Source organism: Microbacterium sp. PRC9 (assembly GCF_031844125.1).
GTDB lineage: Bacteria > Actinomycetota > Actinomycetes > Actinomycetales > Microbacteriaceae > Microbacterium.
In genome coordinates this window covers 402,225-490,156 of sequence record NZ_JAUZUR010000005.1, presented here as the reverse complement: position 1 = coordinate 490,156, position 87,932 = coordinate 402,225, and the positions used below count along the sequence as shown (strand labels likewise).

Below are 87,932 nucleotides of genomic sequence, written 5' to 3'. Positions count from 1 at the left end.
AGCCCCTGAGGCGATCGAGTTCGTGCGCAAGCTCAACGCGATCACGCCTCCCGCTGCGGCGTTCGACGCCGCGTTCTCGACCAAGGCCGACTAGGCCCCGACCCGCAGGGTCCCGGATGCACCGGGACCCTCTTCGGCGTGCCTTCGCACGCCCCACATGAAGGAGTGTTCGCATGACCGACGTCCTTGACGTGCTCATCCTGTCGGGTCACATGACCCGCGAGCACGACAACGAGTTCCGCAGCTTCCGTCAGCACAACCAGTGGCTCACGACCCTGCTCGAAGACACCGGACGCTTCCGCGTCCGAGTGGTTGAGGACCCCCGCGGTGTGGGCGCCGAGATCATCGACAAGTACGACGTGGTCATCGTCGTCTTCGAGGGCCGCGACGGCTACCACGAGAAGGCCGTCGGCTTCGGGGCGGAGACGGATGCTGCGCTCCTGAAGTTCGTCCACGACGACGGCAAAGGCATCGTGTGGTTCCACGGCTCCGCCGCACAGGAGGATGACTGGGGCTACCCCGACGAGTACAACGTCATGCGCGGCTCTCGGCTCACCGTTGCCGGGGGACTGCGGCCCCGCCCGTGGGGTGAGGCGCAGCTCGACACCGTCGAGCCGCGGCACGCGATCACCGAGGGCATCAGCGCCCGGTGGGCGGTCACCGGCGACGACATCCTCACCGGCGTCGAGATCGCCGAGAGCGCCCAGGTGCTCCTCACGACGTACGACGACCTCGAGTCGTACGAGAAGGCGCCGATGTGGCCGATGTCGCACTACCCGGTGGCGATGCCGCCGGAGGGCATCGCTGCGCTCCCCGGCATGAACACTGATCAGCCGATCGCCTGGATCAACGAGTACGGCGCCGGCCGGTCGTTCACCATCACGATCGGCCACGACATCGACACGTTCCGCCGCATCGAGTTCATCCGCATGTTCCCGCGCGGCGTCGAATGGGCGGCGACCGGTGAGGTCACCCTCGACGGTCCCGACCGTCGGGGCGAGCGCCGCTTCCTGCCGTGGCCGTACTACAACAAGGAGGGGTGAGCATGACAGCTTCACAGCTGCGCGTCGGGATCTTCGGGACAGGCGGCATCGCCGAGCGGGCCATGGTGGAGCCCTCGACTCTCGTCGAGAGCGTCCAGGTCATCGCGGTGGGATCGCGCGACCCCGAGCGCGCCCGCGCCTTCGCGGACCGGTTCGGCATCGAGGCCGCCGGGGACTACGCGAGCGTCATGACGAACCCCGACGTCGACCTGGTCTATGTGGCCCTGCCGCCCACCGTCCACGCGCGGTGGGCGGTCGCGGCGCTGGATGCCGGCAAGCACGTCCTCTGCGAGAAGCCGCTCTCGGCCAACGGCAAGGACGCGCGCGCGATCGCCGACGCCGCCCGCGCGAACCGCCGGTCGGCGTTCGTCGGCTTCCACTATCGGCTCCACTCGTTCACTCAGCGTCTGCTGGAGGTCATCCGGTCGGGCGTGCTGGGTGCCATCGAGGACGTCGAGATCGACTTCAGCATCCCTCACTTCGTCGTAGGGCCCGGCAATATCCGGCTGAACGGAGATCTCGGCGGCGGAGCGGTGATGGACGTCGGCTGCTATGCCATCGACCTTCTGCGCGCCGCGTTCGGTGAGGCGACCGTGCTGTCGTCGTCTGCCGAGCTGTACGACGACGACCCCCGCGTCGATCTGCAGACCGACTTCGTGCTGTCGTTCGACGACGGCATCACCGCGCGGGTGCGCGCGTCGTTCCTGGGTGACGACGAGGGACGGATGTCGCTGCACATCGTCGGATCCTCGGCGACGCTGCACGCGACCAGCGTGATCGTCCCGCAATGGGGCGCCACGCTGCGCGTCACCGCGGGGGAGGACGTGCTCATCGATGAGAAGGCCGTCGATGGTGAATCGAGCTACGTGGCGCAGCTGCAGCACCTCGTGGAGGTCCTCGGCTCCGGGGCCGCCACGCCGCTGCGCGCCCAGGACGCCGTAGCCACGATGGAACTCGTCGACGACGTCTATCGCGCTGCGGGACTTCAGCCCCGCTGAACACACGACGATGGCTGCCGATCCGCGGATCGGGAGCCATCGTCGTGCTCGTGCAGCGGCGTCAGCGCGCGTGATCGAGCTTGCCGGGCCGCAGTGTGCCCGGGGATGTCGTCTTTCTCCTCCGGTCGAGACAGGTCTCGAGTCGCTGCCCCGCGGGCCGCGTGCCTGTCGCACGAACGACCGCATCTCACGCTCTGACGGATGCTCCCGTCAGCGCGCGGCGCGACAGCGCCAGGTGGGCTCGGGTCATCGTGGCGGCATCCGCGTCCAGCCACTCGTGGCCGCCCCACTCGCTCGTCAGTGTGCCGGCGAAGCCGGTGCGCCGCAGGGCTGCTCCGATGTCGCCGATCGGGCGCGACACCCGCCCTTCGGCGTCGTCGAGGTCCCAGAACTTCAGGTGCACGCCGGCGGTGAGGGGCAGCAGCGGTTCGAGGTCGGCCACCTCCGAGCGACCGAAGCGCACGAGCAGGTTCATGAAGAGCGTGTGGACCGACGGGGGCACTCGTCCCTCGCGGAGCGTCGCGATCACTGCTTCGTGGGTCTCGGGCGCCCGCCATGCGGTGTCGAGACGGTGAAGCAGAGAGTCGTCGACACCACCCCGGCGCAGCTCTTCGAGGTACGACGGCGGCAGCGACGGCATGAGCATGCTGATGTCGATCAGCACCCGGATGCGGGGATCGTCGAGCTCCTGGAGCAGCTCGAGGTTGGCCGCGTTCGCGGGCACGTCGAGGCTCTGCTGCCCCTGGATCTCTTCGTAGAGCACGACGCCGAGGTCGTGGAGCACCGGCTGCGCCAGGCGCAGCAGCTCGGACCCCGTCTGCCCGAAAGGGACGCGCACGCCCCGGGCGCCGAGACGCGCGGCCGCACGCAGCTGCGGCACGAGGAACGCGAGCCGCTCCTCGTCCGTGCGACGGCGCGAGGGCGACGCCCAGTCGTCGAGGCTCGCGCCGACGATCGTCACGGCGCCGCCGGCAGCTGTCAGGCGCTCGCGGAACACGTCGACCTCCGCGTCGGAGGGATCCGGGAACGAGCGCCACACCTGCCCGGCCTCGATCTCGATGGTCGCGGCGACACCCTCGCCGACCACGCCGATCGCGATGTCGGACGCGGAGCGCTCTGCGCGGATGACCTCCGGCGTCCAGTTGAACGCGCTGGCTGAGACGGTCCACTCGCCCGGCAGGTCGCCGCCCGCCGGCACCGCCTGCTCGGCCGGGGTCGCCCTGTCTGCGACCGGGCGGCGAGCGACGGATGCCTCGTCCCGGAGGCCGAGCGCACGATCGGCGCGCAGCGGCAGCGCGAGCGGCCCGGACGGGCCCGCCTGCAGATACGGCACCACGAGCACGAACGACACCGAGACATCGTGCGCGCCGGGCGGCAGCATCCCGACGCCCCGCAGTTCGAGGCGGTCCTGGATGAACCACCATCCCGGCTCGGTGGAGAGGGCGCCCGGTGCGACGTCGCGCCCGTCGAGCCGGGCGGTGACCGAGACGGGGGAGCCGTCGATAGAGACCGCGAGATCGGTGACGGCCGCCAGCGGCATGGACCGGATCCACGGCAGGCTTACGTGCAGCGCGAAGCCGGATTCCGTCGAGACGAGCGCATCGTCCTGCAGCAGCGGCAACGCCATCGTGTTCACTCCCTTGTGCCGGCCGATCGGATCGGCTTCAGACAGGAAGCTACACGCTTTTGTCGTTTTTCGTAAGAAGTTTCCGGGTCTCTGTCACAGAGCTCAGGCGACGGCCTCGAGTGCCCCGCGGATGGCGACGACCGACGGCCTCCCGTCGCTGAACCACCGCGGGAAGGTGACCTCGAAGAGCTGCTCGCGCACCATCTCGACACCGCCGCGCAGCGGCTCGCGCCGGTCGTTGACGGACTGCGCGATCGTCAGATCGCGCGTGGCGAGGGGGAGTGAAAGCTCGTAGACGCGCTGGCGCACCTCGGCCAGCAGCAGCTCGCCGGCGCCGGCCATGGCGCCGCCGATCACGATGACCGACGGGTTGAACATGTTGACGAGCGCGGCGATCGACTCGCCGACGACGCGGGCCGAGCGCTGCACGAGCCGGATCGCGAGGGCGTCGCCGTTCTCGGCCGCGATCGAGATCAGCTCGGGCGTGAGCTCCTCGCCGTCGGCGACGGCGGTGGCGAGCACGCCCGTGGCGCCGGCCTCGATCTCGGCGAGGGCGTCGCGGATCATCGCCCATCCGCCGGCGACGGCTTCGAGGCACCCGATCTTGCCGCAGCGGCAGAGGGCATCCGAATCGCGCACCCGCACGTGGCCGATGTCGCCGGCGGCGCCGTTGACGCCGCGATGGATGCGGCCGTGCGAGAGGAGGCCGGCGCCGATGCCGGAGCCGATCTTGCAGTAGATCAGGTCGAGGCGGTCGTCGTCGCGGCGGGCCCGCTCTCCGAATGTGAGGAGGTTCACGTCGTTGTCGACCCAGACGGGAGCGTCGTAGCGCTGCTCGAAGCGGCGGCGCACGTCGAAGCCGTTCCAGCCGGGCATGATCGGCGGTGCGACAGGACGACCGCTGTCGAAGTCCACCGGGCCGGGCACTCCGACGCCGATGCCCCAGACCGGCACGTCCGGGGTGCGCGCGAGCACCTCGTCGATCATGCTCAGGGCCTTGTCGAGGGTCTCCGCGGGACCGCGGGCGATGTCCCACGGCGAATGCTCCTGATCGATGACGTCGCCGTCGAGGAGTGCGACGCCGACGTGGATGTGGAGCGCGCCGAGTGCGCAGACGACGATGCGCCCGGCGTCGCCGCGGAAGCGGAGGGTGCGCGGTGCGCGGCCCCCCGACGAGGGGCCGAACTCGCCGTCGGCGAGGTAGCCCATCTCGATCGCGTGGTCGACGCGCTGCGTCACGACGCCACGGCCGAGACCGGTCACGCGGCCGATCTCGGGACGGGTGGCGGCCTCACCGGTGCGAACCATGTTGACGATGCGGAGAAGGCTCGTCATCTCGTCGGTCTGTGCGCCGAACCGCAGCGTGGACTCTCTGGCCATGGTCGATTCTTACATAACACTGCACGCTAGACGCGGAAATCGAGACACCTATAGTCAAACGGCTTCACACTTAGGTACGCTTCCAGCCGAAGTAAGGAGGCGACCATGGCGCGTGGTGTGGGCATCATCGGTGCGGGGCCTGGAGTGGCGGCGCTGCATCTTCCGACGCTCGCGCGCGTGGGCGACGCCTTCCGCGTCGTGCACGTCGCCGACGGGGGAAGTGGCCGCTCGGCCGCACTCGCGGCGCGGGTGGGTGCGCGGTCGTCGACGGGTGTCGACGCCATCATGGCGGATCCGGAGGCCGAGGTCGTGGCGATCTGCAGCCCGCCCGCCCAGCATGCGGCGCAGATCATCGCGGCCGTCGCCGCCGGCAAGCGCGCGGTGTTCTGCGAGAAGCCCCTCGGCACGACGGTCGCCGAGGCGGAGGAGGCCGTCGAGGCGTGCCGCCGCGCCGGGGTGCCGCTGATCGTCGGCACGAACCACTACTTCGATCCGGCGTGGGGCCGGGCCAAGCATCACCTCACCGTGTCGGGCGGGCCGGTCGTCTCGATCTCGGTCACGCTCGCGCTGGCGCCCAACGCGCGGTATCACGAGCTCGTCACCGAGCTGCCCGCATCGGCGGCCGCCGGCCGGGGCGCTCCCGACCTGACGCGCGCCGCGGTTGCCGCGGGCGTCGTGCGCCAGCTCCTCACCGGGCTCGCGATCCACGATCTGCCGCTCGTGCGTGATCTGGTCCCGCGCTTCGAGCGCGTCGTCTTCGCGCGGGCGCTGCCCCCGCTCGGGTACGCGGTCGGCTTCGTCGCCGGCGGGGTTCCGGTCCAGCTCACGACGGTGATGCTCCCGGAGGGCGCCGACACGCTCTGGCGCATCGCCGTCGCGACGGCCTCCGACCGGCTCGACGTCAGCTTCCCGCCCCCGTTCGTGCACGCGGGCGGAGCGCGGGTGCGCGTGCGCGCCGCGGACGGCCGCGACACGATCTACGCGCACGATCCCGGCGACGGATACGTCGCGGAGTGGCGCGCCCTCGCGGAGCTGCTCGACGCCGGTCTGCCCGTGGAGTACGACGAACTGCTCGACGACGCCCGCTACGCCCTGCGGCTGGCCGACGCCGCGGCAGAGCTGATCGGAGCCGCAGCATGACGACGCCCGTTCGCACCGACCTCGACGCCTACCGCATCGCGGTGGCCGAGCTGCCCGAGAGCGCGTTGGCAAGCCGCGACACGAAGGGTGCCGTCGCCGTCGTGCGCGGGGGCGACGGGTGGTGGGTGGTGGCCTCTGATGCGATCGCCGCCGGCGCGGCGGCCGTCGTCGTCGCGCAACCCGCCGTCGCCCCGATCGAGGCGCTCGAGGCTCTGGGCTCGCTCGCCGGTGCGACGCCCGTGGTCGTGGAGCGCCCGCTGCTGCGCGCCGACCTGGTCGCCGGAGTGGGCGCTTCGATCGAGGAGCTCCCGGCTCCCGGCGCGCTCGTCGTCGAGTGTCATGCGCCCGCGCGCACCCTCGGTCCGGCGTTGCGCGACGCGATCGGGTGGGCGCGGGTCCTCGCGCGCGCTTCGCTCGCCCCTCTGACGACCGAGTCGTGCGGCGGCCGCGTGCTCGCGCTCCTCGGGTCCACAGAGGGCGCTTCCGTGTCGATCGTCGCCGCCGCGCAGCCGGGCGCGCCGATTCCCGGCCGCATGCGGATCACCACGATGGCCCCGACGCGTGTGGAGATCGACGCCGATCTCGAGACCGTCGCCTGCGTCACGGATGCCGCGGGTCGCGGCATCCTTCCCGCGCTCTTCGAGAGCCCCGAGCGCGTCGCGCTGCGCCGCGCGATCGCGGCGGTCCGCGCGGGCGAGCCGCCGTCCGATCTCGCGGATCTGCGCCATGACACAGCGCTCGCGGCCGCGCTCCTCCCCGCGCCGACGGCATAAACGTCGGTGATCTGAGGGATAGCCGATATGGGATTCCTCGATATGCCCGAGTTCGGCGAAAGTGGTTGACGGGATCACCCCGATGACTCACCGAAAGGGATCGAAGATGATCAAGCTTCTGTCGCATCTGTCGTATGTGGCCATCACGTCGCCGGATGTCGAAGCATCCGTCGACTTCTACGTGAAGCAGGTCGGCCTCACGGTCGTCGACCGCGTCGACGGCGCCGTCTACCTCCGCTGCTGGGGCGACTACTACGCGTACTCGGTCGTGGTCGTGCCGGGTGACGAGCCGGGTCTCGTGACCGCGGCGTGGCGCACGTCGAGCCCCGAGGCGCTGGAGGAGGCCGCGAAGCGCGTCGAGGCCGCCGGCATCCAGGGCGAGTGGATCGACGTCCACAAGATCGGCCGTGCCTATCAGTTCACCGGCCCGTGGGGCCACACGCTGACCCTGCACTGGGACGTCACGCGCCACCACGACACCGAGGGCGACGCCGCGTCGATCTACCCCGACCGCCCCTCGCGTCGCAGCAAGGTCGCGGGCGCCCCGCGCCAGCTCGACCACGTCACGATCGCGACCAGCGACGTCGACGCCTTCGTCCAGTGGTACGTCGACGTGCTCGGCTTCCGCTTCATGGCCCGTACGCAGCTCGACGAAGCGCCGATCTCGGTGTTCTCGGTGCTCACGACGAACGAGAAGTCGCACGACCTGGGCGTCGTCCTCGACGGCTCGACCCGCGCCGGCCGCGTGAACCACTACGCCTTCTGGGTCGACACCCGCGAGGAGCTGCTCATCGCCGCCGACGTGCTCGGCGAGAACGGCTACCCGATCGAGTACGGCCCGTCGATCCACGGCATCGGCGAGCAGAACTTCCTCTACTACCGCGAGCCCTCGAGCCTGCGCATCGAGCTCAACACCGGCGGCTACCGCAACTACGTGCCCGACTGGGAGGCCAACACGTGGAAGCCGTCGCAGGGGTCGAACAACTTCTACCGCAACAGCGCCATGCCGATGTCGATGACGGAGTCGTTCCCGCCCGCCGACGGTCCGTCGGCGACGGAGGAGGGCGTTCCGGATGAGATCAAGGACGCCCTGCTGAACCCGTACGCCAAGCACGGCCAGGGCTGACAGGCTCGAGGGTGGGGATGCGAGAGGCGTTCCCACCCTCGCACCACGTTCCGAACCACGGATCTGGAGAGAACATGACGACGTCGTCACACGGACTGACCGCCCCCTTCGCCCTCGCGCGCTTCCGCGACGGCGATTCCGTGCGTCTCGGGCTCGTCGCCGGCGACCGCATCCGCGCGGTCTCCGACGACGATCTCGGCGCGGCCGGACTCAACGCCTTCCTGGCGCATCCGGATTGGGACCGCCTCCGCGCGCTCGCCGCAGATGAAGGGGGGTGGATGCCGCTGGCCGACGTCGTGCTCACCGCCCCGGTCGAGCCGCGCCAAGTGGTGCAGGCGGGCGCGAACTATCGCGAGCACGTCATCGAGCTGGTCGTGGCGGGCCTCACGCAGGACCCGTCCCGCTCGCCCGAGGAGGCCCGCGAGTTCGCGGCCAAGATGATGGACGGCCGCCGTGCGAACGGCGAGCCGTACTTCTTCCTCGGGCTGCCCACCGTCGTCGTCGGCGACGACGTGCCCCTCGTGCTGCCCGGCTACAGCGAGGTGCACGACTGGGAGCTGGAGCTCGCCGTCGTGATCGGCACCGAGGCGTTCCGCGTCTCCCGCGAGGACGCACTGAATCACGTCGCGGGCTACACGATCGTCAACGACGTCACGACGCGCGACCTCGTCTTCCGCAAGGACATGAAGGAGATCGGCACCGACTGGTTCCGTTCCAAGAACGCCCCCGGCTTCCTTCCGACCGGTCCCTTCCTGGTGCCGGCGCCCTTCGTGGCGGGGGAGGACCTCACGGTGCGACTCGATCTCAACGGCGACACGATGCAGAACGGATCGACGAGCGACCTCCTCTTCGACATCCCGGCGCTCATCTCCGCCGCGTCGCAGACGACGGCGCTGCTGCCCGGCGATCTGCTGCTCACCGGAAGCCCTCCCGGGAACGGCCAGCACTGGAAGAGGTTCCTGCGTGACGGCGACGTCATGACGGGATCCATCTCGGGCCTCGGCACGCAGGTGGTCCGCTGCCTCGCGGAAGGACCGGCGGTATGAGCGCGCCGAGCGAGAACCCCGCCGACCTCGACCGCAACGACCCCGAGGCCGAGATCGCCGCGCGCGCCGAGGCGTTCCGCAACTGGGGCCGCTGGGGTGAGGACGACGTGCTCGGCACGCTCAACTTCATCGATGCCGCCAAGCGGGTCGAGGCCGCCGCCCTCGTGCAGGACGGCGAGGTGATCTCGCTCGCGCAGGCGTTCGACACGAACGGCCCGCAGAAGGGGTGGCGCCGGCGCACCAATCCGGTGCACACGATGACCGACACCGGCACCGACGCCGAGCGCGGCAACCAGGGCTTCCCGCACGGCATCGGCGGCGCCGACGACGTGATCGCGATGCCGCTGCAGTGCTCCACCCAGTGGGACGGGCTCGGCCACATCTTCGACCACGGCAACGCCTGGAACGGCCGGCGTGCGGGCGACGTCGTCACGAGCGACGGCGACCTCGTCACGGGGATCGAGCACGCGGCATCCGTCATCGTCTCGCGGGGGGTGCTGATCGACGTGGGCCGCCATCTCGCGCCCGACACCGGCGAACTCGCCGACGGCTACGCGATCACCGTCGCCGACATCGAGGCGACCATCGCCGCGCAGGGCGCGTCGAGCCGCGTCGGCCGCGGCGACATCGTGCTGGTGCGCACCGGCCAGTACGCCCGCACGCGGCGCGACGGCTGGGGCGACTACGCCGGCGGACCCGCGCCCGGTCTGTCGCTCACCACGGCAGGGTGGCTGCACCGCACCGAGATCGCCGCGATCGCCACCGACACGTGGGGCTTCGAGGTGCGGCCCAACGAGTTCGACGCCCCGGCGTTCCAGCCGCTGCACCAGGTCGTGATCCCGAACATGGGACTCACGATCGGCGAGATGTGGAATCTCGACGCCCTCGCCGACGCGTGCGCCGCGCGCGGGCGCTGGGACTTCCTGCTGTCGGCGGCGCCGCTGCCGATCACGGGGGCGGTCGGCTCGCCGATCAACCCCGTCGCGATTCTGTAATCCCCCCGAAGACAAGAACAGAGAGGTTCTGACATGACCGCAGTGAACAAGGTCGCGATCGCCGGAAGCGGCGTCAGCGGACTCGCCGCCGCCATCCAGCTCGCCAAGGCCGGCGTCGAGGTCGACGTCTTCGAGGCGAAGCCCGAGCTCAGTGCGCTCGGGTCCGGCATCTCGCTGCAGGGCAATGCCCTGCGCGTGTTCGACGCGCTCGGCGCGTGGGACGACATCCGCGCCGCCGGCTACCCCTTCGAGGGACTCAACCTGCGCGCTCCCGGGCCGGGTGCGCCGATCGTCGCCGAGCTTCCCGACGTCAAGACCGGCGGACCCGACTACCCGGCGGCGATGGGGATGCCGCGGCCTGCACTCGCCCGCATCCTCCTCGACCACGCGCAGAAGGCGGGCGCGAACGTCCGCTTCGGAACCAAGGTCACGGGCCTCGAGCAGAGCGGCGACGGGGTCGAGGTCTTCGTCGACGGCGCCTCCGCCGGCTCGTACGACCTGCTGATCGGCGCCGACGGCCTGAACTCCGCCGTCCGCGGGCTCATCGGCATCGAGACCAAGCCCGAGCCGACCGGCATGGGCATCTGGCGCTCGTTCGTCTCGCGGCCCGCCGAGGTCGTCCGCAGCGAGCTGTACTACGGAGGCCCGGTCTACATCGCCGGCTACACCCCGACGGGCGACGACACGATGTACGCGTTCCTCGTCGAGAAGGCGCAGGACCGCTTCGACGTCTCCGACGAGGACGCCACCCGCGTCATGCTCGAGGAGTCCCGCGCCTACGACGGCCCCTGGAACTCGATCCGCGCCGACCTCGAGGGCGGTGCGCACGCGAACTACACGTGGTTCACGAAGCACATCGTCGAGGGGGCGTGGAACCGCGGCCGCGTCGTCCTCATCGGGGACGCCGCGCACTCTTGCCCTCCGACGATCGCGCAGGGCGCGGCGCAGGGCCTCGAGGACGCGCTGGTGCTCACCGAGCTGCTGGCCGGCCGCGATGCGGTCGACGCGGCGCTGTGGGACGAGTTCCACGCGCGTCGGCTGCCGCGGGCCACGGCCGTGGTGGAGGCATCCGTCCAGCTCGGCCAGTGGCAGCTGGACGGCGTCCGGGACGCGGACGTCGCGGGCCTCATGTTCGGCATCGCGCACCAGATGGCGGTTCCCGCATGACTGAGCTCATTTCGGTCAGCGGCGACCAGATGCCGGTTGTCGACGTCCACGCACACCTGCTGCTGCCGGCGCTGCACGCCGAGGTCGAGCGCCGCGCGCCTGAGGAAGTGGCCGCGGCCGCCGACCTCGAGCGCCGGCGCAACGGCGTCGAGAGCCTGCAGGCGTCGGGCGCCATGATCGGCGCCCGCATACCGAAGCTCACCGACGTGCACGCCCGGCTCGCCGCGATGGATGAGCAGGGGGTCGACCGGCAGTGGGTCAGCGTGTCGCCGAACCACTTCTACCCGTGGGCGAACGAGGGGTTGTCGGGCTGGATCGCGGGGGAGACGAACCGGCTCATCGCCGAGCACGTCGCCCAGGCGCCCGACCGCCTCGTCGGCCTCGGCGTCGTGCCCTTGCAGCACCCGGCGCACCTCGTCGAGTACCTCGACGACGCCGTGCTCGGCCGCGGTCTCGCGGGCGTCGAGATCTCGTCGTTCGCCGGTGATGTCGAGCTCTCGGACGAACGTCTCGAGCCGTTCTGGGCGCGCGCCGCCGAGCTCGGCTGCGTGATCTTCCTGCACCCGTTCGGCTGCAGCCTCGACGAGCGCCTCGACCGGTTCTACCTCTCCAACACGGTCGGGCAGCCGACCGAGAACGCCGTTGCTCTCTCGCACCTCATCTTCGCCGGAGTGCTCGACCGGCATCCGGGGCTCAAGATCGTCGTCGCGCACGGCGGGGGCTACCTGCCGTTCGCCATCGGGCGCTCTGACCGCGCGTGGCGCGTGCGCCCCGAGGCGCAGCGCTGCGCGCACGAACCGTCGAGCTACCTGAAGAAGCTGTGGTTCGACACCGTCGTCCACGACCCCATCGCCGTGCGCCACCTCGTCGAGGTCGCCGGGGGCTCGCGCGTCGTGCTCGGCAGCGACTTCCCGTTCGACATGGGGCTCGACGACCCGGTCGCCTTCGTGCGCTCGGCCGATCTTCCGGCCGAGATCACCGACCGCATCCTCGCCGGCAATGCCGCGGAGCTGCTGCGCACGAAGGTCTCCGCATGAGGATCGCCCGCTGGACCGACGGCGCCGGCATCGGCGAGGGGTTCGTCGTCGGCGATCGCGTCGTCCCGTTCCCCGACGGCCAGACGGTCGCCGACATCCTCGCCGGGGGAGTGGATGCTGCGCACGCAGCGTTCGGCCGGGTGAAGGGTGAGCCCGGCACAGCGCTCGCCGACGTGCGCCTGCTGGCGCCGGTGGTCCCGGCCTCCGTCCGTGATTTCGTCGCCTTCGAGGAGCACGTCGAGGGCGTGAGCGCGTCGGTCGACGGCAAGAGCGAGGTCGTGCCCGAGTGGTACCAGGCGCCGACGTTCTACTTCACGAACCCGCACACGATCCTCGGCCCGGACGAGCCCGTCGCCCCTCCGGTCACCGAACGGCTCGACTTCGAGCTGGAGGTCGCCGTCGTCGTCGGCAACGCGCCCGGGGTCGGCGAGGCGAACCTGACGGCGGGGGAGGCGGCCTCCCGCATCTTCGGGTACACGATCATGAACGACTGGTCGGCCCGCGACATCCAATCCCGCGAGATGAAGGTGCGACTGGGGCCGGCGAAGGGCAAGGACTTCGGCACCAGCCTCGGCCCGTGGATCGTGACGGCCGACGAGCTGGAGCAGTACGTCGACGCCGACGGCTTCCTCGTGATCCGCGCCGAGGTGCGCATCAACGGCGAGCTCGTCGGCGAGGACCTCGTGTCGAACATGGGCTGGCCGTTCCCCGAGCTCGTCGCGTACGCGTCGCGCAACTCCCGGGTCGTGCCGGGGGACGTGCTCGGCAGCGGCACGGTCGGAAACGGCGGATGCCTCGGCGAGCTGTGGGGCCGGGGCTCGACGATCCCGTCCCTGCGCGAGGGCGACGAGGTGCGCATGACCGTCGAGGGCATCGGCGAGCTCGTCGGGACCGTGGGTGCGGCAGTGGCGGCGCCGGCGTTGCCCGCTGCGCGCCCCCGCCCCCGCGCGAGGCGGCGCTCCTGATTCTTTAGTTGTTTTACGACTAAAGAATGGCTAGAATCGACAGTGACGTCGGGGCCCACGGAGGCCCGTTCCCTGCGGCGAAGCCGCCCAGGGGCACACCCCGTCGCGTCGATCGCCCGGTCGTACGGGCCAGAACGCGTATGAGCATGTCACCGTGGAGGCTTCGCCTCCTGATCGTCTCCCTCCTGACGGTCGCGATCCTCGGAGCCCTCGACCACACGATCGTGTCGACGTCCCTCGCGACCGTCGCAGGAGAACTCGGAGCCCTCGCCCAGATGGGGTGGGTCGTCGTGGGCTACACGCTGGCGAGCACCGTGCTGCTGCCGGTCCTCGGAAAGCTGGGCGATGCGGTGGGGCCGCGCGCCGTGTTCCTGGTGTCGCTGGTGCTGTTCCTCGTCGCGTCGCTCGCGTGCGGCTTCGCGCAGGACATGCCACAGCTCATCGGCGCGCGCGTCGTGCAGGGCATGAGCTCGGCGGGGCTGCACCTGATGTCGCAGACCATCGTCGCCCGCGTGACCACCCCGCGCGAGCGGCCGCGGTATCTCGCGCTGATCGGCGCCGCCTTCCCCGTCGCGATCCTCATCGGGCCCGTGCTCGGCGGCCTCATCACGGACTACTGGGGCTGGCAGTGGGTGTTCTGGATCAACATCCCGTTCGGCGTCGCCGCGCTCCTGCTCGCCCTCGTCGCCGTGCCCCATCTGCCAGGCTTCGGCCGGCGTCGGTTCGATGTCGGCGGCTCGGTCTCGTTCGCGATCGCGATGGTCGCTCTGGTGCTCGCCGTGACGTGGGTCGGCGATCCCGTGCTGGCGGCAGCATCCGTCGTCGCCTTCGTCGTGGCGGGCATGGCGTTCGCCGCGTTCTTCCTCATCGAGCTGCGGGCGCCCGAACCCCTGGTTCCGCTGCGACTCTTCGCCGACCGCACCATCGCGGTGGGCACGGTGCTGTCGGCCATCATCGGCATCGGGCTGTTCTCGATCACCGCGTATCTGCCGACGTATTTCCAGATGGCCTACCGCACGAGCGCGACGGTGTCGGGTCTCGTGCCGATCGCGACCGTGTTCGGGATGCTGGTGAGCAATCTCGCGACCGGGTGGCTCGTCAGCCGCACCGGCCACTACCGCGTCTACTGCATCGTGGGCACCGCGCTGAGCGCCGCCGGGCTGTTCGTCATGTCGGTCCTCCCGGTGGGCTTGCCGCTATGGGTGCCGATGATCGTCATGGCCGTCGTCGGCGTCGGCACCGGCGCCTTCATGAGTCTCGTCATCGCGGTCGTGCAGAGCGCCGCGCCGCGTCGCGACACCGGCAGCATGACGGCCACCGTGAACCTCGTGCGCCAGGTCGGCTCGACCGTCGCGACCGCGATCATCGGCGGAGTCATCGGCTTCGGCGTCGCGGCGCTGCTCCCATCGTCGCTCGATGCGGCGACGCTGACACCGCAGTTCGTGCACGACGCGTCCGCCGCGGTGCAGAGCCAGGTCGCCGGGATCTACAGCGGCATCTTCACTCCCGTGTTCGCGGCTCTCGCCGTCACCTACGCCGTCGGCGTCGTCGCCGCGGTGCTCCTTCCCGCCGGTCGCCTCTCGGACGAGTCCGAGCCCGCACCGGCACCCAGTTCCGAACCCCTCACCGCGTGACCAGAAGAGGTACCCCATGTCTTCCACCCCCACCGTCGCTGTCGTCGGCTCCGGCCCGATCGGCTCCGCGTACGCCCGCGTCATCCTCGAGGCGAGCCCTGACGCCCGCGTCGTGATGTTCGAGGCCGGCCCGCAGCTCACCGCCGTTCCCGGTGAAAGCGTGCGCAACATCGCCGACCCCGATGAGAAGGCCCGCGCTCGCGAGATGTCGCAGGGGCCGCAGTCTGGCGCCTTCCGCGAGAGTCTGGGCATCCCCGCCGGTGTCGTCGTCGAGGGGATGTTCACGGCCCGGCAGGGGACGCACCTGCTCGACTTCGGCGGGCCGGGATCCGCGCACGCCGCCACCTTCCCCGCGGCGGCGGCCGCGACGAACGTCGGCGGCCAGGGCGCGCACTGGACCTGCGCGATACCGCGTCCGGCCTTCAGTGAGAAGGTCGACTTCATCGGCGACGCCGAGTGGGAGGACCTGATCTCGACGGCCGAGGGACTGCTGCACGCGCAGCAGGCGGCGTTCGCCGATTCGGCCATCGGAACGGCGATCCGCTCGCTCCTGAACGACGAGTTCGGCGCCGAGCTGCCCGCCGGCTACGGCGTGGGCACGCTCCCGGTCGCCGGAGACCCGCAGCCCGACGGTTCCATGGTGTGGGCCGGTGCGAACACGGTGCTGGGACCCCTCATCGAGGCCGGCACCCCCGAGTCGGCGCGGTTCGAGCTGCGCGACCTCACGCTGGTGCGGCGCATCGAGACCGAGGACGGCGTGGCTACCGGCGTCACGATCGAGGATCTCCGCACGAAGGAGGTCTCGTTCTTCCCGGCCGATGTCGTCGTCGTGGCCGCCGACGCGTTCCGCTCTCCGCAGCTGCTCTGGGCCAGCGGCATCCGTCCCCGCGCCCTCGGGCGCTACCTCACCGAGCACCACGTCGTCATCACGACGGTGGCCCTCGACGAGGAGCGCATGAGCGCGCGCATCACGGACGAGGAGTTCACGGCCGAGCTCGCCCGACGCGCCCAGAACGCGGCCGACCCGGTCGCGGCCGTCAACCGGATCCCGTTCTCGGAGCCGGGGCACCCCTTCTCGCTCCAGGTCATGTACGCCGAGAACCCGCCCTTCCAGCTCGACCCCTCGCACCCCGCCGCGGGCAACCGCTGGGGCTACGTGAACATGGGTTACGGCGTGCGCAAGCACCCGCGCGTCGAGGACGGCGTCACCTTCGACGACAGCGAGCTCGACTACCGCGGCTTCCCCAACATGACGATCGAGTACGCGCTGACGGATGCCGAGCAGCCCGAGCTCGACGAGGCCACCGCGCGCGTGCGTCGGGCCGGCGCCGCCCTCGGCGCCTTCGTCGCCGAGCCGCGGCTGCTGCCCAACGGCTCGAGCCTGCACTATATGGGCACCCTGCGGATGGGACCGTCCGACGACGGCACGTCGGTCGCGGATCCGTACTCGCGGGTCTGGGGCTACGACAACCTCGTCGTCGGCGGGAACGCCCTGATCCCGACGGCCAACACCATGAACCCGACGCTCATGAGCGTTGCGATCGCCGTCCGCGGTGCCCGCAAGCTCGTCGAGCAGCTGGATGCCGCGCGGGTCGAGCAGGTCGCCCGATGACCGGGGGAGATGCCGCACTTCGCGCAGGCAATCGCGCGGTGGTCGAGGCGTTCTTCACCTCGAACCTCGGCAATCCGGCCGAGCGGATCGCGCTGTGGCACCCGGACGGGGTGAAGGAGCTGCCGTTCGCGCCGTCCGAGCTGCCCAAGACGCGGTGGGAGGGCCGCGACGACATCGTCGCCAACACGCACGCGAACGCCGGCATGTTCGAGAACGTCGTCCACACCGACCTCGTGATCCACGACTGCGTCGACCCCGGGCTGTTCTTCGTGACGAGTCGGATGGTCGACGAGGCGCGGTTCCTCGGTGAGCCCTACCCGCAGTCGTTCGTGCACCTGATCCGCGTGCAGGACGGCGCGGTGATCCTGCAGCAGGAGTTCTTCGACTCGGAGATCCTCGCGGGCGCCGAGCGCGCAGCGCGGGCGAAGGGCCGCACGCCCCTCGGGTCCTGAGGGGACCGCCGCTCAGGACGTCCACGTCGTGTGCTCTCGCCGAGATGACACGATGCGCGCGCGCCGAACGTGTCGGTTCGGCGAGATCGTGTGACGGTGCCGAATCGTCCCGGCAGACCGGTCAGGCGCCCGCGATGCGGTCGGCCATGAACTTGGTGCCCGCCGACGACGTCGCACCGCCGTCGACGGGGATCTCGGCGCCGGTGAGGTAGGACGCCGCGTCCGACAGCAGGAAGGCCACCGCCTCGGCGACCTCGTCCGCCTGCCCGAGCCGGTCGAGCGGCGTCAGGGCGAGCTGCGCCGCGCGCATCGCCTCGGGCGCGTTCGCGGTCATCGGCGTCTCGATGAAGCCGGGATGAACGACGTTGACACGGATGCCGCGCGCCCCGAGCTCCGTCGCCGCGACGTGGGTGAGACCGCGAAGCCCCCACTTCGACGTCGTGTACGCCACGGGGTAGTGCGCGTTGAGCGCGGCCGACGAGCCGATGTTGACGATCGACGAGCCGGTCCCCATCAGCGGCGCGAGCGCCTGGATGCCGAGCATCGGGCCTGTGAGGTTGACCGCGAGCACCCGGTCCCAGTCCGCACGATCGACCGTGCCCAGCCGCGCGCGATGCGTGATGCCGGCGTTGTTCACGAGGCCGCGGAGCGGTTCGCCGTCGAGTGCTTCCGTCAGGTGGGCGGCGAGTGCGGTCCAGTCGCCCTCGTCCGACACATCGAGCCGCCGGTACTCGACGCCCTCCGTGGGTGAGGCCGGGGCGTCCGTCACATCGGTGGTGATGACGCGCGCTCCCGCTTCCGCCAGCACGCGCGCCTCCGCCGCACCCTGGCCGCCTCCCGCCCCGGTCACGACGATCGTGCCTCCCTCGAGGCCCGGATACCTGGTCATGGACGCGACGCTAGACCACCGCCCAGCCGGCGGGAACCGGCATCCGCTGATGCCGCGCATCGGAATCGCCGAACCCGCGCCGGCGCCCGACGGCGGCACCCTCATCTCGGACTGAGGATCACGCCTCCGGGCGATAGCGACCCACCAGCTGCCGGTAGACATCCGCGCTCGGCTTCTCGGTGCGTGCGAAGGTCTCAGGATCCACCTCGTGCAGACCGAGCCTCGGGCCGTAGCCGAAGATCCACTCGAAGTTGTCCATGAGCGTCCAGTGGCAGTACCCGATCACGGGGACGCCGTCGGCGATCGCCTGAGCGAGGCCCTCGAGCGACGGCTCGATGAAGTCGGCACGGATGCTGTCATCCGGCGTGCTCACGCCGTGCTCGCTGACGAGGATCGGGACGCCGGCCACGGCGTAGGCGTACTCGACGGCGCCGCGCAGCGAGTCGGGGTCGACCGTCGTGCCCATGCCGTTGAGCACGGCGCCCTCCGGCGCGGGCAGCAGTCCGTCGGGTCCGTAGACCAGGCGCTCGTAGTTCTGCACGCCGACGAAGTCGTCGTCGGCGGCCAGTCGCAGCCAGTAGTCGTAGACCTCTGCCCGCTTGCGGTCGCGGACCGCTTCGCCGCCGGGCACGGCGACGTCGTCGCACATCGCGAGCGAGAGACCGATCGGCAGGTCGGCGCGGCGCTCCTTGATGGCGGCCTTCGCCGCGGTGTGGGCCGCCGTCATGCCGGCACGCATCCCGGCGAAGTCCTCACGGGTCATGACGTTGCCGGCCCGGTATCTCTCCACACCGGCGGCTTCGGATGCGGCTGCCAGCGTCGCGCGTTCGAGGTCGGCCACGAAGGAGGGAAGGTCCGCCCACGTCAGCATCTCGGGCAGATCCGGCTCGTTGAAGGTCACACCGAGCTCGATGCGGTCGCCGAAGCGGTCCATCACGACGCCGCAGTAGCGGGCGAAGAGCTCCGGCGCCTCGGGGTCCAGCCACGCCCCGCGGCCCGCGAACCAGTGCGGCGACGTGAAGTGGTTGAACGTCACGATCGGCGCGAGGCCGCGGGCGCGGCATCCGTCCACGATCGCCTCGTAGTGATCGAGCGCCTCGGACGAGAACTCGCCTTCAACAGGTTCGACGCGGGCCCATTCGACCGAGAAGCGATAGGCGTTGAGCCCCAGGCCGGCGACGATGTCGAGGTCGGACTCCCACAGCTCCCAGCCGTTGGTCGCCTTGCCCGAGCGTGCCTGGAAGACGGTCGGCGTCACGTTCTCGAGGAACCACGTGTCGCTGGTGACGTTGTCGCCCTCGTTCTGATGGCCGGCGGTGGCGACTCCCCAGAGGAAGTCGGCGGGGAAGGATGCTGCGGGCATGAGTGGTCCTCTCTGAACTCCGTTCATCATGCACGAATTGTTCATTCTGCGAAAGCTATTTTCATTGGGTGCACGGAGGAGAACGACCAGCGTTAGGCCGCGGCTAACGAATCCCAGAGGAATCCGAATGGCCAAACCGCCCGTGGATCGTCACTCTTGACCGAAAGATCGCATCCCGAATCGCGATCACGACACCGAAGTCCGCAGCAGCACACCGATCACAGGAGATCAGGATGTCCCGACTCATCACAGCACGCGGCGCCGCCGTCATTGCGGCCGTCGCCGTATCAGCCCTCGCACTGGCGGGCTGCAGCGGCGCAGGCGATCCCAGCCAGACCGGCGGTGCGGCCGACACGTCGAAGCTCGTCATCGGCCTCGACTCCGACCAGGCCGCGCTCGGGTACGACCCGGTCCGCTACGGCAGCGGCCAGCGTTTCTTTTTCGAGGGGATCTACGACTCGCTGTTCCTGCTCGACGAGGACGGCCAGGTGGTCCCCGATCTCGTGACGTCGTTCGAGTACAACGAGGACAACACGCAGCTCACGCTCGACCTCGACACCAGCGCGACCTTCGACGACGGCACGGCGCTGAGCGCCGAACTCGTGAAGGAGAACCTCGACGCGCGCGGCAACCCGGACCTCTCGGCCTACAACGGCTTCGCGACCGGCGGGCAGAACGAGATCTCGGAGGTCACGGTCGTCGACGACGACACCGTGACGCTCACCTTCGCGTCGGCGCAGCCCGGCTTCGAGGCGAACCTCGTGCTGCCCGCAGGGGCGATCGTCGGGCCGACGGGCGCCGCCGACCGCTCCACGCTCGACACGACGCCGGACGGCTCGGGACCCCTCACCGTCGACGAGGAAGCCACAGTGAAGGGCAACTCCTACCTGCTCGTCAAGAAGGAAGGCAGCGACGCGGCCGCGGACTATCCCTTCGACTCCTACGAGTTCCGCCCCGTCCTCGACCCGCAGGCTCGCGTCAACGCGGTGATCTCGGGCGAGGTCGACCTGGCCTACATCACGGCCGACACGCAGGCTCAGGTCGAGTCCGCGGGTGTCGGGCTCGTCGCCAACGGCGGCACCGTGCAGAACATCGTGGCCTTCGACAAGACGGGTGCTCTCGGAGAACAGTGGGCAGACCCGCGCGTATACCAGGCGCTCTCGATGGCGATCGACCGCGAGGCGTTCGTCGAGGCGATCCACCCGGGCGAACTGCCGACGGCGAACGCGCTGCCCGCCGACAACCCGGGCTACTTGCCCGAGCTCGACGAGGAGTACGCCTACGACCCCGACGCCGCCAAGGAGCTCCTCGCCGAGGCGGGCTACCCTGACGGCTTCGACTTCACCTTCACGATCTCCTCCGCCAGCCAGCGCGACCTCGAGGCGCTGCAGCCCTACTGGGAGGCGATCGGCGTCAACATGACGCTGAAGAACGCCGCGTCGACCGAGGAGATCTTCGCCGTCGTGCAGACCGAGCCGCTCGGCGGGCCGATCCCGCTGACGTGGACCAACCCGCTCGGCAACGTCTTCGGGGTGCTGTTCGGCTTCGCGAACTTCCACGGCGCGGACAACCCCGAGATCAAGGCCGCCGCCGGCGCATACGGTGCGGCGACGGGCGACGAAGCGGCGCAGACCGCGGCCCTGAAGGACCTCAACCGCGCGATCGTCGACTCGGGATGGCTCATCCCGCTGTTCGAGCAGCTGGCGCCGTGGGCGTACAACGCGAAGAAGGTCGCCGAGCCGACGTTCCCGGGCGCCGAGGCCTTCCCGATCCTGGCCTCCATCCAGCCCGCATCCTGATCCGACGGCGGTGCCGGCGACCCGCGTCGTCGGCACCGCCCGTCAGGGAGAGTTCTGATGCTCATCTTCATCCTGAAGCGCGTCGCCTGGGGCATCGCGACACTGCTGATCGCATCGTGGATCGCGTTCATGCTCGTCCACCTCTCGGGCTCGACGCCCGGCGGCGTCGCCCTCGGGCAGTCGGCCACGCCCGAGCAGGTGGCGGCGTACAACGAGTCGATCGGCTGGTACGACCCCTGGATCCAGCAGTACCTCGCCTGGGTCGCGCAGGTGCTGCAGGGCAACCTCGGCACGTCCCTCATCGACGGGCGTCCCATCGGCCCCGACATCGCCAAGCGGCTCCCTGTGACCGCGGCGCTCGCCGTCTTCGGAACCCTTGTGGCCGCCCTCATCGGCATCGTCGTGGGCGTCATCGCGGCGGTGCGCCGCGGAGCGGTCGACAAGGCCATCACGGCGGCCTCCGGCATCCTGCTCTCCGTCCCGGCCTTCTGGGTCGGAGTCCTGCTCGTCTACGTCTTCGCCGTCCAGCTGCGGCTGCTTCCCGCGACCGGTTTCGTGCCGTTCGCGAACGACCCGGCCGCGTGGGCGCGCTCCCTCGTGCTGCCCGTCCTCACGATCGCGATCACGTCGGCCGCCGGCATCGCCCGGCAGACGCGGGCCTCGATGTCGGAGTCGCTCGCGCAGGAGCACATCCGCACCCTCCGCGCCGTCGGAACCCCGACGAACCGCATCATCTACGTCCACGCGCTGCGCGGAGCAAGCCTCCCGATCCTCGCGAGCGTGGCCGTCATGTTCATCGTCCTGTTCAGCGGCTCGGTGGTCATCGAGGTGCTCTTCGCCCTGCCCGGCATCGGTCAGGCCATGCAGAGCGCCGTCGGCTCCGCCGACCTCCCGTTCGTGCAGGCGCTCGTGCTCGTCGCGACCCTCGTGGTCGTGATCGTGAACGTCGCGCTGGAACTCCTCAACCGGACCCTCGACCCGAAGCTGCGTGCCTCATGACCGTCTCGACGACCTCGATCGTCCGCCCCCGCCGCTCGGAGCGGAAGCTGCGCCTGCGCGTGCTGCGCTCGCCGGCCGCCGTCATCTCGATCATCTGGCTCGTCGGGCTCGTTCTCGCGTCGCTCACCTCGCCGCTGTGGCTGCGGTACGGCCCGCTCGAGCAGGACCTCTCCGTCGTGCTCCAGGGCCCCTCGCTCGCACACCTCCTCGGCACGGACGAGCTGGGCCGCGACATCCTCTCGCGTCTGGTGACCGCCGCCGCCCCGACGATCTTCATCGGACTCGTGGTGCCGATCGTCGCGGTACTGGTCACGATCCCCATCACGCTCTGGGCGGCTCGGAGCCGGCGCGGTGAAGGGGCGATGAACCAGGTCAGCGAGATCGTCCTGTCGCTGCCCGGAACCGTCATCATCCTCGCCTTCATCGCGGCGGTCGGCACCAACATGCCGCTCGTCATGGCGGCGTTCGGGCTGCTGCTCTTCGGGGCGATGTACAAGATCTTCTTCGGCCAGGCGAAGTCGCTGCACACGCAGCTCTACGTCGAGGCGGCCGCGATCGACGGCGTGCGGCCGATGCGGGCGAGCATCCGCCACGTGCTGCCGAACATGTCGACGACCGTCATCGTGCAGTTCGTCCTGCTCTTCGGCGTCGGCATCGGGATGCAGGCGGCCCTCGCGTTCATCGGACTCGGGCCCCAGCCGCCCGAGCCCACCTGGGGCGGCATGATCCAGACCGCGTCGCGCTTCATCTTCCAGCAGCCCTGGATGATGGTGCCGACCGGCGGCATCCTCGCGCTCACGCTCATCGCCGCCAACTCCCTCGCGGACGTGCTCGCGGGAGGTACGGCAGTTCCGCCCCCGCTCGTCGCACTCCGTCGCCGCCTGCGACGCGCGCCCGCGACCGAGGTCGCCGCGTCCGCCGTCGCCGACGATCTCCCCGCCGCGGGGCTGGCGGACGATGCCGCCCCCGAATCCCTCGACATGATCGCGGATGCCTCGTACCCGGGGTCGAACGCCGACCCGCTGCGCGATGCGCAAGCGCAGGTCGACGTCATCGCCCTCGGCGGACTGCCCGCCGACGCGGTGTCGAGACCCACCTCGGGGCCGGCGTCGCCGGGCGCCTCGACGAGCCGTGAGCAGCTCGCGAACGACGATCACGGGCTCGTCGTCGAGGACCTCGTGATCGGTGTCGACGGCGGCCCCGCCCTCGTGACCGGCGTCTCGATGCGGGTCCGCCCGGGCACCGTCATGGGGCTCGTCGGCGAATCGGGGTGCGGCAAGAGCGTGACGTCCTACGCGCTGCTGGGTCTGCTCGCGCCGGGACTCTCGGTGCGCTCGGGTCGCATCGGCTGGCGGGGCGCCGATCTCGCGGGAGCCGCCGAGAAGACCCTCCAGAGGGTGCGCGGCCACGAGATCGCCTTCATCTCGCAGGAGCCGACGCGAGCGCTCGATCCCATGTTCACGGTCGGCGCGCAGCTCGCAGCCGCGATCCGGCGCCTGCGCGGCGTCGGACGGGCCGAGGCCAAGCGCATCGCCTCTCAGCTGCTCACCGACGTCGGCATCGTCGATCCGCCGCGCGTGCTGAAGAGCTATCCGCACCAGATCTCGGGCGGCATGGCGCAGCGCGTCGCGATCGCCCTCGCCCTGAGCGGCACGCCGAGTCTGCTCGTCGCCGACGAGCCCACGACGGCGCTCGACGTCACGATCCAGGCCGAGATCCTGGCGCTGCTGCGCGGGCTCATCGCGGAACGCGGGATGTCGATCATCATCGTGACCCACGACCTCGGTGTCGTCGCCGACATCTGCGACGACGTGTCGGTCATGTACGCGGGCGAGATCGTCGAGACCGGCACCGTGCGCGACGTGCTGCTGCGGCCCGAGCACCCGTACACCATGGCGCTGCTCGCGGCCGATCCGCACGCGATCCTCGATCTCGAAGGGACCGCGCGCCTCGCGTCGATCCCCGGTCAGGTGCCGCTGCCGGGGTCGTGGACGACCGGGTGCCGCTTCGCCGAGCGCTGCCGCTTCGCGCGCGACGAGTGCCTCGTGACGGTGCCGCTCGACCCGCGTGCCCAGGGCGAAGGAGGAGTCCGCTGCGTCCGGCGAGATGACGTGCAGGGTCGCCAGGACGAATGGCGGCTGCCCGTGACAACAGGAGCAGGACGATGAGTGCCCCAGACACGGTTTCCGTCGGCGCGCAGGGCACGGATGCGCCGCTGCTCGAGGTGCGCAACCTCGTCGTGCGCTACGGCAAGAAGGGACCGGCCGCGGTCGACGACGTCTCGTTCGCGATCGCCCGCGGTGAGACGCTCGGGCTCGTCGGCGAGTCCGGTTCGGGAAAGACGACGATCGGCCGGGCGATCCTTGGCCTGCAGCCGGTGAGCGACGGGCAGATCCTCTTCGAGGGGCGCGACATCACGCGCGCCAGCGTCGCCGAACGTCGCGCGTTGCAGGGAGACCTTCGCGCGGTGTTCCAGGACCCGTTCTCGTCGCTCAACCCGCGCCGGGTGATCGGCGACGCCCTCACGGAGCCGCTCCGCGTCGCCGGTGTCGCCCGCGAGGAGCGGGAGCGCCGCGCGAATGAGGTCCTCGCGTCGGTGGGGCTTCCGGCCGGCTCGTACGACCGGTACCCGCGCCAGTTCTCCGGCGGGCAGCGGCAGCGGATCGCGATCGCGCGGGCACTCGTGACGGATCCGCGCCTGGTCGTGTGCGACGAGGCGGTGAGCGCGCTCGATCTGTCGACGCAGGCGCAGGTGCTGAACCTCCTCGCCGAGCTGCGTGCCGGCGCCGATCTCGGCTACCTCTTCATCGCCCACGATATGGCGGTCGTCGAGTTCCTCGCCCAGCGGGTCGTCGTGCTCTATCGCGGAAAGGTCATGGAGCAGGGAGCCACGGTCGACGTCATCCGCAGCCCGCAGAGCGAGTACACGCGTGTGCTCATGGCAGCCTCGCCCGTGCCGGATCCCGACGAGCAGGCCCGCCGCCGCGAGGTCTGGCAGAGGCTGCGGGCGCAGGCGAAGGCGGCGGTCGGCTGACCCGGCGGGTCAGTGGAGCGTCGCATCGACGAGCGGCGAGAGCTCCTGCGCCGTCTCGCGGAACGTCCTGACCATCGGGTTCGGCGAATCGCTGAGGCTGCACAGCACGATCGTGGCCGGCTCGATGTCGGAGATCGGCACGAACGCGAGCTCGTCGCGGCGGTACTGGCGTGAAGCGGACTGCCCCGCGATGTTCACCCCCGCCCCGGCTGCGACCAGCTCGAAGAGCCCGTCGACGCTGTCGGCCGTCGGGCCGCGGCGGGGTCGCGTCCCGTCCGGGCGGGGGTCGACGATCCACCAGTTCACGACCTCGGGAACCCCGCGGGCGACCGCCACGAACACCTCGTCGTTGGTCTCCACGATGGTGACCGACTCTCGTCCGGCGAGGGCGTGACCGGCGGGGACGACGAGCACCCGCGGCTCGCGCCACAGCGGCTCCACACGGATCCGAGGCGGCAGCACCATCGGCGACGGCGCGAACACGACATCGACCCGCCCGGCTTCGAGTTCCGAGGCCACGTCGAAGAAGCCGAGCCGCCGCATCTCGATCCGCGCCGTCGGGATCGCCTGCATCGTCGCGGCGATCGCGGCGGTCGTCAGCGCGCCCGCGCCTGCGGCGACGACGCCGACCCGCAGGAGCGGCGTGTGCTGATCGCGGCGCACCGACTGCGCCCAGGCGAGGAGCTGATCGTGGTCGTCCTGCACACGACGGGCGAGAGGCAGCAGGTCGCGCCCGTAGCCGGTGAGCTCGACTTTGCGAGGACTTCGATCGAACAGCTTGACGCCGAGCTGCTGCTCGAGGCGGCTGATCTGCTGGCTCAGCGACGGAGGGGTGATGCTGAGGCGCTCGGCGGCGCGACCGAAGTGCAGCTCCTCGGCGAGCACGCAGAAATACCGGATCACGTGGATGGGCACGTCCATGCTCGGATCTTAGCCTCAGGCTAACGCCGGGTAGGGATGTCGAACTTCCTCAGGGTGCGCAACCTCGTGAGACTTGAGGCATCTGGAACGGTCGATCGGAATGGCCCGATGTTCCCGTCTGCCTAACGGCACCACTGTCTTACATGGAGGTAAGCATGACCACTTTCGCCGCTGACGACCCCGACAAGGTCGCGTTCGCCGGAATCCTGCCCGCGGCCCCGAAGCCTTACGTGATCGGCAACGGGCAGGGTGAGAAGTCACTCGTCTTCGACCAGCTCTTCGAGATCCTGGTCTCGGGAGACGAGACGGACGACCAGTACGGCGCGTGGACGATGAAGGCGCGTCAGGGGGACCGCATCCCCGCCCACACGCACCTCAAGACCCACGAGTTCTTCTACGTCGTCGACGGCGAGATCTCGGTGTGGATGGACGACCAGGCGGACTACCACAGCAAGACCACCCTCACCACGGGCGACTTCGCGTTCGTGCCGGCGAACATCGTCCATGCCTTCAAGATCGAGAACACCACGACGGTGTTCGGCGCCGGCACGGCGGGCTTCGAGCGGTTCTTCCACGCGATCGGCCAGAAGACCGACCTCGATGAGCCTCAGGGCGTGTACGTGCCGGATTTCTCGATCATGCGCGCCGCGGGCGAGAAGTACGCCACGATCTTCATGCCCGAGTTCCAGTTCCGCGACTGACGCACCCGTGTCCTCGCTCTTCGAGGTCGACGTCGCCCAGCCCGAGGGATTCCGGCCGCTGTCGCTCGACCTGCGCACCCCCGAGACCGCAGGCGCGCCCCTCGTCGTTTTCCTGCACGGCGGGGGGTGGCTGCGCGGCAGCCGCAAGGTCTTCACCCCCGGCATCAGCGTCGCCGATTCGTTCGACCGCATCGTCGCCGCGGGCTTCGCGATCGCGTCGGTCGAGTATCGGCTGAGCGGCGAGGCGCGCTTCCCCGCACAGCTGGACGACGTGGATGCCGCGATCACGTGGTTGCAGGACCACGCGGCCGAGTGTGGCGTGGATGCCTCGCGCACGGTGCTGTGGGGAGTCTCGGCGGGCGCGACGCTCGCCGCGCTCACGGGGCTCCGCCGCCGTGACGTGCGCGGCGTCGTGGACTGGTTCGGTCCCGCCGACCTCCTCACGATGGCTGAACACGACATGGGCGATCCGCCCGAGAAGACCCGTGAGGCTCGCTGGATCGGCGGACCCGCCGCAGAGCAACCCGAGATCGCACGCCGTGCGAGTCCCGCCCACCAGGTGCACGCCGGCGCTCCGCCGTTCCACATCGCGCACGGCACCGCCGACGAGCACGTGCCGTTCTCGCAGAGCGAGGTGCTCGCCGAGGCACTCCGAGTCGTCGGAGCCGATGTCGAGTTCCACGCCGTTGCGGGCGGAAAGCACTTCTGGCAGGGGCTCGACGACCCGTCCACGGTGTTCGACGCCGCGATCGACTTCTGCTCGCGCGTCACACATTCACAAGGAGACTGAAGTGACAGACCCCACCCGCGACGAAGGCTTCCCCCTCGCATCACCTGCTGAGCCCTTCGGTGCATGTCGATGATGACCGAGATCCACGACGTCGCGCTCTCCGCTGGCGGCTTCGACTTCCGCGTGCGCGTGTATCCCGCTGTCGAGCCCAACGGCTCGCTGCTGGTCTGGCTGCACGGTGGTGCGTTCATGTTCGGCGACCTCGAGATGCCGGAGGCCGACCAGGTCGGACGGCGGCTGAGCGAGACCGGAACCATCGTGGTGTCGGTCGACTACACGCTTGCGCCGCTCGACGCCCTGGAAGGTCTCGCCCCGCCAGACCCGGACGCAGGCCTGCCCACGCCGGAGCAGCTGCGGGCGGAGGCCGACTCCGCCCGCCCTCGCGCCCGGTTCCCGGTCGCCGGACTGCAGACCGTCGTCGCCTTCGACTGGGCCGTTGCGAACGCCCGCACGTACGGCGCCGACCCCGAGCGGGTGTCGCTGGGCGGTGCAAGCGCCGGTGCCAACCTGTCGGCCGGCGCCGCGATGCGACTGCGTGATCGCGGCACGACGGCCCCCCGCATCCTCGCGCTCGTGTACCCGTCGCTGCACGACGGCATACTGCCTCCGAACGACGAGACGGCCGGGCTCCTGCGGGACGTTCCGCCGCCGCGGCTGTTCACGCCCGAGACCCGCGCCGCGATCAACCGCAACTACCTGCCCGACGGCAGCGACCCCGACGGCTACGCATTCCCGGGCGGCCATGACGTCGCAGGCCTGCCCGAGGTGCTGGTGGTCAACGCCGAGCTCGACAGCCTGCGCCCCTCTGGCGAGGCGTTCGCGGCGGAACTGGCGGCGGCAAGTGTCGATGTCCGCGTGGTGCGCGAGCGGGGTGCGATGCACGGCTACCTCAACGAGATCGGCCACCCGGCCGCCGAGCACACACTGGTGCTCATCGGGAATGCCGTCGCGGCGCGCTGAGCCGGCGTCGTCCCGGACGAGTCACGTGGCGCGCAGGAGCCTCGAGATGTCGTCCGCCGTCGCCCGCAGGCGATCGAGGATCGGTCCACGCAGCGAGGCGAGATCATGACGCTGCGTCGACACCGCGATGTTGATCGCGGCGGCGGGCTTGGAGGCATCCCGTCCGAATACGGGCACCGAGACCGAGCGCAAGCCGGCCGCGACCTCCTGGTCCTGCAGCGAATAGCCCTGTTCGCGGATGACGGCCAGGCGCTCGCGCAGCTCGTCGAGCGACGTCGCGGCGTTGGGTCCGGCATCCGTCCCGAACTCGTGAGCAGCAAGGGCCGCGGTGAGCTCTGCGTCGCTCAGATAGGCCAGCAGGAGCTTGCCCATCGAGGTGTAGGCGGCAGGCAGCGTCGACCCGACCTGGATGTTCGCGGTGACGAGGTCCGAGTTGCGCAGGCGCGCGAGGTACAGCACCTGATCGCCGACGAGCACGCCGAGGTTGACGGTCTCGCCGGACTCCTCGGCGAGGTGGCGCAGCGGCTGCTCGCTGAGCTGGACGAGGCTCGACCCGCGCAGCGCGGCCGAGCCCAGCAGCAGCACGGCGACACCCGGACGGATGGCGCCGTCCGCCAGGCGCTCGAGGTAACCGCCCTCTTCGAGGGTCGCCACCACGCGGAAGGCCGTCGGCATCGGGATGCCGGTGCGCTCGCTGATGTCGCGGAGCTTGAGCGACGTGACGGACTCGTCGAAGAGCCGCAGGACGTCGAGCCCTTTCGCGAGCGCCTCGATGCGATATCGGCTCGGCGACTTCTCGGCGGACTCGCTCGGGATCTCTTCGGCTTTCATCGTGTGAAACCGTATCTCTCGGTTCGGAGGCGTGCAATCTCAGCCGTCGACGCGGAACACGCGCAGCTGCAGGGCGAGGGTGGCGTAGTAGCCGACGAGCGTCGTGAGCTCGAACACGACGGCTGCGCCGAGGGCGACGGATGCCGCGTCCCACAGTTCGTCGTCCAGATCGCCGCCGACCAGCTGGAGGGTGACGGCGGCGACGAGACCTTCGTCGCCCTCGAAGGGCGTGATGTCGCCCGCCCGCAACGCGGCCAGCTCGGCGTCGCCGAGGCCCGCAGCGGCGCCCACCGCCTCGTGGGCTTCTCGCTCGAAGGCGCTGTCCCAATGGGCCGCGACCAGCAGGATCGCGAGCTCGCGCGCGCGATCGGTGAGCGCACCCCGGTAACGGATGGCGGACCCGACGTGCTGGAGCGCGCCGCCCAGGTCGGGCGCGAGCAGAAGGGCGTTGAAGGGGCCGCGCAGCGAACCGTCCGGCCTGGTCAGGGCGAAGTGCTGCGGCCCCTGGGCGCGCGGCCCGCCGGCGATCGCGCCGTACAGGTCGGCCTGTGCGGGGGAGAGCTCCTCGGGGCGGAGCGGGGGAACGCGGGGCGGCATCTGTCTCCTCCATTTGACGAATCGCTGGGATCAGCCTACATTCAATCAACGAAAGTCGCTTTCACCCAATGAACTCGATTGTGAGAGACGTCATGGCAGACACCCTCCAGGCCGCGAAGGCCGCATGGCTCGGACTCGAGGGCGCGCGCGTGCTCGTCGCCGGAGCCGGCGGGATCGGCGGAGCGTGCGCGCTCGCGTACGCCGAGGCCGGGGCATCCGTCGCGGTCGTCGACCGCGATCAGCGCGCGCTGGACGCGATCGGCGCCGACCTCGATGCCACGGGGGCGCGGTACGCGCTCCACCATGCCGACCTCACCGAGCACGGCGCGGGGGAGCGGGTCGTGGCCGACGTCGTCGAAGAGCTGGGCGGCCTCGACGTGCTGCTCCATGCCGTCGGCATCAACGACCGGCGCCCGATCCTCGAGTTCACCGAGGACGAGTGGGACCACATCCTGCGGGTCAACCTGTCGTCCCTCTTCGGGCTGGCGCAGGCAGCCGGCCGGCACATGGTCGCGCAGGGCCACGGCCGCGTGCTCGCGCTGTCGAGCGTCTCCGGACTGCTGGCCCACCACTCCCACGGGCCCTACGCGGCCTCGAAGGGTGGGATCAACCAGCTGCTGCGGGTCATGGCGCGCGAGTGGGCCGCGTCGGGCGTCACAGTGAACGCCCTGGCGCCGGGCTACATCGAGACGCCGCTCACCGCGGGAGAGCTCGCCAAGCCCGGCAAGCGCAAGGATCTCGAGAGCCTCGTCCCTGCCGGCCGTCTCGGCACGCCCGACGAGCTCACCGGCCCCGCGCTCTTCCTGTCCTCACGGCATGCCGGGTTCGTCACCGGCCATGTCATGTACATCGACGGCGGACGCACGCTCGTCTGAGCGCGCTCGACGATTGGAGAACCCGATGACCGACCCCACCCCGCAGATCTTCCCGCGCTTCGCCGGCAAGACCGTGCTCGTCACCGGTGCCGGCACCGGCTTCGGCGCCGAGATCGCCGTCCGCGCCGCACAGGAGGGCGCGAAGGTCGCCGTCCACTACCGCTCGTCGAAGGCGGGCGCCGAGGCGACCCTCCAGCGCATCCGCGAGGCGGGCAGCGACGGCATCCTGGTGCAGGCCGACATCGGCTCGTGGGACCAGATCAAGCGCATGGCCGACGAGGTGTGGGCCGCGTTCGGCACGCTCGACGTGCTCGTCAACAACGTCGGCGACGTCTCGAGCGAGCAGATGAACTGGGACGAGCTCACGCAGGAGGCCCTCGACGCCGTCATCGACATCGACGTCAAGGGCACGCTCCTCATGACGCACGAGTTCGGCGAGCGGATGCTGGCGCAGGGCCACGGCAGCATCGTGCAGGTCGGCTCGACCGTGATCGTGCGCGGCTCGGCGCGGGCACCGCAGTACGCCGCGGCGAAGTACGCGATCCTCGGCATCACGAAGTCCTACGCCAAGGCGTTCGCCCCCGCGGTGCGCGTCAACACCTTCGCGCCCGGCTTCATGGAGACCGAGCGGCTGCTGAACCGCGAGGACTGGAAGAACGGCCGCCGCGAGGTGCTGCTGTCGCAGACGCCGATGGGCGTCATCCCGCCGCCCGAGTTCGTCACCGGGGCGTGCCTGTGGCTCGCGACCGACGAGGCGGCCCACCTGACCGGCGGCTACATGCTCGCCGACGGCGGATTCAACATGGTCGGCGCCTGAGCGCCCGCCCGACACCAAGGAGACAGAACCCATGAAGCTCATCACCTTCGACGGCGGACGCGTCGGCCGGCTGGAACTCGAGGAAGGCGTCGTGATCGAGCTCGACGTCCCCTCGACCCGCGAGTACTTCGAGCGGGGCGGCCAGGTCACCGAGACCGGCGAGCGCCTCGCGTACGCCGACGTGAAGCTCGAGGCGCCCATCCGCCCCAAGAAGTTCTTCCACACCGCGGGCAACTTCGCCGACCATCACAACGAGCTCGAGGCCGTCAACTGGTCGCACCCCGTCCACAAGGGCATCGTGTTCTTCCAGAACGTCGACGCGATCATCGGCCCCGACGACGACATCGTCTACCCGGACCACCTCACGAAGGAGATGGACTACGAGCTCGAGCTTGCCATCATCATCGGCAAGTCGGGCAAGTTCTTCGGACCCGACGAGGCCGACGACTACATCGCGGGCTTCACGGTGTTCAACGACATCTCGGCGCGCGACATCCAGCGCAAGGAGATGGAGTCGGGCGTCTTCTCGTTCTCGAAGGCGATCGACACGTTCTGCCCCATCGGCCCGTGGATCGTCACGCGCGACGAGGTGCCCGACATGCACGAGCTGCCGATGCAGCTGCGTGTGAACGGCGAGGTGCGCCAGCAGGGCAACACGAACCAGACCCGCATCAAGTTCCCGCACCTGGTGGCCTACCACTCGCCGCAGATCTACAGCGCCGGCGACATCATCACCACCGGCACGATCTCGGGCGTCGCGGCCATCCAGGACAACCCGTTCGACTTCTACCTGAAGCCCGGCGACCAGATCGAGGCCGAGATCACCGGCATCGGGACGCTGCGCAACAAGGTCATCAGCTGGGAGGACCGCTACGGCGAGCCCGCCCCGCAGCGAGTCGACTGGTGAGGCTCGCGAACCTCGCCGGTCGCGCGGTCGTCGTCACCGGCGACCGCGCGGTCGACGTCGAGCAGGCATCGGACGGTCGCTTCGGTTCGGACCCCCAGGCGCTGTTCGACGACTGGCAGGCCTTCGCGGAGTGGGCGTCGGCGGTTCCGGATGCTGCGGCCGCAGCATCCATCGCCTTCGAGGCGACCCGACTCGGCGCGCCGGTGCCTCGCCCGCGGCAGGTGTTCGCGATCGGGTTGAACTACGCCGAGCACGCCGCGGAGGCCGGATACCCGCCGGATGAGATGCCGGTCACGTTCACGAAGTTCCCGTCGTCGATCGTCGGCCCGGAGGCCGTCGTGGAGCTGCCCGAGGGCAACATCGACTGGGAGGTCGAGCTCGTCGTGGTGATCGGCCGTGAGGCGTACCGCGTCGACCGGGAGCACGCGTGGGATCACGTCGCAGGGCTCACGATCGGCCAGGACCTGTCGGAGCGCGTCACGCAGCTGCAGGGCTCGGCGCCGCAGTTCAGCCTCGGCAAGTCATTTCCCGGCTTCGGCCCGACCGGGCCGTGGCTCGTGACACCGGACGAGTTCGCCGACCGCGACGACCTCGCCATCTCGTGCACGCTGTCGGGCGAGGGCATGCAGGCCTCGCGCACCTCGATGATGCTGTACGACGTGCCCGAGCTGCTGATGCGGCTGTCGGCGGTGTGCCCGCTGCTCCCGGGCGACATCATCTTCTCGGGCACGCCGTCGGGCATCGGCAACCGCCGCACCCCGCCCCGGTTCATCACGCCCGACGATGTGCTCGTGAGCGAGATCGAGGGCATCGGCACCCTCACCACGCACTTCACGTCTGCGCCCTGACCCCACCCGGTCGCTGAGCCCGTCGAGGCGCCCGGCACCTTCTGCGAGGACACATGACACCGTACGACCTGCGCGTCGAACACCTCCGCGCCCCGATCGCCCTCGGGGCGCGGCAGCCCCGCCTCTCGTGGCTCGTCGACCACGCGCGCGCGGCGTGCGAGCTGGAGGTGTCGACCGGGGGCAGGCTCGTCTGGGCGAGCGGCGAGATCGAGAAGGCGGATGCCGCTCCCGCCCTCTACGCGGGCGAAGCGCTGACCTCGAACACCGTCTACGAATGGCGCGTGCGCAGTCGTCCGTCGGGCGGCGAATGGTCGGACTGGGCCACCTCGACGTTCGAGACGTCGCTGCTGGATGCCTCCGACTGGGTCGCGCCCTGGATCGAGCCCGGGCAGCGGGACGCGGTCATCGAGCGGTGGAGCATCGTCGACTGGATCCGCGGACTCGGCCCCGACTCGCCGCCCGAAGAGCGCCTGCGGCCCCCGCGGCTGCTGCGGCAGGCGTTCGAGATCGGTCCCGGCGTCGTGCGGGCGCGGCTGTTCGCGACCGCTCGCGGCGTGTACTCCGCGTCCGTCAATGGCCGGCGCGCGGACGACCAGGTCCTCGCGCCCGGGTTCGACAGCTACGAGCACCGCATCTCGTTCACGTCGTCCGACGTGACGGCGGCGCTCGTCGAGGGCGAGAACGTCCTCGGGCTGGCGCTGGCCGACGGCTGGTGGGCCGGCCGGCTGGGCCTCACGGGCTCGAGCGCGCAGTTCGGCACGCGCACGTCGGCGATCTGGCAGCTGCACGTCGACTACGCCGATGGCACGACCCAGCTCGTGACCTCCGGCGCCGATGTGCGCAGCGCGCCCGGGCCGTGGGCGTACGCCGATCTGTTCGTCGGCGAGAGCTTCGATCGCCGGGCGGTGCCGTCGGGCTGGGACCGCCCCGGATTCGACGACGGCGGATGGATGCCGGTGGCCGAGGTCGGCACCGATCACGCCGTTCTGGTGCCGTTCCGCGGCGAGCCGGTACGCCGGGTGCTCGAGGTGCGCCCGGTCGCGCTCGTCGAGACCGCGCAGGGCACGATCGTGGACTTCGGCCAGGTGCTCGTCGGTCGCGTGCGGGTGCGTCTGCGCGACATGACCGCTGGTCACCGCGTCACGATCGAGCACACCGAGACGCTCGCGGCCGACGGCTCGTGGTTCGCCAACATCGTCGGCATCAACAAGGAGCAGACGGACGTCTTCGTCTCGGCCGGCGGAGCGGACGAGTGGGAGCCCGAGTTCACGTTCCACGGCTTCCGGTACGCGCGCATCAGCGGTTCGACCGCGCCGCTCGAGCCGGACGACGTCGTCGCCGTGGTGCTCGCGAGCGATCTGGAGCAGACCGGCGCGTTCGCGGCATCCGATCCCCGCCTCGACCGCCTGCACCAGAACGTCGTGTGGAGCCAGCGCGGCAACTTCCTGTCGATGCCGACCGACTGCCCGCAGCGCGAGCGCGCGGGCTGGACCGGCGACATCCAGGCGTTCGCCGGCGCGGCGACGAACAACGCGCAGGTGCTGCCGTTCCTCGAGCGGTGGCTCGACAACCTGCGGGCCGACCAGCTGCCGGACGGCCGCATCCCGATCTTCTCGCCGCGCTCGCCGTTCGATGCGGAGGCCGCGGCGAACGCGCAGGGCATCGGCTCGATCGTGGCCGCGGCCGGATGGAGCGACGCCGTCGCGATCGTGCCGTGGACCCTCTACGAGCGCACCGGCGACGTCCGCGTGCTCGAGGAGAACTTCGACGCGATGCTCCGGTGGATCGAGTACCAGCGCCGCACTGCGGCGGCGGAGCTGCCCGCGTCGCTCGCGGGCGTGGACCTCGCCGAGGCGCGCACCCGCGCGCAGGCGCTGCTCTACAACACCGGCTCGCACTTCGGCGACTGGCTGACGCCGAGCACGATGGAGGGGCTGCCGACCCACGAAGCCATCGGCATCGCGCCGGCCCTCACCAGCGAGTACCTCGCTCCGATGTTCCAGGCGAACACGCTCACGATCGCCGCTCAAGCGGCAGAAGTGCTCGGACGACCCACGGATGCCGCCGACCTCGCCGAGCGGGCAGCTCGGGTGCGTGCCGCCTTCGCCGCCGAGTACGTCGACGCCGACGGCGACCTGCCGGTGCGCCTCCAGGGTGTCTACGTCGTCGCGCTCGCGTTCGACATGGTGCCTGCCGGGCTGCGCGCCCGCACGACCGCGCGGCTCGTCGAACTCGTCCACGAGCGAGGCGACCGGCTCGACACCGGCTTCCTCTCGACGCCGTACCTGCTCGATGTGCTGTGCGATCACGGTCACCCCGAACTCGCCCGCACCCTGCTGTGGCAGTCCGAGATGCCGTCGTGGCTCTACGAGGTCGACAACGGCGCGACGACCATCTGGGAGACGTGGGATGCGATCGCGCCGGACGGTTCGATCCGCCCGATGTCGTTCAACCACTACGCGCCGGGGAGCGTCGACGACTGGCTCTATCGCCGGGTCGCCGGCATCCGCTCCACCTCGCCCGGCTATCGCACCGCCGTCATCCAGCCGGACTTCGATGCCGGGGTCGGCCAGGTGCGCGCGCACGTCGGCACGCCCTACGGGCGGCTCGGCGTGGAGTGGGCGGTCGCCGCGGGTGCGGCATCCGTGACCGTCGACGTGCCGCACGGCGTGACCGCCCGGCTGGCGACGCCTGCAGGAGAGATCGCGTTGGAGCCCGGGCGCACGCGCCACACGCTGCCTACCGCACTCCCCGCATCAGCTTCAGCACCGGCTTGACCGCGGCGAGCAGCGCGAGGCCCAGCACGATCGCGATGCCGCCGAGGATCGTGAAGTAGGGGATCTCGTTCTCGGGGTCGTAGAACTGTGCCAGCCAGCCGGCGATCGCGGTGCCGAGCGCGATCGAGAGGAAGTACAGCGCCACCATCTGCGTGTGGAAGCGCTCGGGCGCGAGCTTCGTCGTCACCGAGAGTCCCGGCGGGGAGATGAACAGCTCGGCGATGGTGAACACGAAGAGGATCATCACGATCGCCAGCAGCGGTGTCGAGTTCGGGGCGCCGTTCGCCCACGGCAGGAACAGCAGGAACGCGAGGCCCATGATCATCGCGCCGAGCGAGAACTTCACGGGCGCCGACGGGGCGCGGTCGCCGAGCTTCGTCCAGATGGCGGCGAAGACGCCCGACAGGATGATGACGAAGACCGGGTTGATGGAGTTCACCCACGACACCGGCATCTCCCAGCCGAAGATCGTTCGGTCGAGCTGCTTGTCGGAGTAGATGGTCAGCACCGTGAACTGCTGCTGGTACAACGACCAGAAGCCGACGTTCACGACGAACAGCGGGATGAACCCGATGACTCGCGAGCGGTCGTCGCCGCTGATCGCCCGCGACGAGATGATCACGCAGAAGTAGGCGATGGCAGCCGCAAGCGTGACGAGGATCACGACGCCGGCGAGGTTGTCGGCGCGGATCACCCCCGTGAGCACGAGTACGACGATGAGCAGCAGCCCCGCGATGCCGATGCCGATCATCATGCCCCGGCGGTTCGAGGGGAGCGGGTTCGCGACCACCCGCGACGACGCCGGCAGCTGCTTGCGTCCGAACGAGTACTGGATGAGGCCGATGGCCATGCCGATCGCCGCGACCCCGAAGCCCCAGTGGAACCCGACGTTGCTCTGCAGGAACCCGGTCACGATCGGGCCGAGGAACGCGCCGAGGTTGATGCCGAGATAGAAGAGGGAGAACCCCGCGTCGCGGCGCGGATCCTTCGGGGTGTACAGCGTGCCGACGACGGCGGTCGCGTTGGCCTTCAGCCCGCCCGAGCCGACGGCGACGAGGATGAGGCCGACGCCGAGCCCCCACACGCTCGGGAGCAGAGCGAGGGCGATGTGCCCCGCCATGATGACCCACGCGCTGAAGAACAGAACGCGCTCCGAGCCGAGCAAGCGGTCCGCCACCCAGGCGCCGAGGATCGTCGAGAGGTACACGGTGCCGCCGTAGGCGCCGACGATGCCGGTCGCCGTCGCCTCCGGGATGCCCAGGCCCCCGTCGGCGACGGAGTAGTACATGTAGATGAGCAGGATGCCCTGCATGCCGTAGAAGCTGAACCGCTCCCACATCTCCACGCCGAAGATGTGCGCGAGGGCCCACGGCTGCCCGAAGAACCGGGTGTCGTGGTCGGCGCCGTCTTCCGGGGCGGTGGTTCCGGCGGCGTCGGTGCCGCTCCTCGCTGCGACCGTGCCGGTTCGGGTGGCGTCCGCCGCGGCGGTGGCCCCGTCGGGCGGGCCGACCGGCACCTGTTCGGGCTTGCGATCGCCCCGCGCCGCGTCGTCCCCCTGAAAGCCCTGATCACGCCCGTCCATCGCCTGCTCCCGTCGCCCCGGTTGACGTCAGGCTAGCGACGGGGTGCGCGGGCGCGATAGCCCTGGGGCGAACGCCCTAGTCTGAGCGGGGGCTCACAGAACGGCGCGCACATGCGGATCGGCATCATCGGCGGCGGCGCCGCGGGACTTGCGGCCGCGTGGCTGCTCGAGCACGACCACGATGTCACGCTGTTCGAGAAGGACGACCGGCTCGGCGGCCACGCGCACACCGTCGACGTCGAGGTCGACGGCCAGGCGCTCCGCATCGACGCCGGGTTCCAGTTCTTCGCGCGCAGCGCCGCCTACGCGACGTTCAACCGGCTGCTCGACGAGCTCGAGGTGCCGCGCACGACGTACCCGGCGACCCTGACGGTATCGCGCCGCGACGGCACCCGGCCCGTCGCGATGCCACCGATCCGGCGCGGCCGGCCGGTGTGGGCGTCGCTCACGCCGCGCGCGATCGTCCACCTTGTGCGCTTCCGCGCGTTCCTGTCGCGGCTGCCGGCGTTCCTCGCCGAGCACGACACGACCGTGACCATCGCCGAGTACGTCGAGCGCGAGCGGCTGCCGAAGGCGTTCGTCGACGACTTCCTCTTCCCGCTGCTGCTCGCGTTCTGGTGCGTCGACCTCGCCGACTTCCGCCGGTTCGCCGCGTACAACGCGCTGTACTACTTGGGGGCGAACCTTCCGCGGGGCCTGACGCCGCCCGAGCAGAGCGAGATCCCGGGCGGGCTCCGCGTCTACGTCGACGCCCTCGTCGCCTCACTCGAGCGCGCGCACCTGCGCACCGGCGCTCCGGTCGATTCCGTCACGCGGGATGCCGACGGCACGCTGCTCGTCGAGGCGGCCGGGGCGCAGCATCCGTTCGACCATCTCGTGTTCGCGTGCGACGCACGCACGGCGCACGACCTGCTCGCGCCGCTGCCGGAGCTCGCCGAACTCACGGCGCAGCTGGCCCGCTTCGGATACTTCGACACGACGATCGCCATTCACGGCGACCGGCGGCTGATGCCGCACGACGAGCGCGCGTGGTCGGTCGTGAACGTGCGGACGGATGCTGCGCACAGCTCGCTGTCGATCTGGAGCCCCTCGCGCGGGGTCGACGTCTTCAAGAGCTGGGTGACGTACGACGATGAGCTGCCGCAGCCGCTCTACGCGACCGCGACCTACCGGCACGGCCTCATCGACACCGAGTACTTCGACGCGCAGCGACGGCTGCGCCCGCTGCAGGGGCGGCACGGCGTCTCGCTCGCGGGGCTCTACACCGCCGACGCCGACTCGCACGAGAGCGCGATCCTCTCGGCGGTCGCCGTCGCCGAGCGCCTCGCGCCGGACTCCCCGAGGCTCGCGCGGTTGACCCCCGTGCCCGCCCGGGGCGCTGAGCGGTCGTTCCTCAGCTGAGGGCCTTCGACATCGGTCCTCAGTTGAGGACCTGCGCCGCGTTGAGGAGCGTTCGGGCGGGTTCGCTCCGCATCTCGGCTCAGGTCCTCATTTGAGGACGAGGTGCTGCTCCTCAGCTGAGAAGCAGCGCGATAGTCACTCCGGGAGGGACGGATGCCGCTCCTGGGGCGCGTGGTGGCGAGGGATGAACAGTGCGACGAGCAGCGCGACGAGCGCGGCCCCGCCGCCGAGCAGGAACGAGATGTGGAACGCCGCCGGATCGGGCACCGGCACGCCGTCGACCTCGACCGCGAAGGTCGCGAGAACCGCGCCGATCACGGCCGCGGCGGTGCTGGTGCCGAGCGAGCGGAACAGCGCGTTGAGGCCGTTCGACGCGCCCGTCTCGGACTGCGGCACCGAGCGCATGATGAGCATCGGCATCGCCGCGTAGCCGAAGCCGATGCCGAAGCCGATGCCGATGTTCGCCACGAGGAGCTGCCACACCTCGCTCGCGAACAGGAGGGTGAACCCGTAGGTGATGACGAGCGCGATGGCGCCGACGACGAGGAGCAGCTTGGGCCCGACCGTACGCGCGAGCTGCCCCGAGAAGGGCGAGAGCACCATCATCACGAGACCTGCCGGCATCACGATGAGGCTCGCGGCCACCAGCGACAGGCCGAACCCGCCTGCCGCGCTCGGAAGTTCGAGCATCTGCGGGTAGATCACGTTCGACGCGAACAGCGAGAAGCCGAACGCGATCGAGGCGAGGTTGGTGAGCAGCACAGGGCGCCGCGCCGCGACGCGGAGGTCGAGCAGCGGGTCCGTGATGCGAAGTTCGTACCAGCCCCACAGCAGCAGCACGGCGAGGCCGCCGAGGCCGCAGGCGAGCACCACGGGGGAGGTCCAGCCCCACTCGTTGCCTCGCGACACCGCGAGCAGCACGCCGACGAGTCCGACGGCGAGGCCGGCCGCGCCGAGGTAGTCGAACTTCCCGCCCGTGCGCAGGGCGCTCACCGGCACGATCCACAGCACGAGGGCGAAGACGATCACGCCGAGGCCGGCGGCGACCCAGAACAGCACGTGCCAGTCGCTGCGCTCGGTGATGAAGGCGCTGATCGGAAGCCCCAGCGCACCGCCGACGCCGAGCGTGGCACTGATGAGGGCGATGGCGGAGTCGACCCGGTCTTCGTGCAGCACGTCGCGCAGGATCGAGATGCCGAGGGGGATCACGCCGGTCACGGCGCCCTGCAGCGTGCGCCCGATGATGACACCGACGATGCCGGGGGAGGCGGCGGCGATCACCGATCCGACGACCAGCAGCGCCAGCAGCACGAGCACGATGCGGCGCTTGCCGTACATGTCGCCGAGACGTCCGGCGATCGGGGTCATCACCGCGGCCGCGAGAAGGGTCGAGGTCACGACCCACGCGGTGTCGTCGCGGCTCGCGTTCAGGAGCTCGGGCAGCTTCGACTGGATGGGCACGACCAGCGTGAACATGAACGACGACGCGAGCCCCGCGATCGCCAGGACCGCGACGATGGCGCCCTGGCGAGGCATCCGGGTGAGTCTTCTTCTCGCGTCCTCGTCACCCGTGCCCATCAGTTCAGGCTATCTGGGCTCTGAGCGCCGGGCTCCGCGGGTGCAGACTTAGGGCATGCCCGAGACCGCGACGCCGCCCGGCATCGACATCCGCTTCCTCGACACGGTCGAAGAGGTCCACCGCGCCTCCGAGGTGCTCGCCGAGGTGTGGGGCGGCGACCGGGGCGGCATGCCGCCGAACCTGCTGCGCGCCCTCGCCCACGCCGGCAACTACGCCGTCGGCCTGTACGACGAGGAGCGCATGGTCGGGGCGTCCGTCGCGTTCTTCGCGGAGCCCGCCGCGCGCTCGATGCACAGCCACATCACCGGCGTGCTCCCCGACCACCAGTCGCAGGGGCTCGGCCGCGTGCTCAAGCGGCACCAGCAGGAGTGGGCGCTCGCCCGAGGCGTCGGCCACATCACGTGGACGTTCGACCCGCTCGTCGCGCGCAACGCCCACTTCAACCTGCGCGTGCTCGGCACGCGGGTCACCGAATACCTCGTGAACCACTACGGCCCGATGGACGACGGCGTCAACCGCGGCGACGAGACCGACCGCATCATGGTGTCGTGGGCGCTCGCCGCGCCGCCCGTGCCCACCCCCGAGGACGAGCGCGTGGTCGCCTCGGTCGAGATCCCGCACGACATCGAGATCCTCCGCCGCGAGACGCCGGTGGATGCCGCGGTCTGGCGCGCGCACGTGCGCGAGCAGCTCGTCGGGCACCTGGCCGAAGGCCTCGTCATCGGAGGCTTCGACGATGCGCGGGGGTACCTGCTCGTTCCCGGTCGTTGAGCGGAGGGCGCTCTGGCGCGCGAAGTCGAAACGCGATGCGTGTTCGAGAAGGCCCCACGCGTTTCGACTCGCACGCTCGCTCAACGACCGGAATTCGGCGATGAGTGGCAGTCCGCGCGGATGCTGCGCCCCTAGGCTGACCGGCATGCCCGAGTACCGCGCCCACTTCGACTTCGACATCCGCTTCGCCAACGGCGGCGGCCTCGCCGGCACGGGGTTCCGGCTGGACCTCCCGAGCGCGGATGCGACCGAGGACGAGATCGCGCGCCTGCTGATCGCGCACCTCGGGCTGGCGCTCGTCGACGAGGTGGAGCTGCGGGGCCTGCGCATCGTCGAGGAGCCGCACCGCGGCAGCAGGGGAGTGGATGCCGCGTCCCCGGCCGCCGGCGAGACGCGGGTGGTCGATCTCAGCCACCCGATCCGCGCCGGGCTCGTCACCTACCCCGGCCTTCCCGCGCCGACGATCACGCCCCACCTCACGCGCGAGGATTCGCGCGCCCGCTACGCGCCGGGGACGGAGTTCGCGATGGACGTCATCCACATGATCGGCAACACCGGCACCTACCTCGATTCGCCGTTCCACCGATACGCCGACGGCAGTGACCTGGCGGGTCTCGAGCTGTCGTCGCTCGTCGGCCTGCGCGCCGAGGTGTTCCACCTCGAGGACGCGTGGGAGGCCGCGCGCCGAGGCATCCGTTCCGCCACGCTCGCCGATCGCGACGTGCGCGGCGCGGCCGTCCTGCTGCACACCGGGTGGGACCGCTGGTTCGGGCAGCCGGAGTACGGAGCCGGGGCGCCGTTCCTCACGGGCGAGGCTGCGCAGTGGCTCATCGATGCCGGGGCGGTGCTCGTCGGCATCGACTCGGTGAACATCGACGACACCGAGTCGGGCGGCGAGCGGCCCGCGCACTCGCTGCTGCTCGGCGCCGGCGTGCACGTCGTCGAGCACCTGACGAACCTCGGCTCGGTGCCGCCGCGCGGCGCGCGGTTCACCGCGGCGCCGCCCGCGGTCGAGGGGTTCGGCACCTTCCCCGTGCGCGCCTTCGCCGAACTCCCTGCCTGACCGCGGACTTTTCCCGGAGCCGCCGGCGCGCCCGGGAGATCATCACCGATGTCGGAACCCCCTCGTACCGTGGGGTCATGGACGGGTACGCAGGTGTACCGATCAGTTCGTTCGCCGATCAGTCGGCCCACGAAGAGCTGGCCCTCGCGACGCGGCGGGTGATGTATCAGCACCGCCCCGAGCATCTCCTCTTCTACGAACGAGGAGGAACCATGCGCGAGCACATCGAGACCCTGATCGTCGCTATGAGCGACGCGCTGCGGGGAACGGCGCACCACACGGCGCCGGCAGAACCGCGTCGCCGGCGGCCGCGGGTCGCCCGGTCCACGTACGTCCCGGTCCTCCGGGACGCCGCGACTGCGCGCTTCGCGCACTGACCGCCTCGCTCCGTCGCCGGCCGGGCGTACGCTGAGCGCATGCCCATCGCCCGGCCGGCGGCATCCGTCGCCCTCGAAGGATTCGAGCTGCGGGTGCTGCACCTGCCGCTCGTCGCCCCGTTCACCACGTCGTTCGGCACCGAGACGGTGCGTGAGGTCATCGTCGTGCGGGCGCTCACCACTGACGGCGACGGCTGGGGCGAGGTCGTCACGCAGGCCGATCCGCTGTACTCGAGCGAGTACACCCAGGGCGCGTGGGACGTCGCGCTGCGCTTCCTCGCGCCGGCGCTCCTCGACCGGGAGCGCCTCGCGCCCGAGCAGGTCGCGAGCGTGCTCGAGCCTTTCAAGGGCCACCGCATGGCCAAGGCCGGACTCGAGCTCGCCGTGCTCGATGCGGCGCTGCGCGCCGAGGGACGCAGCTTCGCCGAGTACGCCGGGGCGGTGCGCGACCGTGTGCCGAGCGGGGTGTCGGTCGGCATCCAGCGCGATCCCGCGGCGCTCGTCGAGACCGTGCGCGGCTACCTCGACGAGGGCTACGTGCGCATCAAGATCAAGATCAAGCCCGGCCGCGACGTCGGCGACACGGCCGCCGTGCGCGATGCGTTCGGCGCGATCCCGCTGCAGGTCGACGCGAACTCCGCCTTCACGATGGCGGATGCCGACACCCTCGCCGAGCTCGACCGCTTCGACCTGCTCCTCATCGAGCAGCCGCTGCAGGAGGACGACCTCGTCGACCACGCGACGCTCGCTCGGCGCCTGCGCACCCCCGTATGCCTCGACGAGTCCATCGTGTCCGACAAGGCGGCCGCCGACGCGCTCGCGCTGGGCTCGGCATCCGTCATCAACATCAAGGCCGGCAGGGTCGGCGGCTACCTCGAAGCGGTCAAGATCCACGACCGCTGCCTCGCGGCCGGGGTGCCGGTGTGGTGCGGCGGCATGCTCGAGACCGGCATCGGCCGTGCCGCCAATGCGGCCCTCGCGGCGCTCCCGGGCTTCACGCTGCCAGGCGACGTCTCGGCCTCGAGCCGCTTCTACACGCGCGACATCGTCACCGAGCCCGCCGTGCTCGAAGACGGGCATGTGCGGGTGCCGATCGGCCACGGCCTCGGCGTCGACATCGACCCGGTGGCGCTCGAGGACTTCACCGTCGCCCGCGAGACGCTGACGCGGTGACCATCGCGGAGTATCGTGCAGCGGCCACGGAGTGCGGAACTCCTCAGAATCGGTGAGCGGATGCCGCGACACAGCGGAGACACCAGGAGATCGGGAGACCGCGGCAGGATGCGTTCCCGGCATGATCGCGGGCGCGGAGCGCTCTCGCTGGCGGTCGCCGGAGTCCTGGCCCTCGGCGGCTGCGCGGCCACGCCAGGCACCGATCCCCTCGCACAGCCGACGGTTCCCGCCGGGGTGAGCGTCGAGCTCGCGCAGCTGCGCGCCGACGTCGCGCCGCGGCAGGCGCAGGTGCGGGTGGTGAACCGATCCGCCGAGCAGCTCGTGATCGGCGACGTGCGGGTGCAGGACGCTCGCTTCGACGGCCCGGCGACGAGGGTCGTGGCGGGGCGCACCAGCACGGTCCGCGCCGGCGGTGGAGTCGACATCCGCGTGCAGCTTCCGCCGGTCTCGTGCGGGGCGTCCGACGAGGGGCAGCCGGTCGTCGTGCTCGAGGTCATCGAGGAGTCGGGCACACACGAGATCGAAGCAGCCGCGACCGACCCGCTGGGATTCGTCGCCCCACTCCACGCCCGCGAGTGCTTGCGCGAGCGACTGGCGGATGCCGCGACCCTCGCCTTCACAGGGTTCCAGGCGTCCGCCCCCGGCGAGCCGGCCGCACTCGAGCTGACCGTCACCCCGGCCGGTGGCGCCGCCGCCACGATCGCGGGCGTGCAGGGCACGAACCTCCTCGACTTCGGATCTGCCACCGTGGACGGGGCGTTCCCGCTCGACCTCGAGGTCGCCGAGGGTGAGGAGACGCCGATCGTCATCACGCTGCCGATCGTGCCGTTCCGCTGCGACCCGCACGCCGTGCAAGAGGACAAGCGCGGCACGATCTTCGACGTGCGCGTCGAGGTGGCGGGGGAGCCCGGCGAGATCGAGCTGTTCGTCGGCGATGAGCTGCGCGGCCGGATCCTGTCGTGGGTCGCGGCCTGGTGCGGATTCGGCGGCTGAGCTCAGAGTCGTCGCCGCGTTCGGGGCGTTTCGACTCGCAAGCTCGCTCAACGACCGGAACCTGAGTATCGGTCGTTGAGCGAAGCGCGCTCTGGCGCGCGAAGTCGAATCGCCCGGGGCCCGGCGCAGACACGAAGCGGCCGGCCGCCCGAAGACGACCGGCCGCAACGCCTGAGTCGGGCTACCTCACCGTGACCGTGATCGCCTGGGAGCTGGTGGCTCCGGCGGCGTTCGCGAACTCGGCGACGTAGGTGTACGTGCCGGGCGCGCGTCCCGCGACGGCGGTCTTCGCCTGCTGCGCGTTCGGGGAGGCGGCGGTGAGCGACTGCTCGTCGATCACCACACCGTTCTCGAACAGGCGGTAGGCGGTGCCGTTGGTGCCCCACCACAGATTGGCGGTGACGGTGTAGTTGCCGTCCTTGTCCCAGTTGTCGTGCGAGAGGACGGGCGCGGCGGGCGCGGCGTCCTTCACCTTCACCGTGACCGAGGTGGTCGAGGTGGTGCCCTTCGCGTTGATGAGCTCGCCGGTGTACACGTAGGTGCCGTTGGGCTTGCCCGACACGTCGACGGTCGACAGCTGCGCCTTCGGCGAGTTCGCGTCGAGCAGCTTCGTCGAGATGAGGGTGCCGTTCTCGTACAGCTTGTACACCGCGCCGTTGACCCCCGACCAGAGGTTCATCGACACCGTGAACGTGCCGTCGTGCAGCCCGTCCTCCCAGCCGGAGTTCGTCGACAGCACACCGCGACCGGGCTTGGCGGCGGCGCCTTCGTCGTCGAACACCAGCAGCTGCACCGACGCAGCGGTGACGAGGCCGTCGTGGTTGACCGCGTTCACCGTCAAGGTGTGCGGGCCGACGAGGTCCGTCAGCGCGATGACCTGACCCGGCGCGACCGGCTCGCCGTCGAACGCGATGTCGAGGTTTCGCACGCCCGACTCGGGGTCGTCCGCGCTCACCCCCACCGTGAACGCCGCCGTGCTCGGCAGCAGCGTGCCGTCCGCGGGCAGCCCCGACAGCACCGGTGCGGTGTTGTCCGTCGCCCCCGAAGGGTCACCGGTGACCGCGATGCGCGGTGCCGGCGGGGTGGTCATCCCGTCGCCCAGGAAGAACGACGTCTGCGGCGGCTGGTTGTAGCCGGTGTTCTGCCACGCGACCGACAGGCGGTAGACCGGGTCGTGCATCAGCGTGCGGATGCGCAGGTCGGTCTCGTCGGCGGTCGAGTAGATCCGCAGCTCGCTCGAGTCCGCCGAGCGCCACGCGATCTCCTCCCGCCAGTCGCCGAACAGGTCGGCCTGCAGGTTGGGCGTGCCCTTCGTCGAGTTGTTCGAGCGGGCGCCGTCGGCCTTCACGATCACGTCGGCGGACTCGGTCTCCCAGTTCCACTTGGCGATCGTCGGCACGCCCTGCGACGTGGTCGCATTCCAGTCGTGGTCGACGATCTCGCGGAGCGGGTCGCCGTCGAACCAGGCGAGGAAGTTCGCCGCGGGGATCCTCTCGGCGATGAGCTCGCCCGTGGACGACTTCAGCTGCCCGACGGGCGAGTTCCACGCGGCGTCGCCGCCGATGGCCCAGCCCTCGGCCCCTTCGTAACGGGGATCGATGTCGCCGGATGCCGCGCGGCCGGTGTCCTTCACCGCGGGGATCGACCACAGCACCTCGCCCGTGCGGGCGTCGCGCATGGTCGCGCCGAGGTTGCCCGAGTTGCCCATGTCCTCGTGGGCCGCGAAGACCTCGAGGCCCGGGTTCGAGGGGACGAGATCCGACACGTGGATCGCGTCGCCGTGGCCGAGTCCGGTCGAGTAGAGCAGCTGCCCGTCGTCGTCGACAGTGGCCGAGCCGTAGACGATCTCGTCCTTGGCGTCGCCGTCCACGTCGGCCACCGACAGGTTGTGGTTGCCCATCCCGTAGAAGCCCTCGTTGCCGTCTTCGTTCGAGTCGAGCACCCACCGCTCGGTGAGCTGCGAGCCGTCGAAGTCGTACGCCGCCATCACCGCGCGGGTGTAGTACCCGCGGCTGAAGACCGCGCTCGGGTGCTCGCCGTCGAGGTAGGCCGTCGCCGCGAGGAACCGGTCCACCCGGTTGCCGTAGGCGTCGCCCCAGGCTCCGACGTCGCCGCGGGCGGGCACGTAGTCCACCGTGTCGATCGCGGCTCCGGTCAGGCCGTCGAACACCGTGAGGTACTCGGGGCCTGTGAGCACGTAGCCCGAGCTGTTGCGGTAGTCGGCGCTGGCGTTGCCGATCGGCTGGCCGATGCCGTCGATCGTGCCGTCGCCGGTCTTCATCATGACCTCGGCACGTCCGTCGCCGTCGTAGTCGTACACCTGGAACTGCGTATAGTGCGCGCCGGCCCGGATGTTCACGCCCAGGTCGATGCGCCACAGCCGCGTGCCGTCGAGCCGGTAGGCGTCGAGGTACACGTTGCCGGTGTACCCGGCCTGCGAGTTGTCCTTCGCGTTGGACGGGTCCCACTTCACCAGCAGCTCGTACTGGCCGTCGCCGTCCACATCGCCCACGCTCGTGTCGTTGGCGGAGTAGGTGTACGGCTGGCCGTCCTTGCTGTAGGCGTCGGCCGGCTTGTCGAGCGGGACCGACCGGTACGCACCGGTCTGCACCCCGAACGGGTCCGTCTCGGTCGTCTCGACGCCGTCCAGCACCTTGGTGATGAAGTAGACGGATGCTGCGGCCCCGGCCTCGTCGAGATAGTTCGTCGAGTCCGTGATCGGCGCCGACGTGACCCGCTTCCCATCACGGTAGACGTGGAAGGCCACGCTGTCGGGATCGGTGCCGAGCATGCGCCACGACACCAGGTTCCCGGCATCCGTCGCCACCGCCGCCGGAGCGCGGTCGAGGTACTCTGCCTGCCGCTGCAGCACCGTCACCGCCTCGGTGCCGAGCTGCGACGACGCGGCGCCGGCGCCGCCCGCGTTCACCGCGACCACCGTGTAGAAGTACGGGATCGTGGTGAGCACGTCGGTGTCGGTGTAGCGGCTCGCGTCGGCTACGCCGATCAGCTCGCCGCGCTCGCCCTCGACCTCGGAGCGGAACACCAGGTAGTACAGCGCGCCCAGCGGCTGTGCCCAGGAGAACTCCACCGCTCGCTTGTCGATGCTCTCGACGGAGAGCCCCGACGGGGCCGCGGGCGGTGTCACGTCGGCGTCGACGAACGAGACCTCGGCCGTGGCCGACGGCACCGACTCGAGCTGCGTCTGGTCGACCGCGGTCACGTGGTACGCGTAGTCGAGCCCGACGCGAGCCGTCGTGTCGACGAACTCGGGCTCGCTCACCGCCGCGACGAGCACGGCCTTGGCGTCGAACGGCGACTGCCGGTAGACGTTCCACGTGAGGCCCGGCTCGGCGTCCCACGCCAGCGAGACGCTGGGCGCTGCCGGGTCGGCGTTCACGTCGGTCACCTCGAGGCCGGTGGGTCCGAGCAGGATCGGCGTGATCTCCAGGCCGTTGAGGCGCGTGCCCGCCGCGGCGCCGTACGCCTCGACGTTGAGCTGCCCGTCGGTGACGAGGTACGGTCCGCGCAGAGTCGAGTTGACGCTGCCGGTGCCGGCGTTGCCGGTGCCCGCCTCCTTGCCTTCGATGCGGAAGCTCGTGCGCGTCGACCCGATCCAGTCGCCCGAGTAGGTCTTCACCGAGTACGTGCCGTTCGGGACGTCCAGGGCGAAGGTCGAGCTGTCGCCCGGGAGCACGAAGTCGCGCACCAGGTCGTTCGAGCCGGTCGCGGCGCCGCGGTCACGGCCGGCGTTCGCGGCCAGGGTGTTGAGGAAGCCGTACCCGCGCTCGGCCGTGTAGGCCGTGTTCGGGTTCACTTCGGTGTAGCCCGCCATCAGGGGGTTGCCCGCCAGCTGGAAGTCGTACTTGTACACCGCCTGCTTCGTCGTGAAGGTCACGGCGGCGCTCGGCGCGGACTCTCCGCGGCCGTTCACCGCGACGACGCGGTACCGGTAGCCGGTGCCCTCGGCGAGACCCTGCACGATCGAGCTCGTCTGCGTCACCATGCCCACGAGCGTCCACTCGGGCGCCGTGTCGGCCACCGCCTGACGGTAGATCTTGTAGATGTCGGCAGTCGGCGAGGCATCCCACTGGAGCGTTGCGCCGCCGTTGCTGATCGCGCCGGCCACGACGTTCTGCGGAGCCGCGGGAACGTCGGCGGGCGGTGCGATGTCGGAGACCTTCGCCGCGAGCGGCGAGTCCAGTCCCGCGACATCCTGCGCGATGAGCCGGGCCATCTGGATCGCGCCGTACTCCTGGAAGTGGGTGTCGTCGACGATGCCGGCGGGCCGGTTCGCGAAGATGCCCGGATCGACGTGCAGGAACACGGCCTTCGCCGCCTCCGGCCCGATCTCGTTCAGGTACGCGCGGCTGGATGCCGACAGGTCGACGAGCAGCACGTCCTCCTCGGCGGCGAGCTCCTTCATCTTGTCGACGTACTCGGGGAAGCTCACGTTGAAGATGCCGGTGGCCGCGTCGAAGCTCCGCCGCGAGACCGGCGTGACGAGGATCGGCGTCGCGCCGCGCTGACGCGCGCCGTCGACGTAGACCCGCAGGTACTCCTTGTAGTCCGCGGGGCTCGCGTAGCGGTCGTCGACGCCCTGGGTCGCGTCGTTGTGCCCGAACTGCACGAACAGATAGTCGCCGGGACGGATGCTGCGCAGCACCTCGTCGAGACGACCCTGGGTGATGAAGTTCTTCGACGAGCGGCCGCCGATCGCGTGGTTGGCGAAGGCGACGTCATCGGCGAAGAACCGGTCGATCATCTGGCCCCAGCCGGCCTGCGGCGCGTAGGCGATCGGGTCGTAGGTCTGCACGGTCGAGTCGCCAGTGATGAAGGCCGTCGAGAGGGCCCCGGCGACACGTGCCGGGAGGCGCGTGATCGTCAGCGCGTTGACGGCGGGGGCGTCGCCCGCGAACTGCAGCGTCAGCGTGCCGTCGACGAGCGCGATCGTGAACGACATGTCGAGGAACGCGCCCGCGGCCTGCGGGTTCGCCAGCACCTTTGCGATGCTCTCGGCCATCACGGTGGTCGTGGTCGCCGCCTGGGCGTCGCCCGAGACCAGTCGCACGGAGTAGTCGCCGGCGCCGAGGTCGACCTCGAAGGTCGAACCGGCCGCGGCGACGAAGTCGCCCCGCAGCGCGTCGGAGCCGCCGCGGTCGACGTCGGGCGTCGCCGAGGTGGGCGCGGTCGAGAAGCCGTAGCCCCACTCCGGGTTGTACGCCGTCGCCGACGTCACCGGCAGTGCACCGTCGGCCACCTGACCCGGGCCGAAGTCGAACGTCACGACGTCACCGGCCGGAAGCGGCGCCGGCGCGGTGTAGACGTTCGAGGTGACGGGTGCCGAGGCGGGAGACGAGCCCGCCTGGTTGCGGGCGATGACGCGGTAGGTCCACTGCTGCGCCGTGTCGGCAGCATCCGTGTGTCCGGGCGTCGTGACCGTCGTCAGCACGGAGAAGACGCCATCGGCGCCGGCGCGCTCGACGACGTACTCGTCGCCGTTCGCGACGGCCGACCACGACAGCGCGACCGCGTCGCGGGTGACCTGCGCCACGGCGAGGTCGGCCGGGGCTGCCGGCGCGACGAGCTCGGGGACGATGCCCGAGCGCACCTCGGCCGACAGGGCGGAGGCCACGCCGTCGTCGTCCACGGCGACGACCGCGTAGGCGTACGAAGCGCCCTCGGCGACCGAGGCGTCGCTGTAGGAGGGGGCGGTGGTCTCGGCGATCTGCGCGAATTCGCCGGTGGTGTCGTCCGCGACGTCGGCGCGGAGCACCTGGTACTTCGTCGCGCCGTCGACGGCGGTCCACGCGAGGTCGACGCCGTTCCAGGCGACACGGGTCGTGGCGAGGCCGGTCGGGGCGTCGGGAACGATCGGCGCGACGACGAGACCGTTGACGAAGGCACCGAGACCCGACCCGGTGAAGCCCACCGTGAGCTGGCCGTCGGTGACGGCGGTGGTGAACGTCGCGGTCGTGTTGAGCCCGCGCGCCGAGGTCAGGCGGGTCTGGGCCACGCCCTCGAGCGTCACGGTGGCGTTGGTTCCGGATGCCGAGCTCAACCCGTCGCCGATCGTCACGGTGACCTCGTAATCGCCCTCGGGCAGGCCGTCGAGCTGGAAGCCCCAGTTCGTGCCGGCGACGAAGTCGTCCTCCATCGGGCCCGCGGGGGAGCCGTCGGTGCTGCGGTCGCGGTCGAAGAGCGTGACGCCGTCGGGCACGGTGATGCCCCAGCCCGCCTCAGCGGTGTACAGCGATGTCGTGCGCACCTGCTGCCAGCCTTCGGCGACCGCGCTCGTCGCGGTTCCGAAGTCGAAGCGCCATGCCCCGTCGTCGGCCGGGGGGAGCAGTGCCGCGGCGGGGGTCGCGGTGATGAGAGCTGCGACCACGGCGGTGGCGCCGGCGATCGCGGTGAGTCGAAGCCCGCGGCGGGGTGCGCGGGCCGCGGGGGCGTGTTCTGCGGGTCGCGTCGCGCCGTCGGCGCGTGCGGACACGTGGGGCACGGTTCCTCCTGTTGTCAGCATCGGCAAAGGATGACGGCGCACGCCGCGGCATCGCGGCATCCATCGTCGTGAACCGGGCGCGTACGGACTCGAGCCCTGTCCGGTGGATCGCAGCTGGGGCCGCGGTCCGGTTTTGTTGTCAACCGCACGGAAAGCGTATTCCGATCGCGGTCGCTCGCAGTCTGGCACGGGCGTCCGCGATGAGGCAAGAGCTTTGTGAAACGTTTTTACGAGTTGACCTGCGGGCCTTGCGCCCGGGCGCTCCGGTGTCCTAAGGTTCCCGGCGAGCGCTTTCCAAAACCCCCGTCGCCGACGCGTATACGGACCGTGTCGGCGGCGGGCTCAGCGTGCCTTCGCGACCCGAGGTTTGGGGCGCGTCCTTGTCGTTCGGGGCGCATATGCTGCGCCCCGAACGGACGAAACGCGCCCCAAACCCGCGGCGCGGCGTGCGAGCGGCTCTGCGTAGGCTGGGCCGCATGGCTCAGCGAAGCGCCGCACCTGCCGACCCCGCCGCGTCGCGCGGCATCTCGCGCCGGACGCAGTCCGACATCTACCGCGCCGGCATCAGCGGCACGCGGCCGCGCGTGCCGGTCGACACAGAGGCGCTCGAGGCCGCCGCCCGCAAGGCGCTGAGCGCCGAGGCGTTCGCCTACATCGCCGGGGGAGCAGGGGCCGAGCGCACCGTCGCCGCGAACCGCGCCGCCTTCGGCCGCTGGCAGGTGTGGCCGCGGCCGCTGCGCGACGTGTCGTCGCGCGACCTGTCGATCGACCTCTTCGGCGTGCGGCGGCCCACGCCGCTCCTGCTCGCCCCGCTCGGGGTCATGGAGATGGCCCACGCCGACGCCGACCTCGCGGTGGCGCGGGCGGCGGCCTCGCTCGGTGTCCCGTACACGCTGTCGAACCAGGCCTCCTTCCCGATGGAGGCGGTGGCGGATGCCGCACCCGACGGCTCGCGGCTGTTCCAGCTGTACTGGTCGGCGTCCGACGAGCTCAACGCGTCGCTGCTGCGCCGGGCCGAGGCATCCGGATGCGAAGCCGTCGTCGTGACGCTCGACACCCACCTCCTCGGATGGCGCACGCGCGATCTCGACCTGGCCTACCTTCCCTTCACACGCGCGATGGGGATCGCCCAGTACACCAGCGACCCCGTCTTCCAGCAGCTGGTGCGGGAGCGGTCTCGGGGAGCGGATGCTGCCGCCGACGCCGCGCCGGCGGTCAAGGTCACCCCGAAAGCCGTCGCGGCCGGGGTGCGGATCGCGCGCAAGGGCGCGGCCCTCACGGGCACGAACAGTGTGCGGGAGAACCTGCGCTCGCCGCTGCCGCGCGCCGCGGTGGAGACGTTCCTCGACGTGTTCTCGACGCCGGCGCTCACGTGGGACCACCTGGCGAAGGCCCGGCAGTGGACGTCGCTGCCGATCATCCTGAAAGGCATCGTGCACCCCGACGACGCGATCCGGGCGCTCGACGCCGGCGTCGACGGCATCTGGATCTCGAACCACGGCGGCCGTCAGATCGACCAGTCCGTGCCGACCCTCGAGGTGCTGCCCACGATCGCCGAGCGCGTCGCCGGGCGGGTGCCGATCGTCTTCGACTCGGGCGTGCGGCAGGGCTCCGACGTGTTCATCGCGCTCGCCCTCGGGGCGACGGCCGTCGCGCTCGGGCGCCCCTACTCCTACGGGCTCGGGATCGCCGGCGAGGCTGGTGTGCACGAGGTGCTGCGCAACGTGCTCGCCGAACTCGACATCACCCTGGGGCTGTCGGGACACACCTCCACCGCCGAGATCGGGCGCGACGCGCTGCGGGAAGCGTGACGCCCCCCGTCACCGCGGCTGACCGTCCTCGGTGAAGCCGAAGATCGGCGTCGCCCCGGCGAGCTCGCCGGCCGTCGTCGGCGCGTCCATCGCGACCAGGGCATGCCGTGTCTGCACGGCCGGCGAGGCGCCGCCCGTCTGTGCGCCCGCGGCCGGGAGCCTTAGGCTTCTGACATGCCCGCACGAAGCCGGCGCTCGCCCGCCGACAGCTCGCCCCTCGCCTGGATCCGACCGCGTCTGCTCGCGGGCACGGCGGTGCTGATCGGCTCGGCCATCGCGCTGACCGGCTGCTTCGGCGCCGACCCCGTGGTCGAGGAGTCGGGCGGCGGCGATTTCGCGGACGACGGCTGCACGAGCGTCGTCGTGGCGACCTCGTCCGAGAAGGTCAACATGCTGGACGCGCTGGCCGACGCCTTCAAGGACTCGTCGCAGCACGAGCAGCTCGCCGAGTGCGCGACCGTGCATCCGATCAATGTCTCGTCGGGTGACGCGACCCGGTTCCTCACGGCGGGTGGCGACTGGCCCGACGACGACACGCGCCGCTGGCCCACGATGTGGTCGCCCGCGTCGACGGTGTGGACCGATCGGGTCGCGGCCGCAGCATCCGCTTCCCTCGTCGGCGAGCCCGAGTCGTTCACGCACACGCCGGTCGTCTTCGGCGTGCCCGAGACGATGGCGAAGGCGCTCGGCTATCCGGCGTCGCCGATCGGCATCGCCGACTTCGAGGCGCTCTGCCAGGACCCCGCGGGTTGGGCGAGCGTCGGCAAGCCGCTGTGGGGCTCGTTCAAGATCTCGAAGACGAACCCCAATACGTCGACGACCGGGCTCTCGGCGATCCTGATGCAGTCGTACGAGGCGTCCGGCAAGAGCGCCGACCTCACGGCTGCCGACGTGGCCGCCGCGGCCGAGTTCTCGCGCGTGTTCGAGGAGTGCGTGATCCACTACGGCGACACCACCGGCAAGGTGCTGACGCGGCTCTACGACGAGACGCAGAACGGCGCCGGCGGCTCGGGGTACGTGTCGGCGGTGGCGCTCGAAGAGACCTCGCTGCTCAACTACAACCAGGGCAACCCCGACTCGCACACGGTGCAGCCGGGCGAGACGCTGACGCCTCCGAAGGAGAAGCTGGTCGCCGTGTACCCGTCGGGCGGCTCGATGTGGTCCGACAATCCGATCACCGTGCTCGGCGCCGACTGGGTGACGCCCGAGCAGGCCGAGGCGGGCGCGGCGTTCGCCGCCTTCCTGCAGACCGACGCGGCGCAGAAGATCCTGCCCGAATACGGCTTCCGCCCGCTGGATGCCTCGGCGCCGCTGGGCGACCTCTTCACGGCCGAGTACGGCGTCGATCCCGCCGGCCCTGCGGTCACGCTGCCGAAGCCGGCCGTCGATGTGGTGTCGGCCGCGATCGACCAGTGGACGCAGATCCGCAAGCCCTCGTCGGTGCTCGAGGTGATCGACATCTCCGGCTCGATGGACGAGGCGATCGGCGACGGCCGCTCGAAGCTCGACGGCGCGATCGAGGGCGCGCAGGCGACCCTCGGCCACTTCCGCTCGTCCGACGAGGTCGGGGTCTGGGCGTTCACCACCGGAGTGGAGTCGGAGGCCGGGAAGAACATCGTCGTGCTGCGCGATGTCGAGCCGCTGGCATCCGACCGTGAGTCCGTGGACTCGTCGCTCGACGACCTGCGCTTCGCCCATCGCGACGGCACCCCGCTGTACGACGCGATCGCCGCCGCGTACGACGAGATGGTCGCGCGGGCACAGCCCGGTCGCATCAACGCGATCGTGCTGCTGTCGGACGGCCAGGACACCGACTCCGAGATCTCGCTCGACTCGCTCGTCGCGAAGATCGGCGCCGCGTCGAAGGAGGGCGGCGACGACGCGCCGGTGCGCATCTTCCCGATCGCGTACGGCGAAGGCGCCGACACCGGCGCTCTGCAGCGCATCGCCGAGGCGACCGGCGGCCAGTGGTTCGACGCGTCCGACGCCGCGAAGATCGACCTCGTCTTCGCGTCCGTGATCAACAACTTCTGAACGGCGGAGGATGCCTCACCATCTCGGCCTGAACGCGACGGACGTCTACCTCGACGACGCCGTCGACGGGCTCGCGAGCAGCAACGTGTACGTCTCGAGCGACGTGTCCGGTGGGACGCAGCTGCAGCAGACGCTGGACCAACAGGTCACCGACGAGTCGATCGCGGTCGTGGTGTTCCCCGACAACGAGGCGTTCGACATGAGCGGCCGGGAGATGGTGGCGTCGCTCGCCGGGCGAACCGACTACGACACGATCATCGTCGCGATCGGTGACGACCTCTGGGCGGGCTCGCACGTGCTGTCCACGGGCGAGGCGATGCGCATCGCGAACGAGGCCGAGTCCGCGGCCCCCGACCTCGACACCGCGATCGTGCAGACGGTCGAGGGTGTCATCGCGGCATACCCGTCCGACTATGAGCCGAGCACCGGCGGCGTGGACGGCGGCCTCATCGTCGGCGGCGCGCTGGGCCTCGTCGTGCTCGTCGCGGCCGGCGGCGCGCTCTGGGCGGTGCTCCGCCGGCGCGGTCGCCGTGGCGCCGCCGGCCACCACGCCCCGCTTCCTGACACCGTGCGCCCGCTCGTCGGGAGACTGCGGGCACTGAGCGGCGAGTACGCGGCGGCCGGGGCATCCGGAAATCGCGATGCCACCGACGTCGCGACCGAGATCGTGACCGTCGCGAACAACACGACGGAGCTCTTCGACCGCCTCGGCCGCAAGGGCGACGAGGGCCAGCGGGCCACGGCCGCGGTCGAGTACGGCGAGACGCTGCGCAAGCTCACGGCGGCGCTCGACCGCGACTATCTGCTCGACATCCTGCAGCACCCCGACCTGTGGGACGACCCGGTCGATCGGGTCCGCGAGGTGCGCACCGCGCTGACGTCGTTCTCGACCGAGCTCGTCGAGAACATCAAGCAGGTCAACGCCCGCCGGGGCCTCCACTTCCAGGTGTCGCTCGACGGGCTCATCGGCCGCCGCAAGGAGCTGCAGGAGTGGGACCGCGCGTTCGAGCGCGCGGATGGAGACGCCGGTCCCTCGTCGCACGACGACTAGAATCGACGGATGCCGCGGTCAGCGGCTTCTCGCACTTTCGTGCATCCCCTCCCGACCATTGGAGCCACCGTGGCCGAGCAGTCTCGCCTCGACAAAGTCATCGCCCTCGCCCGTCACCGCGGGTTCGTGTTCCAAGCGGGTGAGATCTACGGCGGATCCCGGTCGGCATGGGACTACGGCCCCCTCGGCACGGAGCTCAAGGAGAACATCCGTCGCCAGTGGTGGCAGACGTTCGTGCGCGGCCGGGGCGACATGGTCGGCCTCGACTCGTCGATCATCCTGCCCAAGCGCGTGTGGGAGGCATCCGGTCACGTCGCGACCTTCACCGATCCGCTGGTCGAGTGCCTGCAGTGCCACAAGCGCTTCCGCGCCGACAACCTCATCGAGGACTTCGAGGCCCGCAAGGGGCGCCCGGCGGAGAACGGCCTCGCCGACATCCCCTGCCCCAACTGCGGCACGAAGGGCCAGTACACCGAGCCCAAGGCGTTCTCGGGCCTGGTGAAGACCTACCTCGGCGTCGTCGACGACGAGTCGGGCCTGCATTTCCTGCGCCCCGAGACCGCGCAGGGCATCTTCGTGAACTTCTCGAACGTGCTCACCGCGAGCCGCAAGAAGCCGCCGTTCGGCATCGGCCAGGTCGGCAAGGCGTTCCGCAACGAGATCACACCCGGGAACTTCATCTTCCGCACGCGCGAGTTCGAGCAGATGGAGATCGAGTACTTCGTGCCGCCCGCCGAGGCGCAGGAGTGGTTCGAGCACTGGGTCGACGAGTGCTGGGACTGGTTCATCGGGCTCGGCATCGACCCCGACAATATGCGCCGGTTCGACGTGCCCGAAGAGGACCGCGCCCACTATTCCGACGGCACCATCGACGTCGAGTACCGCTTCGGCTTCGCCGGCAAGGAGTGGGGCGAGCTCATGGGCGTCGCCAACCGCACCGACTACGACCTGAGCTCGCACTCGGAGGCGTCGGGCCAGTCGCTGACCTACTTCGACCAGGCCTCGGGCGAGAAGTACATCCCGTACGTCATCGAGCCCTCGTTCGGACTCACCCGCGCGATGATGGCCTTCCTCGTCGACGCGTATCACGAGGAGGAGGCGCCGAACGCGAAGGGCGGCACCGACACCCGCACGGTGCTCAAGCTCGACCCGCGCCTGGCGCCCGTGAAGGTCGCGGTGCTCCCGCTGTCGCGCAACGAGCAGCTCTCGCCGATCGCCCGCGAGGTCGCCGAGACCCTCCGAGGCGACTGGAACATCGACTTCGACGACGCCGGCGCGATCGGCCGCCGCTACCGTCGCCAGGACGAGATCGGCACGCCCTTCTGCGTCACGGTCGACTTCGACTCGCTCGACGACCGCGCCGTCACCGTGCGCGACCGCGACACGATGGGCCAGGAGCGCGTTCCGCTCGACGCCCTCCACGACTACCTCGCGGAGCGCCTCAAGGGCGCCTGACCCGCAGGACCATGGATGCCTCGACCCGCCGGGTCGAGGCATCCCATCGTCTGCGGGCGCCCGGGTCGGCGTCCAGCGCCATGCGGGCGCCCGCGGTCGGGCGTCGAGCGTCGTCCGGGGGCCCGGGGTTCGCGCGGTCGATTCCGGCGTCCGCGGTCGTTAGGCTCGGGCGCGGATGCCGATTCGGGCAGCGCGAGCGATCGGGCTCGCGCCAGCGGTCTATCCCCGATCGTGGTCGGTGCCTAACCTGCTGACATGACCAGGGACTACCGCGGAACCACCGCGCTCATCACCGGCGCGAGCTCGGGCCTGGGGGCCGAATACGCGACGCAGTTCGCCGCGCGCGGCGCCGACGTCGTCCTCGTCGCCCGCCGCGAGGACCGACTGCGCGAGCTCGCCGATCGCCTCGCTCGTGATCACGGCGTGCGGGCGACGCCGATCGCCCTCGACCTCACGCGGCCGGATGCCGCCGTGGTGCTCCGGCGCGAGCTTGACGAGCGGGGCATCCGCGTGCAGAGCCTCGTCAACAACGCCGGGTTCGGCATGAAGGGGTCGCTCGCACAGGCGGATGCCGCGCGCATCGGCGAGATGGTGCAGGTCAACGTCTCGGCGCTCGTGGCCATCACGCGCGAGGTGCTTCCCGAGATGGTCGCCGACGGCCGCGGTGCGCTCATCGGCATTGCGAGCACCGGCGCCTACCAGCCCTGCCCGAACATGGCGGTCTACGGCGCGACCAAGGCCTTCGTTCTGAGCTTCACCGAGGCACTCGCATACGAGACGAAGGGGTCGGGGCTGGGTGTGATCGCAATGAGCCCGGGTGCGACGCGCACCGAGTTCTTCGACGTCACCGGCGCCGATGCCGCGGTCGGCCGCTTCAAGACGCCGGCGCAGGTCGTCGCGCTGACCCTCCGCAAGCTCGACCGTGACGACGTCCCGCCGAGCGTGGTCTCCGGCCGTGCCAACGCGCTGAGCGCGTGGGCGGCGGGGGTGATGCCGCGCCGTCTCACCCTCGCGGTCAGCGGCCGCGTGCTCAAGTAGTCGCCGGCGCGCGGCATCCGTCGCCTTCCTCTCAGCGCTGGATGCCGTTCTCAGGACCGATGCGGCGCGCGGCGGGAGTATGCCCGTGTTGTTGCCCTGCCGGGCCCGTTGGTCCTGCACACGGTAAGAGGGTCGACTGCACCGGAGCAGGCCGGAACGACGGAGCGCCCGGCCCCTCGCGGGACCGGGCGCTGTGCGACAGAAGGGGTCAGCCGCCGATCGCTGCGGCGGCATCCTTCGCGGCGTTCTTCGCAGCCGCGCCGGCGTCGCCGGCGGCGGACAGCGCGTCGGCCCCGGCGGTCTTCACCGCGAAGGCCTGCAGCAGCGTGGTGAGGTCGAGACCGGTGAGGCCCTTCACGACCTCGGTGCCCTCGCCGAGCACGCGTCCGACGGTCTTCGTCATCTCGGATGCGCCGTCGGTCGAGACGACGGTGAGCTTGTCGATCGAGGCGATCGGCTCGGCCGCGGCCCGTACGATCTCGGGCAGGCGCGAGATGATCTCCTGCGCGAGCGCGGCCTCGCCGTACTTCTGCAGCGCGAGCGCCTTCGCGTCGGTCGAGGCGGCCTCGGCGAGGCCCTCGGCCTGGATCGCCGAGGCGCGGGCCTCACCCTCGGCCTTGATGCCGGCTGCGAGGGCGACCTGCTTGTCGCGCTCGGCCTCACCCGAGAAGCGCACCGCGGTCGCGGCGGCTTCGGCGTCCTGCACGGCGGCGACCTTGTTCGCCTCGGCGATCTTGGTGCGCTTGTAGGCGTCGGCCTCGGTCGCGGCGTTGGCCGCGTCACGGAGGGCCGTCGCGCGCTGCACCTCGGCGTAGGCCTGCGCCTCGGCGGGCTTGCGGATCTCGATGTCGAGGCGCTCCTGCGTCACGAGCGCCTGCTCGGTGAGGGCCTCGCGCTCCTGCACGGCGACGAGTTTGTCCTGCTCGGCGGTGGCGAGCTGGCCGGAAGCCTGCGCTTCGGCGTTCGCGCGGTCGGTCTCGGCCTTGATCGTGGCCTGCTTGAGGGCGAGAGCCTTCTGGCGCTCGGCGATCTGCTCCGACGCCTCGATGCGCGCGAACTCGCTGGCGCGGGATGCCTCGGCCTCGCTGATCTCGGCGACCTGGCGGGCGCGGGCGGCCTCGGCGCGGCCGAGGTTGGCGAGGTAGTCGCTGCCGGGGGTGGAGATGTCGCTGATGTTGAGGAGGTCGACCTGCAGGCCCTGCTCGACGAGGTCGGCCTTCGTCTCGGCGACGACGCGGTCGGAGAGGCTCTTGCGGTCGGAGATGATCTGCTCGATCGTCATGTCGCCGACGATCGAGCGCAGCGAGCCTTCGAGCGACTCCTTGATGATCTCGGTGAGGAGGTCCTGCTGCGAGAGGAAGCGCTGTGCGGCGCGGCGCACGCCGTCCTCCGTGCCCGAGACCTTGAAGTTGATCGAGGCCTTGATCGCGATCTTGATGCGGTTCTTGTCGACGCCCTCGACGGTGATGCCGATCTGGCGCTGCTCGAGCGAGATCGAGAAGCCCTGCTGCAGGATCGGCCACACGAACGTGCGACCGCCGATCACGACGCGCTGGCCGCTGCCGGTCTCGCCGGGCGCCGGGCGGCCGGCCCCGCGTCCGACGATCACCAGCGCCTCGTTCGGAGGGACGCGGCGGATGCGCCGCGCGATGAAGGTGATCAGCCCGAGCACCGCCACGATGAGGGCGACGACCGCGATGATCTGGATGAGTTCGTTCGTCATGGACGACCTTTCTCGTGGGATGCCGCGACCCGGGGTTCCCGACCCGGACCGCGGTGGGGATCTACTCCGCGACGACCTTGACGCGGGTGCCGGTGTGCTCGATGACGCGCACGCGCACGCCCTCGGCGATGGTGCCGTCCGCGTAGGCGAGGCGGCGCTCGACCTCGTGGGGACCGTCGAGGCTGACCTCGCCGCCGGCCGGGGAGACCGTCGAGCGCGTGACGCCCGACAGGCCGAGCGCCGATGCCGGCACGCCGTCCGAGCTCTTGGTCAGCCGCTTCACGAAGAGCACGGCGATGACGTAGGCGATGATCGCCAGCACTGCGGCGAGAACGTACGCCCAGAGCGTGTCGAGGCCGTTCGTCGTGGTGAGGGCGCCGGATGCCCCGAACACCACGGCCGCGATCCCCAGGGCGGTGCCCGAGATGGCGCCGTCGCCGATGTCGAAGTGGTCGAAGATGTCGCCGACGATGAGCGAGATCAGCAGCACGGCGAGGCCGACGCCTCCGACGATCAGGAAGGGCAGCACGGTGTCTCCTGCAAGGGTGCGGTGCGGGCGGGTCCCTCCACCCTAGCCAGCGGTTGGGACCCGGTGTCCAATCCTGGGACCGGATGTGGAGAACGCGCTCCGCGGGCGTGCTGTCGAGGCATCCGTCCCTGTCGACGGCACGATGACAGCGCCGTGACAGCGGGACGCCAGAGGGGACAGCGGGCTGACGGTGCGAATCCCACGACCCGATCGGGCGGTCAGTCCGTGACGGTGTAGGTCGTGTCGCCGGTCTCGCCGGCGAGCACACGGCGGTAGTCCTCGGCGACGATCTCGCGGAGCACGCCGGCATCGACCGCGTCGAGGTCCTTGATGTAGAGGCAGCTGACGCCGGTCTCGTGCGGGCCCAGATCCGCGAGCCGCTCGCCGTGCGCGGCGGTGCGCAGCGTGTACACCGTCGTGGATTCGCGCCGCGGCGAGAACGCCGCGATCGGGGCGTCGCCCTCGCTGCCGGCCGCCGAGCGGTAGTGGCATGAGCCGAACCCGATGATGGTGCCCCAGAGTTCAGGCTCGCGACCCGTCACCTCGCGCAGGAGATCGATCATCCGGGCGGCATCGCGCTGACGCTTCGCGGGCCGCACCGCGGCGACGAACTCGTCGACGTCCCCACCGGTCTTCTTCATCGCCGCCTCCCGGTCAGCCCTTGGCCGCGGCCTTCATCGCGCGCTTGTGCTCGCGCACCTTCGTCAGGGACTCCGGCGAGACGATGTCGGCGACGCTGCGGAACGACCCCTCGTCGCCGTACGAGCCGGCCGCCTCGCGCCAGCCGGCACCGGTGTAGCCGTACTGCTTGCCGAGGAGAGCCAGGAAGATCTTCGCCTTCTGCTCGCCGAAGCCCGGCAGGGCCTTCAGCCGCTTCAGCACGGTCGGCCCGTCCGGTGCTTCGGCGGGATCCGCGGCCGGGCGGGTCCAGATCGCCGACGCGTCGCCGCCCCAGTCCTGCTCGACCGCCGCGCAGAGCGCCTGCACACGCGCTGCCATCGAGCCCGGGAACCGGTGCACCGCCGGCGTCGCCTTGAAGAGCTCCGTGAACGCCTCAGGGTCGAAGCTCGCGATAGCCGCGGCATCCAGCGTCCCCGCGCGCTCGGAGATCTTGAGCGGTCCGGCGAATGCCGTCTCCATCGCGACCTGCTGGTCGAGCAGCATGCCGATCAGCAGGGCGAGCGGGTCGTCGGTGAGCAGGCGGTCGGCGGCGTCGTCGCCCGTGATGTGGAGCGTCATGCGGCCCAGTCTCCCACCGCCCGCCCCGGCGGCACAGTTCGCGGATGGGAGGATGGATGCCGTGACCATCCCCACGCCCGCTCCCGACGCCGGCGGGTCGCCTGCACCCTCCGGGCACGAGGGCCCCGCCTCCGAGCCGTTCCAGGAACTCGTCGAGCACGCGCGCGAGACGCACGTGGTCATCATCGGCGGTGGCATCGCCGGGCTCGTCGCGGCGTGGGAGTGCGCCAAGGTCGGCATGGCGGTGACGCTGGTGGAGGCATCCGATCGTCTCGGCGGCACGATCGGGTCGGCCCGCATCGCGGGGCTCGAGCTCGAGACCGGCGTGACCTGCTGGTCGACCCGCGGCGGCACCGTGCGCGGACTCGTCGACGACGTGCTGCCGGATGCCGCGATCGTGCGCCCGCGCAACGACCGCGAGTGGATCGCGGGCCTGCCGAAGGGTGCCGCGGCGCCGCTGCCCGCCGAGCAGGTGCTCGGAATCCCCGCCAACCCGTGGGACGAGAGCGTGCGCCGGATCATCGGATGGGGCGGCACGTGGCGCGCGTACGTCGATCGCCTGCGTCCCCCGCTCACGATCGGCGCCCAGCGCAGCCTCGGCCGGCTCGTCGACGGCCGCATGGGCGAGAAGGTCCTGGATCGCCTGGTGGCACCGCTCACCATCGACCGCTTCGGCCTCGACCCCGTCGACGTCGACGTCGAGGTCGCCGCCCCGGGGCTCAGCAACGCGCTCACCCGCACCGGGTGGCTCGGCGGTGCGGTCGCCGACGTGCGCGTCGATGCCCCGAGCGCCTCGATCGAGGGACTGGACGGTGGGATGCCGCAGCTCACCGCCGCGCTCGCCGAGAGGCTCGCCGAGCGCGAGGTCGCGATCCACACCGGAGCGCTGGCGACGGGTGTCGTCCGCAGCGACGGACGCTGGACGGTGGAACTCGCGACGATCGCGCCCGACGGTGCGGTCGCCGCACCGGACCGGCTGCACGCCGACGCGGTCATCGTCGCGACCGACGAGACCACGGCGCGTGCGCTCCTCGCCGCCGCGCTCGGCACCCCCGCGTTCGCCGACGTCGCCGCCGCAGGCATCGCCCGCGACGTCGTGACGCTCGTGGTAGACGCGCCGGAGCTCGACGCAGCGCCGCGCGGCGCTCACGTCCACGCCGTCCCGGGCGCTTCGCGCGCGACCGGCCTCGTCCACGAGACCGCTCGGTGGGAGTGGCTGGCGCGGGACGCGGGCGCCGGGCGCCACGTCCTGCGCGTCGCCTTCGGCGCCCCGGGGACCGCTCCGGCGACCGAGGGACTGTCCGACGCCGACGCGGCGGTGATGGCCGTGGCCGAGGCATCCGTCCTCCTCGGGGTGCAGCTCGACGAGGGCCGGATCGCCGGCGCGCGCCGCGACGCGTACACCCTCGTTCCTCCCGCATCGGCCCTCGGCCGACGTGAGCGCACCGACGCCGCCCGAGCCGCGATCAGCCGCGCACCGGGGCTCGCCGCGGTCGGCGCGTGGCTGTCGGGAAGCGGCCTCGCACAGGTCGTCGCCGACGCTCAGGACGAGGCCGACCGCCTTCGCCGCAGGGCTCTGTGGGGTGCCGAGGCGGCAGAGTGAACCCTCCGCCCGAGCCCCTGTCAAGGGTGGATGCCGGAATCGGCATACAGGGCTACCCTGGGAAGGTCGTCAGGTCACACCGAGCGTGAGGAGACCTCATGAAGGGCAAGGCAGGACTGGTCATCGGACTTGCGATCGGGTATGTGCTCGGTACGCGCGCGGGTCGTGAACGCTACGAGCAGATCAAGACGCAATGGCTGAAGGTGTGGAACACCGAGCCCGTGCAGAGCCAGGTCGGCAAGGTCAAGGACTTCGCCAAGTCGCAGGCGATGGCGCTGCCGTCGACGCTGTGGGAGTCGGCCGTGAAGGTCACGCAGGCCGCCGGCTCGAAGGGCACCGCCGGGCAGAAGCTCGACGCCGCCATCAAGGTCGGCAAGGAATCGGCCGACGACGTCGGCACGGCGGCGCAGACCTCGGCGAAGGCTGTGAAGGACGCCGTCGAGGACGCCGTCGACGACGCTTCCGAGAACGGTCGCGGCGGGGCTTGACGTGATGACCACCCCCCGCGGCTTCCGCGACCGCGCGGACGACAGCCTGCTCACCCTGCTGGGTGAGATCCCGGAGCTCGTCCGCAACCTCGTCATCGCGGAGATCGACGCCGCGAAGGCCTGGCTCGCCAAGACCGCGAAAGACGGCGGATGGGGAGCCCTGTGGGTCTTCGCCGCGCTGTTCGTGCTGTTCTGGTCGGTCCCGGTGTTCGGCACGTTCGTGATCGCGGGATTGTCGTCGTGGTGGCCCGTGTGGCTGTCGGCGCTCGTCGTGTTCTTCGCGATGCTGGTCGTCACCGCCGTGTTCGCGTTCATCGGCGTCCTCTACTTCCGCCGGATCGGCGAGCGCCGCAACCCGGTCCAATCGATCGCCCTGGATGTGAAGGAGGTGCGCGATGAGCTCTGACGCGCCCGTGCCGCTGTCGAAGAACTCCGTCGCGCTGCCTCGAACCGCCGTACCCCTCGGCATCGGCGACCCTGTCGAGCAGGCCAGGACCGAGCTCAAGGCGGCGCTCGCCGCCATCGAGGAGAAGGCGAACGTCCCCCGCCGGGTCGAACGCGTCCTCGACGAGCGGATCGAGCAGGCCCGCGCGTTCAATCGCCGCAACCCCGCGCTCACCGCCGTCGCGGTCATCGCGGGCGCCGCCGCGATCGGCGCGGCGGTCTGGGGCTTCGTCCGCCTCTATACGCGCTGATCCCGCCCGGATTCCCGCTCTCCACACCGCCGAGGCAACGCCTCGCGCGATCGGGGGTATGCTCGGGAGGCAAGGCAGTGCAATGATGCGTTAGCTGCCGATCGCGCGAACCCGATTCGAATCGCGCATCGGCTGCCTCGATCTTTCCTGGGCGGCCGGCTGAGCATCATCGAGAGTCGACCCCCCCTATGAATTCCGCCGCAGCACAGCAGCAGTCCGTCAAACCTCTGACCGGCTGGCGCGTTCTCGTGCCCCGTGGCGGCCCCTGGGGCGACGGCGTCGCAGCGACTCTCCGCCGTCAGGGCGCGATCCCGGTGATCGCCCCGCTCATCAACTTCGCCCCCACGAACGACCAGGCGTCGCTCGACCAGGCGCTCGCCGACCTCGCCGCCGGCAAGTTCGAGTGGCTCACGGTCACGAGCGCGACGACGGTCGACGTCCTCTACGCCTACCGCGCGGTCGTCCCGGCGACGACGAAGGTCGCCGCCGTGGGCGAGACCACAGCTGCCGCGCTCCTCGCCGTCGGCTATCGCGTCGACCTCGTCCCCGAGCGCGACAACTCCGCAGCCGGCATGGCGGAGCAGCTCATCGGCCTCGAGCCCGAAGCGCGCGACATCCTCACCCTCCGCAGCGAGATCGCGAAGCCGGTCCTCACCCGCATGCTCACCGAGGCCGGGCACCGCGTCCGGAGCGTCGTCGCGTACCGCACGGTCGGGGTCCCCGTCACCGAGCGCATCGCCGAGGACGTCCACTCCGGCCGCATCAATGCGATCCTCGTGACCAGCGGCTCGGTCGCGCAGCAGGTGCACGAGCAGTTCCCCGAGATCCCCGACACCACGCTGATCGCTGCGATCGGCCCACGCACCGCCAAGGACGCGCGCCGCGCGGGCCTCGACGTGGATGTCGTGGCCGATGCGCAGACCGTCGATGCCCTCATCGACGCCGTCGGCAAGTTCTCCCTCCCTCACGCGGCCGACGAGTTCGCCCCGAAGACCGGCATGATTCCGCGTCTCGGCGGCATCGACACCCGGAACTGACCCGCCCGTGACCGGCACGCCCCGCATCGTCGTGCTCGCGGGCGGAGTCGGCGGCTCCCGCTTCGTCCTCGGGGTCCGTGGCGCGCTGCGCGCCCGCGGCATCGACGACACCGCCGCCGCGCTGACGGTCGTGGTCAACACCGGCGATGACATCTGGCTCTCCGGCGTGCGCCTGCAGCCCGACGTGGATTCGATCACCTATGCGCTCGCCGGTGTCAACGACGCCGAGCGCGGCTGGGGCCGGCAGGGCGACAGCGAGCGCGTCAATCACGAACTGCAGGAGTGGGGTGCCGGCTGGCCGTGGTTCACCCTCGGCGACCTCGACCTCGGCACGCATCTCGCCCGCACCGGCTGGCTGCGCGAGGGGCTCACGCCGACCGACGTGCTCGAGCGCATGTCGCACCGCTGGGACCTCGGCGCGCGCCTGCTGCCGATGACCGACAGCGAGGTCGACACCGTCGTGGTGCTCGCCGACGGCACGCGCCTGCACTTCCAGGAGTGGTGGACCCGGCACCGCGCGACCCTCGCGCCCGAGCGGTTCGAGAACCCGGGCATCGACGGGGCGATCGCCGGCCCCGGCGTCGCGGAGGCGATCGCCGAGGCGGACGCCGTGCTGCTGGCGCCCTCCAACCCTGTGGTGTCGATCGGCCCGATCCTCGCCGTGCCGGGCGTGCGCGAGGCGCTGCGTGCCACGCGGGCCCCTGTCGTCGGGGTCTCGCCGATCATCGGCGGCAAGGTCGTGCGCGGCATGGCCGACGTGTGCCTGGCCGCGATCGGCGTCGAGACCTCTGCGACGGCGGTCGCGGGCCTGTACGGCGCCCGCGAAGGCGGCGGGCTGCTCGACGCGTGGCTCCTTGCCGAGGAGGACGAGGCCGTCGCCGACGAGGTCGCGGGGCTCGGCATCCGTCCTCTCGTCCGACCACTCTGGATGACGGATGCTGCGCGCCAGACCGCTCTCGGCGAGGCGGCGCTCACCGCCGCCGGAGTGTGAGCGTGCCCGAACTCGCGTGGTGGGCGTGGGCGCTGCTCGGCCTCGGTGCCGTCGTCGTGGGCCTGTCGAAGACCGCCGTGCCCGGCGCGGGGACGATCGCCGTCGCCATCTTCGCGGCCGTGCTCCCGGCGAAGCAGTCGACCGGCGTCCTGCTCCTGCTGCTGATCGTCGCCGACATCTTCGCCGTGACCATGTACCGCCGGCACGCGGACTGGCGCACCCTGATCAAGCTCGCCCCCGCGGTCGTGGTGGGCGTGCTGCTGGGCGTCGTCTTCCTGTGGTTCGCCGATGACGTGTGGGTGAAGAAGTCGATCGGGGTGATCCTGCTGGCCGTCATCGCCATCACGCTGCTGCGGCGCCGCTTCGCCTCCGGCGTCGAGGCGGGCGGCTCGCACCGCGTCGCCGCAGCGACCTACGGCACCCTCGGCGGCTTCACCACGATGGTCGCGAACGCCGCCGGACCCGTGATGTCGATGTACTTCCTCGCGGCCCGCTTCGAGGTGAAGGCGTTCCTCGGCACGGCGGCCTGGTTCTTCGCGATCGTGAACCTGTTCAAGGTGCCGTTCTCGATCGGCATCGGCATCATCACGGTGCCGGGGATCCTCATCGACCTCGTGCTCGTGCCACTCGTCGTCGTCGCGGCGTTCCTCGGAAGGTGGCTCGCCGACCGCATGCCGCAGTCCGTCTTCGAGAAGCTGGTGATCGCCTTCACGATCGTCGGCGCGGTCTACCTGCTGATCGTCTGACCCGCCGCGCTCATCCTGCGGGGCTCGCTGTAGCCTCGGCGGGGTCGGGTCGGCCCGTGCGGTCGCCTCAGGCACGCGTTGCGACTGGACAGGCCGACTGTGCCCCGCGGATCGCGAGGCGACGCCGGCGGGGTCGGCCGGTGCGGTCGCTTCCGGACGGGTCGGTGACCGGAAGGGCCGACTCGGCGGGCGCCACGGCCCCCCAGGGCCGGACGCCGCGGCCTCAGCGCGCGAGAAGGGCCGCCGTGCGCGGGCCCAGACCCAGCATGCGCGCGGCGTCGAGCTGGTCGGCGGTGTCGACGTCGCGGCGGAGGGTCGAGGCATCCGGAATCGGAAGGGCCACGCACCCCCGCGCGACGTGCCGCGCGAACGAGCCGTCGCCGAAGGACGACTCCCACGGGGTGCCCGGCCCCGCGGTCACCAGCGTCGAGCCGGTGCCCTCCGCGTCGGGAACGACAGCGCGGGGGAGGGATGCTGCGGCCCGCAGCGCGTCCGCGAGGTCGGCGGGCTGCAGCGCCGGAAGGTCTCCGAGGAGGGCGGCGCGCGGCATCCGTCCGTCCGGATCGATCGCCGCGACGCCCGCCGCCACCGCGGCGTCGAGCCCGCGCCCGTCGCCTTCGGGGACGAACCGCAGCGCCGGGATCATCGCGGCCTCACGAGCGAGGGCGGCGTCGTCGGTCACCACCACGACCTGCGCGACGAGATCGCACGCGGTCGCCGCGGCGAGCGTGTCGAGCGCGATGGCTCGGGCGAGATCCGCGCGCCCCACGCCGTCGACGTCGAGCCGCGACTTCGCGCGGGCCGACGGCTTGACCGGCACCACGACGACCCAGCGCGGCGACGGCGACTCCTCGGGTTCCGCGCCGGACGGGCTGGAAGAGGTCGAACTCAGCGGTGGCGTCGCTGACTCCGAGGAGTTGCGGCGGCGCCGGCCGAACAGCGGGGTCACGCGTACTTCGCGCGCAGGCGCGGCAGGATCTCTTCGCCGTACATCCGCAGGAAGGCGCCCTGGTCGTGGCCCGGGTCGTGGAAGACGAGGTGGCGGAAGCCGAGGCCGATGTACCAGCCGATGCGCTCGACGTGCTCGTCGGGGTCGTCCGACACGATGAACCGCGACGCCGCGCGCTCGATCGGCAGCGCCTCGCCGAGCCGCTGCATCTCGATGGGGTCGTCGATGCCCATCTTCTCCTCGGGCGTGAGCGCCAGGGGCGCCCAGAAGCGGGTCTTCTCCTTCGCGGCCTCGATGGTCTCGTCGAGCGAGACCTTGATCTCCATCAAGGTGTCGATCGCGTCGGCCGGTCGGCCGGCCTTCTCGAGTCCCTCGTGCAGCGCCGGCAGCAGCGTGTCGGTGTACAGCTCACGCTTCTTGCCCGACGTCGTGATGAAGCCGTCGGCGATGCGGCCGGCGAGGCGCGTCGCGGCGGGGCCGGCGGCACCGATGTAGATCGGCACGGGCTCGGGGAGCTTGTCGTAGATCGTGATGTTGCGGGCCGTGTAGTACGTGCCGTCGAAGTTGACGCGGTCCTCCGACCACAGCCGGCGGATGAGGCCGATGGCCTCCTTGAGACGCTGGAACCGCTCCGGCGGATCGGGCCACGTGATGCCGAGGTTCGCCTCGTTGAGCGCCTCGCCGGTGCCGACGCCGAGGATCACGCGCCCCGGGTACATCACGCCGAGCGTCGCGAAGTCCTGGGCGACGACGGTCGGGTTGTAGCGGAACGTCGGCGTGAGCACGGACGTGCCGATGAGCACGCGCGAGGTCTTCGCGCCGAGCGCGCCGAGCCACGGGACGGACGCGGGGGCATGCCCGCCGTCGTGCAGCCACGGCTGCAGGTGGTCCGAGATGAACACCGAGTCGAACCCGGCCTCCTCGGCCTGGATCGCGTAGTCGAGCAGCTCGGCCGGGCCGAACTGCTCGGCGGAGGCCTTGTAGCCGAAGCGCAGAGGAATGGTCATGCGGGTATCCCTTCGATGGCGGGTGCAGGCAGGAACTCGGAGCCGTCGGTGCGGGCGAGTCGCTCCCGGAAGGCGTCGACGGTGCCCGGCCAGAGCAGGGCGAGCCGCCCTGAGCGCTCGTCGACGTACCAGTTGCGGCAGCCGCCGGTCATCCAGCGGGTGGATGCCGCAGCCCGGGCGATCTCGTCGGTGTAGGTGCGCTCGGCCTCGGGGTCGACGCGCAGCACCCGGCCGCCACGCGCGTCGAGGACGCGCGTGACGTACCCCGCCTGCTCCTCGATCATGAGCACGGACGACGAGTGGCCGAGCGAGGCGTTCGGCCCGTTGAGCACGAAGAAGTTCGGGAAGCCGGCGACGACCGTCGACGCGAACGCCGTCATTCCACCCGACCAGTGCTCGGCGAGCGTCGCACCGCCCTCGCCGGTGACGAGCTCGGCGTACGGCTGGCGCGTCGAGGCGAATCCGGTCGCGAGGACCAGCGCGTCGACCTCGTGGCGGGTGCCGTCGGAGACGACGAGCGTCGAGCCGTCCACCTCGGTGAGCGCAGAGGGCACGAGGGTCACGGCCTCGGACGCGACAGCGGGGTAGAAGTCGTCCGACAGCAGCACGCGCTTGCAGCCGAACGCGTAGTCGGGGGTGAGAGCGGCACGCAGCGCGGGGTCGGCGACCTGACGCTCCAGGTGCGCGAGCGCCACGGCCTCGGCGTCCGCCGCCGCAGCGGAGTCGCCCGCGCGCGACGCGAAACGCGCCTCGCCCTCGGCGTAAAGGTCGGCGCGGAGGGCCTCGAGCGCCTGCGGGGACGCGGCGAAGCGGGCGCGGTCGGCGTCGGAGTAGGCGTCGCCGCCGCGCGGCACGATCCACGCCGGCGTGCGCTGGAAGAGCGTGACGTGCGCCGCCGTGCGTGCGAGCTCGGGGACGATCTGCACCGCGCTCGCACCCGTGCCGACGACGCCGACGCGGGCGCCGGCGAGATCCGCCGAGTGGTCCCACCGCGCGGAGTGGAACAGCGGCCCAGGGAACTGCTCGAGCCCGGCGAAGCGTGGAATGGTCGGCTCGGTGAGACGCCCGCACGCGAGCACGAGCACGTCGGCGACGATGACCTCGTCGGGCGTGGCGATGCGCCACACCTCGCGCTCGGCATCCCAGGCGGCCCCGCGCATCGGGGTGCGCAGGAGCACCCGGTCGCGCAGGCCCTCGACGTCGACGACATGCTCGAGGTACGCGTGGATCTCCGCGCCCTTCGCGTACGTGCCCGACCACGCCGGGTTCGGGTGCGCCGCGAAGCCGTAGAGGTGCGAGGGCACATCGCACGCGATGCCCGGGTACGTGTTGTCGCGCCAGGTGCCGCCGACGGACTCCGCCCGCTCCAGCACCACGAAGTCCTCGCGGCCCGCGCGGCGCAGTGCCGACGCCACCCCGATGCCGGCGAATCCGGCACCGACGATCGCGACCTCGACGCGGGTCACCGCAGGACCTGACCGTACGTCGTCGTGCGCAGGCGGAACGGCCGGAACAGGCGCGCGACCATCGCCGAGGCATCCGTCACCGGCAGTTCGAGACCGTGCTCGATGCCCGCCTCGGGCTTCACGCGGCCGTCGAGCAGGGTGCCGCCGAGGTCGTCGCCGCCGGACTGCAGCAGGACGACGGATGCCTCGCGCCCGACGCGCGTCCACGGGATCTGGATGTGCGGGATGCTGCCCGACAGCAGCAGCCGCGAGACGGCGACCATCGCGCGGTGCTCGTCGAGCGGGGCGCGGCCCGAGACCAGGGGGACGCCGCCGGCGGGTCCGGGCAGCGGGATCGGCACGAACTCGCTGAAGCCGCGCGTCTCGCCCTGGATGGCCCGCAGCTGTCGCAAGTGCGCGATGCGCTCGGCCGCGGTCTCGACGTGACCGTAGAAGATGACGCTCGTCGACCGGAATCCGCCGCGGTGCGCCGCCGTGATGCCCTCGACCCAGCGGTCGATCTCGAGGTCGGTCGGCGCGACCAGCCCGCGCACACGCTCGCTCAGCACCTTGACGCCCGTGCCCGGCACGGTGTCGACGCCCGCCTCGCGCATCGCGGCGAGGGCTGCGCCGAGCGAGAGACCGGAGCGGTCGGCGAGGTCGCGCACGTCCTGAGGGCGATAGGCGTGGAGATGGATGCCGGGGGCAGCGGCCTTCACCGCACGCGCGATGTCGAGGTAGCCCGAGGGGTCTTCGGGAGCCGGGAGCAGCCCTTGCACGCAGAGCTCCGTGGCGCCGAGATCCCACGCGTCGGCCGCGATCGCCTCGACGTCGTCGAGGGTGAAGGTCGCGGGGTCGTCGCCCGTGGTCGGGCGGAGCCCGGTGGAGGTGAGGTTGCGGTTCACCACAAGGGTGACCGCTTCGCCCACGGTGTACCGGCGCACGTCGTCGGCGGTCGCCGCGAGTACGTCGAGGTCGTCGCCGGTCGCCTCGAGGAGGGCGACCCACTCGGCGTCGTCGAGCGCGAGCGGGTCCGCCGCCGCGGCCTCCGCGAGCTGCTTCACCGTCCGCGCCCTCGCCCCCCGCCGTTCCGCAGTCGACTTGTGCGAGTCCGCCGACGCACGATCCGCCGAAACTGACTGCGGAGCGATCGGCCCATTAGAGCTCAGACCCAGCGGTTCCGCAGTCAGTTCGTGCGGGTCGCCGGGGGGCCGATCCGCCGGAAGTGACTGCGGAACAGAGGAGAGCGGGACCGTGGAGGGGGCGGAGGCGGGGGACGCCGGGGGCACGGCGGCGCGGCCGGGGGCGGCGAGCCCGGTCTCGGGATCCGCGAGCGCCTCGACCGCGGGGCGCAGCGCGGGATCGATCCACGCCTGGGCCCCGAGCACGAACTCGGGTTGCGCGGTCAGGCGCTCGCGCAGCTCGAAGCCGAGCTCCGCCGTCATGCGGGCGAGGTCGTCGAGGTGCGGCCACGGGCGCTCGGGGTTGACGTGATCGGCGGTGAGCGGCGAGACGCCGCCCCAGTCGTCGGCGCCGGCGCGCACCAGCAGGCCGAACTCCGTGGCGTCCGAGAGGTTCGGAGGCACCTGGATGCGCATCCGAGCGCCCATCACGAGCCGCGCCACGGCCACCGTCGCGACGTACTCGAGCAGCTCCGCGTCGGGTGCGCCCTGCATCGCGGTGCGGGGCTTCGCGCGGAAGTTCTGGACGATGACCTCCTGCACGTGGCCCTGTCCATCCACCTGGTGACGTTCGTGGGCCTCGCGGATCGCGACCAGCGACTCGGCGCGGTCGCGCACGGTCTCGCCGATCCCGACGAGGATGCCGGTGGTGAAGGGCACGCGCTCGCGCCCGGCGGCATCGATCACCTCGAGCCGCAGCGCCGGGTCCTTGTCGGGCGAGCCGAAGTGCACCTGCCCAGGCTCTTCGAACAGGCGACGCGAGGTCGTCTCGAGCATCATGCCCATCGACGGCGCGGTGGGCCGCAGCATCCGCAGCTCGTCCGCGTTCATGACTCCCGGGTTGGCGTGGGCGAGCAGACCGGTCTCCGCGGTCACCAGGCGCGCGATGTGCGCGACGTACTCGATCGTCGAGGCGAACCCGTGCTCGTCGAGCCACGCGCGCGCCTCGGGCCAGCGGTCCTCGGGACGGTCGCCGAGCGTCAGCAGCACCTCTTTGCAACCCATCGCCTGGCCCTGCCGCACGACGGCCAGCACCTGCTCGGGCGACATGTACACGGGCTTGTGCTTCTTGAGCAGCTGCCCGGGGGTGTCGACGAACACGCAGTAGTGGCAGCGGTCGCGGCACAGGGTCGTGAGCGGCACGAACACCTTGCGCGAGTACGTGATCACGCGAGGGCGACCGGATGCTGCGAGCCCGGCATCGCGCAGTTCCCCGGCGATCTCCAGCAGGCGCTCGAACCGCTCGCCCGTCGCACCGAGCAGCGTCTCGGCGTCGGCGGCGTCGAGACGTTCGCCGGCCGCGGCGCGCGCGAGCACGGCGTCGACGGCGATGGACGAGGACGCGGTGACGGAGGGGGACACGACGGTCACCGATCCAGTCTTGCACCGCCTGCGAACCCCGGGGCGCGGGATCGTTGCCCTCCCGTAAGCAAATCAGTCCGGTTCCGAGTGCCCGCGCTGGCAGACTGGGCACATGGTGACGCTGCTGCTCGACTCGACGCAGCTCGAGGTCGTGCTGTCGGTGTCCGAGCGCGCCCTGTCGTTCCGCAAGGGAAACGTCGTCATCGAGCGCTCGACCATCACCAAGGTGCAGCTCACCGACGACGCGTGGACGTGGCTGCGGGGCATCCCGAGCCCCGGAACGCACGTGCGCGGGATCATCGCCGCAGGCACTTGGCGGTCCGCGGGTGGCGACGACTTCGCGATCATCCGCCGTCACCGGCCCAGTGTCGTGATCGACCTCGAGGGCCACCCCGAGTTCCAGCGGGTGATCCTCACCACCCGTCACGGCCTCGCGCTCGTGCAGGCGCTGCGGGTCGAGGTCGCGGCCGAGCCGACCGACGTCGTCGACATCGCGGCCGAGACGGGCACGATCCCGGTCATCCCCGAGCGCAAGCCGCGGGGGCGCAAGACCCCGGCGCCTGCTCCTGCCGTCTGACCCCTCGCGTTTCGCCTCTGCGTTTCGACTCGCAAGCTCGCTCAACGACCGGCGGGGGAGAGCCTCAGCTGACGTCGCGCCGCCAGCTCACCAGGTGGCCGAGCACGACGAACACGATCGCGTAGCCGAGCAGCACGAGCCCGCCCACCCACCACTCGAGCGGGTCCGCCGAGCCCTGGGGGATCGTCGCCGCGTAGACGCTCGCACCGACCAGCGCATCGCTCGCCGCTCCCGGCAGGAAGCGGGTGACGTCCGACAGTCCCTCCACGAAAGCGGCGGCGGTGCGCCCGATCGGCTCGATGAACTGCGTGAACACGAGGACGCCGACGATCGCGCCGACCTGGTTGCGCACGAGGGCGCCCACGCCCACGCCGATGAGCGTCCAGAGGGCGTAGGCGAGCAGCATCCGCCCGAGCATCGCCCAGGTGTCGGGCGAGGTGATGCCGGTCTCGAGACCGAAGCCCGCGAGGAACGCCGCCGACGTGCCGACGGCCGCGACGATGCCGATCAGGCCGAGCACGACGCCGATGAGCACGCCGACGGCGAGCTTGGCGACGAGCACGCGGCCGCGGCGCGGCGTCGCGAGGAACGTGGGCGTGAGGGTCTTGTGGCGGAACTCCGCCGTGACCATCAGCGTGCCCACGAGCAGGGGGAAGACGTAGCCGACGGTGGTCGCGGTGCTGTACAGCGTTGCGGCGAGACCTTCCTCGGGCAACGGCGGCGCGTTGCCGGGGAGCGATCCCGTCGCGGCGGCCGCGTAGACGAACCCGAGGGCCGCCGCGGTGAACGCGACATACGCGAACAGGACGATCGCGAGGATCCACCAGATGCTCGTGGAGAACAGCTTCGTGCTCTCGGCGCGGGTGGCGGCGGTGAGACTCATCGGTCGCCCCCTTCCTCGTCGGCGGGTGCGGTGACGGTGTCGGCCGCCGGGTCGCTTTCGGAGGAGAGGGATGCCTCGGCCCCCGGCTCGGGCTCGGACTCGGCGGTCTCCGCGGGCGGAGTGTGGTTGACGGCGTCCTCGAAGGCCTCGGCCTCGGGCGGCACCCAGGCCTCGGGCTCGAGCTCAGGCTCGGGCTCGGGCTCGGGCTCGGGCGCGGATTCGGGGTCGGACTCGGGCGCGGGTTCCGCGCCGGGCGCCGATTGGCCGGTGTGGTCGAAGGCGGCGAAGAAGGCGTCCGCCTCGATGTCCGAGTCGGTCTTGACGTAGTGCTCCCACGGGCGGTCGTCGTCGGCGTCCGGCGGCTCGGGGGTCGAGAGGTCGTCGTCGATCTCGCCGATGGCCTCGACGTCGGGATCCGCGTCTTCGGGGTCAGGGTCTTCGGGGGCCCACGGATCGGCGGGCTCCGGCTGGGGCTCCGGCTCCGGCTCGGGTCCGGGCTGCGGATGCGGCTGCGGCTCGGGCTCCGGCTCCGGCTGGGGCTCCGGCTCCGGCTCCGGCTCGGGTCCGGGCTGGGGCTCCGGCTGCGGCTCGGGCTCCGGCTGGGGCTCCGGCTCCGGCTGGGGCTCTGGTTCGGGTTCCGGTGCTGCCTCCGCCGCGGCCCCCTCCTCGCCCGTCGGCGCAGCCTCGGGCTCAGCCGAGAGTTCTGCGTCGACCTGGCCGATGGCCTCGACGTCGGGGTCTGCGTCCTCGGGGGCCGCGGACGGCACGATGTCGATCACTCCCGTGCTCGCAACCGCGTAGGCGACGGGTGCCGGCGCGACCGGCGCTTCGGGCTCGCTGTGCGCGCCGGGGTCGGGGCGTTTCGTCTCTGCGTTTCGACTCGCGGGCTCGCTCAACGACCGGGGGTCGGTGTCGGGCTCGCTGTGCGCGGCGGGTTCGGCGGCGAGGCGCTCGGGCTCGGCGCGCTCGGAGACCCAGGCGGCGCCGGCCGCGGCGGCGAGGGCTGTCGCGGCGCCGGGGGCGCTGGTGGCTTCGGCGTCGAGCGCGGCCGCGGTGAGCGCCGACTCGGCCGCCTCGTCGGATTCGGACCCCGTCTCCGTCACCGGCGCCGGGGGCGCAGCATCCACGTCTCCGGCCGCGCTCGGATGCACGCGCGTGCCGTTCACGAGATCGAGGAAGACCTCCTCGAGCGCGGGGCCGCGGCGGTGCAGCGTGGAGAGCGCGACCCCGCCGGCGGCAGCCGCCGCGCCGACCGCGGTCGGGTCCACGCCGCGCACGGTGAGCCCGGAGCGCAGCACCTCGAAGGGCACGTCGGCGGCCTTCAGCGCGGCGCCGAGCGCCGCCCGGTCGGGAGCGTCGACGACGGTGGCGTACTCACGCGGGTCCGTCAGCTCGTCGACGCCGCCCTGGAACACCAGGCGCCCGCGCGAGATGATCAGCAGCGCGTCGACGGTCTGCTGCACCTCGGCGAGCAGGTGCGACGAGACGAGCACGGTCCGGCCCTCGCTCGCGAGCTGCCGGAGGAACCCGCGCATCCAGCGGATGCCCTCGGGGTCCAGTCCGTTCGCCGGCTCGTCGAGCACCAGAACGCCCGGGTCGCCGAGCAGCGCGTACGCGAGGCCGAGGCGCTGGCGCATGCCGAGCGAGTATCCGCCGACCTTGCGGTTCGCGGCATCCGTCAGTCCCACGAGGTCCAGCACCTCGCCGACCCGCGACTTCGCGATGCCTGCGGCCTGCGCGTAGATCGTGAGGTGCGCGGTGGCGGTGCGGCCGGGATGGAAGCTGGATGCCTCGAGCACCGCGCCGACGGTCTGCAGCGGCTTGTCGAGCTCGGCGTAGCGCTTGCCGCCGATCGTGGCGTGGCCGTCCGTCGCCTTGACGAGCCCGAGGAGGATCCGCAGCGTCGTGGTCTTGCCTGCGCCGTTCGGACCGAGGAACCCGGTGACCAGTCCGGGTTCGACCCGAGCTGTGAGGCCTGCGACCGCTGTGACGACGCCGAAGCGCTTCGTGACACCTGAGAACTCCAGCGACTGGCCTTCGGGCATGCCGAACCCTCTCGTTGGTCGTGGGCGACACTCCGCGGGGCAATGTACGGGGCCGCTCCATTGCGGACTCACAGCAGAACTCCGTCCCATCCTGGCGGAAATCCGGTCTCAGCGTGGGAGAAGTTCGCCCTGCCGGTAACGTTGCGCTCGTGACCGACCTCGCCGAAGCCGCCGCGGAGCCCACCGTCCTCGTGAGCACGAGCGGAGGGCTCGGGCGCCTCACTCTCAACCGGCCCCGCGCGATCAACGCGCTCAACCTGGGGATGGTCGAGCAGCTGCACGCGGCGCTCGACGCATGGGAGCACGACACCGAGGTCGACGTGGTGCTGCTCGACGGCGCCGGCGAGCGCGGACTGTGCGCCGGTGGCGACGTGCGCAGGCTCGCCGAGCAGGTCACGAGCGGCCGCGCCGGCGACGCGGCGGTGTTCTTCCGGGCCGAATACGCGATCAACGCGCGCATCGCCGAGTACCCGAAGCCGTTCGTCGCCTTCGCCGACGGCATCACGATGGGAGGCGGCATCGGCGTCGCCGGCCACGCCGCGATCCGCATCGTGACCGAACGCTCGCAGCTGGCGATGCCCGAGACCCGCATCGGCTTCACCCCCGACGTCGGCGGCACGTGGCTGCTCGCCCACGCGCCGGGCCGCCTGGGCGAGTACCTCGGGCTGACGGGCGCGGTGATGGATGCCTCGGACGCGATCTACGCCGGATTCGCCGACCATTACGTGCCCCACGAGAACCTCGACGCGGTCCGCGACGCGCTCGAGACGCGGGCCGATCCCTCCAGCCCGACCGAGCTCGTCCTGCTGTTCGACGAGACCCCGGCGCCCTCGAAGCTCATCGCCTCGCGGGAGTGGATCGACGACGCGTTCGCGGCCGACACGGTCGGCGGGATCGTCGAGAGGCTGCGGGCGCGCCCCGAACCCGAGGCATCCGCCACCGCCGATCTGCTCGGCGAACTGTCGCCCACCGGTCTCGCCGTGACGCTCGCTGCGATCCGCCGCGCGCGGGAGCTGCCGGGGCTCAGGGACGCGCTCGACCAGGAGTACGGGCTGGTGATGTGGTTCGCGACGACCCAGCCCGACCTGCCGGAGGGCATCAGGGCGCAGGTCATCGACAAGGACCGCACCCCGAACTGGCGGCCGGCGACCCTCGCCGACCTGCCCGGCGATGTCGCCGAGACCGCCCTCGGCCACCGGCCCGACGTTCCGCTCTGGGACTGACGCGAGCATCGGCGGCGAGGAGGGATCGTGAGCACCCGGCGGCGGAGGGGCTACTCGATCGGCGTCGCGATCGACTGGTTCTTCTTCGTCTTCGCGGGGCTGGCGGCCCTCTGGCTCGCGTATCTCAGCCTCACCGAGACGTTCCACGTCGGGTGGTGGGGCATTCCGTTCTTCCTCGCGTTCTGGGTGCTGCTCGCGTATCTGGTGCTGCCGCGGCTGCACCGCATCCTCACCACGATCTACGTTCCGGACTACTTCATCGGCCGCACCCGGACCAGTGACGGACTGCTCGGCGACCCCGTGAACCTCGCGTTCCACGGCACCGGTGACCAGATCCGCGCGTCGCTCGAGGCCGCCGGCTGGACCGAGGCCGACCCGGTGACCCTCGGCTCGTCGTGGCGCATCATCACGTCGACGCTCACACGCCGCAGCTACGACGAGGCGCCGGTGAGCCCGCTCTTCCTGTTCGGACGCCAGCAGGACTTCGCCTACCAGCAGGAGGTCGACGGGAATCCCGCCCAGCGCCACCACGTGCGCTTCTGGCGGTGCCCCGACGACTGGCTGCTGCCCGGCGGGCGCCGCGTCGACTGGCTCGCCGCCGGCACGTTCGACACCAGCGTCGGGCTGTCGCTGTTCACGCTGCAGGTCACCCACCGCATCGACGCCGACACCGACGTCGAACGCGACCACATCGTCCAGACGGTGACGGATGCCGATTCCCGCGTCACCGTGGACGTCATCCCCGACTTCGCCACCGGCTATCACGCCCGCAACGGCGGCGGCGACAGCATCCGCACCGACGGGGACCTCCCCATCGTCGACGTGCGCGCGGTCGAGCCGAGCGTGCAGAGCGCGGGGGAGGTGGCCGCGTGAGCGCGGGGGAGGAGCCGCTCGCGGCGGGAGGAGCCGGCGCGGCGGGTGCACCGATGCCGGCGCCCCAGAAGCGCCCGGCCTACGAGCCGGCGAAGCGCCTGCTGAAGCCGCCGCGCTACGACCCCGGGATGAAGCGGCCGATCTCGACGATCGCCGGAACCGGTCTGATCCTCCTGCGCGTGCTTGCGGGGGTGGTGGTGCTGGCGGGCATCGCCACCGGCTGGGACGCGCTCCTGTCCGACCCCGACTCGGTTCTCGAGGGCTTCGACCCTTCTCCCGCGGGCGCTCAGGCCGCTCTGTGGTTCGTGCTGGCGGCGGGCGCCACGGTACTCCTCATCGACCTGCTGTTCGCCGTGTTCGTGTACCGCGGCCACAACTGGGCGCGCGTGATCGTCATGATCATCGCGGTCGGCTCGATCAGCACGTCGTTCGTGGCCTGGTGGGCGCAGGGGCAGGAGATCACGATCGACACGACCTACGTGTCCCTGAGTCTCGACATCCTCGTCCTGCTCGCGCTGTCCAGTCGCAGCGCCGCCGCCTACGCGCGCCGCAACGAGCACCGCTGACTCCGCTCCTTCCCGCTCGCCTGTCACAAGGCGTCGCGAGGTCCGGCACTTCGTGACAGGGGAGCGGTCGGGTCGAGGACGACTCCGGGTGACGTAACCTGAGTCCCGCCGCAGGCAGCGGCGCGCAGCATCCGTCATCGCAGTCCCCGGGGAGGGCACGTGTTCGACAGTCCGCTCTCGGCGTCCGCCTACGAGGTGCTCGCGGTCGACCCCGGCGTCGACGAGGAGACCCTGCGCAAGGCGTATCGGCTGCGCCTGCGGCAGACGCACCCCGACACCGGCGGCGATGCGGCCGTGTTCATCCAGGTGCAGCGGGCGTGGGAGCTCGTCGGCACGCCGGAGGCCCGCGCGGCGTACGACCGCGGGCACGGCTTCGGCGAGGCGGCGGCTCCGGAGTGGTCGGGCTGGCGGCCGCCCGCGGCGCGCACCGACACGCGTCCGCGCGCCCGCTCCTACGGGCATCCGGGCGGCTGGCGCCGCGAGCGCTACCTCACCCTGATCCGCGAGTGGGCCGGCCGTGGCGTCACGCTCGAGGACCCGTACGACCCGGCGCTCGTGCGCTCGGCCCCGGTGGCGCTCCGGCGCCTCTTGGCCGACGCGCTCGCCGAGGAGGCGACGGCGCGCATCGTCGCCGACCTCGGCATGGGGTACACGGTGTGGCACGACGTGGCCGCCGCGGGGCGCGACTCCGACCCCGACGCGAAGATCGACCACATCGTGCTCGGCCCGAGCGGCCTGTACGGCGTGCTGTCGGAGGACTTCGGCGGCCCGGTGCGCATCCGCCGCGGCGAGTTCGTCGGCGACGGCGTGCCCGGCGCCCCGCTCGCCGAGCTGCTCTCGCGCATGCGGGTGATCTCACGCGCCGCCGGCGTGCGCTTCAGCGGCGCGATCGTCGTGCTCCCCGACGAGGACGTGATCGACCCCATCCAGGAGCTCGGGCGGGTGCGCGGCGTGCGGGTCGCGATCACCTCGCGCAGCGCGCTGGCCACGGTGCTGCGCCGCGGCATCTCGGGCGCCCGCGACATCGGGGGCAACGAGGTGTTCGACTACCGCACCCGCCTGCAGCAGACCGTGCGCTTCGCGTAGCCTCCGGCGGGAGCCGCGGAGGGCGTCGGGGCTGTCCGCATCGCGTGCTCTCACCGAGTGCACGGGTCGTGCGCGTGCATAACGTGTGATCTCGGTGAGATCGTGTGCAGTGGACGGATGCTGCGCCGGGGCGTCGCCCGCCGGTCAGGCGTCGCGGGCCTGGCGCAGCCAGCGCTCGATGCCCGAGATGTGCACCTGGGCCACCGAGGTGGCGAGCTCGATGTCGTGGTCGGCGATCGCGTCGAGGATCGCGCGATGCTCGGCGAGCGTCCGCTCGACCGCGCCCGCCTGGGTGAGCCCGCGCCATACGCGGGCCCGGACCGTCTGGCTGGTGAGGCTCTCGAGCAGGCTCGCCAGGTAGTCGTTGCCCGCGAGTCGCGCGATCGCGCTGTGGAAGCGCACGTCGTGCTCGACCAGGGTCTCGATGTCGGTGTCGGTCGCGACGCTGCGGATCTCGGCATCCAATCCCGCCACGTCGTCATCGTTCGCACGCTGTGCCGCGAGCCCCGTCGCGTGGGACTCGAGGACGCGACGAACCGCGAAGATCTCGAGCAGCGAGTCGTCGTCGTGCAGGTCGACGACGAACGAGATCGCCTCGAGGAGCAGCTTCGGCTCGAGGCTGGTGACGTACGTGCCGTCGCCGCGGCGCACGTCGAGCACGCGGATGACCTCGAGCGCCTTGACGGCCTCGCGCATCGAGCTGCGCGACAGGCCGAGGTGCTCGGCGAGGTCCTTCTCGGGAGGCAGGCGCGACCCCGGCGCCAGCTCGCCGCGGACGATCATGTCCTTGATCTTCTCGATCGCTTCGTCGGTGACGGCCACCCGCTCATCTTAGACATCGGATGTCAGGGAACACGGTCCCCGCTCCCCCTCACCGCGGCGCTGGCGCGCCGCGGCGAGCCTCCGGGGCGGGGCCCAGCTGTGACCACCGCGCGTCGGCGGCATGATGGTGACATGCGAGTCGTGGACGGACACCTGCATCTCTGGGACCGGCAGGTCCTGACCTACGACTGGCTCGAGGGGCCTCTGCTCCGATCTTTCGGGCCCGACGAGCTCGATCTCGCCCTGCAGGACGCCCCCGACGCCGACTGCGGCTTCGTGTTCGTGCAGGCGGAGTGCGCGCCGGAGCAGGCGGTCGCCGAGGTCGACTGGGTCGCCTCGCTGACCGACCGTGTGCCGGTGCGGGGCATCGTGGCGCGCGCGCCGCTCGAGGACCCTGCCGCCACCGATGAGCACCTCGCAGCGTTCGCGGAGCGGCCGCTCGTCGTCGGGGTGCGCCGGCTGCTGCAGTCCGAGCCCGAGGGCTTCTGCCTGCGCCCGGGCTTCCTGCGCGCGGCGGAGGCGGTGGCCGCCGCCGGACTCTCGTTCGACGCCTGCGTGCGGTGGGAGCGGCTGCCGGACGTGGTCGCGCTCGCGGACGCGCTGCCCGACCTCGCCATCGTGCTCGACCACCTGGGCAAGCCCGAGGTGGGTTCGCCCGGCGACGCCGACCCCGCCGACGGCACCCCGTGGGCGGAGTCGCTGCGCGACCTGGCCCAGCGCCCGAACGTGGTGTGCAAGCTCTCGGGCCTGCCGGCGGAGTCTCGCGGCGAGTGGACCGACGCCCAGATGCGCCCGTTCCTCGACGTGGCGCTCGACGCCTTCGGGCCCGACCGCCTGCTGTTCGGCAGCGACTGGCCCGTGTCGGGTCCGTACGGGCGGTGGCTCGACACGGTGACGTCGTGGTTGGAGGACCGCATGGGCGAGCGCCACCGGAGGGCGGTGCTCGCCGAGAACGCCGAGCGTGTCTACGGCCTGGGTTAGCGGCATCCGTCCCCGCCGGAAGCGTGGGGGCCACGCGCGCCCTCCCGCGTGCTCGTTCGACAGGTCAACCGGGGTCTTACAGGAGACTCGGCGGGGAATCGTCCTGTAGAACCTCGGTTGACCTGTGGGACGGATGCCGCGGCCGGGGGCGCGATCTACCGCCTGGCGCGATGAGTCAGGAGCCGGCAGGGCGGAGGCGGAGCGGCGACATCCCGCCGTCCACCTCGATGTAGGTGCCGGTCGTCGAGCCCGACGACGGGCTCACCAGGTACAGCACCGCGCCGGCGACCTCGGCGGCCGACACCAGGCGGCCGTGGGGCTGGCGCGCCTCCAGCGCGGCGCGCTCGGCGACGGGGTCGGGGGCGCTCGCGAGCAGGCGGCCGATCCACGGGGTGTCGGCGGTGCCGGGATTGACGGCGTTCACGCGGATGCCCTCGCGCAGGTGGTCGGCGGCCATCGCGCGGGTGAGCGAGAGCACGGCGCCCTTCGACGCGCTGTACAGCGCGCGCTGCGGCAGGCCCGCGGTCGCTGCGATCGACGACGTGTTGCAGATCGCCGCGGACGGCGAGTTCCGCAGCCACGGCAGCGCCGCCGCGGTGACGCGCGCGATGCCCGTGACGTTGATGGAGAACACGCGTGCCCACTCGGCGTCGTCGTTCGCCGCGATGTCGCCCTGCGCGCCGATGCCCGCGTTGTTGACGAGGATGTCGATGCGCCCGAACCGCTCGCCGACCGCGGCGATCGCCCGATCGACCGCGGCGCGGTCCGACACGTCCGCGGCGAACGAGGCGAACCGCGGGTCGGCGCCGGACGGATCGAGGTCGAGCACCGCGACCTCGGCGCCCTCGTCCGCGAGTGCGGTCGCGATCGCGGCGCCGATGCCCGACGCGCCGCCGGTGACGACGGCGACGAGGCCGTCCAGCTGCCGGCCGCTCATCGCGAGGCCTCCCACGCCACGAACTCCTGGCGCTGCGCACCGAGACCGTCGATCTCGATGTCGACGACGTCGCCGGCCTTCAGGTACGGGAACCGGCCGCCGAACGCCACGCCCTGCGGCGTGCCGGTGAGGATCAGGTCGCCGGGCTCGAGGGTGACGAACTGCGAGAGGTGGTGCACGATGGCGCGCACGTCGAAGATCATGTCGCTGGTGTTCGAGTCCTGGCGGGGTTCGCCGTTGACGAAGCTCCTCAGGCCGAGGTTCTGGGCGTCGACCTCGTCGGCCGTGACCAGCCACGGGCCCGTCGGGTTGAAGCCGTGGGCGATCTTGCCCTTGGACCACTGCCCGCCCGAGATCTCCATCTGGAAGGTGCGCTCCGAGACGTCGTTGGCGACGACGTAGCCGGCGATGTGCGCGTCGGCCTCCTCGGGGCTGTCGAGGTAGGCGGTGCGACGGCCGATCACGACGCCGAGCTCGACCTCCCAGTCGGTCTTCTCACTGCCCCGGGGGATCGTCACCGCGTCATTCGGTCCGACGACGGTGTTCGGCGTCTTGAGGAAGATGATCGGCACGGTGGGCGGCTCCGCACCGGATTCGCGCGCGTGTGCGGCGTAGTTCTGGCCGATGCAGATGACCGCGCTCGGACGCGCGATCGGGGCGCCGATGCGCAGGTCGGCGGCTCCCTCGAGCTCCGGGAGGAGTCCCTCGGCGATCGCGGCGGAGGTGCGGCCGGTCGGGTCATCGGCGAGGAATCGACCGTCGACATCGGATGTGAGCGGACGCAGATCGAGGTGTCGGTCGCCGTCGATGACGACGGGGATCTCGCTGCCGAACTCGCCGAGGCGCGCGAACTTCATGGTTCTCCTGGATTTCTCGATGCGGGGCGGCGTCGGTGCCGTCGCGGCCCGCGGGCGTGATTGACAGTATAGACATCGGATGTTTACACTTCGAGCGGTTCGACTCCCCGAACCGCGAACCGCTGGAGAACGCCCCGTGAGCCGCATCGTCGCCTTCGAGACGACAGACATCCGATTCCCCACGTCGCTGAGCCTCGACGGCTCCGACGCGATGAACCCCGACCCCGACTACTCCGCCGCCTATCTCCGTATCGTGACGGATGCCTCGGACCGAGTCTCGGGACACGCCTTCGTGTTCACGATCGGGCGTGGAAACGATGTGCAGGTCGCCGCGCTCGACGCGCTCGCCGCGCACCTCGTGGGTCGCGAGCTCGAGCCGCTCCTCGACGACATGGGCGCGACCAACCGCGAGCTCATCGGCGACTCGCAGCTGCGCTGGCTCGGCCCCGAGAAGGGCGTCATGCACATGGCGATCGGCGCCGTCGTCAACGCGCTGTGGGACATCAAGGCCAAGCGCGCCGGACTCCCGCTGTGGCAGCTGCTGTCGCGCATGAGCCCCGAGGAGCTCGTCGCGCTCGTCGACTTCCGCTACCTCACGAACGCCCTCACCCCCGAGGACGCGCTGCAGATCCTCCGCGACGCCGAGCCCGGTCGGGCCGAGCGCGAGCAGGAGCTCCTCGCCACCGGCTACCCCGCGTACACGACGAGCCCCGGCTGGCTGGGCTACTCCGACGAGAAGCTCGCGCGCCTGTGCCGGGAGGCGATCGCCGACGGCTTCGGCCAGATCAAGCTGAAGGTCGGCGCCGACCTCGATGACGACATCCGTCGCCTCCGCGTCGCGCGCGAGGTCTGCGGCGAAGGCTTCCCGATCGCGATCGACGCCAACCAGCGCTGGGAGGTGTCCGAGGCGATCGCGTGGGTGAACGCGCTCGCCGAGTTCGACCCCGCGTGGATCGAAGAGCCCACGAGCCCCGACGACGTGCTCGGTCACGCCGAGATCGCGCGCGGCATCGCGCCGGTGCGGGTCGCGACGGGGGAGCACGCGCAGAACCGCGTGATCTTCAAGCAGCTGCTGCAGGCGGGGGCGATCTCGGTCATGCAGATCGACGCGGCGCGCGTCGGCGGCGTCAACGAGAACATCGCGAACCTGCTGCTGGCGGCCAAGTTCGGCATTCCGGTGTGCCCGCACGCGGGCGGCGTCGGTCTCTGCGAGGCCGTGCAGCACCTCTCGATGTTCGACTTCGTGGCCGTCACCGGCACCCGCGAAGGCCGCATGATCGAGTACGTCGACCACCTGCACGAGCACTTCGTCGTGCCGACCGAGGTCCGCGGAGGCGTGTACGTGGCACCGACGGCGCCCGGCACCGGCATGGAGATGAAGGCCGCCAGCCGCGCCGAGTACGAGTTCGGGACCACGGTCCCCACGCCTCCTCCAACCGCCGCTGACGCGTCGGTCGGAGCCTCTGGCGCGTGGGCCCAGCCGCGGCCTGAACTCCCCGCGCTGACGCGGCTCGGGTACGGCGCAGCGAACGTCGGCAACCTCTTCCGTGAACTCAGCGACGACCAGGCCTGGGCCATCCTCGACGCGGCGTGGGAGAGCGGCATCCGCTACTACGACACCGCTCCCCACTACGGCCTGGGGCTGTCGGAGCGGCGCCTGGGCGCGTTCCTGCGGACCAAGCCGCGCGACGAGTTCGTGATCTCGACGAAGGCCGGGCGTCTGCTCCGCCCCAACCCCGATCACGACGGCGGCCTCGATCTCGTCGCCGACTTCCACGTGCCGACGACGCTGCGGCGCGAGTGGGACTTCTCCGAGGCGGGCATCAGGGCGAGCCTTGAGGAGTCCCTCGAGCGCCTCGGCCTCGACCGCGTCGACGTGCTCTACCTGCACGATCCCGAGCGCCACGACCTCGACCTCGCGCTCCGCGAGGCGTTCCCCGCGCTCGAGCAGCTGCGCGCCGAAGGCGCGGCCCGCGCGATCGGCATCGGCTCCATGGTGAGCGAGGCGCTCGCCGCGGCCGTCGAGAGCGCCGATCTCGACCTCGTCATGATCGCGGGCCGCTACACGCTGCTCGAGCAGCCGGCCGCCGACGCCGTGCTGCCCGCCTGTCATGCGCGCGGAACCGGGGTGGTCGCAGCATCCGTCTTCAACTCCGGCCTGCTCGCCAAGGACGAGCCGGAGAGATCCGACCGCTACGAGTACGGGCGGATGCCGGAACCGCTGTGGGAGCATCTGCAGGCGATCCTCGCCATATGCCGCGCGCACGACGTGCCGCTGCCCGCGGCGGCGGTGCAGTTCGCGCTGCGAGACACCGCGGTGCGCTCGGTCGTCGTGGGCGGGAGCAGGCCCGAGCACGTGCGCCGGAGCGCCGAGCTCATGGCGATCGACATCCCCGCCGCGCTGTGGGACGATCTGGCCGCCGACGGCCTCATCCGCTGACGAAGGGATCCTCATGCTCGAGGGCATCAACCCCCTGCTGACCGGGGAGCTGCTGCTCCACCTGGACCGCATGGGCCACTCCGACGCGGTCGTGATCGCCGACGCGCACTTCCCGGCGTGGGCCATCGGTGCACGCGTCATCGATCTGCCGGGAACGACGACGCCGGAGGTGCTGGCGGCGGTGCGCAGCGTGGTGTCGCTCGACGACGCACCCGCGCTGGATCTCATGGCATCGGCCGACGGCGAGGTGCTCGACGTGCAGCGCGAGCTCGCCGCCGCGGCGGGCGTCGACGATCCGCGGTACGTCGACCGGTTCGAGTACTACGAGCTCGCGAAGACCGCGTACGTCATCGTGCGCACCGGCGAGACGCGCACCTACGGCAACGCGCTGCTGCGCAAGGGCGTCGTGGGCCACCCGTCCGCCTGAGCGGATCCCTGCGGCGGCTCAGCCGTTGAGACCGAAGAGATCCAGCGGGTGCGTGAGGCGCCACCACGGCGACGGATCCGTGATCTCGGCCGCGAGCTCCAGATCGACGGTGGTGGCGTCGAGCGGTCCGGTCACGCTGAGCGAGCCGACGACATCGCCGGCGTCGCGGCTGTCACCGAGGTGGTAGCTGGTGGCGACGGTGCCGTTGCCGCCGTTCCAGAGGATCACCGAGGCGTCGCCTGACGTGACGATGTCGACCTTGTCGCCCCACAGCGTCTCGACCTGGC

Annotated in this window: 75 protein-coding genes (1 of these 75 only partly in view); 51 read left to right on the top strand and 24 right to left on the bottom strand. The window is 71.2% G+C overall.

Going from position 1 to position 87,932, the window contains the following annotated elements; all coding sequences use genetic code 11:
- Positions 1–173: 173 nt before the first annotated feature.
- Both Q9R33_RS13795 and Q9R33_RS13790 read left to right on the top strand, forming a co-directional pair.
- Entirely contained in the window at positions 174–1,043 is an 870-nt protein-coding gene (locus tag Q9R33_RS13795; RefSeq protein ID WP_311294137.1) for a ThuA domain-containing protein, read from the top strand.
- Between the two features lie 2 nt (positions 1,044–1,045).
- Positions 1,046–2,041, top strand: a complete 996-nt coding sequence (locus Q9R33_RS13790; protein WP_311294136.1) for a Gfo/Idh/MocA family oxidoreductase — start codon at positions 1,046–1,048, stop codon at positions 2,039–2,041.
- Positions 2,042–2,228: 187 nt separating this feature from the next.
- On the opposite strand, the gene Q9R33_RS13785 is transcribed toward Q9R33_RS13790, so the two are convergent.
- Both Q9R33_RS13785 and Q9R33_RS13780 read right to left on the bottom strand, forming a co-directional pair.
- Positions 2,229–3,668, bottom strand: coding sequence for a hypothetical protein (locus Q9R33_RS13785; protein ID WP_311294135.1), 1,440 nt, complete (start codon positions 3,666–3,668; stop codon positions 2,229–2,231).
- Positions 3,669–3,770: 102 nt separating this feature from the next.
- The gene (locus Q9R33_RS13780) at positions 3,771–5,048 is read right to left on the bottom strand and encodes an ROK family protein (protein WP_056366359.1); all 1,278 of its coding nucleotides are present in this window, start codon (positions 5,046–5,048) and stop codon (positions 3,771–3,773) included.
- Positions 5,049–5,153: 105 nt separating this feature from the next.
- Between Q9R33_RS13780 and Q9R33_RS13775 the strand changes: the two genes are divergently transcribed.
- The 11 genes from Q9R33_RS13775 (at position 5,154) to Q9R33_RS13725 (ending at position 16,995) form a co-directional block, all read left to right on the top strand.
- Entirely contained in the window at positions 5,154–6,188 is a 1,035-nt protein-coding gene (locus tag Q9R33_RS13775) for a Gfo/Idh/MocA family oxidoreductase (protein WP_311294134.1), read from the top strand.
- On the top strand, positions 6,185–6,961 hold the full coding sequence (locus Q9R33_RS13770; RefSeq protein WP_311294133.1) for a hypothetical protein: 777 nt from the start codon (positions 6,185–6,187) through the stop codon (positions 6,959–6,961). The genes Q9R33_RS13775 and Q9R33_RS13770 overlap by 4 nt, the downstream gene beginning before the upstream one ends.
- 106 nt (positions 6,962–7,067) lie before the next feature.
- Positions 7,068–8,087, top strand: coding sequence for a VOC family protein (locus Q9R33_RS13765; protein ID WP_045298584.1), 1,020 nt, complete (start codon positions 7,068–7,070; stop codon positions 8,085–8,087).
- A gap of 74 nt (positions 8,088–8,161) precedes the next feature.
- Positions 8,162–9,133, top strand: a complete 972-nt coding sequence (locus Q9R33_RS13760) for a fumarylacetoacetate hydrolase family protein (RefSeq protein WP_311294132.1) — start codon at positions 8,162–8,164, stop codon at positions 9,131–9,133.
- Complete coding sequence (locus tag Q9R33_RS13755) at positions 9,130–10,128, top strand: cyclase family protein (protein ID WP_311294131.1); 999 nt, start codon at positions 9,130–9,132, stop codon at positions 10,126–10,128. Before Q9R33_RS13760 ends, Q9R33_RS13755 begins: the two co-directional genes overlap by 4 nt.
- A gap of 33 nt (positions 10,129–10,161) precedes the next feature.
- Positions 10,162–11,295: an FAD-dependent monooxygenase gene (locus tag Q9R33_RS13750; RefSeq protein ID WP_056366371.1), complete on the top strand. Its 1,134-nt coding sequence runs from the start codon at positions 10,162–10,164 to the stop codon at positions 11,293–11,295.
- Positions 11,292–12,332, top strand: coding sequence for an amidohydrolase family protein (locus Q9R33_RS13745; RefSeq protein ID WP_056366374.1), 1,041 nt, complete (start codon positions 11,292–11,294; stop codon positions 12,330–12,332). The genes Q9R33_RS13750 and Q9R33_RS13745 overlap by 4 nt, the downstream gene beginning before the upstream one ends.
- A complete protein-coding gene (locus tag Q9R33_RS13740) occupies positions 12,329–13,297 on the top strand; it encodes a fumarylacetoacetate hydrolase family protein (protein ID WP_311294130.1) in 969 nt (322 codons plus the stop codon). The genes Q9R33_RS13745 and Q9R33_RS13740 overlap by 4 nt, the downstream gene beginning before the upstream one ends.
- Before the next feature lie 140 nt (positions 13,298–13,437).
- Positions 13,438–14,931: an MFS transporter gene (locus Q9R33_RS13735; protein ID WP_311294129.1), complete on the top strand. Its 1,494-nt coding sequence runs from the start codon at positions 13,438–13,440 to the stop codon at positions 14,929–14,931.
- 16 nt (positions 14,932–14,947) lie between these two features.
- Positions 14,948–16,543 carry a GMC oxidoreductase gene (locus Q9R33_RS13730; protein ID WP_311294128.1) on the top strand — a complete coding sequence of 532 codons (1,596 nt, stop codon included), beginning with the start codon at positions 14,948–14,950 and terminating at the stop codon, positions 16,541–16,543.
- A complete protein-coding gene (locus Q9R33_RS13725; protein ID WP_056366389.1) occupies positions 16,540–16,995 on the top strand; it encodes a nuclear transport factor 2 family protein in 456 nt (151 codons plus the stop codon). The genes Q9R33_RS13730 and Q9R33_RS13725 overlap by 4 nt, the downstream gene beginning before the upstream one ends.
- Positions 16,996–17,116: 121 nt before the next feature.
- Here the strand turns inward: Q9R33_RS13725 and Q9R33_RS13720 are convergent, their stop codons facing one another.
- Together Q9R33_RS13720 and Q9R33_RS13715 are read right to left on the bottom strand one after the other, a co-directional pair.
- A complete protein-coding gene (locus Q9R33_RS13720) occupies positions 17,117–17,884 on the bottom strand; it encodes an SDR family oxidoreductase (RefSeq protein ID WP_311294127.1) in 768 nt (255 codons plus the stop codon).
- A 118-nt stretch (positions 17,885–18,002) separates the two neighbouring features.
- Entirely contained in the window at positions 18,003–19,247 is a 1,245-nt protein-coding gene (locus tag Q9R33_RS13715; protein ID WP_311294126.1) for a family 1 glycosylhydrolase, read from the bottom strand.
- A 233-nt stretch (positions 19,248–19,480) separates the two neighbouring features.
- Between Q9R33_RS13715 and Q9R33_RS13710 the strand changes: the two genes are divergently transcribed.
- Genes Q9R33_RS13710 through Q9R33_RS13695 form a run of 4 tightly spaced genes read left to right on the top strand, consistent with a single transcriptional unit; the run spans position 19,481 to position 25,079 of the window.
- Entirely contained in the window at positions 19,481–21,046 is a 1,566-nt protein-coding gene (locus Q9R33_RS13710; protein WP_311294125.1) for an ABC transporter substrate-binding protein, read from the top strand.
- Between the two features lie 57 nt (positions 21,047–21,103).
- The gene (locus tag Q9R33_RS13705) at positions 21,104–22,045 is read left to right on the top strand and encodes an ABC transporter permease (RefSeq protein WP_311294124.1); all 942 of its coding nucleotides are present in this window, start codon (positions 21,104–21,106) and stop codon (positions 22,043–22,045) included.
- On the top strand, positions 22,042–24,213 hold the full coding sequence (locus tag Q9R33_RS13700; RefSeq protein WP_311294123.1) for a dipeptide/oligopeptide/nickel ABC transporter permease/ATP-binding protein: 2,172 nt from the start codon (positions 22,042–22,044) through the stop codon (positions 24,211–24,213). The genes Q9R33_RS13705 and Q9R33_RS13700 overlap by 4 nt, the downstream gene beginning before the upstream one ends.
- Positions 24,210–25,079 (top strand): ATP-binding cassette domain-containing protein, encoded by an 870-nt coding sequence (locus Q9R33_RS13695; RefSeq protein WP_311294122.1) that lies wholly within the window; start codon positions 24,210–24,212, stop codon positions 25,077–25,079. The genes Q9R33_RS13700 and Q9R33_RS13695 overlap by 4 nt, the downstream gene beginning before the upstream one ends.
- A 9-nt stretch (positions 25,080–25,088) precedes the next feature.
- Here Q9R33_RS13695 and Q9R33_RS13690 read toward each other — a convergent pair whose 3' ends face one another.
- Positions 25,089–26,000 carry a LysR family transcriptional regulator gene (locus Q9R33_RS13690; protein ID WP_056366406.1) on the bottom strand — a complete coding sequence of 304 codons (912 nt, stop codon included), beginning with the start codon at positions 25,998–26,000 and terminating at the stop codon, positions 25,089–25,091.
- 155 nt (positions 26,001–26,155) lie between these two features.
- On the opposite strand from Q9R33_RS13690, the gene Q9R33_RS13685 reads away from it, so the two are divergent.
- The 3 genes from Q9R33_RS13685 (at position 26,156) to Q9R33_RS13675 (ending at position 28,451) form a co-directional block, all read left to right on the top strand.
- Positions 26,156–26,701, top strand: a complete 546-nt coding sequence (locus Q9R33_RS13685; protein WP_310243648.1) for a quercetin 2,3-dioxygenase — start codon at positions 26,156–26,158, stop codon at positions 26,699–26,701.
- 7 nt (positions 26,702–26,708) lie between these two features.
- Positions 26,709–27,491 carry an alpha/beta hydrolase gene (locus Q9R33_RS13680; protein WP_311294121.1) on the top strand — a complete coding sequence of 261 codons (783 nt, stop codon included), beginning with the start codon at positions 26,709–26,711 and terminating at the stop codon, positions 27,489–27,491.
- Between the two features lie 72 nt (positions 27,492–27,563).
- Positions 27,564–28,451 carry an alpha/beta hydrolase fold domain-containing protein gene (locus tag Q9R33_RS13675; RefSeq protein ID WP_311294120.1) on the top strand — a complete coding sequence of 296 codons (888 nt, stop codon included), beginning with the start codon at positions 27,564–27,566 and terminating at the stop codon, positions 28,449–28,451.
- 21 nt (positions 28,452–28,472) lie between these two features.
- Here Q9R33_RS13675 and Q9R33_RS13670 read toward each other — a convergent pair whose 3' ends face one another.
- Both Q9R33_RS13670 and Q9R33_RS13665 read right to left on the bottom strand, forming a co-directional pair.
- Entirely contained in the window at positions 28,473–29,282 is an 810-nt protein-coding gene (locus Q9R33_RS13670; RefSeq protein ID WP_311294119.1) for an IclR family transcriptional regulator, read from the bottom strand.
- A 39-nt stretch (positions 29,283–29,321) separates the two neighbouring features.
- The gene (locus Q9R33_RS13665) at positions 29,322–29,879 is read right to left on the bottom strand and encodes a carboxymuconolactone decarboxylase family protein (RefSeq protein ID WP_311294118.1); all 558 of its coding nucleotides are present in this window, start codon (positions 29,877–29,879) and stop codon (positions 29,322–29,324) included.
- Positions 29,880–29,971: 92 nt separating this feature from the next.
- On the opposite strand from Q9R33_RS13665, the gene Q9R33_RS13660 reads away from it, so the two are divergent.
- Genes Q9R33_RS13660 through Q9R33_RS13640 form a run of 5 tightly spaced genes read left to right on the top strand, consistent with a single transcriptional unit; the run spans position 29,972 to position 36,103 of the window.
- Complete coding sequence (locus Q9R33_RS13660) at positions 29,972–30,754, top strand: SDR family oxidoreductase (RefSeq protein WP_310243635.1); 783 nt, start codon at positions 29,972–29,974, stop codon at positions 30,752–30,754.
- Positions 30,755–30,779: 25 nt separating this feature from the next.
- A complete protein-coding gene (locus tag Q9R33_RS13655; protein ID WP_310243632.1) occupies positions 30,780–31,571 on the top strand; it encodes an SDR family oxidoreductase in 792 nt (263 codons plus the stop codon).
- A gap of 31 nt (positions 31,572–31,602) precedes the next feature.
- Positions 31,603–32,478 carry a fumarylacetoacetate hydrolase family protein gene (locus Q9R33_RS13650; RefSeq protein ID WP_056366431.1) on the top strand — a complete coding sequence of 292 codons (876 nt, stop codon included), beginning with the start codon at positions 31,603–31,605 and terminating at the stop codon, positions 32,476–32,478.
- Positions 32,475–33,326: a fumarylacetoacetate hydrolase family protein gene (locus tag Q9R33_RS13645; protein ID WP_311294117.1), complete on the top strand. Its 852-nt coding sequence runs from the start codon at positions 32,475–32,477 to the stop codon at positions 33,324–33,326. The genes Q9R33_RS13650 and Q9R33_RS13645 overlap by 4 nt, the downstream gene beginning before the upstream one ends.
- A 53-nt stretch (positions 33,327–33,379) precedes the next feature.
- Complete coding sequence (locus Q9R33_RS13640) at positions 33,380–36,103, top strand: family 78 glycoside hydrolase catalytic domain (protein ID WP_311294116.1); 2,724 nt, start codon at positions 33,380–33,382, stop codon at positions 36,101–36,103.
- Here Q9R33_RS13640 and Q9R33_RS13635 read toward each other — a convergent pair.
- A complete protein-coding gene (locus Q9R33_RS13635; protein WP_396654107.1) occupies positions 36,066–37,685 on the bottom strand; it encodes a peptide MFS transporter in 1,620 nt (539 codons plus the stop codon). The two genes, Q9R33_RS13640 and Q9R33_RS13635, sit on opposite strands and share 38 nt — an antisense overlap.
- A 111-nt stretch (positions 37,686–37,796) precedes the next feature.
- Between Q9R33_RS13635 and Q9R33_RS13630 the strand changes: the two genes are divergently transcribed.
- Positions 37,797–39,086, top strand: a complete 1,290-nt coding sequence (locus Q9R33_RS13630) for an FAD-dependent oxidoreductase (RefSeq protein ID WP_311294115.1) — start codon at positions 37,797–37,799, stop codon at positions 39,084–39,086.
- A gap of 135 nt (positions 39,087–39,221) precedes the next feature.
- Here Q9R33_RS13630 and Q9R33_RS13625 read toward each other — a convergent pair whose 3' ends face one another.
- Positions 39,222–40,622 (bottom strand): MFS transporter, encoded by a 1,401-nt coding sequence (locus Q9R33_RS13625; RefSeq protein WP_311294114.1) that lies wholly within the window; start codon positions 40,620–40,622, stop codon positions 39,222–39,224.
- Positions 40,623–40,719: 97 nt separating this feature from the next.
- Between Q9R33_RS13625 and Q9R33_RS13620 the strand changes: the two genes are divergently transcribed.
- From Q9R33_RS13620 to Q9R33_RS13600, 5 genes are all read left to right on the top strand, one after another.
- Positions 40,720–41,436 carry a GNAT family N-acetyltransferase gene (locus Q9R33_RS13620; RefSeq protein WP_311294113.1) on the top strand — a complete coding sequence of 239 codons (717 nt, stop codon included), beginning with the start codon at positions 40,720–40,722 and terminating at the stop codon, positions 41,434–41,436.
- 145 nt (positions 41,437–41,581) lie between these two features.
- Positions 41,582–42,499: a cyclase family protein gene (locus Q9R33_RS13615; protein ID WP_311294112.1), complete on the top strand. Its 918-nt coding sequence runs from the start codon at positions 41,582–41,584 to the stop codon at positions 42,497–42,499.
- 77 nt (positions 42,500–42,576) lie between these two features.
- A complete protein-coding gene (locus Q9R33_RS13610; protein WP_056366456.1) occupies positions 42,577–42,876 on the top strand; it encodes a hypothetical protein in 300 nt (99 codons plus the stop codon).
- Positions 42,877–42,915: 39 nt separating this feature from the next.
- Positions 42,916–44,049: an o-succinylbenzoate synthase gene (menC, locus tag Q9R33_RS13605; protein WP_311294111.1), complete on the top strand. Its 1,134-nt coding sequence runs from the start codon at positions 42,916–42,918 to the stop codon at positions 44,047–44,049.
- Positions 44,050–44,157: 108 nt separating this feature from the next.
- Positions 44,158–45,042, top strand: coding sequence for a hypothetical protein (locus Q9R33_RS13600; RefSeq protein WP_310243614.1), 885 nt, complete (start codon positions 44,158–44,160; stop codon positions 45,040–45,042).
- A gap of 181 nt (positions 45,043–45,223) precedes the next feature.
- Here Q9R33_RS13600 and Q9R33_RS13595 read toward each other — a convergent pair whose 3' ends face one another.
- Positions 45,224–51,535, bottom strand: a complete 6,312-nt coding sequence (locus tag Q9R33_RS13595; RefSeq protein ID WP_311294143.1) for a fibronectin type III domain-containing protein — start codon at positions 51,533–51,535, stop codon at positions 45,224–45,226.
- Between the two features lie 485 nt (positions 51,536–52,020).
- Here Q9R33_RS13595 and Q9R33_RS13590 point away from each other — a divergent pair, with 485 nt between their 5' ends.
- From Q9R33_RS13590 to Q9R33_RS13570, 5 genes are all read left to right on the top strand, one after another.
- Entirely contained in the window at positions 52,021–53,355 is a 1,335-nt protein-coding gene (locus Q9R33_RS13590) for an alpha-hydroxy-acid oxidizing protein (protein WP_311294110.1), read from the top strand.
- A gap of 174 nt (positions 53,356–53,529) precedes the next feature.
- Positions 53,530–55,389 (top strand): substrate-binding domain-containing protein, encoded by a 1,860-nt coding sequence (locus Q9R33_RS13585; RefSeq protein ID WP_311294109.1) that lies wholly within the window; start codon positions 53,530–53,532, stop codon positions 55,387–55,389.
- Between the two features lie 10 nt (positions 55,390–55,399).
- Entirely contained in the window at positions 55,400–56,440 is a 1,041-nt protein-coding gene (locus tag Q9R33_RS13580) for a hypothetical protein (RefSeq protein WP_311294108.1), read from the top strand.
- 69 nt (positions 56,441–56,509) lie between these two features.
- Positions 56,510–57,895 (top strand): glycine--tRNA ligase, encoded by a 1,386-nt coding sequence (locus tag Q9R33_RS13575; protein ID WP_056366471.1) that lies wholly within the window; start codon positions 56,510–56,512, stop codon positions 57,893–57,895.
- A 255-nt stretch (positions 57,896–58,150) separates the two neighbouring features.
- Positions 58,151–58,933: an SDR family oxidoreductase gene (locus tag Q9R33_RS13570; RefSeq protein ID WP_311294107.1), complete on the top strand. Its 783-nt coding sequence runs from the start codon at positions 58,151–58,153 to the stop codon at positions 58,931–58,933.
- Positions 58,934–59,141: 208 nt separating this feature from the next.
- Here the strand turns inward: Q9R33_RS13570 and Q9R33_RS13565 are convergent, their stop codons facing one another.
- The 4 genes from Q9R33_RS13565 to Q9R33_RS13550 form a co-directional block, all read right to left on the bottom strand.
- Positions 59,142–60,656 (bottom strand): flotillin family protein, encoded by a 1,515-nt coding sequence (locus Q9R33_RS13565; protein WP_056366477.1) that lies wholly within the window; start codon positions 60,654–60,656, stop codon positions 59,142–59,144.
- 61 nt (positions 60,657–60,717) lie between these two features.
- The gene (locus Q9R33_RS13560; protein WP_311294106.1) at positions 60,718–61,185 is read right to left on the bottom strand and encodes an NfeD family protein; all 468 of its coding nucleotides are present in this window, start codon (positions 61,183–61,185) and stop codon (positions 60,718–60,720) included.
- Between the two features lie 218 nt (positions 61,186–61,403).
- Positions 61,404–61,826: a DUF1801 domain-containing protein gene (locus Q9R33_RS13555; protein ID WP_310243589.1), complete on the bottom strand. Its 423-nt coding sequence runs from the start codon at positions 61,824–61,826 to the stop codon at positions 61,404–61,406.
- 13 nt (positions 61,827–61,839) lie between these two features.
- Entirely contained in the window at positions 61,840–62,424 is a 585-nt protein-coding gene (locus Q9R33_RS13550) for an HhH-GPD-type base excision DNA repair protein (protein WP_311294105.1), read from the bottom strand.
- Positions 62,425–62,485: 61 nt separating this feature from the next.
- Here Q9R33_RS13550 and Q9R33_RS13545 point away from each other — a divergent pair, with 61 nt between their 5' ends.
- The 7 genes from Q9R33_RS13545 (at position 62,486) to Q9R33_RS13515 (ending at position 67,984) form a co-directional block, all read left to right on the top strand.
- Positions 62,486–64,027, top strand: a complete 1,542-nt coding sequence (locus Q9R33_RS13545; RefSeq protein WP_310243583.1) for an FAD-dependent oxidoreductase — start codon at positions 62,486–62,488, stop codon at positions 64,025–64,027.
- 98 nt (positions 64,028–64,125) lie between these two features.
- Positions 64,126–64,515 carry a hypothetical protein gene (locus tag Q9R33_RS13540; protein WP_310243580.1) on the top strand — a complete coding sequence of 130 codons (390 nt, stop codon included), beginning with the start codon at positions 64,126–64,128 and terminating at the stop codon, positions 64,513–64,515.
- 4 nt (positions 64,516–64,519) lie between these two features.
- Entirely contained in the window at positions 64,520–64,921 is a 402-nt protein-coding gene (locus tag Q9R33_RS13535) for a phage holin family protein (protein WP_056366810.1), read from the top strand.
- The gene (locus Q9R33_RS13530) at positions 64,911–65,210 is read left to right on the top strand and encodes a hypothetical protein (RefSeq protein ID WP_056366491.1); all 300 of its coding nucleotides are present in this window, start codon (positions 64,911–64,913) and stop codon (positions 65,208–65,210) included. The genes Q9R33_RS13535 and Q9R33_RS13530 overlap by 11 nt, the downstream gene beginning before the upstream one ends.
- Positions 65,211–65,398: 188 nt before the next feature.
- Positions 65,399–66,247, top strand: a complete 849-nt coding sequence (locus tag Q9R33_RS13525) for a uroporphyrinogen-III synthase (RefSeq protein WP_056366494.1) — start codon at positions 65,399–65,401, stop codon at positions 66,245–66,247.
- 7 nt (positions 66,248–66,254) lie between these two features.
- Complete coding sequence (gene cofD, locus Q9R33_RS13520) at positions 66,255–67,238, top strand: 2-phospho-L-lactate transferase (RefSeq protein ID WP_310243573.1); 984 nt, start codon at positions 66,255–66,257, stop codon at positions 67,236–67,238.
- Positions 67,239–67,240: 2 nt separating this feature from the next.
- A complete protein-coding gene (locus Q9R33_RS13515; protein ID WP_311294104.1) occupies positions 67,241–67,984 on the top strand; it encodes a sulfite exporter TauE/SafE family protein in 744 nt (247 codons plus the stop codon).
- A gap of 223 nt (positions 67,985–68,207) precedes the next feature.
- Here Q9R33_RS13515 and cofC read toward each other — a convergent pair whose 3' ends face one another.
- From cofC to cofG, 4 genes are read right to left on the bottom strand one after another with little or no spacing between them, the layout of a single operon-like run.
- Complete coding sequence (gene cofC / locus Q9R33_RS13510) at positions 68,208–68,933, bottom strand: 2-phospho-L-lactate guanylyltransferase (RefSeq protein WP_311294103.1); 726 nt, start codon at positions 68,931–68,933, stop codon at positions 68,208–68,210.
- Positions 68,930–69,940 carry a glucose-6-phosphate dehydrogenase (coenzyme-F420) gene (gene fgd / locus Q9R33_RS13505; protein ID WP_311294102.1) on the bottom strand — a complete coding sequence of 337 codons (1,011 nt, stop codon included), beginning with the start codon at positions 69,938–69,940 and terminating at the stop codon, positions 68,930–68,932. The genes cofC and fgd overlap by 4 nt, the downstream gene beginning before the upstream one ends.
- On the bottom strand, positions 69,937–71,406 hold the full coding sequence (locus Q9R33_RS13500) for an NAD(P)/FAD-dependent oxidoreductase (RefSeq protein WP_311294101.1): 1,470 nt from the start codon (positions 71,404–71,406) through the stop codon (positions 69,937–69,939). Before Q9R33_RS13500 ends, fgd begins: the two co-directional genes overlap by 4 nt.
- On the bottom strand, positions 71,403–73,937 hold the full coding sequence (gene cofG / locus Q9R33_RS13495; protein ID WP_311294100.1) for a 7,8-didemethyl-8-hydroxy-5-deazariboflavin synthase CofG: 2,535 nt from the start codon (positions 73,935–73,937) through the stop codon (positions 71,403–71,405). Before cofG ends, Q9R33_RS13500 begins: the two co-directional genes overlap by 4 nt.
- A gap of 103 nt (positions 73,938–74,040) precedes the next feature.
- On the opposite strand from cofG, the gene Q9R33_RS13490 reads away from it, so the two are divergent.
- Positions 74,041–74,505, top strand: coding sequence for a hypothetical protein (locus Q9R33_RS13490; protein WP_056366515.1), 465 nt, complete (start codon positions 74,041–74,043; stop codon positions 74,503–74,505).
- Positions 74,506–74,569: 64 nt separating this feature from the next.
- Here the strand turns inward: Q9R33_RS13490 and Q9R33_RS13485 are convergent, their stop codons facing one another.
- Both Q9R33_RS13485 and Q9R33_RS13480 read right to left on the bottom strand, forming a co-directional pair.
- Positions 74,570–75,388 (bottom strand): ABC transporter permease, encoded by an 819-nt coding sequence (locus tag Q9R33_RS13485; protein ID WP_311294099.1) that lies wholly within the window; start codon positions 75,386–75,388, stop codon positions 74,570–74,572.
- Positions 75,385–77,433 (bottom strand): ATP-binding cassette domain-containing protein, encoded by a 2,049-nt coding sequence (locus Q9R33_RS13480; protein ID WP_311294098.1) that lies wholly within the window; start codon positions 77,431–77,433, stop codon positions 75,385–75,387. Before Q9R33_RS13480 ends, Q9R33_RS13485 begins: the two co-directional genes overlap by 4 nt.
- 149 nt (positions 77,434–77,582) lie before the next feature.
- Here Q9R33_RS13480 and Q9R33_RS13475 point away from each other — a divergent pair, with 149 nt between their 5' ends.
- From Q9R33_RS13475 to Q9R33_RS13460, 4 genes are all read left to right on the top strand, one after another.
- Complete coding sequence (locus tag Q9R33_RS13475; RefSeq protein WP_056366522.1) at positions 77,583–78,656, top strand: enoyl-CoA hydratase/isomerase family protein; 1,074 nt, start codon at positions 77,583–77,585, stop codon at positions 78,654–78,656.
- A 27-nt stretch (positions 78,657–78,683) separates the two neighbouring features.
- Positions 78,684–79,529, top strand: a complete 846-nt coding sequence (locus Q9R33_RS13470) for an LssY C-terminal domain-containing protein (RefSeq protein WP_310243545.1) — start codon at positions 78,684–78,686, stop codon at positions 79,527–79,529.
- The gene (locus tag Q9R33_RS13465; protein WP_311294097.1) at positions 79,526–80,095 is read left to right on the top strand and encodes a hypothetical protein; all 570 of its coding nucleotides are present in this window, start codon (positions 79,526–79,528) and stop codon (positions 80,093–80,095) included. The genes Q9R33_RS13470 and Q9R33_RS13465 overlap by 4 nt, the downstream gene beginning before the upstream one ends.
- A gap of 159 nt (positions 80,096–80,254) precedes the next feature.
- On the top strand, positions 80,255–81,181 hold the full coding sequence (locus Q9R33_RS13460; protein ID WP_310243539.1) for a DnaJ domain-containing protein: 927 nt from the start codon (positions 80,255–80,257) through the stop codon (positions 81,179–81,181).
- A gap of 144 nt (positions 81,182–81,325) precedes the next feature.
- Here Q9R33_RS13460 and Q9R33_RS13455 read toward each other — a convergent pair whose 3' ends face one another.
- Positions 81,326–82,003 carry a FadR/GntR family transcriptional regulator gene (locus Q9R33_RS13455; protein WP_311294096.1) on the bottom strand — a complete coding sequence of 226 codons (678 nt, stop codon included), beginning with the start codon at positions 82,001–82,003 and terminating at the stop codon, positions 81,326–81,328.
- A gap of 132 nt (positions 82,004–82,135) precedes the next feature.
- Between Q9R33_RS13455 and Q9R33_RS13450 the strand changes: the two genes are divergently transcribed.
- On the top strand, positions 82,136–82,984 hold the full coding sequence (locus Q9R33_RS13450) for an amidohydrolase family protein (RefSeq protein ID WP_311294095.1): 849 nt from the start codon (positions 82,136–82,138) through the stop codon (positions 82,982–82,984).
- Between the two features lie 175 nt (positions 82,985–83,159).
- Here the strand turns inward: Q9R33_RS13450 and Q9R33_RS13445 are convergent, their stop codons facing one another.
- Both Q9R33_RS13445 and Q9R33_RS13440 read right to left on the bottom strand, forming a co-directional pair.
- A complete protein-coding gene (locus Q9R33_RS13445) occupies positions 83,160–83,921 on the bottom strand; it encodes an SDR family oxidoreductase (protein WP_311294094.1) in 762 nt (253 codons plus the stop codon).
- A complete protein-coding gene (locus tag Q9R33_RS13440) occupies positions 83,918–84,778 on the bottom strand; it encodes a fumarylacetoacetate hydrolase family protein (RefSeq protein WP_311294093.1) in 861 nt (286 codons plus the stop codon). Before Q9R33_RS13440 ends, Q9R33_RS13445 begins: the two co-directional genes overlap by 4 nt.
- Before the next feature lie 136 nt (positions 84,779–84,914).
- Here Q9R33_RS13440 and Q9R33_RS20475 point away from each other — a divergent pair, with 136 nt between their 5' ends.
- Positions 84,915–87,218 (top strand): aldo/keto reductase, encoded by a 2,304-nt coding sequence (locus Q9R33_RS20475; protein WP_396654106.1) that lies wholly within the window; start codon positions 84,915–84,917, stop codon positions 87,216–87,218.
- Between the two features lie 13 nt (positions 87,219–87,231).
- Positions 87,232–87,645: an RbsD/FucU domain-containing protein gene (locus tag Q9R33_RS13425; RefSeq protein ID WP_311294092.1), complete on the top strand. Its 414-nt coding sequence runs from the start codon at positions 87,232–87,234 to the stop codon at positions 87,643–87,645.
- An 18-nt stretch (positions 87,646–87,663) separates the two neighbouring features.
- Here Q9R33_RS13425 and Q9R33_RS13420 read toward each other — a convergent pair whose 3' ends face one another.
- Positions 87,664–87,932 carry the end of a D-alanyl-D-alanine carboxypeptidase family protein gene (locus tag Q9R33_RS13420; protein WP_056372012.1) on the bottom strand. It continues 1,381 nt past the right edge of the window, so 269 of the gene's 1,650 nt are visible here — the last part of the coding sequence; its start codon lies beyond the right edge, outside the window; its stop codon occupies positions 87,664–87,666.

Bases quoted from the DNA above. Each gene is read 5' to 3' on its own strand.
- Q9R33_RS13795 (WP_311294137.1), top strand. From the start codon at position 174: ATGACCGACGTCCTTGACGTGCTCATCCTGTCGGGTCACATGACCCGC.
- Q9R33_RS13790 (WP_311294136.1), top strand. From the start codon at position 1,046: ATGACAGCTTCACAGCTGCGCGTCGGGATCTTCGGGACAGGCGGCATC.
- Q9R33_RS13785 (WP_311294135.1), bottom strand. From the start codon at position 3,668: ATGGCGTTGCCGCTGCTGCAGGACGATGCGCTCGTCTCGACGGAATCC.
- Q9R33_RS13780 (WP_056366359.1), bottom strand. From the start codon at position 5,048: ATGGCCAGAGAGTCCACGCTGCGGTTCGGCGCACAGACCGACGAGATG.
- Q9R33_RS13775 (WP_311294134.1), top strand. From the start codon at position 5,154: ATGGCGCGTGGTGTGGGCATCATCGGTGCGGGGCCTGGAGTGGCGGCG.
- Q9R33_RS13770 (WP_311294133.1), top strand. From the start codon at position 6,185: ATGACGACGCCCGTTCGCACCGACCTCGACGCCTACCGCATCGCGGTG.
- Q9R33_RS13765 (WP_045298584.1), top strand. From the start codon at position 7,068: ATGATCAAGCTTCTGTCGCATCTGTCGTATGTGGCCATCACGTCGCCG.
- Q9R33_RS13760 (WP_311294132.1), top strand. From the start codon at position 8,162: ATGACGACGTCGTCACACGGACTGACCGCCCCCTTCGCCCTCGCGCGC.
- Q9R33_RS13755 (WP_311294131.1), top strand. From the start codon at position 9,130: ATGAGCGCGCCGAGCGAGAACCCCGCCGACCTCGACCGCAACGACCCC.
- Q9R33_RS13750 (WP_056366371.1), top strand. From the start codon at position 10,162: ATGACCGCAGTGAACAAGGTCGCGATCGCCGGAAGCGGCGTCAGCGGA.
- Q9R33_RS13745 (WP_056366374.1), top strand. From the start codon at position 11,292: ATGACTGAGCTCATTTCGGTCAGCGGCGACCAGATGCCGGTTGTCGAC.
- Q9R33_RS13740 (WP_311294130.1), top strand. From the start codon at position 12,329: ATGAGGATCGCCCGCTGGACCGACGGCGCCGGCATCGGCGAGGGGTTC.
- Q9R33_RS13735 (WP_311294129.1), top strand. From the start codon at position 13,438: ATGAGCATGTCACCGTGGAGGCTTCGCCTCCTGATCGTCTCCCTCCTG.
- Q9R33_RS13730 (WP_311294128.1), top strand. From the start codon at position 14,948: ATGTCTTCCACCCCCACCGTCGCTGTCGTCGGCTCCGGCCCGATCGGC.
- Q9R33_RS13725 (WP_056366389.1), top strand. From the start codon at position 16,540: ATGACCGGGGGAGATGCCGCACTTCGCGCAGGCAATCGCGCGGTGGTC.
- Q9R33_RS13720 (WP_311294127.1), bottom strand. From the start codon at position 17,884: ATGACCAGGTATCCGGGCCTCGAGGGAGGCACGATCGTCGTGACCGGG.
- Q9R33_RS13715 (WP_311294126.1), bottom strand. From the start codon at position 19,247: ATGCCCGCAGCATCCTTCCCCGCCGACTTCCTCTGGGGAGTCGCCACC.
- Q9R33_RS13710 (WP_311294125.1), top strand. From the start codon at position 19,481: ATGTCCCGACTCATCACAGCACGCGGCGCCGCCGTCATTGCGGCCGTC.
- Q9R33_RS13705 (WP_311294124.1), top strand. From the start codon at position 21,104: ATGCTCATCTTCATCCTGAAGCGCGTCGCCTGGGGCATCGCGACACTG.
- Q9R33_RS13700 (WP_311294123.1), top strand. From the start codon at position 22,042: ATGACCGTCTCGACGACCTCGATCGTCCGCCCCCGCCGCTCGGAGCGG.
- Q9R33_RS13695 (WP_311294122.1), top strand. From the start codon at position 24,210: ATGAGTGCCCCAGACACGGTTTCCGTCGGCGCGCAGGGCACGGATGCG.
- Q9R33_RS13690 (WP_056366406.1), bottom strand. From the start codon at position 26,000: ATGGACGTGCCCATCCACGTGATCCGGTATTTCTGCGTGCTCGCCGAG.
- Q9R33_RS13685 (WP_310243648.1), top strand. From the start codon at position 26,156: ATGACCACTTTCGCCGCTGACGACCCCGACAAGGTCGCGTTCGCCGGA.
- Q9R33_RS13675 (WP_311294120.1), top strand. From the start codon at position 27,564: ATGACCGAGATCCACGACGTCGCGCTCTCCGCTGGCGGCTTCGACTTC.
- Q9R33_RS13670 (WP_311294119.1), bottom strand. From the start codon at position 29,282: ATGAAAGCCGAAGAGATCCCGAGCGAGTCCGCCGAGAAGTCGCCGAGC.
- Q9R33_RS13665 (WP_311294118.1), bottom strand. From the start codon at position 29,879: ATGCCGCCCCGCGTTCCCCCGCTCCGCCCCGAGGAGCTCTCCCCCGCA.
- Q9R33_RS13660 (WP_310243635.1), top strand. From the start codon at position 29,972: ATGGCAGACACCCTCCAGGCCGCGAAGGCCGCATGGCTCGGACTCGAG.
- Q9R33_RS13655 (WP_310243632.1), top strand. From the start codon at position 30,780: ATGACCGACCCCACCCCGCAGATCTTCCCGCGCTTCGCCGGCAAGACC.
- Q9R33_RS13650 (WP_056366431.1), top strand. From the start codon at position 31,603: ATGAAGCTCATCACCTTCGACGGCGGACGCGTCGGCCGGCTGGAACTC.
- Q9R33_RS13640 (WP_311294116.1), top strand. From the start codon at position 33,380: ATGACACCGTACGACCTGCGCGTCGAACACCTCCGCGCCCCGATCGCC.
- Q9R33_RS13635 (WP_396654107.1), bottom strand. From the start codon at position 37,685: ATGGACGGGCGTGATCAGGGCTTTCAGGGGGACGACGCGGCGCGGGGC.
- Q9R33_RS13630 (WP_311294115.1), top strand. From the start codon at position 37,797: ATGCGGATCGGCATCATCGGCGGCGGCGCCGCGGGACTTGCGGCCGCG.
- Q9R33_RS13625 (WP_311294114.1), bottom strand. From the start codon at position 40,622: ATGCCTCGCCAGGGCGCCATCGTCGCGGTCCTGGCGATCGCGGGGCTC.
- Q9R33_RS13620 (WP_311294113.1), top strand. From the start codon at position 40,720: ATGCCCGAGACCGCGACGCCGCCCGGCATCGACATCCGCTTCCTCGAC.
- Q9R33_RS13615 (WP_311294112.1), top strand. From the start codon at position 41,582: ATGCCCGAGTACCGCGCCCACTTCGACTTCGACATCCGCTTCGCCAAC.
- Q9R33_RS13610 (WP_056366456.1), top strand. From the start codon at position 42,577: ATGGACGGGTACGCAGGTGTACCGATCAGTTCGTTCGCCGATCAGTCG.
- menC (WP_311294111.1), top strand. From the start codon at position 42,916: ATGCCCATCGCCCGGCCGGCGGCATCCGTCGCCCTCGAAGGATTCGAG.
- Q9R33_RS13600 (WP_310243614.1), top strand. From the start codon at position 44,158: ATGCGTTCCCGGCATGATCGCGGGCGCGGAGCGCTCTCGCTGGCGGTC.
- Q9R33_RS13590 (WP_311294110.1), top strand. From the start codon at position 52,021: ATGGCTCAGCGAAGCGCCGCACCTGCCGACCCCGCCGCGTCGCGCGGC.
- Q9R33_RS13585 (WP_311294109.1), top strand. From the start codon at position 53,530: ATGCCCGCACGAAGCCGGCGCTCGCCCGCCGACAGCTCGCCCCTCGCC.
- Q9R33_RS13580 (WP_311294108.1), top strand. From the start codon at position 55,400: ATGCCTCACCATCTCGGCCTGAACGCGACGGACGTCTACCTCGACGAC.
- Q9R33_RS13570 (WP_311294107.1), top strand. From the start codon at position 58,151: ATGACCAGGGACTACCGCGGAACCACCGCGCTCATCACCGGCGCGAGC.
- Q9R33_RS13565 (WP_056366477.1), bottom strand. From the start codon at position 60,656: ATGACGAACGAACTCATCCAGATCATCGCGGTCGTCGCCCTCATCGTG.
- Q9R33_RS13555 (WP_310243589.1), bottom strand. From the start codon at position 61,826: ATGAAGAAGACCGGTGGGGACGTCGACGAGTTCGTCGCCGCGGTGCGG.
- Q9R33_RS13550 (WP_311294105.1), bottom strand. From the start codon at position 62,424: ATGACGCTCCACATCACGGGCGACGACGCCGCCGACCGCCTGCTCACC.
- Q9R33_RS13540 (WP_310243580.1), top strand. From the start codon at position 64,126: ATGAAGGGCAAGGCAGGACTGGTCATCGGACTTGCGATCGGGTATGTG.
- Q9R33_RS13535 (WP_056366810.1), top strand. From the start codon at position 64,520: ATGACCACCCCCCGCGGCTTCCGCGACCGCGCGGACGACAGCCTGCTC.
- Q9R33_RS13530 (WP_056366491.1), top strand. From the start codon at position 64,911: ATGAGCTCTGACGCGCCCGTGCCGCTGTCGAAGAACTCCGTCGCGCTG.
- Q9R33_RS13525 (WP_056366494.1), top strand. From the start codon at position 65,399: ATGAATTCCGCCGCAGCACAGCAGCAGTCCGTCAAACCTCTGACCGGC.
- fgd (WP_311294102.1), bottom strand. From the start codon at position 69,940: ATGACCATTCCTCTGCGCTTCGGCTACAAGGCCTCCGCCGAGCAGTTC.
- Q9R33_RS13490 (WP_056366515.1), top strand. From the start codon at position 74,041: ATGGTGACGCTGCTGCTCGACTCGACGCAGCTCGAGGTCGTGCTGTCG.
- Q9R33_RS13485 (WP_311294099.1), bottom strand. From the start codon at position 75,388: ATGAGTCTCACCGCCGCCACCCGCGCCGAGAGCACGAAGCTGTTCTCC.
- Q9R33_RS13480 (WP_311294098.1), bottom strand. From the start codon at position 77,433: ATGCCCGAAGGCCAGTCGCTGGAGTTCTCAGGTGTCACGAAGCGCTTC.
- Q9R33_RS13450 (WP_311294095.1), top strand. From the start codon at position 82,136: ATGCGAGTCGTGGACGGACACCTGCATCTCTGGGACCGGCAGGTCCTG.
- Q9R33_RS13445 (WP_311294094.1), bottom strand. From the start codon at position 83,921: ATGAGCGGCCGGCAGCTGGACGGCCTCGTCGCCGTCGTCACCGGCGGC.
- Q9R33_RS13440 (WP_311294093.1), bottom strand. From the start codon at position 84,778: ATGAAGTTCGCGCGCCTCGGCGAGTTCGGCAGCGAGATCCCCGTCGTC.
- Q9R33_RS13425 (WP_311294092.1), top strand. From the start codon at position 87,232: ATGCTCGAGGGCATCAACCCCCTGCTGACCGGGGAGCTGCTGCTCCAC.